The sequence below is a fragment of the Paenibacillus sp. J22R232 genome (assembly GCF_056269165.1).
On the sequence record NZ_JBWDNK010000002.1, the window covers coordinates 980417 to 1095759 of the forward strand.

At 43.6% G+C, this 115343-nt stretch carries 67 protein-coding genes, 10 pseudogenes and 1 riboswitch (2 of these 78 running past the window's edge); of the genes and pseudogenes, 65 read left to right on the forward strand and 12 right to left on the reverse strand.

What is annotated here, in order from left to right; all coding sequences use genetic code 11:
• The 4 genes from AC0YN3_RS10590 to AC0YN3_RS10605 all read left to right on the forward strand — a co-directional run.
• Positions 1-1206, forward strand: partial view of a DUF5696 domain-containing protein gene (locus AC0YN3_RS10590; RefSeq protein ID WP_475775020.1) — the 3' portion only. The gene continues 1374 nt to the left of window position 1, outside the view; 1206 of the gene's 2580 nt are visible here — the last part of the coding sequence; its start codon lies beyond the left edge, outside the window; it ends in the stop codon at positions 1204-1206.
• Positions 1203-2102 carry a carbohydrate ABC transporter permease gene (locus AC0YN3_RS10595; protein ID WP_475775021.1) on the forward strand — a complete coding sequence of 300 codons (900 nt, stop codon included), beginning with the start codon at positions 1203-1205 and terminating at the stop codon, positions 2100-2102. Before AC0YN3_RS10590 ends, AC0YN3_RS10595 begins: the two co-directional genes overlap by 4 nt.
• A gap of 26 nt (positions 2103-2128) precedes the next feature.
• Positions 2129-3130 carry a carbohydrate ABC transporter permease gene (locus AC0YN3_RS10600; protein WP_475775022.1) on the forward strand — a complete coding sequence of 334 codons (1002 nt, stop codon included), beginning with the start codon at positions 2129-2131 and terminating at the stop codon, positions 3128-3130.
• Positions 3131-3198: 68 nt separating this feature from the next.
• Positions 3199-4233 (forward strand): glycosyl hydrolase, encoded by a 1035-nt coding sequence (locus AC0YN3_RS10605; protein ID WP_475775023.1) that lies wholly within the window; start codon positions 3199-3201, stop codon positions 4231-4233.
• 128 nt (positions 4234-4361) lie between these two features.
• Here the strand turns inward: AC0YN3_RS10605 and AC0YN3_RS10610 are convergent, their stop codons facing one another.
• Entirely contained in the window at positions 4362-5180 is an 819-nt protein-coding gene (locus tag AC0YN3_RS10610) for an AraC family transcriptional regulator (protein ID WP_475775024.1), read from the reverse strand.
• Between the two features lie 204 nt (positions 5181-5384).
• Here AC0YN3_RS10610 and AC0YN3_RS10615 point away from each other — a divergent pair, with 204 nt between their 5' ends.
• Positions 5385-7562 (forward strand): alpha-galactosidase, encoded by a 2178-nt coding sequence (locus AC0YN3_RS10615; protein ID WP_475775025.1) that lies wholly within the window; start codon positions 5385-5387, stop codon positions 7560-7562.
• 282 nt (positions 7563-7844) lie between these two features.
• On the opposite strand, the gene AC0YN3_RS10620 is transcribed toward AC0YN3_RS10615, so the two are convergent.
• Positions 7845-9830 carry a beta-galactosidase gene (locus tag AC0YN3_RS10620; protein ID WP_475775026.1) on the reverse strand — a complete coding sequence of 662 codons (1986 nt, stop codon included), beginning with the start codon at positions 9828-9830 and terminating at the stop codon, positions 7845-7847.
• Between the two features lie 116 nt (positions 9831-9946).
• On the opposite strand from AC0YN3_RS10620, the gene AC0YN3_RS10625 reads away from it, so the two are divergent.
• The 21 genes and pseudogenes from AC0YN3_RS10625 to AC0YN3_RS10725 all read left to right on the forward strand — a co-directional run bounded on the left by AC0YN3_RS10625 (position 9947) and on the right by AC0YN3_RS10725 (position 49857).
• Positions 9947-10789, forward strand: a complete 843-nt coding sequence (locus AC0YN3_RS10625) for an AraC family transcriptional regulator (protein WP_475775027.1) — start codon at positions 9947-9949, stop codon at positions 10787-10789.
• Between the two features lie 321 nt (positions 10790-11110).
• Positions 11111-12004, forward strand: coding sequence for an ABC transporter permease (locus AC0YN3_RS10630; RefSeq protein ID WP_475775028.1), 894 nt, complete (start codon positions 11111-11113; stop codon positions 12002-12004).
• A 3-nt stretch (positions 12005-12007) separates the two neighbouring features.
• A complete protein-coding gene (locus tag AC0YN3_RS10635; protein ID WP_475775029.1) occupies positions 12008-12904 on the forward strand; it encodes a carbohydrate ABC transporter permease in 897 nt (298 codons plus the stop codon).
• A 76-nt stretch (positions 12905-12980) separates the two neighbouring features.
• On the forward strand, positions 12981-14681 hold the full coding sequence (locus AC0YN3_RS10640) for a type 2 periplasmic-binding domain-containing protein (protein ID WP_475775030.1): 1701 nt from the start codon (positions 12981-12983) through the stop codon (positions 14679-14681).
• 588 nt (positions 14682-15269) lie between these two features.
• Positions 15270-17051 (forward strand): sensor histidine kinase, encoded by a 1782-nt coding sequence (locus tag AC0YN3_RS10645; RefSeq protein ID WP_183570789.1) that lies wholly within the window; start codon positions 15270-15272, stop codon positions 17049-17051.
• Entirely contained in the window at positions 17035-18657 is a 1623-nt protein-coding gene (locus AC0YN3_RS10650) for a response regulator (RefSeq protein ID WP_475775031.1), read from the forward strand. The genes AC0YN3_RS10645 and AC0YN3_RS10650 overlap by 17 nt, the downstream gene beginning before the upstream one ends.
• Positions 18658-18801: 144 nt before the next feature.
• On the forward strand, positions 18802-20487 hold the full coding sequence (locus AC0YN3_RS10655) for a type 2 periplasmic-binding domain-containing protein (RefSeq protein ID WP_475775032.1): 1686 nt from the start codon (positions 18802-18804) through the stop codon (positions 20485-20487).
• Between the two features lie 83 nt (positions 20488-20570).
• Entirely contained in the window at positions 20571-21488 is a 918-nt protein-coding gene (locus AC0YN3_RS10660; RefSeq protein ID WP_475775033.1) for an ABC transporter permease, read from the forward strand.
• A gap of 27 nt (positions 21489-21515) precedes the next feature.
• A complete protein-coding gene (locus AC0YN3_RS10665; RefSeq protein ID WP_183570795.1) occupies positions 21516-22400 on the forward strand; it encodes a carbohydrate ABC transporter permease in 885 nt (294 codons plus the stop codon).
• A gap of 8 nt (positions 22401-22408) precedes the next feature.
• The gene (locus AC0YN3_RS10670; RefSeq protein ID WP_475775034.1) at positions 22409-25531 is read left to right on the forward strand and encodes a glycosyl hydrolase; all 3123 of its coding nucleotides are present in this window, start codon (positions 22409-22411) and stop codon (positions 25529-25531) included.
• 5 nt (positions 25532-25536) lie between these two features.
• The gene (locus AC0YN3_RS10675) at positions 25537-28176 is read left to right on the forward strand and encodes a family 78 glycoside hydrolase catalytic domain (RefSeq protein ID WP_475775125.1); all 2640 of its coding nucleotides are present in this window, start codon (positions 25537-25539) and stop codon (positions 28174-28176) included.
• A gap of 412 nt (positions 28177-28588) precedes the next feature.
• Positions 28589-30184 (forward strand): response regulator, encoded by a 1596-nt coding sequence (locus AC0YN3_RS10680; RefSeq protein ID WP_475775035.1) that lies wholly within the window; start codon positions 28589-28591, stop codon positions 30182-30184.
• 143 nt (positions 30185-30327) lie between these two features.
• The gene (locus AC0YN3_RS10685; RefSeq protein WP_475775036.1) at positions 30328-32826 is read left to right on the forward strand and encodes a discoidin domain-containing protein; all 2499 of its coding nucleotides are present in this window, start codon (positions 30328-30330) and stop codon (positions 32824-32826) included.
• A 469-nt stretch (positions 32827-33295) separates the two neighbouring features.
• Positions 33296-42175 carry an Ig-like domain-containing protein gene (locus AC0YN3_RS10690; protein WP_475775037.1) on the forward strand — a complete coding sequence of 2960 codons (8880 nt, stop codon included), beginning with the start codon at positions 33296-33298 and terminating at the stop codon, positions 42173-42175.
• Between the two features lie 51 nt (positions 42176-42226).
• A riboswitch (cyclic di-GMP riboswitch) is annotated at positions 42227-42313 on the forward strand.
• A gap of 679 nt (positions 42314-42992) precedes the next feature.
• Positions 42993-45050: a glycosyl hydrolase 115 family protein gene (locus AC0YN3_RS10695; protein ID WP_475775038.1), complete on the forward strand. Its 2058-nt coding sequence runs from the start codon at positions 42993-42995 to the stop codon at positions 45048-45050.
• A gap of 118 nt (positions 45051-45168) precedes the next feature.
• Positions 45169-45342: pseudogene (locus tag AC0YN3_RS10700) on the forward strand (RNA polymerase subunit sigma-70); the annotation flags it as partial.
• 195 nt (positions 45343-45537) lie between these two features.
• The gene (locus AC0YN3_RS10705) at positions 45538-45717 is read left to right on the forward strand and encodes a hypothetical protein (protein ID WP_475775039.1); all 180 of its coding nucleotides are present in this window, start codon (positions 45538-45540) and stop codon (positions 45715-45717) included.
• A complete protein-coding gene (locus AC0YN3_RS10710; protein WP_475775040.1) occupies positions 45666-46040 on the forward strand; it encodes a beta-galactosidase in 375 nt (124 codons plus the stop codon). The genes AC0YN3_RS10705 and AC0YN3_RS10710 overlap by 52 nt, the downstream gene beginning before the upstream one ends.
• A 3-nt stretch (positions 46041-46043) precedes the next feature.
• Positions 46044-46379, forward strand: a complete 336-nt coding sequence (locus AC0YN3_RS10715; RefSeq protein WP_475775041.1) for a glycosyl hydrolase — start codon at positions 46044-46046, stop codon at positions 46377-46379.
• 246 nt (positions 46380-46625) lie between these two features.
• Positions 46626-49022, forward strand: coding sequence for a glycosyl hydrolase (locus AC0YN3_RS10720; protein WP_475775042.1), 2397 nt, complete (start codon positions 46626-46628; stop codon positions 49020-49022).
• A gap of 73 nt (positions 49023-49095) precedes the next feature.
• On the forward strand, positions 49096-49857 hold the full coding sequence (locus AC0YN3_RS10725; protein ID WP_475775043.1) for a hydroxypyruvate isomerase family protein: 762 nt from the start codon (positions 49096-49098) through the stop codon (positions 49855-49857).
• 231 nt (positions 49858-50088) lie between these two features.
• Here AC0YN3_RS10725 and AC0YN3_RS10730 read toward each other — a convergent pair.
• A pseudogene (locus tag AC0YN3_RS10730) lies at positions 50089-50290 on the reverse strand (IS3 family transposase); the annotation flags it as partial.
• Between the two features lie 206 nt (positions 50291-50496).
• Between AC0YN3_RS10730 and AC0YN3_RS10735 the strand changes: the two are divergent.
• A pseudogene (locus tag AC0YN3_RS10735) lies at positions 50497-50640 on the forward strand (IS3 family transposase); the annotation flags it as partial.
• Positions 50641-51158: 518 nt separating this feature from the next.
• On the forward strand, positions 51159-51869 hold the full coding sequence (locus tag AC0YN3_RS10740) for a GDSL-type esterase/lipase family protein (protein ID WP_475775126.1): 711 nt from the start codon (positions 51159-51161) through the stop codon (positions 51867-51869).
• A gap of 81 nt (positions 51870-51950) precedes the next feature.
• Here the strand turns inward: AC0YN3_RS10740 and AC0YN3_RS10745 are convergent, their stop codons facing one another.
• A complete protein-coding gene (locus AC0YN3_RS10745) occupies positions 51951-55160 on the reverse strand; it encodes a carbohydrate-binding protein (protein ID WP_475775044.1) in 3210 nt (1069 codons plus the stop codon).
• A 443-nt stretch (positions 55161-55603) separates the two neighbouring features.
• On the opposite strand from AC0YN3_RS10745, the gene AC0YN3_RS10750 reads away from it, so the two are divergent.
• The 10 genes from AC0YN3_RS10750 (at position 55604) to AC0YN3_RS10795 (ending at position 67916) form a co-directional block, all read left to right on the forward strand.
• Positions 55604-57694, forward strand: a complete 2091-nt coding sequence (locus AC0YN3_RS10750) for a helix-turn-helix domain-containing protein (protein ID WP_475775045.1) — start codon at positions 55604-55606, stop codon at positions 57692-57694.
• Between the two features lie 129 nt (positions 57695-57823).
• Positions 57824-58747 carry an ABC transporter permease gene (locus tag AC0YN3_RS10755; protein ID WP_475775046.1) on the forward strand — a complete coding sequence of 308 codons (924 nt, stop codon included), beginning with the start codon at positions 57824-57826 and terminating at the stop codon, positions 58745-58747.
• 12 nt (positions 58748-58759) lie between these two features.
• Positions 58760-59629 carry a carbohydrate ABC transporter permease gene (locus AC0YN3_RS10760; protein WP_475775047.1) on the forward strand — a complete coding sequence of 290 codons (870 nt, stop codon included), beginning with the start codon at positions 58760-58762 and terminating at the stop codon, positions 59627-59629.
• A 164-nt stretch (positions 59630-59793) separates the two neighbouring features.
• The gene (locus AC0YN3_RS10765; protein WP_475775048.1) at positions 59794-61374 is read left to right on the forward strand and encodes a type 2 periplasmic-binding domain-containing protein; all 1581 of its coding nucleotides are present in this window, start codon (positions 59794-59796) and stop codon (positions 61372-61374) included.
• A gap of 75 nt (positions 61375-61449) precedes the next feature.
• Entirely contained in the window at positions 61450-63390 is a 1941-nt protein-coding gene (locus tag AC0YN3_RS10770; RefSeq protein ID WP_475775049.1) for a DUF8034 domain-containing protein, read from the forward strand.
• On the forward strand, positions 63381-64115 hold the full coding sequence (locus tag AC0YN3_RS10775; protein ID WP_475775050.1) for a creatininase family protein: 735 nt from the start codon (positions 63381-63383) through the stop codon (positions 64113-64115). The genes AC0YN3_RS10770 and AC0YN3_RS10775 overlap by 10 nt, the downstream gene beginning before the upstream one ends.
• The gene (locus AC0YN3_RS10780; RefSeq protein ID WP_475775051.1) at positions 64112-65059 is read left to right on the forward strand and encodes an aldo/keto reductase; all 948 of its coding nucleotides are present in this window, start codon (positions 64112-64114) and stop codon (positions 65057-65059) included. Before AC0YN3_RS10775 ends, AC0YN3_RS10780 begins: the two co-directional genes overlap by 4 nt.
• Before the next feature lie 23 nt (positions 65060-65082).
• Entirely contained in the window at positions 65083-66063 is a 981-nt protein-coding gene (locus AC0YN3_RS10785; protein ID WP_475775052.1) for a Gfo/Idh/MocA family protein, read from the forward strand.
• A 105-nt stretch (positions 66064-66168) separates the two neighbouring features.
• Complete coding sequence (locus AC0YN3_RS10790; protein ID WP_475775053.1) at positions 66169-66957, forward strand: SDR family NAD(P)-dependent oxidoreductase; 789 nt, start codon at positions 66169-66171, stop codon at positions 66955-66957.
• Positions 66958-66995: 38 nt separating this feature from the next.
• The gene (locus AC0YN3_RS10795; protein WP_475775054.1) at positions 66996-67916 is read left to right on the forward strand and encodes a fumarylacetoacetate hydrolase family protein; all 921 of its coding nucleotides are present in this window, start codon (positions 66996-66998) and stop codon (positions 67914-67916) included.
• Between the two features lie 282 nt (positions 67917-68198).
• Here the strand turns inward: AC0YN3_RS10795 and AC0YN3_RS10800 are convergent, their stop codons facing one another.
• Positions 68199-68438, reverse strand: coding sequence for a DnaA N-terminal domain-containing protein (locus tag AC0YN3_RS10800; RefSeq protein ID WP_475775127.1), 240 nt, complete (start codon positions 68436-68438; stop codon positions 68199-68201).
• Between the two features lie 719 nt (positions 68439-69157).
• Between AC0YN3_RS10800 and AC0YN3_RS10805 the strand changes: the two are divergent.
• Both AC0YN3_RS10805 and AC0YN3_RS10810 read left to right on the forward strand, forming a co-directional pair.
• Positions 69158-70443: pseudogene (locus AC0YN3_RS10805) on the forward strand (IS110 family RNA-guided transposase).
• A gap of 479 nt (positions 70444-70922) precedes the next feature.
• Positions 70923-71357 carry a class I SAM-dependent methyltransferase gene (locus AC0YN3_RS10810; RefSeq protein WP_475775055.1) on the forward strand — a complete coding sequence of 145 codons (435 nt, stop codon included), beginning with the start codon at positions 70923-70925 and terminating at the stop codon, positions 71355-71357.
• A 533-nt stretch (positions 71358-71890) separates the two neighbouring features.
• On the opposite strand, the pseudogene AC0YN3_RS10815 reads toward AC0YN3_RS10810, so the two are convergent.
• Together AC0YN3_RS10815 and AC0YN3_RS10820 are read right to left on the reverse strand one after the other, a co-directional pair.
• Positions 71891-72911 (reverse strand): annotated as a pseudogene (locus tag AC0YN3_RS10815) (IS110 family transposase).
• A 334-nt stretch (positions 72912-73245) separates the two neighbouring features.
• Positions 73246-74538: pseudogene (locus tag AC0YN3_RS10820) on the reverse strand (SpoVR family protein); the annotation flags it as partial.
• A gap of 396 nt (positions 74539-74934) precedes the next feature.
• Here AC0YN3_RS10820 and AC0YN3_RS10825 point away from each other — a divergent pair.
• From AC0YN3_RS10825 to AC0YN3_RS10880, 12 genes and pseudogenes are all read left to right on the forward strand, one after another.
• Positions 74935-75072: pseudogene (locus AC0YN3_RS10825) on the forward strand (hypothetical protein); the annotation flags it as partial.
• 329 nt (positions 75073-75401) lie between these two features.
• The gene (locus AC0YN3_RS10830) at positions 75402-76058 is read left to right on the forward strand and encodes a glycerol-3-phosphate acyltransferase (protein WP_475775056.1); all 657 of its coding nucleotides are present in this window, start codon (positions 75402-75404) and stop codon (positions 76056-76058) included.
• 302 nt (positions 76059-76360) lie between these two features.
• On the forward strand, positions 76361-78055 hold the full coding sequence (locus AC0YN3_RS10835; RefSeq protein WP_475775057.1) for a methyl-accepting chemotaxis protein: 1695 nt from the start codon (positions 76361-76363) through the stop codon (positions 78053-78055).
• Between the two features lie 117 nt (positions 78056-78172).
• A complete protein-coding gene (locus AC0YN3_RS10840; RefSeq protein ID WP_475775058.1) occupies positions 78173-78757 on the forward strand; it encodes a TetR/AcrR family transcriptional regulator in 585 nt (194 codons plus the stop codon).
• A gap of 223 nt (positions 78758-78980) precedes the next feature.
• Entirely contained in the window at positions 78981-79181 is a 201-nt protein-coding gene (locus AC0YN3_RS10845; protein ID WP_475775059.1) for a hypothetical protein, read from the forward strand.
• Positions 79182-79324: 143 nt separating this feature from the next.
• Entirely contained in the window at positions 79325-80356 is a 1032-nt protein-coding gene (locus tag AC0YN3_RS10850; RefSeq protein WP_475775060.1) for an aldo/keto reductase, read from the forward strand.
• A gap of 393 nt (positions 80357-80749) precedes the next feature.
• Positions 80750-81682 carry an ABC transporter permease gene (locus AC0YN3_RS10855; RefSeq protein ID WP_475775061.1) on the forward strand — a complete coding sequence of 311 codons (933 nt, stop codon included), beginning with the start codon at positions 80750-80752 and terminating at the stop codon, positions 81680-81682.
• Between the two features lie 10 nt (positions 81683-81692).
• Positions 81693-82586 (forward strand): carbohydrate ABC transporter permease, encoded by an 894-nt coding sequence (locus tag AC0YN3_RS10860; protein WP_475775062.1) that lies wholly within the window; start codon positions 81693-81695, stop codon positions 82584-82586.
• A gap of 96 nt (positions 82587-82682) precedes the next feature.
• Positions 82683-84248, forward strand: a complete 1566-nt coding sequence (locus AC0YN3_RS10865) for an extracellular solute-binding protein (RefSeq protein ID WP_475775063.1) — start codon at positions 82683-82685, stop codon at positions 84246-84248.
• 125 nt (positions 84249-84373) lie between these two features.
• The gene (locus AC0YN3_RS10870) at positions 84374-86146 is read left to right on the forward strand and encodes a sensor histidine kinase (protein ID WP_475775064.1); all 1773 of its coding nucleotides are present in this window, start codon (positions 84374-84376) and stop codon (positions 86144-86146) included.
• Positions 86139-87725 (forward strand): response regulator transcription factor, encoded by a 1587-nt coding sequence (locus AC0YN3_RS10875; protein ID WP_475775065.1) that lies wholly within the window; start codon positions 86139-86141, stop codon positions 87723-87725. Before AC0YN3_RS10870 ends, AC0YN3_RS10875 begins: the two co-directional genes overlap by 8 nt.
• 2 nt (positions 87726-87727) lie before the next feature.
• The gene (locus AC0YN3_RS10880) at positions 87728-89461 is read left to right on the forward strand and encodes a CocE/NonD family hydrolase (RefSeq protein ID WP_475775066.1); all 1734 of its coding nucleotides are present in this window, start codon (positions 87728-87730) and stop codon (positions 89459-89461) included.
• A gap of 249 nt (positions 89462-89710) precedes the next feature.
• Here the strand turns inward: AC0YN3_RS10880 and AC0YN3_RS10885 are convergent, their stop codons facing one another.
• The gene (locus tag AC0YN3_RS10885; RefSeq protein ID WP_475775067.1) at positions 89711-90823 is read right to left on the reverse strand and encodes an NADH:flavin oxidoreductase; all 1113 of its coding nucleotides are present in this window, start codon (positions 90821-90823) and stop codon (positions 89711-89713) included.
• Between the two features lie 250 nt (positions 90824-91073).
• Here AC0YN3_RS10885 and AC0YN3_RS10890 point away from each other — a divergent pair, with 250 nt between their 5' ends.
• The 10 genes from AC0YN3_RS10890 (at position 91074) to AC0YN3_RS10935 (ending at position 109587) form a co-directional block, all read left to right on the forward strand.
• The gene (locus tag AC0YN3_RS10890) at positions 91074-91688 is read left to right on the forward strand and encodes a TetR/AcrR family transcriptional regulator (RefSeq protein WP_475775068.1); all 615 of its coding nucleotides are present in this window, start codon (positions 91074-91076) and stop codon (positions 91686-91688) included.
• Positions 91689-92025: 337 nt separating this feature from the next.
• A complete protein-coding gene (locus AC0YN3_RS10895; RefSeq protein WP_475775069.1) occupies positions 92026-93222 on the forward strand; it encodes an oxalate decarboxylase family bicupin in 1197 nt (398 codons plus the stop codon).
• Between the two features lie 356 nt (positions 93223-93578).
• A complete protein-coding gene (locus AC0YN3_RS10900; RefSeq protein ID WP_475775070.1) occupies positions 93579-94730 on the forward strand; it encodes an alpha/beta fold hydrolase in 1152 nt (383 codons plus the stop codon).
• A gap of 289 nt (positions 94731-95019) precedes the next feature.
• Positions 95020-96324, forward strand: a complete 1305-nt coding sequence (locus AC0YN3_RS10905; RefSeq protein ID WP_475775071.1) for a spore germination protein — start codon at positions 95020-95022, stop codon at positions 96322-96324.
• Positions 96317-97408, forward strand: a complete 1092-nt coding sequence (locus tag AC0YN3_RS10910; RefSeq protein WP_475775072.1) for a GerAB/ArcD/ProY family transporter — start codon at positions 96317-96319, stop codon at positions 97406-97408. Before AC0YN3_RS10905 ends, AC0YN3_RS10910 begins: the two co-directional genes overlap by 8 nt.
• Positions 97380-98453, forward strand: coding sequence for a Ger(x)C family spore germination protein (locus AC0YN3_RS10915; RefSeq protein WP_475775073.1), 1074 nt, complete (start codon positions 97380-97382; stop codon positions 98451-98453). Before AC0YN3_RS10910 ends, AC0YN3_RS10915 begins: the two co-directional genes overlap by 29 nt.
• 634 nt (positions 98454-99087) lie before the next feature.
• Positions 99088-103458 (forward strand): helix-turn-helix transcriptional regulator, encoded by a 4371-nt coding sequence (locus AC0YN3_RS10920; RefSeq protein ID WP_475775074.1) that lies wholly within the window; start codon positions 99088-99090, stop codon positions 103456-103458.
• 184 nt (positions 103459-103642) lie between these two features.
• Positions 103643-107038 carry an S-layer homology domain-containing protein gene (locus AC0YN3_RS10925; protein ID WP_475775075.1) on the forward strand — a complete coding sequence of 1132 codons (3396 nt, stop codon included), beginning with the start codon at positions 103643-103645 and terminating at the stop codon, positions 107036-107038.
• 409 nt (positions 107039-107447) lie between these two features.
• Entirely contained in the window at positions 107448-107882 is a 435-nt protein-coding gene (locus tag AC0YN3_RS10930; RefSeq protein ID WP_475775076.1) for a DUF4372 domain-containing protein, read from the forward strand.
• A gap of 1171 nt (positions 107883-109053) precedes the next feature.
• A complete protein-coding gene (locus AC0YN3_RS10935) occupies positions 109054-109587 on the forward strand; it encodes a DUF302 domain-containing protein (protein WP_475775077.1) in 534 nt (177 codons plus the stop codon).
• A 986-nt stretch (positions 109588-110573) separates the two neighbouring features.
• On the opposite strand, the gene AC0YN3_RS10940 is transcribed toward AC0YN3_RS10935, so the two are convergent.
• Complete coding sequence (locus tag AC0YN3_RS10940; RefSeq protein WP_475775078.1) at positions 110574-110897, reverse strand: transposase; 324 nt, start codon at positions 110895-110897, stop codon at positions 110574-110576.
• 169 nt (positions 110898-111066) lie between these two features.
• On the opposite strand from AC0YN3_RS10940, the pseudogene AC0YN3_RS10945 reads away from it, so the two are divergent.
• Positions 111067-111706 (forward strand): annotated as a pseudogene (locus AC0YN3_RS10945) (IS30 family transposase).
• A 297-nt stretch (positions 111707-112003) separates the two neighbouring features.
• Positions 112004-112132, forward strand: a pseudogene (locus AC0YN3_RS10950) (orotate phosphoribosyltransferase); the annotation flags it as partial.
• Between the two features lie 199 nt (positions 112133-112331).
• Here AC0YN3_RS10950 and AC0YN3_RS10955 read toward each other — a convergent pair.
• Positions 112332-113783, reverse strand: coding sequence for a SpoVR family protein (locus tag AC0YN3_RS10955; RefSeq protein ID WP_475775079.1), 1452 nt, complete (start codon positions 113781-113783; stop codon positions 112332-112334).
• Between the two features lie 38 nt (positions 113784-113821).
• Positions 113822-113998 (reverse strand): annotated as a pseudogene (locus AC0YN3_RS10960) (SpoVR family protein); the annotation flags it as partial.
• Positions 113999-114221: 223 nt separating this feature from the next.
• On the opposite strand from AC0YN3_RS10960, the gene AC0YN3_RS10965 reads away from it, so the two are divergent.
• Positions 114222-114956, forward strand: coding sequence for a YceI family protein (locus AC0YN3_RS10965; RefSeq protein WP_475775080.1), 735 nt, complete (start codon positions 114222-114224; stop codon positions 114954-114956).
• 63 nt (positions 114957-115019) lie between these two features.
• Here AC0YN3_RS10965 and AC0YN3_RS10970 read toward each other — a convergent pair whose 3' ends face one another.
• A protein-coding gene (locus AC0YN3_RS10970; protein ID WP_475775081.1) for a sensor domain-containing diguanylate cyclase crosses the window boundary here: on the reverse strand, positions 115020-115343 show its 3' portion. It continues 585 nt past the right edge of the window; the window shows 324 of its 909 coding nt (coding positions 586-909); its start codon lies beyond the right edge, outside the window; it ends in the stop codon at positions 115020-115022.

The window sequence follows — 115343 nt, forward strand, 5'->3', positions numbered from 1 at the left end:
GTTGAAGAGGAGAAGCTCCAGCCAATAAAGGAAGATCAAAAAATTCCTTTTTATCTGGATATTCTCGGAGCCGTCGACAAAAGAAAGTCGTTTCTTGGCGTTCCTTACAGTTCCGTCATTTCGATGACCTCCTTTGAGCAAGCCTCGCAAATGGCTGAGCAATTGAAAGCTGACGGAATCGATCGGCTGATGATGCGGTATACAGGCTGGTTCGGCAACGGCGTCAATCATCAAACGCCTGTTAAGCTGAACGTAGACCGCGAGCTTGGGAGCAAATCGGATTTCATTGATTTATCGAAGCAGCTGGATCAGTCAGGCGGGATGTTGTTCCCGGATGTCGCTTTCCAACAAATTTATCATGATGACGGCGGGTTTGCGCCTTCCTCCGATGCTTCAAGATTCGTTACGCGCGAAGAAGCGGAGCTATATCCATTCAATAGGGCGCTGAGCCGAATGGACATGATGCTGGGCTCTTACTATTTGTTATCGCCGGCAAAGCTTCCTTATTACGTAAATACTTTTATGAATAAGTATGAATCGTTTGGCATGCAAGGATTAGCGCTTCGCGACCTTGGCAGCTTGCTAAGCTCTGATTATCGCTCAAGCAGAGTGATTCAACGCGAAACGGCCAAAAAAATCGTGGAGGAACAGCTTGGAAACATCGAAGAGCGTGTTGATCAGGTGATGCTTTCCGGAGGTAATGCTTATGCTTGGCCATTTGCAGATCATTTGATTCATGTGCCGACGGGATCGAGCGGGTTCGTCATAACGGATGAGGAAGTTCCTTTTTACCAAATGGTCATTCACGGTTATTTGGACTATTCCGGAGCTGCGGTTAATCTGGATGACGAACAGGATTTGCAGCGTCAGCTGCTGCGGTCTATAGAGCTTGGCTCGGCACCGCATTTTGCATGGAGTTATGAATCGTCTTCGAAATTGAAATTCACTCATTTTGATAGGATGTTCTCTACCTATTACAAAGATTGGTACGAGCAAGCGGTGTCGATGTACAAGGAAGTGAATGACGTCCTCTCCGGAGTAGAAGCCGTACAAATGGTAAACCATATTCGCCATCAAGAAGGCGTGGTTGAGGTGCAATACAGCAATGGGCAATCGATTATCATTAATTACACCGACAAAAAAGCCATCGTTAATGGCAATACGGTCGAAGCTCAAAACTATTGGGTAGGGAGTGAACGTTCATGAACGGATATAAGCTAGCTTTACGGCATAAGCGCTCACTTCTAGGTTTGGCATTTATATTCCCATGGTTGCTTGGGTTCGTATTCATGTTCGCGACGCCGCTGTTCCAATCCATCCGATTTAGCTTCAGCAAATTAACGGTAAATCCAAGCGGGTTTATGCTGGAGCCGGTTGGGTGGGCCAACTTTAAAGAAGCCTTGTTCGTGGATGCTACCTTTAATCGGATATTGACGCAATCGGTTTCGGAAATGGTGCTAAACGTGCCGATGATTTTATTTTTCAGCCTTTTCTCAGCTACGCTTCTAAATCAGAAGTTCCGGGGCAGAGTACTCGCGCGAGCCATATTTTTTCTGCCGGTGATACTCGCTTCCAATGCGATATCGGCAGCCGAGACGGCGGGATTAATCAATTTGGTAGGCGATTCAACCGTCGTCAATGAAATGGGCGAGACCTCTTCTACGTACAATATCATGTCCATGGTCATGATCCTTAGCGATATCGGGCTGCCGCTTTCTTTCGTTGATTATATTGTTCAAGCCATTACAAGAATATATGACATTATTACGAGCTCGGGCGTTCAAATTCTTATTTTCCTAGCTGCTCTGCAATCTGTTCCAGGAGCGATGTATGAGGTTGCCAAGATGGAAGGGGCAACGGCATACGAATCGTTTTGGAAAATTACATTCCCGTTAGTTAGTCCGCTAATCCTGACGAATGTCATCTATACGATTATTGATTCATTTACGGGCAGCGCAGTGACCGATATGATTTTCTCCACAGCGTTCACGACGCAAAATTTCGGGCTCAGTGCTGCAATGTCTTGGATATATACGATAATCATAAGCGTCATTTTGGTCATAATCGGCGTGCTGCTATCGAGAAGAGTACATTACAATTGAGTTAAAAGCAAAGGAGGAAGCTGCATATGGAGGCATCACAAGCTGTTCGCACCGAGGACAATAAATATCGGCTGCTGAAAATAAAAAATAAGACGATCGATACCTTATACGCCATTTTTCGATATGCGCTTGTTATTGGTATATCGTTCATCATTATTTACCCACTGCTCATGAAGTTTTCTGTAGCTTTCAAAGACAAAATCGATATTTACAACCCAACGATTTACATGGTACCCGTCAACTTTACACTCGACAACATGAAGATGGCCATGGAAATTCTGAACTACTTTCCGCTTCTCGGGAATACTTTGGTATTCGTCATCGTAACCACACTACTAACCACCGCTTCCTGCGCATTGGCAGGGTACGGCTTCGCCCGTTTCTCCTTCCCGGGCAGCAACTTATTGTTTGCTTTGGTCATCCTGACGATTCTTGTTCCGACAAGCACGCTGATGGTACCGATGTATCTTCATTTTAGAAGCTTTGACATTCTTGGCGTGCTTCATTTATTTACTGGCAAGCAAGGCGTTAATTTGCTGAATACATATTGGCCTTCGATCATTACTTCGGCGACTGCGATCGGACTGAAAGCTGGATTGTTCATTTATATTTTCCGCCAGTTTTTTAAAGGGATGCCAAAGGAAATCGAGGAAGCCGCATTGATCGACGGTGCCGGCGGCGTGAAAACATTTATAAAAATCATGCTGCCAAACGCAGTGCCGCCGATAATTACGGTCGTATTGTTTTGCTTCGTTTGGCAATATAACGATACCTTTTTCACTTCCTTATTTATGAGTGAATCTGCTCTTATGCCGATTAAAATATCGACATTATCCGCCCAAGCAAATGCATTGATTCCAGGATTGATGGGTGTCATAGGCGGCGCCAACGTTAAGGCCGATCCTAACCATGTGGCGATGATTATTGACACGGGTATTTTGCTCGCCATTATTCCGCTCATCATCCTGTATTTGGTCGTTCAGCGTTATTTTGTTGAGAGTGTCGAGCGCAGCGGCATCATCGGTTAGCGCATCACTTGCTGTGCATAAAATGATAAACATAAACAGAAGACAACGAGAAAGGTGAGAAACCAGAAATGTTGAATGCAGAAAAAAAACCTCGTTTTAATGTACAGCCTAACCTTGTAAATCCGAATGCTGATGAAAATACCAAAAGGCTGATGTCGTATTTATGCGACATTTATGGAACCCGCATACTGACCGGCCAGCAAATTGGGGTAGTGTCCACACCGGAGCTTGAAATCCTGCATGAAGTGACTGGTAAATATCCAGCCGTATACGGTTTTGATTTCATGAATTATTCACCCTCGCGCACAGAGCGCGGGGCAGAATGCTCCGATACAGATATCGCCATTGATTGGTGGCAAAGCGGAGGCATCGTCACCTTTTGCTGGCATTGGAATGCGCCGAAGAATTTAATTGATTTGCCGCCGGACAGAACATGGGGAAGCGGCTTTTATACGAAAGCAACGACGTTTGACATTCAGAAGGCGATGGCTGATGAAGATTCTGAGGATTATATGCTGCTTATTAGAGATATTGATGCCATTTCCATCCAGCTGCAAAGGCTCCAGGATGCAGGGGTGCCGGTACTGTGGAGACCGCTGCATGAGGCATCGGGAGGCTGGTTTTGGTGGGGGGCGAAAGGGGCTGACCCATGCGTGCGGCTGTGGAAGCTAATGTATGAGCGAATGACGAATATGCATAAGCTGAACCATTTAATTTGGGTGTGGAACGGCCAGCATGCGGATTGGTATCCGGGGGATGACTACGTCGACATTATTGGTGAAGATATATATCCACCTGATCGAAATTACGAGTCGCAGCTCGACCGTTTTCAAACGGCTCTCTCTTATACGGCGATGAACAAAATAATTGCTTTATCCGAAAACGGGTCCATTCCAGACCCTGATCTCATGCTACGGGATCAAGCCCTTTGGGGATGGAATTGCACGTGGTACGGCACTTTTGTCTACGATACGGTGGATGGCCGCAGAGTATATGCAGAGAAGTATACGGAGCTCGACCAGCTCAATAAATTTTACCATCACCCCTTCTCCGTAACGAAGGACGAGCTGCCGGATCTTCAAAACTATCCGCTGCGGGATTAACGTATGGCGGTAGGGCTCGGTAAGGCCCTGCCGGGTTCGAATTTCGATTTTGGTTGGTAGAGGAAAAAAATGATTTTATAATGATCTGGACACTTTTAGAATCTTAGTAAAGGCATACGGATGGATGATCAATGGGTTTCTGCACGATAATGTTTAGGGGAAGCTCCTTTAATCTTTTTAAACATTTTGGAGAAGAGCAAAGGGTCATTGTAGCCGACGGAGCGGGAGATATCACCTATCGTCAGCTCAACGTTCCCCATCATTTCACATGCTTTTTGGACCCTAATACGAATTAAGTATTCTTGGATACTAGCATTCATTTGTTGTTTGAATAACGAACAAAGATAGCTTCGATTGAGTCCGATTATGCGGGCAATGTCCTCAATGGTAATTTTCTGAGCAAAGGTAGTTTCGACGATTTCCTTCACCTTTTCTACGTAAATTTCCGCGCGACTTTCCTGTTGCTCAATTGCCGTTACCGGTCCATATTCTGCAAGTAGGGACAATAATAAGTAAAGCAAACCGGTCAGTCTGGTTTCTCTCGTTTTATGATTTCCATTGGACTCGGCCATTAACTTCAAATATTTATAAATCATATCGTCTTTACCACAGTTGAGTATTGGGCATCCCCTCGTTAATCCTGCTTGCTTGAGGAGCAATTCTGCCAGTGTTCCGTCAAAACCAAACCAGCAATATGACCAAGGGCTTTTGGAATCGGCTTGATAATAAGTAATGGCAGCTGGGCATATAAGAAACCCCTGACCCTTCTGAAGCCGGTATTTGTTTCCGTCGACTTCAAAGATTCCTTCTCCGTCCAAAATATAATGAAGAAGAAAATGACTTCTTATGGCTGGCCCAAAAAAATGACTCGGAATACATTCTTCAATGCCAAATTGTGTTAAATACAATTCAGTGTGCTGTTTGCTTCGTGACAAATACTCAATCATGGTATATCCCCTTCATATTAAATTCCAAGCATTATAACATAATTAGTGAGCATCAAGCTATGTACGCAATATTAAGTATTGATATATTATTCCTGTATAGTTGACAAAGCATCTGTTAATTAGTGACAAGCTTAAAACCATATTTTATTTTGAGAACACATTAAACATTTGCTCTAAGAGGGTAGTGTTGAGAGGAGAAGTTTTATGGGCATCATTGTTCAAGAGAATACAGGGCTTTTTCACCTGCAGTCGGTCGGCATGAGTTATCTTATTCAAATTAAGGATGGATATCCTATCCATGTATATTGGGGGGGCAACCTGAAGCATCGGGAACCCATGGCGGATTTATTGATCCACACTCCCGAGAAGGCTGGATTGGATCGCTTATTCCAAGAATACCCTCAATACGGGAGCGGGGATTTTCGTAACCCGGCTTACCAAGTAGAGCTTGAGGATGGAACGCGAATTACGGAATTAAAGTACGAAGGATATAGGCTCATGAAGGGGAAGCCTTCATTAGCTGGACTTCCAGCCGTTTATGTAGAAAATGAAGCCGAAGCAGAGACTTTGGAGCTGGAGTTGAAGGATCCCTATTCGGGTCTAAAAGTTGTCCTTATCTATACTGTTTTTGTTGATCGGAATGTCATTATCCGTTCTGCGCGGTTCAGTAATGAAGGGGAAAAGAAGCTTCGACTTCTCCGTGCTTTAAGTGCAAGTGTAGACTTCCCGGATAAAGAGGACTTAGAAATCATCTATCTCACCGGAGCCTGGGCTCGAGAAGGTAATATAACCCGTAGAGCGTTACATCAAGGTGAAACTCGAATCGATAGCAAGAGAGGCATGAGCAGCCATCAATTAAACCCCTTTTACGCGTTGGTCACTCCGGAAACAACAGAAAACCATGGTGAGGCTTACGGCTTCAGCTTAGTATACAGCGGTGGATTTGAAGCGGTAGCTGAAGTGGATTCATTCGGCTCTACGCGAATTAGCATGGGAGTGAATTCCTTTGATTTCACATGGCTATTGAATCCAAGTGATAGTTTTCAAACACCGGAAGTCGTCATGGCTTACTCTAAGCAAGGGTTGGGCGAGATGTCGCGTACTTATCATCGCTTGTACCGGACAAGGTTATGCAGAGGGGAATTTCGGGATAAAGAGCGGCCGATTCTAGTCAATAACTGGGAGGCTACTTATTTTAATTTTAATGCTGAAAAGTTGTTAGCAATAGCTGAAGAGGGGGAGAAGCTAGGAATAGAGCTGTTCGTCTTGGATGACGGTTGGTTCGGCAAGAGGGATTCGGATAATTCATCTCTTGGTGATTGGTACGAGGATCGCCGAAAACTGCCAGACGGACTTGCGGATGTGGCAGAACGCATTAATCGGCTTGGGCTTAAATTCGGACTTTGGTTTGAACCCGAGATGATATCGCCGGACAGCGATCTTTACCGGGAGCATCCGGACTGGTGTCTTCATGTTCCTGGACGCAGGCGCAGCGAAGCAAGGTGGCAGCTCGTGCTGGATTATACTCGAAAGGAAGTTCGAGATTACATTTACGACTCCCTCTCAGCAATCTTCTCCAGCGTGCCTGTCTCTTATGTGAAATGGGACATGAACCGCGCTCTAACTGAAATGGGTTCCGCTTCACTGCCCTCTGAACGTCAATCGGAGACTTCCCATCGCTATGTTCTAGGATTGTACGAGCTGTTGGAACGCATCACCACGGCATATCCGAATATTCTGTTTGAGAGTTGCTCAAGTGGAGGAGGCCGCTTCGACCCTGGAATGCTCTACTACATGCCTCAAACATGGACAAGTGATAATACGGATGCTGTAGAAAGGTTAAAGATACAATACGGTACCAGCCTTGTTTACCCTGTAAGCGCAATTGGAGCTCATGTATCAGCCGTTCCTAACCACCAAGTTGGACGGATTACGCCACTTGATTTTCGAGGGAACGTCGCCATGTCTGGAAACTTTGGATATGAGCTTGATCTAACCAAATTCAGCGATGAAGAAAAAGAGATCGTCAAAAATCAAGTCATCACTTACAAGCAAATTCGTGGTTTAGTTCAAAAAGGCGATATGTATCGATTGAAGAGTCCTTTTGAAGGTAACGAATCGGCTTGGATGTTTGTATCCGAAGACAAAGAGGAAGCCGTTGTGTACTATTTCCAAGTGATGGCCGTGCCGAATGCAAGGCGAAGAACCTTGCGGCTTGATGGGCTTAACCCGGAACTTGAATACGAAGTTTGGTCAAGTGACGATGGTGAAAAGTCAAGCTATGGGGGAGACAGGCTCATGCAATTAGGACTAAACCTTGCTTATCATCAGCAAGACTATGAAAGTGGATCGTTCAGACTTAAAGCAATTAAGCTAGGGTAAGACTCTATTAAATGTTCTAGAGAACTTGCAATTGACTGATGCCCCATTTTATGAAAAGGGGCATTTTGCATGTAACGGCCGAAATGGTCTGGGAGTCAGATATTTTCTTGTTGCAGAATCTCCTTGGATGAGAGAAATATTGTACCTAGAATATACAAGAATGAAATGCTTGCATTTTTATCACGCGACCATCGACACTCCTGTTGAACATCGATAAAGGGCTGTCCCTCAAAGTATTCAGCTTTGTGAGACAGCCCTTAGCAAGATGCAAGCTACTTGATTTTATAAAGTTAGAATATCTACTCCCAGAGCGGGCAGTGTGATTTTCTGCTCTGATCTCTCGCTCGTCAACAAGCTGCGATAGGGAACGTCAAGCGTCACCTCACGTTGCTCATTCGTCAAATTGATTAGGAACAGGAAGCTTTCCTCACCCTTCGTTCGAATTGAGAGCTCGACACCTTCCGGCAGCTGGAGCTTAGGAGCCAAGCCTTTTTCCTTCAATATCCCATCGAACAGCTGATAGAAATACGATGGCTCCGGCCAAGTGCCGACATAATACACTTCACCTTCACCAAGCTTATTGACAGTGACCGCCGGCACACCTTCGTAAAAGTCGTTGTCATACCAGGCAATCGGTTCTGCTCCTCGCAGTTCCAGCAAATCACACCATTGCTTCGCAGCGAATGTCTGTCCCGCGGCGTTCCGTATTCGATGTTCGCTGTTGCCGATTGCATCATATTCACTCACGACAACACCCGCCGCTTCTGCAAGCAGCCCTGGCAGAGGCAGCATCTCACATACATTTCTCATGTTCTTCACGCCTGTCCGATTGGTGAGGACGACCGTGCCACCCCCCGCTGCGAATCGCTCCAGCCGCAGCGCTACTTCTTCACTTAACAGAAAGAGGGATGGGACAATGACCAACTTGTAGCCATCGAGCTCCTCGGTCCAGTTGATAACGTCCGTACCGACGCCCATTTTCAGAAATGCATTGTGCATAGAGGACAAGTTGTCTATATAATGCATTCCTCCTTCCGCTTGCGCCTGAAGGGAAAGCGCCGTGTGTTGATCATGCGAATGCAGAATAGCAACCTGGGTAACGATCGTCGAGTCTGCAAGCAGTTCTCCCAGCTGGTTCACCTCGCGAGTAAGCTCCGCGAACTCCCTGAACCTGCGTCCAGGAACATTGCTATGGTCGATAAGCCCATGCCAGAACTGTTCGGCTCCAACGGCAGCACTCCGCCAGCGGAAATGGACGACCATATCGGCGCCGCGGGCGATTGTCTGCCAGGAACGAGCTCGGATCAGTCCGGGATAAGGGCTGCGCTGAATTGGCATCCAGGCGCCTTGCGCTCCACTCAGCTGCTCCATTACCCAGAAATTGCGGCGCTTGATGCCGCGAACCAAGTCCAGCGTCAGCGCTCCGTTCCTCGGAAACCGATCGCCATGATCGCGATACAACTCATTCGGATAATAATCGACAGAGGCGAAGTCCAGCTCTTTGTAAAGATCATAATAGTCCAAGCTATTCGGGAATTGCCACATGTTATGCGTGACGAATTGGCCTGGACAGTTGCTGCGTATAATTTCAAGCTGCCATCCGAGCAAATAGCCTACGCTGTCCGAGCAAAACCGCTTGTACTCCAGAAGGTAAGAAGGATTCATCGGCTTACTCGTACCGAGCGGCGTCGTTACCTCGGCCCAGCTGCTGTACTCTCCGCTCCAGACGACCATGCCCCACTCCCGGTTTATTTCTTCCAGACTGGAATAACGCTTCTGCAGCCAAGCGACAAATGCACGATTGCACGTGTCGCAATGGCATTCTTGATAGTGCATCTCGTTATCGATTTGCCAGCCAATGACGGCGGGATGCTTCGCATAGCGCTGTGACATCACTTCCACAAATTTGGAGCCCAGCATTCTCAAGGAATAGCTGTTGTTGCAGCGATGTCCACGCACACCCGGCCGGATGATTTGACGTTGCTCATCCCTTGGCAGCACATCGGGATAACGAGTTGTCATCCAGTTCGGTGGCGTATTGGTAGGTGTGCATAATACGATCTCCATGCCGCGTGCGGCGAACACTTCTATAGCTGCATCTAACCATTCAAACCGATAATCACCCTCGGTAGGCTCCATTCGGCTCCAGGCGAATTCCGCGAATCGTACAACTGCAACACCCGTCTCTTGCATAAGCGCAGCATCCTTCTCCCAAAGCTCGGGAGTCCATTGCTCTGGATAATAATCAATTCCGATCTTAATCGCCATTCTATAATCTCCTTTGTCCATCAATATATTGCGATTATATGATATATTAACTGGAGTGAAAATCTTAAATAATTAATACGATATAACAATATTAAGATAACAGGAGAGTTGGTTGCATGCCTAATCCCAATCGCGCTTTTCCGGTACTTTCCGCCCGAGACAAGCTGCTCCCTTTTTATTTGCTTGGCATTGGCCTGCATCATGAACAGGAGCATATACGCCGAGACAGAGGTATTCTCGATTATCAGTGGATTCAATGCCGCAGTGGCGAGGGCAAGCTCAAGTTAAGCGAAACGGAGTATATCGTCAAGCAAGGCATGGGTATGCTGCTGTTCCCCGGCCAGAAGCACGAATACTATGCTTTGTCGGGGAACTGGGAAGTCGACTGGATTATTTTCGATGGCAGCGGGTCAGCGAGCTTGCTTGAAACAGTCGGCATTGTAGAAACAAGCGTATTTGCGCTTGCCTCGCCCGAATACCTTTTAATCCGCATGCGGGAGCTGCTGCAGGCTGCCCTTACGCCACAAGAGCAAACGTTAAGCAATTACGCCTGCTCCGCCATCCTCTATACCTTATTGACGGAAATTATTCAGCGCGTCTCTGTCGAGGGCAGCGATACCGTCGGGCAGCAGTATGAGCGGTTAAAACCAGTACTAGACTATATTGACCAGCATTATGCCGAAGAGATTGCTTTGCATACGCTCGCCGGACTGATGTGCGTCACACCGGAATACTTCTGCCATTTGTTCAAGAAGACGACAGGCATTCGCCCTATTAGTTATGTCAATCAGGTAAGGATCAACAAGAGCAAGGAACTGCTGCTCGACAATGTGCAGCACGGGATGCAGGATATTGCTCATCAAGTCGGCTTCGAATCTGCCAGCTATTATGGAGCTATCTTTAAGAAGCTGGAACGGCTGACACCTGGTGCCTTCCGCCGTAGCTATCAGAAGTCGTAACATATGTGCTGTCTAAGTGCGTACGGAGAGTAAATGTGTACTTAGTCAACTTGGAAGTAAATTCATTGGACATAAAAACGCGTTATCCATATGGGATAACGCGTTTTTATTAGGCTATCGGATGAGGCGTTCAAAGATTTTAATCACTATTAGCCAATCCACTAGTTGAAAAAACGAAGATATTAACAGGTGCCTCATGGCTGCCTGTTTTTTTGTTCTCGCACAAAGAACCAATCATTACGATGGAAATCCAATCATCGTTATATGGTTTAACTGATTGTAACCCCTTACAATTTGTAACAGAAGGAGGGATGCGACATCATGTTAGCACAATTATACAAATATCGTTGGCAGTATGTCATGATTTTACCGGCGGTTTTGCTTTTATTTCTATTTAACTATGTTCCGATGGCGGGCATTCAAATCGCATTCCGCGATTTTCAGATCGGGTCCTCGATATGGGACAGCGCGTGGGTTGGGTTCCAAAACTTCACGTTTCTGCAAGAGCCTCAGTTTTGGATCGTCGTAAAAAATACGTTGTTCATTTCGGTATTGAAATTCGTATTCGGATTTCCGGCTCCAATCGTATTGGCCATTATGATTAATGAATTGGTGAGCGCAGGCTTCAAAAGATTTGTTCAATCGGTCAGCTACTTGCCTCATTTCTTCTCATGGATCGTCGTCGCGTATATTCTACAATCCTTTCTTACGCTAGACGGCGGTTTGGCGAACGATTTGATTACGAAAATGGGCGGAGAGCCTATCTTTTTCCTAGGCTCGGAGAGCTGGTTCCGGCCAATGATCGTCTCCAGCGGTTTATGGAAAGAAGTGGGCTGGAATACGATTCTATATCTCGCGGCCATTACGGCGATCGATCCCCAGCAATATGAAGCGGCCAAGGTGGAAGGCGCGGGCAAATGGGCACAGATTCGGCATGTCACGCTGCCAGGCATGATCCCAACGGTCTCGATCGTGCTTATCCTTAGCATTCCAAGCCTGATCACCGTAGGCATGGATCAGATTTATCCGCTCTTGAATCCGGCAAACATGCAGGTGGCGGACGTTCTTGATACGTATGTTCTTCGAACCGGCCTGCAGCAGGGGTACTTCGGTATGGCTACCGCAATCGGTCTGCTGTCATCCGTAATAAGCCTTATTCTAGTCGTGTTCACGAATCAGGTATCAAGAAAATTGAACGGCGAGGGGTTGTGGTAACCGATGAAACGTACAACGGGAGAAATCGTCTCGCAAAGCATCCTTGTCGTTCTCATGATTCTGCTATGTGTGTCCGTGCTGTATCCGTTCGCCTACATGCTGGCGATCTCGCTGAATGAGGGAACCGACGCAGCGAAGGGCGGCGTATACTTGCTGCCAAGGGCATTCACGCTGATCAACTATGAAATCGTACTCGGCAACGAAGTGATTCAGCACGCTTATCTCATTACGATATTGCGTACGATTGCAGGTACAATAGCTGGCCTTATGGTTACGCTGATGGTGGCATTCGGCTTATCGTATACGAAGGTTCCATTCCGCAAATCGATTCTAAGCTATATTTTGCTGACGATGCTATTCAGCGGAGGACTTGTGCCTCTCTATATTCAGCTTTATAATTTGGGGCTCATTAACAACTTCTTGGTTTATATCATACCCGGCATGTTCTCGGCTTGGAATATGTTTGTCATGCTGAAGTTCATTCAAGGCATTCCGGAGGCGCTTGTCGAATCGGCGGAGCTGGACGGTGCAGGACCGTTCCGCGTACTGCTCCAAATTATCGTACCGCTGTCGAAGCCGATGCTTGCTGCAATCGGATTGTTCACCGCAGTCGGCCATTGGAATGATTGGTTCGCCGGAGCTTTCTACGTCACCAAGCAGGATCTCATTCCGGTACAAACGTTTCTGCAGCAGTTATTGTCGGCGCAGGATATGTCAGCCATCCTGGGCTCGAACTCGAATCAGGAAGCACTAGCCAGAGGGTCGCAAATGCAGAACGTGACACTCATGTCAGTCAAAATGGCAACCGTCATGGTGAGCGCGATTCCTATTCTATGTGTGTATCCGTTCCTTCAGAAGTATTTCGTGAAGGGCGTATTGATCGGCTCCGTCAAAGGTTAAGAGCCGCTGTTACTTGAGGGTATTGGGCTTCATCACATACCATTATTTAGTCAAGCGAAAAGGGGAGAAAAGAAGCATGCAGAGCAAATGGGTAAAGAAGACCGGTTTAATGGCTATGTCGGCGGTCGTATTGCTTTCTGTGGTCGCAGGATGTTCAGGTTCGAACGCATCCAAAAATGATCCGAAAAGCACGAATGCGGCACAAGGCGGTACGGAAACGACAAAAGGTTCACAGAAATTCAATCTATGGCTGGGCTGGTCGGCAACGGTTAATAATGATAGTCTCGTCCAAAAAAATTGGAAGGAATCGGAGCCAGGCATTGAAGTTGTGCTTGAAGCTACGCAAGGTGACGCCGTTACGGCGCTTAACTTGAAGCTGAATACGGGCGGCTTCGAAGATGCAGCGGTGTTCAACCGCAGTGAAATCGTGAAAGCAGCGATGATTCGCTCCAATAAAATTATGTCAGTCGAGCAATATTTCGATATGCCTGATCAATATCCCAACCTTGCAGCGATTCCTAAGCCATATTTGGATCAAATGAAGGATGCGGACGGGCATATTTGGTCCATTCCAACCTGGTTCGACCAAAACCCTGAGAATCCATGGCCGGGCTGGGCATCGCAAACATGGCTTGTCCGTACGGACGTGCTTGAGAAAGCGGGAATGACCACGGCGGATTTGGCTACGATTGAAGGCGTTGAAGCGTACTTGAAAAAAGCCGCTGAGCAAAAAGACGCGTCAGGCAAGCCGCTAATTCCGCTTAGCTTCTTAATGGATCCTAACGATACGGCAGGCTGGAACGATGAAAATACGGTTTTGAGCACGTTTGGCGTAACGACGGGAGGCGGTATTATCCCGGTAGAGAAGAAGGGTGACGACCTTGTCCTCTTGTATGACGACCCACAGTATAAAGTGGCTTACCAATGGATGAATAAAATGTATCGTTCCAATCTGGTGGACCCAGAGGTCGTAACCGATAAAAAGGAACGCTACAAAGAGAAAAACAAAGCAGGACGCGTAGCCATGAACGTAGGCTCCTTCTTTAACGTAGATAATTCGATCTGGGAGACGCTGGACGGCCCGACTGAGCCAGGCTGGTTCTATCAAGTCGTTCCATTCCCTAAGGTAGAGGGCGTCGAGAAGCTTGGCGCGAACACAGTCATCAATCCGTATCCAGGATATGACGTCTACATTAGCAAAGATTCCAAAAATCTAGAGGCGGTTTTGAAGTTTCTTGATTACTCGCTTAAGCCTGGAGCGGAACAGCAGCAAGTCATTAACGAAGGACCGGAAGGAAAGTACTGGGGCTGGATCGATCAGCCGCTAGGTCGATGGAGTTATATTGATGCAGAATATGATAAAGCGCGTAATTCTGGCGAGCCTGCGCAAAAAGCGAAAGTAACGCCAGAGCTTTACATGATTTCTTCCTACAATAACGACTGGTATCCGTGGTGGAATTACGGCACAGGCGATAAAGTCGGAAACGAGAAAACGTCGGAATTCACGGCAGCGGTAGGACAGATGGGCGCTGTGCGCAGCACGCAAACCTATGACTTGGTTAAAGCGAAGGCCGGCGGTCTGCTGGAGAAATATTTGCCTGAGCTCGAAAATATTCGCAAAGAGTATAGAGCGAAATTCATCATGTCCAAAAGCGACGAGCAGTTCGAAGCAACCTGGATGGCTTTCCGCGATGCCCTGGAGAAACGTGGGCACTGGACTGAAGTGAAGCAAGAATGGCAGGAGCAATATGAAGTATTGTTGAAAGAGCAAGGATAGCTATAAACGATGAGGAGGCAACCCTTGTAGTGAGCTGCATATCGTCAAGCAGACAAAGCAATAAATAAAAATCAATTAAGCGGTCTTAGTTCTGTATTCAATCGGACTGAGGCCGTTTAGTTTCGTTTGTAACGGTTCGTTAATGTGAAAGTGGATTAGTCTGCGGGGTATCTTGCGCTTGAAAGCTACAGGGACAAATTTCTGCTTTGTTCCATTTTTTTGATTATGACGGTGCTGAAAAATGTCGTGTGGTGCATTCATTCTGGGAACGCGTATGTACGATGTCAATCAAGACTAATTCCATGTCAGCATCCGCAACACGGCTAATGATGAGCTTGGCGATCTGGAGATTTTGTTTAATTCGATGCCCAGCCGTGTAGGTATGCTTGCGGAAGACATAAAAATGCGGGATTTCCAACAGCCTGACTACTGAGTTTTCTCAGTAGTTTTTTTGCGTGAATCTTTAATAGTAAGGGGGTTAGACGGATATCGGAAATGTGAAAGTGAAGTCGGAATTGTCTCATTGTTACACATATTAAGTGATGGGTATAATGAAATATTACATTGTAAGTTGGAAAGGAGACTGAGATGAAGCTTTCACGAAAAGTTTGGCAATCTTCGGTTTACAAGCGGCTAATCATTGCTTTTATTATTGCAACGATACCCATATATATCCTTGCCGGCATCTTATACAGCTGGGCATCTAATCTACTTCGCCAGGATATTATGGACTCAGCTGAAACTCAGTCCGAGAATTATTTAAGGGAGCTAAATGATACGATTAGCCGTTTTAACTCGCTTCAGTACGATATGCTCAATGATAACTATCTGAATAAGTTAGTAAATACATACGACATTCTTGAGCCATATCGTCGAATAGAACTGATTCACTTCTTGCGGTCCAAGCTTGTCTCCATGCGTAATAGCAGCGAATTAATCGTTGACACTCGTCTGTACCTTCCTGGAATTAAAGTGGAAATTTCGGCGGTCGATGGGTATGGGTATTTGAAAGATGAGGACGTACCTGTTGCGAAGCTTCATGATCCTTATAATGTTATCAGTTATAATAATAAACTGCTCATCGTGGCCTATCCATTGGAAAGCGAGTTTGACACCATCCCAAACATAATAATTGAAATGGAATTGCGTCCGAGCGAGATTCAGCGTGGTTTTCAAGCGGCGTTAAAAAAGGACTATTCAGGAGCACTGATTTTGGGATTGGGTACGAATGCTGAAAATATGTACATAATCAATGATGAGAAGTTGGAAGAGCCGATTAGGAAACATTACGGACGATCGTTGCCATCTAAACAAGCGACGGTTAGACAGCCTCCCGCCAAACTTGATCAAACCTATATTTTCACACATTCGAGTCTTATGGATAGCAGCTTATACGTAGACCATTACTTATATAAACCAACTATGTTTAAAACGATTTCGGAGTATTACAAATGGTTCTGGTTGTTTTTCTGCATGACCATCCTGATGGTCGCCTTATATCTGTATTATATCAACAAAATTATTAATAAACCTATGGTCAAGCTTGTAAGAGCATTTAAACGAATCGAGGAAGGCAATTTAGAGCTGAATATCCGACATGATAAAGAAGACGAATTCGGCTATATATATGAACGTTTCAATGAGATGCTGATTAATTTGAAAATCTCGATAGATGAAGTTTACAACCAGCGAATTCATTTGCAGAATGCAGAGCTGAAACAATTACAGTCGCAGATCAATCCACATTTTCTTTATAATTGCCTATTCAGCATCATTCGTCTCATTAAGATGGAAAAAGATGATGAAGCTGTGAACTTTACCAATCAGTTGGCTAAATATTTTCAGTTCATTACTCGTAATTCGAGAGATACGGTACCGCTCGAAAATGAAGTCGCTCATGCACGTAACTACGTCATGCTTCAGTTAGCAAGATTCTCAGACCGTGTTTCCGTTGAATTTGAAGAATTACCGGCAAGTCTTAAGCCATATTCAGTGCCCCGACTAATTATTCAGCCATTAGTGGAGAATGCATTTGTTCATGGATTAGAGAATGTTCTGGAAGGCGGCATTCTCAGAGTGACGTTTGTGGATGTACCGGAACATGAAAGGTTAGTAATTGTCGTCGAAGATAACGGGGAGAATAGCGAAGAAGGATTAGAAAGGCTTTCTGCTCTCGTAATGGACGAGCAGAATAAACAGATTACGCAAGAAATTACAGGTATTCTGAATGTCCACAAAAGGCTCCGTTACAAATATGGCCCAGAGAGTGGGATAAAGGTTGGCAGAAGCGCACTAGGCGGCGTCAAAATAGAGTTAATCATTAATCCGAAAGCGGTGACTGCGGATGTATCGAATGCTAATCGTGGATGATGAGAAGTTGATTCTGGACGGCTTGTATGAATTATTCTTGGAGATGGAAGGACACAGACTTGAGCTATATAAGGCTTCGACTGCATTGGAAGCCTTAAAAACCATGTCCGAAAAACGATTCGACATCCTGTTGACTGATATTAAAATGCCTAAGATGTCAGGGTTAGAACTCGGTGATCGGGTTAAGCAAAGTTGGCCGGAGTGCAAATTAATATTTTTAACCGGCTTTGATGAATTTAATTACATCCACCATGCAATTAAGCAAGGTGCGGAAAACTATGTCTTGAAATCCGAAGGTGACGAGGCGATCCTTGAGGTCGTTCGCAAATCGATAGCCGTGCTTGACGAACAACAGAAGATGGGAATGCTAATTAAGCAAGCACGCGAAATTCAAAGGGAACAAGTCGCACACCATCGAGCCATTTATCTATCTGACTTGTTGGATGGCATGTTGTCGCAGTCAGAGTGTAATCAGCTAACGCTGGAAGGGCTAGGTATTAGACTTTCTATGGATAGCCCAATTGCTATGGCAATAGCCAGAGTGGATTTGGCCAGCTCGAAGATGCGTCTTCCAGAAAAGGATCTCCTATTCACGGCACTGCATTCCGTCAACGTTCGTTTATTATCGCCCTATCTAAAGTTTACGGATGTTAGCTACAGTCGGGAGTATTACGTTATATTCATTCAAGATCGCGATAACTCTTTTCAGACACTAGAGGGGCTAATGACTTTCTTGCACGGCTCACTAGAAACGATTCAACAGACAGTGGAAAAATCCACTGGCTACACGTTTTCGTTCGCTCTTACCGAAAGAGCAATCGAATGGAATGATGTGGCCAAACAGTTTATCGTGCTTAAGGCCTTTTTGTCACGCTATTTTGATGCCAAACAAATTATTGTAACGGATAAGAATGTGCAGTCGAAAGTGAAGCAATACGAAGACGATGTGCGTGGCTTCATAGAAGTCTTCCATAAACGTGCGAATGCGCTAGATACATATATTGAATCAGGACGCAAGGATGAGGTTCAGGTGATTCTCACTGAACTTGCCTCATTTACAGAATGGGAAGCCATAGATGAGATGAGGTACCTGGAGTTGTATTACGCGGTAGCGCTTCGGATTTTATCATCAGCAAACAAAATAGGTTTAGACCGTGATTCTACGGCTGCTCCGCATCTTATCAAGCTTTTACAGCCTTCTTCATTTCATTCTCGCAAGGAAGGGCTTGATTTGCTTCAGCATATCGTTAATTTATTTCATCATTATCACGCAGAACAGTCCTCGAGGATGCGGGTGGATGTATTAGGTACAATCATTCAATATATCGTTGACCATTTAGATGGGGACCTTTCGGTAACAAAACTTGCTGAACAAGTTTACTTGAATCCCGATTATCTATCAAGAATGTTCAAACAATCGAAAGGCCTAACAATAACCGAATACATCGCGGCGTTGAAGGTTCAAAAAGCTAAGGAAATGCTTTCCGATCCGCGTATGCTAGTTCAAGACATTGCTAAGACGCTAGGATTTACATCGGCGGGTTATTTTAGCCGTTTTTTTAAGAAGGAAACGGGACAAACCCCACAGGAGTTCCGAACAACCTAAACTCGAGTTGGAATTGCATATTCAAGACAACCATTTATGGAAGTCGGAATAATACAAGGATAATCGGAAATTTGAAATCGTTTTCTATTGCGCAGAAAAGTATGATTATCTTGTAAGCAATCAGGACTGAATGGGGGAGCAAGCATGAACTACAGAAAACAGAAAGTGTTTACAATGGTATCCGCAGTTACGCTGAGTATTGCTCTACTGGCGGGATGCAGCTCGAACAATGCAAACCAGACAACAAAAAATGGGGGCAATAATAGCGTCAGTACGGAGACGAATACTCCTATTGATCCTATGGCTAAGTTTGATCCGCCCATTGAATTAACCGTTGGGGTGGCGATCGGAGATCCAATGGCTGACGATTTTACAGAAGAAAAATGGGAAAATAGCGTATGGATTAAAGCCTATCGGGATGAACTGGGTATTATAATCAAGCCTCTTTGGTACACGAAGGGTACTGACGCAAGTAAACAAAAAATGAGCGTTGCCATTGCGTCTGGTGATATTCCTGATCTTATCGGCGTTAGCACGGAACAACTCGCTACATTGTCCAGAACGAAACTGTATACCGATTTATCAGAAGTGTATGAAAACTACGCGACATCATTAACGAAGGGAATCATTACGGAGGAAGGTAATTCGGCTCTGGAGTCCGCTACCTTTGGAGGAAAGCTCATTGCGATTCCGGGAACGAATTCGGCAATCGACGGCGCCTCGTTCCTGTGGGCTAGGCAAGACTGGCTGGATAAGCTTGGACTTCCAGCGCCAAAAACGACAGATGAACTTTATACAGCTATCAAAGCAGTTGTAGAACAGGATCCTGACGGCAATGGTAAAGACGATACCGTTGGTCTGATGATGAACAAAGATTTTCTATCGCCGGGCTTGGCGGAAGCAATTGGTTTATTTAATGCATTTGATGCATATCCGAAAACTTGGGTCCGCGGAGAAGATGGCAAGCTTGTTTACGGCAGTGCATTACCCGAGGTGAAAGACGCTCTAACCTATCTAAATAAACTTTATACAGAAGGATTAATCGAGAAAGATTTTGCGGCTAAGGATTCAAACAAAGCAGCCGAATTGGCTGCTGCAGGACGAGTTGGTTTCAATATCGGCGCAATGTGGAACGGGATGTTTCCACTTCAGCAAACAAAGGATAACTTCCCGGATTCCAATTGGCTGGCAAATCCGATTGTTTCCAAAGACGATCAGCCAGCCAATCCTCAAATCAAGCTGAATGTGGAGAACTACTATGTGATGCGCAGCGGTTACGAGCACCCAGAAGCCATTATGAAACTGATTAATTTCTGGACAGAGCTGAATTACGGGGATACTTCTCAAGAGGAGTATGACAAATATCTAGGTCCTGCTCCGGCTCCAGGTCATCACTGGACGGTGGCGAAAGCATGGAAAGCGCAAAAAAATCTCCAAGCGCATCTAAAGCTTAAAGAAGCGTTCAAAACAGGAGATACTTCCAAGCTTAATGCAGAGGAAAAGGGATATTATGACAATATCCAAAAATATAAAGCCGGAGACAACGCCAATGCCCAATTCGAGAAGGTATTCGGCGAAACCGGTTCTTTCAAATCCATGAATGAGTATGTAACCAACAATTTATTCAAAATGGATGAGTTCTATGGGGCTTCGACTGACGTCATGAAAAATCGTCTCAAAACGATTGAACAAGCGGTTATAGAGTATTACACAAAAGTGATTATGGGATCGGATTCGGTTAATAACTTTGAGAAATTCGTTAGCCAATTGAACCAGTTGGGTCTCGAAGAGGTAACGAAAGAAGTTAATGATTGGGATGCAGCGAAGTAATTGAAGTATCAATAAGTAACAGTGGAGGAGGAGGACCTCGGTCATTCCTCCTTCTTCTATATAAACATAGGGATGGAGTGTGCATGTCGATGGAGTTGAAAGGAACCCGCAAACGTCGGTTGTCTACAGGCGCTTATCATTTGATGCTGCTGCCGGCGGTCATCTTGGTTCTCATATATAGCTACGGTCCGATCGTTGGCATCGTAATCTCTTTTCAGGATTTTATCCCATCTAATGGCTGGTTTGGGTCGGAGTGGATTGGCCTTGATAATTTCAAGTATGTATTTGGTATGCCCAATACGATGCAGGTTATTGGGAACACTTTATTAATCTCTTTTTTGAAAATGATAGTGGGTATCGTATTTCCGCTTGGCTTAGCGATTTTGCTTAATGAAGTCAAAAATGTGCTATTCAAGCGTACCGTTCAAACCGTCGTTTATATGCCTTACTTTCTTTCATGGATTATCCTATCCGGTATTCTGATTGATATTTTGTCACCATCGGGAGGCATTGTAAACAATTTTCTTGCGTTTCTGGGATTTGAACCGATTTATTTTCTTGGCGAGGGCCCATGGTTTCGTTTTATATTAGTGGCTTCACACATTTGGAAAGAACTTGGCTTTGATACGATCGTGTATTTGGCCGCCATTCTAAGCATCGATAAATCATTGTACGAAGCGGCCTCATTAGACGGTGCGGGACATATGAAACAAATGTGGCATATTACGTTGCCCGGCATGAGACCGATTATCGTGTTGCTGAGCGTGTTGAGTCTTGGAAATATTTTGAATGCGGGATTTGATCAGGTATTCAATTTATATAGTCCTCAAGTCTATTCTAGTGCTGATATTCTGGACACTTACGTTTACCGGATTGGAATGGAACAGATGCAGTATGGCGTAGCAACGGCTGTTGGACTTTTCAAGTCGTTTGTTTCTTTTGTCTTTATCTGCACCTCTTACCTGCTAGCCTACAGGCTCGCGAATTATCGGATTTTTTAATCATTGTCACATAAGGAGGTATTCAGAATGATTGAAAGACGTACGTTTTCTCGTAAATTGTTTATATACGCCAACTATATTTTCCTTGCCCTATTTTCATTAACCTGTTTGTTTCCCATTGCTCATATGGCCGCGATGTCGCTCAGCAGCAATGCCGCCGTAACCGCTGGTTGGGTTACGGTGTGGCCGATCGGATTTAACCTGGATTCTTACAAGTACATTTTCAGCAACAATGTATTCATGAACACGGTAGGCGTATCGTTTCAAAGGCTTTTTCTCGGCGTTTCAATAAGCTTGACACTTACGGTTCTAGCTGCTTACCCGCTTTCCAAATCCCAATTGAAGTTCAGATCAAGAACGGCATACTCGTGGTTTTTTGTTGTGACGATGATCTTTAACGGCGGCTTAATACCGACCTTTATGGTGGTCAAAGAAACGGGGCTTATGGACTCCATTTGGGCGCTTGTCCTACCCTCGGCGGTTAATGTATTCAATGTTGTACTGATGCTGAATTTCTTCCGTACGCAGCCGCATGAGCTTGATGAATCGGCGCAGATGGACGGAGCCGGAGCTTGGAGAACGTTATGGAGTATTTATTTACCAATCTCTATGCCGTCATTGGCGACTATAGCTTTGTTTACAATCATCTTTCATTGGAATTCTTGGTTTGACGGCATGATATATATGAACTCGCCTAGCAATTATCCTCTACAAACCTATTTGCGAACCGTTATTGTTTCTAGAGATTTAACGAATATGAACGCAAACGATTTATCGCTTATCGCCAATATTTCGAATCGAACCGTCATGGCTGCTCAGCTGTTTGTCTCCATGCTGCCGGTATTGTGTATCTATCCATTTCTGCAAAAGTATTTTGTTAAAGGAATCGTACTAGGAAGCGTAAAAGGGTGAGGTGTGTAATGAATCGAGAGAAATTAAAGCAATCATTTGAGCAACCTGAAAATCAATATAGAGGAGTTCCTTTCTGGGCTTGGAATGATGAGTTAAAACAAGAGGAATTGAATCGTCAGATTGATGGTTTCAAAGAACAAGGCATGGGCGGATTTATGATGCATGTGCGTGAAGGTTTAGAGACCCCTTATATGAGCGAACTATTTATGGACCGAATCAAGGATAGTGTCGCCAAAGCAAAGGAGTCGGAAATGACAGCCTGGTTATATGATGAGGACCGATATTCCTCCGGCATGGCCGGAGGAATGGTTGCGAAATTAGGCGGGGATGCGGTTCGCGCAAAGGCGCTGACTCTGACGATAAGCCGAAGTTTCGACCCTGATGATCTATCGATCCTAGTTGCTTACCGTGCCAACATCAATGGAGATGATCTCACTCATTTTAATCGAGTAACCGTTAAACAAGCCAGGGAAGAACTTATGCAAAGCGATGAAGTGTATCTCTTATTCCGAGTAAGGATTGCTAAAAAAAATGATTGGTCTCATGGTGATACTTATACGGATCTAATGAATCCAGAAACGGTTAGATTATTTATCGAAGCGAATTACGAACCATATAGAAAAGCAGTTGGAGAAGAATTTGGAAAAACAATTCCAGGGATATTTACGGATGAACCTACGGTTAAAGGTTTTTCCGAGCGTTTGGAAGAACCCGATCTAACTTGGATTGCATGGAGCGAGGTATTAGCCGAGGAGTTCGAAAGGAGAAGGGGTTATTCGATATGGGAGCTCCTCCCGTTCCTATTTTTCCGTGGAGAGGGTTCTTCGCAGATTCGTTACGATTACTGGTTAACCGTTACGGAAACATTTAGCGAGTCGTTTACTAAACAAATTGGAGATTGGTGCAGGGAGCACGGTCTTCAATTTACCGGACATTTTCATTCCGAAGGGAGTATCGTTGGTCAGGCTTTGCACAGCGGATCGGTTATGTCCCATTATCGGTATCTAGATATACCCGGGATCGATACTTTATGCGAAAAAACGGACGAGCATCTGACTCTGAAGCAAGTATCTAGCGTTGCGAACCAGCTGGGCAAGAAGCAGGTCATTACCGAAACCTATGGCGTAACCGGCTGGGACTTAACTTTCGAGAACCGCAGGTGGATAGGAGATTGGCAATTTGCCTTAGGTGTTAATTTGTTGACGCACCATTTATCTTGGTACTCGCTCAGAGGCTGTCGTAAACGCGATTATCCCCCTTCTTTTAACTATCACACGAATTGGTGGAATCATAATAAAAGCATGGAAGATTATTACGCTAGACTTAGCGCCGTACTTAGTCAAGGGAAGCTAACTCGAAACGTACTTGTTATTCATCCAGCTACATCTGTATGGTCAAAGTTAGGGCAAAGCGTGAATGCGGCATCGTGGAAAAATAGTGCTGGAAATGAATCTATACTTGCCGAATATGATCGTTCGTTTAATGCATTCGTAAACCGATTGGTCGAATTGCACATTGATTTCGATTTAGGCGATGAGCTAATCATGAAGGACTTCGCCGCGGCTGTGGGAGGAGCTATGCATGTCGGTGAGGCGCAATATCATTTAGTTGTGTTGCCGTCTCTTCACAATCTCATGTCTTCCACACTTGAATTGCTGCTTGCCTATATGAGCAGTGGAGGGAAGGTTGTTTCGTTCGGGGAAATCCCTTATTTACTAGATGGAACAACATTCAATTGTCATCGGCTGGACGCGTTTTTGAATCATAAAAATCTTATTCGTTTACAGAACGCAGGTGAACTTGAGTCGTATGTGATGAAAACGGTGTCCCGAGGAGTTGCCATTACGGATATGTCGGGCAACGAATCCGAACACTTCCTGCACATGCATCGGCAAGTCAATGACGGATCGGTCGTTTTCATTGTGAATAATGACCGACATCATACTCATCAAGTAAATATTAAAATCTCGGGCGGACAACGCTTGGAAGAATGGGATGCTTGGACGGGAAAGGTTACTAGACGGTTCACTGATTCAGCAGGCGATTCGGTCATATTCCGCGAGACATTTGGCCCTGCCCAGTCCAGGTTATATGTCTTGGGGAGCGACTCCGTCGTTCAGACCAATAATGAAACAGATGCGGTCGATGGTCTTGTTGAGAAATCAACCACGGGTGAACAATTTACTGCAGAGCTCGCACCTGTCGGATTCCAACGAACCGCACCTAACGCCTTTATTCTGGATCAATGCCAATTCCGTGTGGACGACGGAGAGTGGTCGGAGGCGATGGAGGTATGGAGAGCTCAGCGCATCATCCGTGAACGCCTCGGCATGCGTCAAGTCTTCCATAATGGCAATCTGCAAAGGTATATGTGGATTCATGAGGAGCACCCTTGCGATCAATCAGCGGTTGAACTCCGATTTACTTTCGTGGTAACGGACGTCCCTGCGACAGATACCTTCTTGGTTTTCGAAGATGCAGATCGTTTCGTGTTCGAACTAAACGGCAGGCGCATACAAGCATCGCCAGAAGGCTACTACATGGATATTTGCATGAAAAAGATTAAATTATTGGATTTGCGAGAAGGCATTAATACCCTTGATGTTCATATTGCTTATTGCCATGATATGGAGCTCGAAAATGGTTATATCATCGGCGATTTCGCGGTGGATCACAATCGTAGAATCACTCGCGAGCCTAGCATGCTGTCGTACGGCGACTGGCGCGAGCAAGGATATCCTTATTATTGCGGCAGTATGAACTATTGTTTTGAAATCGATAACGATGCTGTAATTGAAAATGGATACAAGCTAGAACTCGGAAAGTATGAAGCTGTTCTGCTCGACGTCAAGGTGAACGGAGAAGCGTGTAAGACGATTCCTTGGAGATGCGAATCATCGGTGGATTTGGAACCTTTCTTGATGGATGGGAAGCTGAGTCAAGTCATTATTGAAGTTATTGGAAGTCCTCGGAATTTGTTTGGTCCGCTTCACGAATCGGATGACGCGCCAAATTGGATGGATTGGTGGTCCTTCCATCCCAACGAAGAAGGGTATACGCCCGAATACAAGGGAGTTCCCTACGGACTAATTGAACCGATAAAGCTTATTAAAAAGGTGGAGAAGCGTTGAAACCGGTGCGATTAAGGATCAATAATTATTACTCCCCCTTTGGTATAGATACAGGTGTTCCTTTATTCGGATGGCAACTGGATAGCGAGGAGCGGGATCAATGCCAATCCCATTACCGAATCATCTTCGCTGAACGGGAAGTATCTCTCGAACGTTGCGAAGGTTTACTTTGGGACAGCGGGAAAGTGTATTCTTCCGAGCAATTCGGCATCGGCTACCAAGGGCAGCCTTTGAAAAGTGTAACGACTTATTACTGGAGGGTCGCCGTCTGGAATCAGCACGGAGAGATGAGCTGGAGCGATCCGAAGTCCTTGTTTACAGGGTATTTATATGAAGATGCTTGGAAGGCAAAATGGATTGGAGATGGAGGGACCAAGCCCTTCTATGCCCGCATGAGATTCGCGGCCGAAGGAAAGGTTAAGCGTGCTTATGCGCTTGTGTCTGGCCTTGGTCATTTTAAACTCTATATGAACGGCGAGAAAGTCGGACCGGGTGAAATGGATCCGGGCTGGACGAACTACAATAAATCCGTACAATACGTATGTTTTGATGTAACGAAACAGATGCGTGATGGCAACAATGTAATCGGTTTATCGGTTGGCAACGGCTTTTATTTGGGGGATGCCGGAGACCGGCATTTCTATACCCTCGATAAAGGTTATGAGTCTTTTGGCTCCGAGTTGCTTACAATAGGCGAATGGCATATCGAATATGAGGACGGTTCCATGCAACATGTACGAACGGAATGCGAGAATTGGAGAGTTAGAGAAAGTGCGACTACACTCGCTAATGTTTATGGTTCCGAGAACTTCGACGCAAGGCTTTATCCAGCAGGATGGTACGATCTTTCCTATGATGATTCATCGTGGGAAATTCCCAAGATACTCGCGCCACCGAAAGGAAAGCTAGTAAGTCAAAACCAGCCTCCGATTACAGTGAAGACCACCTACGATACGATCAAGATTGAGGAGCCAAAGGATCAAGTTTATGTTTTTGATCTAGGTCAAAATATGTCAGGCATGTTCGAGATTTATGTCAGCGGTCCTGCGGGGAGCAAGGTCACAATCAAGCCTGGCGAGCTTCGGAATGAAGACGCTACAGTAGCTACACCGTGGGATATTGTCACATATTCGGAATATACTCTTGCCGGAAGCGGAGAAGTGGAAGTATGGAAACCCGACTTCTCCTGTTATGGCGCGAGATGGGTGCAAATCGAGGGCTGTACGCGTGACGAGTCGGATACATCGAAACCATTCATTCATGATGTGAAAGGGCATTTTGTGACGTCGGTTTCAATGGATGCGGGACATTTCGAAACCGATGATCCTCGTATTAACAAGCTGGCTCAAATTATTATTAAGGCGATCGAGAGCAATCTGCAAAGCGTGCATTCGGATTGTCCTACTATCGAGAAACTGGGCTGGATTGAAACGGCGAGTCTAATGGGACCTTCCATTATGTTTGTCAAAGATGTTGAAGCCCTGTGGCTAAAAATAACACGAGACATGATCGAAGCTCAGACGGAAGAGGGCTTAATTCCCGATATTGCACCGGAATACTCCAAATTCAGTGAAGGATTTCGTGATTCTATCGCATGGGGCAGCGCTATTATTCTAGTACCCGAATTATTGTTGAAATGGTATGGCAATCGAACGGCAATGGTAGAAGCGTATCCTGCCATGAAGGCATACATGCGATATCTGAAGAGCAAAGAAGTAGAAGGCGGACTCATTAACCACGGGCTTGGCGATTGGGGAATCGTACCTCAAAGCGGCGGGGATTATATCGAAAATGTCGAAACGGCGTTTTATTATGAGTGTTACAAACGATTGTCGCAGTTTGCGTCTATGATCGGTCTGGATCACGATGCCGCGCATTATGCGTCAGAAGCGGAACGGGTAAAAGTGGTGTATAACGCCAAGCTATTGCGCTGGATACCGGATGAAGAGCGTTATTCTTACTGCAGACGGAATGGAGAGTTTGATCCGCTCAACCAAGTGATTCAGGCAATCCCATTAGCTTTTGAACTGGTGAATGAAAACTATCGTTCCGATGTAGAAGCGTCGCTGCTTAATGCTACAGCAGGGAGGCAATTTAAATCGGGAGAGATCGGACTTCGCTATTTATTCAATGCTCTTGCAGGTATGAAGCGCAATGATATCATCTTCGATATGATGATGCAGCCTGAGCACCCAAGTTATATCCGCTTCGTGGAGAAAGGCGAAACGGCCCTGCCGGAGTTTTGGACGGACAATGCAAGATCCCGTAATCATGATATGATGGGTCATATTTTGGAATGGTTATACAGAGAGCTTCTAGGCATCTCTTCTATTAGAGATGCTTACAAAGAAATAAACATTTCTCCTCTGTATCTGGAATCCGTCCGGGATATCAAAGGCAGTTATCAATCAGCAAGAGGGCTGATTGACGTTCATTTCTCTTACGACGAAGCTGGATCCAGACTCAGCGTAAGCATCCCTCCAAATACAACGGCACTAGTCAAGATTCCGCTCCTCTCATTCGGTAATGATCTATATGAGAACGGACAGAAAGTCGATTACAAGCCGGTAAGCGAACAAGGAAAGCATTATGCCGTAACGTCTATCCATTCGGGGGCGTATAGGTTCCGTACAGGGGATCTGTAAGGCTGAATTTACTCATACAAACGTATGAAAAGGCTTCAAGAACATTGCTAAAGGATCGTCCTTAGGGATGGTCCTTTTTCCGGATCATGGGCAGAAACAGGGATAGTCGGAATTGTATAAGAGCTATCGGAATTTTGCAATAGTTAATATGGAAGCGCTTTCTATATATCCGTTGCGTATACTAGCGATGTTTCAATCGACCTTGGACGGGTATTGCCACGTGAAGTAAGTATCAAGAAATTAAATTGTTGGGAATTCGTCTGTTGGAATATATAGACCGCATGCTTTGTTCCCGTGGCTACTGTAAAGTAATTCGCGAACTTGTCTGGGATGTTCGTTATTTATGTCAGCGGACAAGTGGGAGCAAGGTGATCAGTTCATTCCTATTTAGTTGTTCCGGAGGGGAACGGTCATGTTAAAAGTACTGATCGTAGAAGACGAGATAATCGCAAGGAGCAATATAAAGCTGATTATGAATTGGGAGCATAACGGCTATCGTATTTGTGGAGAAGCGAAAGATGGAATTGAAGCGCTGGATCTCATTAGATTAAACCTTCCGGATATTGTATTTACAGCTGTCCAAATGCCCCGTATGGGTGGGGTTGAATTGACAAGTGCGCTTTCGAGTCAATTTCCGAGTATTCAGGTCATTGTATTAAGTCATTATGACGATTATCAATACGTTTGTAACGCTTTAAAAAACGGGGCGATTGACTTTATACTCAAACAAAATCTCAGCGAGTCGACAATCCTAGAAACCTTAGATAGAGCTAGGGAGTTTGCCATAAAGAGAAGCACATCTTGGATGCTTGATCAAAATAGTCTTCTCGTTTTGCGCAACAAATTTATGATTGATTTGCTTTCCGGACTGTACAGAGAGGAAGAGTTCGAGAAACGAATTACGTTGCTCGATATTCAACTCGATCTAAATAACATTAGAACGATTATGATGATGATTGACGAATATAAGAATACGGTGGAAACTCGAAGCTTCAAAGAAATATCAATGCTTCATTTTTCTGTCCTTAATATTGTTGAAGAAATATTAAAGAACAAGGAAAACGGAGCCGTTTGCCATGTTACCGCCGATCAGTTCGTCATTTTTTTTTCCTATCCATCGGTAAGAAGTTCATTGGTTATTGAGCAGAGTACTTATCAAGTACTCGACGAAGTAAAAAGTTCATTGAAAAAGTACCTAAACTTATCGGTCAGCTTTAGTATTGGTCCAATAAGACGCGGAATCGAAGGGCTGAAATTCAGTTATGTTATTGCACGTAAACTTCTCAGTCAAAAGTTTTACCATGGAAAAAGCTTAATCATCACGCAGAGTGTATCACATTTTGACACTAAAACTTCTGAGGGCATTAGCCTCCTGGAGGAGAAAAGCCTGTTAAAGGTAATTAGATTAAAGGACAAGCAAAGCGCCTTCTTTACACTGGATCAGATTTTCGAGTCGATTTTGAAAGAAAAATTGGATTTTCAAAGTTTACATTTGTTGTTTAATGATCTCATCAGTATCGTAAATAGGGCTTGTAAAGAAACGCGGCTGGAACTTACGAGAGTATATGGAGAGCAACCGCCATCCGAGGCGATCCGTAACTTTGATACCCTTGACGACGCCAAACGGTGGTTCCATCAAGTATTCGTTAAGTTATTCGAAGTGCAGTCGGAAGCGGACCTCGTATACGCATCCGTTCATGTAAACAGAGCAATAGCTTATATACAGAACAACTATGCGCAAGAGATATCTCTGGTTACCATAGCGCAAGAGATTCGTATTAGCAGCGTGCATTTGAGCAAAGTATTCAAAGAAAAGGTCGGAATAGGGGTTAATGAGTATTTGAGCGAATACAGAATGAAGAGAGCAGCTATCTTGCTTGAAGAAGGGAAAATGGATCTCAGGAAAATCGCAGAAAACTGCGGGTTTCGGAACTATCCTTATTTCTTTAAAGTTTTTAAAAGACGATACAACTTAACCCCAAAGCAATATATGAATAGCGGAGATTGAAGAGTAGAGTCCCCCTAAAATCTTTGTATCTGTATAATGGAAGCTGAAAAAGTGAAATGACAAGCGCTTCGTGGATGATTAAGATAAACATCAGAAGCGCTTCTTTAATTGTAGAATAATAATTTTTGGAAAGAGGGTTAATTATGCTTAGTAGGATAATGAAAAGAAATGGGATCGTTTTATTGGCGTTGATAATCGCATTGTTGGGCTTCAATGTTGACTTATCCGAGGTAAAAGCGGCTAATTCCTCGGTATCCTTGACTTCAAATTATGTAACGAATGCTGGTAATTACGATAAAACAAAAATATTAAATGTGGCACGCGGAGGACATCTAATCAATAAAAATCTGCATTGGCTGCCTTCCTATTATGATTACATGGCAGCCGATGGGATTGATATGATGAGAATCGATTGGGTACTATCCGATCAGTTCTACCATGTAGTATCGCGTAATGGATCAGGACAGCTGGTGTACGATTTTACGAAGTTGGATGCGGTCGTATTGCCACTTGTTCAAAAGGGAATCAAACCTCTAATGGTCATGTGTTACCTTCCAAGCGTAATTGGAGGGACTGGAGTTGCGGGTCTAGGCTATCCTACGAATTTGAATGAGTATCGGTCCATTGTTCAAGCAGTCGTTCAGCATTACGTCAATCTTGGATATACAGGGTGGTACTGGGAATCTCACAATGAACCAGATAACAGCGTTGGTGGACCGCTATCGGCCAGCCAGATTAATACGATGTATCAATATTTTGCAAATGGCGTTCGCGCGATTGATCCGGCTGCAAAAATTGGAGGAGCAGGATTTGCGAATAATGTGAGCTCAAATTCCCGAATCAATGCATTTTTAGATTTTCTTGATGCTAATCCTACAATCCCGTTTGATTATCTTTCCGTCCATGAATACGGTGCAGCGAATTTTAATGATTCATTGAACGCCTTATTCACTAGCCGTGGGATGCCTCAGAAGGATATCATCTATTCCGAATGGAATTATGATTGGACCTCCGGTTCTCCAGGTACTCAAAAGGATACGAATGTTAACGCTGCCTATTTGGCAAAGAGAATGTACAGTGCACTTTTACGACCTGAACTTAAGAAAGTCTTGTATTTTACGCCGGCGGATGCACTTTCTGCAACCAGTTTATATTATGGCGATTCTGGTGTTTATACCATCGACGGACATCGGAAAGCGGGGGCAAATACATTTAACATGTATAGTAAATTGTTACCTACTATACTAACCAGTACTTTATCGGGTACTGGTACAAGCACGAACGACACTTACGGAATCGTGACTAAAGATCCGGTTACCAAAAAAGTTTCCATGCTCTTGTGGAACTATACCGCAACTCCAGCAGACATGACAATTAATCTGTCTAATTTACCTTACTTAACTGATAATACCAATGTTAAAGTGAACAAGACTTTGATAGATAGCACAAATGGGAATTATTACTATAATTACGCCTCGGGTTATAGAGGGACACAAGTCGGACCCAATGAATTGCCGGGACTCAAGGAAAGTTCGATTATAGAGAAGACCACAACGTTTTCCAGAGTTGAAACTTTGCCTGCTTATAGCGTTATGCAAATCATTTTAACGCCAACGACAAGCTCTCCAACAGCAGGCCCGGTAGATACTATCCAAGCATTGCCTGCATGCAATTTCGCAGCCGGTCAGCCTGTGACAACGAGTTCTTCACTCGAGTCGCCTACAGTCGGGTGGAGAAAAGCAAGTTTAACGGACGGGATCAATTATTCGTTCGAAATGGCCGATATCGGCAATCCCAATATGGGCTGGACTAGTAATCCGGGCTATGCGGATGCAAACCATACGGAATGGGCTTACGTCGATCTGGGAGCTTCCAAGACCATAAATAATGTCATGCTGTACGCAAGAAACGATTCATCTAACGACGGCAAAGGATTTCCCGTTGATTTTAAGATACAAGGATCCGCTGACGCAGTTGCATGGACGGATTTGGTAACACAAACGAATTATAATTCCGGCCAAGCGGTGAATTGGAAGCAGTTGTTCTCATTTGCAAGCGGGAACTATCGTTTTGTACGGGTGTATGCAACGAAACTCGGCAACGCAGCCGGAGACTATAGAATGCAATTGGCGGAATTCCAAGTATTCAACACGAGCAGCAGCTCCTGCTCGTCTACTGCTCCTGTTAACTTAGCGTTAAACAAAACCGTTACTTCAACAAGCAGTGTAGAGAATTATGGATGGTTCAGAACAAAAATTAATGATGGAGTACGCGGCAGTTCATCCAGTACCGCACGCGGTTGGTCCAGTAGTCTAGGCGTAACGACGAATCATACGGAATCCGTCACGATCGATTTGGGGTCAGCCAATATTATTAGTAAAGTCGATCTGTATCCTCGAAACGATAGCGGTCAATTGGGGAGCTTTTTCCCAATAAACTTTACAATCCAAGTATCGACGAACGGCACAACCTGGTCAACGGTTGCAACCCAGACCAATTACCCAAAACCAACTTCTGGTGGAGTTCAAAGCTTTAATATATCCCCGGTAAACGCGCGTTATGTAAAAGTAGAGGGGACAAATCTTAGACCCGAAACCGGAACGGAATATATGATGCAGGTTGCCGAATTGGAAATCTACTAATAACAAAGGCGATTATTCCTTCGGGGATAATCGCTTTTGTTCGAATTGAAGACTAAAGCGACAAGCCTTGGAGAAAAAGCCGTCGTTTATGTTGGTGAAGTCAATGGGTAGCAACTCTCTTTGAAACGAAGCTTCCGCCTGGTTTTCCGTTTGTATTACTGACATTGCTTATGGTCAGTTTTCATCGGAAAAGAACAGACGGCACGAATCGTAATAACAGAACGGAAAAGTGAAAGAAATGTCGACATTTTGAAATGGTAAGCGCATTCTTGAAAGCGTTATCCTTAATGAGTACAAACAACAAACTTAGAGGGGGAGTGATAGTTTTTGAGTAAAGAGATTAGACGGTTGGGAACAGGGAATCACTGCAAATACAATCGAAAACGAATCAACTCGCACGAAATATTCCGCAAAGAAGTTACATTCAGAATTGAGTTAATTTTAATTAGATGATAGGAGGAGGGAAAAAGTGAATTCTAAAAGATTATCAAAAAAACTAGTCTTGCGTTTTCTCGCATTTGTCCTGGCATTGTTGAGTATCTTTTATCAAATGCCATTGATCCCCGCGCAGGCGGCATCACAATCCGGATCTCCGATGGAAATGAATAGCGGTACAAACCTTGATTTCTCCAGTCTTGCCGGATGGACCACAACCGGTAATGTGACTCATTTGGCCAGTGGTGGTCAAGGAGGAAGCGGGGCCGCTTCCTTAGCCGCGGATTCATCCATTTCGCAAACTATCACAGGCATACCTCAAGGCTCGTATACCGTTTCTATATGGGCCAAAGGCACGGGGAGTACCAACGGCAACACCGCTACAAGGATGGTAGTCAGCAATACCGGCGGACCTGAAACCGTATCGAAGATATCAAGTTATACAAACAGCAACACATTTACTGATGTAGGACTCAGGACTGTACTCGTTTATAATGGCCAAATGACCATAACGGTTTCCACCCCGTCAGGCCATACTCTAGTTGTGGATAAAATTGAAATTACCCTTGATTCAAATGATGAGAATACGATTCAAAACTGGGATTTTGAGAGTAGCTTATCGGACTGGACTACAAGCGGTGATGTGTCAGTATCCAATGATGCGGACGCAGGAGCAGGTGCTGTAAAGCTCGGTACAGGAGCTGAAATCAGCCAGACAGTCGAAGTACAACCCAACAGCAGTTACATATTAACCATGAGAGCAAAGGTCGATGTGGCCGACGCATTCAGGCAGGATATGGTTAAAGTTCATTTGGGTGAAGGTCTTAATGTAGTGAGACTTGCCACAGGAAATCGCGTTAATCTGGGTGTGAAAAATGGCGTCACGGTTCTTAGACAAGCCCCTTCCTCAACAGAAGGCTATTCACTGATTTCCGTTTCTTTCAAAACAGGTCCGAGCGATACCCGTGTGACGATTTACGCTAACACGATATACGATCAGGCGTATAAAGATTCCGTCACGCTGTATACAACCGACACGCATGAATCTGGTGGTTTTTTAGCTGACGATTGGACCAGCAACGGGACGAACAATTCGCACGTGGACAACTTTAACCTTTTCCGTGTCAACAGCCATTATATCAGGGGCGCAGAAGCATCGTTTTTGCCTTTAATTGAGGATAATAATGGAAAATACTTCGCTAACGGTGTTCAGCAGGATATGCTCCGCATTATGTCGAATCACGGGGTAAACTCTATTGCCAATATGGTATTTGTAGAAGCCGGAGCTCTCGTGTATGAGGAATCGGGCGGCAAATATGTGCAGAGATGGGTTGGCTCGAATGACGAAGAGGGCAATCCGTATCCGTTAAAAATGGTACCCGGTGCCTTTGACAAGATAAGAACGGCTAACATTGGCGAGCGCGCCACGGCATTGGGTATGAGTTTTATGCCCGGCCTCCATTACAACGATACCTGGATGTCCCAGGCGCAGGCGAATACCCCTGTTTCATGGATTGAAACCAGCTATGATGGCGTCATGACGACGGCACCTCTTGAATTGCTGAAATCGGCAGTTTACAATTACGTCTACGACTTCATGAAGGAATTAAAGGACAGGAATGTCGATGTGATCGGCGTCAAACACGGAAACGAGCAGAACAGCGGCATACTCCGGCCTATAGGCAGTGGCGCCAGTTCCAATGGACATGTACAACTTGTAAACGCCTCCATTGAAGCGGCGCAGGCGGCATACCCAGGCTTGCCGGCATCTGTCCACTCAAACAATGGATATGGTGTAAGCAACTACACTTCTTGGTTCACAAGTATAATTAACAATGGTGTGAATGTAACAGCGCAAGCGGGTACTTCATATGGCGGTCACCCCACAAGTGACACGATGTCGATCAACCGAGCGATGAACGGCAACAACATTTTACGATACAATGACCAAATCGTCGCCGAGACCGCTCACGCATTTACAAGCTATGCGCTTAACGGCAGCGCTTCCACTATGGGGATTACCAATCATTACGACAGAAACTCCCCGAACGGTCATAACGGACAATACAACTGGCTTTTAGATTTTATACAGAGCGCATCGGATGTTCCTAATCCCTATGGGCAGATGCGTGGGTTCTATTGCTGGCCGGCAGAGTGGATTCCCACTGTAGGCGCGAACTGGTTCGAATACGGTCCGCCAGCCGAAACAGCCCGTACCCTTTTCAACAACGGCGACACGAGCATCCGGGAAATGGGAAGCGTCAAACCAGGTAAAGCGGGCGACATGATGGACAGCATGTACGCGTTCATGGCGCGCGGATGGCCCAAAGATAAGGCGGATACGATGCAGACTCCTTTGCAGGGATATGGTACGTATACCGTAGCACAAACGGATCCGACCGGAATTACTCTGACAAAGAGCAGCACGACGATAAGGGTCGGTCAGTCTGAGAAACTGCTCCCGACGATTACGCCTATGAATGAGGTTCTAACGGATAGTGAGATTCTCTGGACTTCTAGTGCCTCAGGCGTTGCCACAGTGAACAGCAAAGGTTTCGTTACGGGTGTATCGCCTGGAAGCGCCACTATCACGGCAAAAGTAGGGAACGTTTCTACTACCATCAGCGTCACAGTCAATTCCAACACGTTGGCGGACACGAATGTAGAAGGTGATTTGACACTCAATTATTCAATTAATAGCGGTTCTGCTTCTGCGATAGCAGACGGCATGACTATAAACGTCAATGTATTTGATAAAATTAGACTTACTCCATCGCTGGCGGCATCCGTAACCGATAAGGTCGTCTGGTATAAATCCAGCGATCCTGAAGTAGCTTCGTTCTTCGGTGAGACATGGCAGACTCCTCCAGGGGAGATGTTCCATCTGACCTCAGCGACTGGCACCAACAACGGAGGCACTCCATTTGTGCAGCTGAATGCCAAAAAGGGCGGTACGACGACGATTACGGCGCGCAACTCCGCAGGTGAAGAGCTGCTTAGCTTTGAGGTAGTATCCAAACATATTGCTGTTACAAAGGTAAACGTAAGCCCCAAGGATAATGAACTAGGTATCGGACGGACGGTGCAGCTGTCGGCAGCCATTGAACCTGCGAACGCCTCGTTATATAAGATCCATTGGAGTTCCTCTGACGAAGCGGTAGCGACCGTAAGCGACAAAGGCGTTGTAAAAGGCGTGGGACTAGGGTCAGCTATCATTCGAGCGACATCTGATGACATCGGAACTGATTTGTATGATGAGAGCATAGTCGAAGTTGTACCCCAAAAGGTTGAGTATATAGATCTCGACAAGACAACAATGACTATGCAGATAAACTCCAGCAGGACCTTGAATACAATCATTCAGCCTGTTAACGCTTACAATAAATCAGTGAAATGGGTATCAGACAATACTGCTGTAGCAACGGTGGACGAAAATACAGGATTGGTGTCAGCTCTAGGGTTAGGAACGGCCAATATTACGGCAACGACCCAAGACGGCAGCGAGCTTACCGCTTCATCTCTCGTTAAGGTCCAAGCGCATGCTATACCCCTCACGGGTATAGGCGTTGGGGAGGAGCTCAGAAGCGGGTACTACTTCAAATCAAACTATTTCTCAACATATTCTGATAGCAGCTATAATCCCAAGGTGGATGAAAATAAACCCACATATCTTTTGAGGGTGACCTCTGCACCTGATGATGCCACCAATACCGACGTAATATGGACATCAAGCAATCCGGGTGTTGTCTCAGTGGCTTTGGATGGTATGATCACAGCGCATAAGCCTGGCTTCGCAATGATAACCGCGACCTCAGTGGAAGGCGGCCACACCGTCAACGTGCCGATATACGTGCCGACGATCAGTGAGAATTTCAATAATAGAGCCGTTGATAACACATGGGGAGATAATGGACCGGCCATTACAAATGCAAGTAGTGTTATAACCGGCGCTACCGGGGCTATGGGTGGATCAGTAAAAGAAAGTGTATCAAACACCGATGACCATTATTTGAGCTACTCTGTAAATGCCGGCGGCGACAGAGGTTCGTTAAAGACATTTTCTCCCGCTGTCAAAAATGACAAGGTTGTAGTTGATTTTGATTTCAATGCAGCTAATCCTACAGGTAGTACAAACGGAGCGTATTTTGCGCTTCTGGACAACAATAAAAATATTTTATTCGGCATGGAAGCAAGGAACGGGGTGCTTAATTACAGTGCGGGTGGAAAACCATTACGGTATAATGGGCTGACTACCTCTTCAGACCCCTTAACTCTCGCCAATGCCAAACCTGTCGGAACTAATTTCAATTCATTCAATGTTTGGAATAATCTTCATATCGAACTGAACATGAAGACGAATACAGTTGACTTTACCATTACAAGAAAAGATGATCCGTCGATCACGACGTCCCATACTGGGATATCATTAGGAACTGATCATACCGGCATGCTTAACAATCTACTACTTTACGCAACTCGCAGTAGTGGCAACGTAGTTTGGAATGCGTCGATCGATAACTTTAACGTATATGCGGCGGCGCCAGTGCCCGATCAGGTGCTTTTGAATACTAAAACGGTAAATCTTGTGCCTATCGAGGGTACAATATCCTCTGAATACCAGCTTGAGGCGAGTGTCGCACCAGCCGAAGTCAGCCAAGGTATCACATGGAGTTCAAGTAACCCAAGTCTAGTAACTGTGACGGACGGACTTGTTAAACCGACAAACATGGTAGACACCGTAGGCAATATTGTGTCTGGTGAAGCTGTCATATCGGCAAGGTCAACGGAAGACTCGACCATTTTCGCTACCGCTACAGTCAACATAGTCAATCCCACAGATATATCCTATGAATGGTTTAAGTTAACGGACACTCAGGGTAAACCTTACGAAGACGGTACTTTTGACGTGGAAACCGGAAACGAATTATTATTAACGCCAAGAGTTGGTGTCGCTGGTACCGACAGGCCGATAGCCTCGGCAAACTGGACGACCTCGACTCCTGATTTAGTCAGCATAACACCCGAGTCGAACGGGGGAGCCAATATCCGCTTCCTAGAGATGGGTGAAGCCAAGATTAGAGTAACGGCTAATTTCTATTATGAGACGGATCAGGTGTTTGATGTAACATTCAATATCACTGGCTCCAAACTACTCGACACCTCCGCGCTCATAACCGCTATACAAAATGCGGAGGCGGCCAAAACATATGAGGATAAGTATTATAAGCAGAACACCCTATTGGCGTACAAGACTACGGTGGAACAAGCCCAGGAACATTTAGTCGAGGCAATAACCGAAGAATGGGATTATCTATACCAAAACATCATTGACATGGATGTACAGAAATTAAACGCAGCAGTTAATGCTCTGCAGTTGCTTGATGTCATTGAAGTTGAAGCGATCAAGATTAACTCCATTGTCCTTCCGTTTGCTGTTGGGATGACTAGAAACGCCAGCGCGGTCGTAACACCCGCATTTGCTACTAACGACAGGGTGGTCTGGTCGTCCGGAAACGAAACCGTTGCTACGGTTGATGAGTACACCGGTGTAATTAAAGCCGTAGGACCAGGCTCAGCAACGATCTATGCCAAAGATATTAAGGGAATGATTACCGACAACATAACCGTTACTGTGAATGCTCTCAATAATGGAGATATTTCCTCTTACTTTGATTCTTATGCAGGAAGCGTATCGGCTGGTGGGACTCATGGTGTTAATACACCTAATCACCCGTTGCTTAACGCAAGGAATGGAACAACTAATCTAGTTTGGACAACAGGCAATAGCAACGAGTCATGGTGGATGGTGGATCTTGGTGCGGAAGCTATTATCGAGCAGATCGATATAGCCTTCTGGGGGCAGCCGAGCCGATTCGTCCTACAGGTAGCGTCAGATAGCTCAGGTCCATGGACTACTTTACATGACACCCTAGGTGAATTAGCAGCAGATGGAGGTCCAACAAATCCGGCGTCATATACCGCGCCTGCCAATACGAAAGGGCAGTATATAAGGGTAAACAACTTAAAGGCAACTGGATCTCAATGGACCGCAATGACCTATTTCAGAGCTATTGGAACTTTTGAGATTGAGGGAACGGGCGAAACGATAGATAGGTCGGCACTTGCTGCTTTAATTAATGAAGCTTCGGATCTGAGACAACATGACTATACCACGGCTACGTGGCAGACCATGCAGTCTGCGCTGGAAAATGCAAAAACAGTATTGACAAACGCGGAAGCTACACAAACCGAAATTAACGACGCCGTCACTGTGTTAGAAAACGCAATTGATGCTTTGACTGTCAGTATTTTCAATACCGTAACTGTAAATGGCGGCTCCGGTGACGGCAGCTATGAGGCAGGTGTTACCGTGACTATCGCAGCGGATGCCCCCCCTCAAGGCAATCAGTTTAAGGAATGGACGGTAGAAGGTGGTGGCGTTATCTTGGCGGATGCGCAGGCTGCAAGCACCACATTCACCATGCCAGAAAACGCCGTGGAAGTAACAGCGTCGTATGAGGACGCACCAGTAGTCCCTACGATCACAACACTCTATCTAATCGGCGGCACGGTTGGTACGGACTACAGTCAGACACTTGCGGCAACCGGCAATACGCCGATTACATGGAGCATTGACAACGGCAACCTGCCGGACGGACTAAGCTTGTCGGGCAACACGATTTCCGGCACGCCGACAGCGCTTGGAACCTTCAACTTCACCATGAAGGCGACAAACACAGCGGGCAACGTTACTCAGGCATTAAGCATTGTCATTAGCTCTACAGCAACTCTAGAGAGCGCGACCATCGGCCCTGTAACGAGAGTCTTTGATCTGGATAATCCAACTGATATCGTTACGTCGATTACCTGGAATGATGCAACTACTGTAACCGGGGTAGTCAATGGTACAGATGATCTGGAATCGCCTAATGACTTTACCTTAGTCGGAAATATACTGACTATTACAGAAGATTTTTTATCAGGATTGAATCTGTCAGACGGTGATGCCATGGTGCTTAGCATCTCCTTCGATGTAGGAAATGCAACACTAACGATTGAAGCAGAACAAAGCCCCATTCCTGGAACGGATGCTTCCTTAAGTGATCTGACGGTGGGCGGTATTGCCGTGAGCGATTTTATCAAAGGTACTTACATCTATAGCGTGGAACTGCCTTATGGTACCCAGAGCGGTAGCCAACCAGCTATAGTCGCCGCCATAGCTTCCGATTCAAAAGCTGCCGTCAGCATTACGCAAGCCGCGACACTACCCGGTAGCGCCATTGTGGGGGTAACAGCCGAGGATGGTACGACGAAGCAAACCTATATTATTAACTTTACGCTGGGAGCAGCGCCGAACACAGCACCGATCCGCAAGGGTGAGGTACCGGCTGCAGCGACGGCAAGCGTGACGGTGAATAATACCTACACCATTAATCTGGCAGCAATATTTGAAGATGCAAACGCAGATACATTGACCTACAAGGTATCGGTGAACGGAGCCGCAGACATAGGAGCCAGTGCGAATTACTCCTATACCCCGACCTCCACAGGAACGACTGCGCTGGTATTCAAGGCCAATGACGGCAAGGTAGATTCCATCGACACTTATACAATGACGCTGACAGCAAACGCAGCCTCAAATGGCGGAGGCGGAGGTACACCAATTACTCCACCAAGCACTCCGCCTGTAGGAGGAACAACGAAAACAGAAATAACGATTACAGGAAATACGGCCACTGTCACAACAACCGTTACAGTTACCGTTGACGACAGCGATAAAGCAACCGCAGCCGTTACACAGGAACAGATAAGCTATGCCATCAGTCAGGCATTGGCAGAAGTCGAAAAACATGAAAACATTACAGCGATAGCTATAGAAATCAAGGTAGACGCCAAGGCGGATGCCACAACCGTAGAATTCATCATACCGAAAAGTGCTATGGAGGTTGCTGCAGACGGTAAAACGGATTCTCTTAAAGTAACTACTCCTTTTGCCCATATCTACTTTGACGCAGATGCCCTCTCCTCCATATACAGTGAAGCGGCGGAAGACATAAAGATAACAGCATCAAAGGTAGAAGTCTCCACTCTTTCAGCCGAAGCACAACAGGCTGTGGGAGAGCGCCCGGTGTTCTATTTCAGCGTCACTAGCGGAGATAAGACAATCTCTCAATTTGGAGGCAGAGTATCCGTTGCAGTACCTTATACGCCTAAAGACGACGAGCATACAAATTCAATCGTTATCTACTACATCAACGCAGAAGGGAAATTAGAAATTGTAAACAATAGCATTTATGATCCAGAAACCGGCACGATAAGCTTCATAACAAACCACTTCTCACTCTATGCAATAGGTTACAACAAAGTGGACTTCAATGATGTAGCGGCAAACGCGTGGTACAGCCAAGCAGTAGGCTTTATCGCAGCGAGAGGCATCACCGAGGGGACGGGAGGCGGAAATTACAGCCCTGATGCCAAGCTGACCCGCGTAGAATTCCTTGTGATGATGATGAGAGCGTACGGCATCGCTCCTGATGTAAACAGGGCAGATAACTTTGCGGACGCAGGCAACACCTGGTACACAGGATACTTGTCAGCAGCCAAGGAGTTGGGCATATCTGACGGCGTGGGCAATAACATGTTCGCACCGGGTAAGGAAATTACCCGTCAGGAAATGTTTACCTTGCTCTACAATGCGCTGAAGCTCATGGGGAGTCTACCCGAGGGAAACTCTGGCAAAACCTTATCCGATTTCGTCGATGCAGGTGATATCGCCGAATCCTGGGCAAAGGACGCAATGACGCTGCTGGTTGAAACAGGAACCATCAGTGGCAGTGGCGGTAGGCTGTCACCGACAAGCACCAGTACCAGGGCGGAGATGGCGCAGGTCATTTATAACCTGCTGTCAAAGTAACCTGGTGGAATATAAGCGATAAAGTACCATAGTAGTGACATCAACAGTTTAATAACCAAAAGGTAACCTGCTTAAAAGCAGGTGCGCAAAGCTATAAGGTCTAAGATGCTTTAGAACGAAGATAGTCTGGCTTGCGAAACACACGAAAGCCTGCCCTTTTTCAAGAAGGGCAGGCTTTTGTGTGCTTGGCAGTACAACGACAAACCACATTTACTCGTCGAACGTATGTTACGACTTTTGATAGCTGCGGCGGAAGGCGCCGGGTGTAAGCTGTTCCATCTTTTTGAAGATTGCTCCATAATTCAACGGTAGAGCGTGTTCTCATGCAGCCCCATTTCGAATCCGCATGCACGGTTTGATAGGAGTCTGAGGGAATAATCCCACTTCTTGACCTACTACTAATTATTTAGACTATAGGTATTTGAAGGATGTCGGAAATATGAAAGTAAAGTAGGAGTTGTCTCATTGTTACTCTACTGATGTGATGCTTATGATGTAAGTGAGTACATGCAGGTTGAACGATTGGGTTTAAAACTGCCAGTTAACCTTGAAATCAATGAAGTTATCAGGCTCTTGAGAAAGTCATATTTATCCGAGCATTTAGTCAATCGGTAGATAAAGCTGTCTCTCAGATCGTTTCTAATCAACTTTTTCATTCCGAGATGAGAATAATAGCATAAAAAATGGTCTGTTAAAAATCAATGAGACGATCTCAATAGCCTGACTTTTGCATTTATTGCTCAGTAAACCGGAAAATCGTTGAGATCTAGATGCAGTGTTGCATCTATTAGGTACATGAAAGGGGAATTCGATAACAATGATCATTGATCGACACACGACTTATCGCTTGCCTAAGAAGTTAACCTCTCCAGTACGCCATGCTTGGGAAATGGTGGGAAGGGATCTTAAATATGTGTTTGGAGAGGTGCCAAAGCTTCAAGTGGACGAAGACGCTCCAGTTGAAGTGGAAGTCCGTTATGCTCTTTTGGAGGATCTATGCCCCGAGCATCCAGAGGCATTTTCTTTTCAGTTTATCGCAGCAGATGGGGTCATGACACTCCACATTATGGCCCACGATGACCTCGGGCTAGTATTTGGTTTGTTAGAATATAGTCGCAGATATCTGGGAGTGGATCCGTTCTGGTTCTGGATGGATAAATACCCGGTGCGCCGGGGCGAAATACACCTTTCCGAAGAGAATTACGATTCTCCAGAGTCGTTTGTTCGTTTCCGAGGATGGTTCGTCAACGATGAAGTGTGCTTGATTGGATGGAAGGAGGAGTATCCCCCAGCCAAAGAAGTATGGTATCCCGTCTTCGAAGCCTTACTGCGGTGCGGCGGCAATATGTTGATCCCCGGTACCGATCTGCCTAAACATGGCATTCATGCTGATCTTGCGTCAGAGATGGGGTTATGGGTAACGCACCATCATGCAGAGCCGCTTGGCGCTGAGATGTTCCTGCGTGCATATCCCGGCAAGAAGGCTAGCTATCAAGATAATCCGGAGCTGTTCGAAGCTTTATGGGAGGAAGCAATTGAAACACAGAAGGACCGGAAGATTGTTTGGGTTCTTTCCTTCCGAGGGCAAGGAGACCAGCCTTTTTGGATACAAGACCCTTCATTCGATACACCAGCGAAGCGCGGAGAGATGATCAGCAGAGTCGTCCTTAGGCAGTATGACATGGTTAAGCAGAAGGTTGAAGAACCGTATTGCTGTGTAGCTTTATACGGCGAGATTGCAGAATTATACAAGGCAGGTCATATCGATATCCCTGAAGATATTATGCGAATATGGGCCGATAATGGGTACGGTAAGATGGTTTCCCGTCGTCATAACAACCATAATCTGAGAGTTCCTTCGCTCCCTTCGAAAGAAGACGGAGGGAAGCACGGTGTTTACTATCATGTAACGTTCCACGATCTTCAGGCATCAAATCATTTGACCCTTTTCCCCTCTCCAGCTTCCTTTATCCAGCAGGAACTGGAGGATGCTTTCCATTCGGGAGCATTCTCATACCTGCTGGTGAACAGCGGAAATATTAGACCGCATGTATATACCTTGGACTTTATCCGCGAGCTGTGGAGCAATGGTCATGCGGATTCAAAGGAGCACCTCCTTCAATTTGTATACCGTATGTACTCCGCTTGCGAAGACGAGATTGCCGCGTTACATCTTGATTACGCTGAGCAGACCATTTCGTACGGCCCAAATGAAGATGATCGTGCGGGTGAGGAGTTCTATCATCATCCGGCCCGAGAGATCGTCGGTCATTGGCTTCAAGGGAGAGGCGGACAGCCGTTGCAGGGGCTGAACTGGGCAACGGGGGCGGTCGGTTTTGCGGAGCAGGTTGATTGGTTTAGCCGCAAATGCGTGGACGCGGTACCTAGCTGGGAGTTACTCAAAAAGCGCATCGACAAGCTTATAACGAAGCTTCCGAACGAGGAGCAGCAAAGAATGAATGATCATCTGCTGCTACACGTCAAGCTGCATCTATCCGGCTGCGAGGGTTTTGCAGCTTTAGGTGATTCTTATAAAGCTTACATGAATAAGGAGTTTCCCGCTGCATTCGTACATGCATCGCGGGCAATGCGGTGCTATCAACAGGGATTAGAAGCTATGCAAGAAGCTGAACACGGACATTGGCACAATTTCTACCGAGCGGACTGGCTCACGAATATACAGAGCACCGTGAACAATATGGATACTTTAAGAAGATGGCTGCGTGTCCACGGAGACAGTCCCGATTTCTTTGCCTGGTATAAAAATTATCTCATGCCGGAAACGGAGAAATATATTTATTTAGAAAATACGCATCGCAATCCCTTGTCAGACGACGAGTTGGCTCGAAGATTGCAGGAGAAGTTTGAACTGTGAGGTAGAGGAATATATGTCGTACTTGACAAAGGAGCGATAGGAATGAGTATGCAAGCTCTGCGAGAACGAGGTCTCACGAATAAGATATACGGAATAGGTATCTACAGGATCATGATGCGAGAAATCTAAGATCTATAAAAACTTGGATATACTCGATGACCGCGAGAAGGAAGTCGTGATCGGCCGATTTGGGCTGGAGCATAGCGGGGATCTCGCGGAGTTATGTGTCGCGAATGGAGAAGCGGCTTTGATGAAGCTATATCATGAGTTTTATAAGGTGAAGCGGCAGTAAAGTGAGTAGTTCTCAACTAAAGAAGTGGCAATCTCAAGTTCGATCCACTTTACCGGGAAAGCGCGATTGGCATGAGGATGCGACCAACTCTCCTGTTAACTTAATATTATTATATCGGATTAATTATTTAAGATATTCACTCCAGTTAATATAGCATATAATCGCAATATATTGGTGAATATAGGAGATCACAGGATGGCGATTAAGATCGGAATTGATTACTATCCAGAGCAATGGACTCCCGAGCTTTGGGAGAAGGATGCTGCGCTTATGCAAGAGACGGTGTTGCTGTTGTACGAATGGCGGAGTTTGCCTGGAGCCGAATGGAACCGACCGAGGGGGATTATCGGTTTGAATGGTTGGATGCGGCTATAGAAGTATTCGACGCGCGCGGCATGCAGATCGTGTTATGCATACCTACCAATAACCCGCCGAACTGGATGACAACCCGTTATCCCGATGTGCTGCCAATGTATGAGCAACGTCGAATCATCCGGCCGGTTGTGCGTGGACACCGCTGCAACAACAGCTATTCCTTGAGATTGCTGGGCTCCAAATTTGTGGAAGCGGTGTCACAGCGCAATGTGAAGCATCCCGGCGTCATTGGCTGGCAAATCGATAACGAGACGCACTACCAGAATGCCATTGCGATACGTGCAATCGTGCGTTTGTCGCTTGGCTGCAGAAGCGTGGACTAACTTATGTTCAATCGAATGACGAACGTTCAAGGTTTACACAACCTGATTTGGGTATGGAATGGGCAACATAGGGATTGGTATCCTGGCGATGCTTATGTTGATATCATCGGAGAGGATATTTATTCTCCAGAGCGGAACTACAGCTCCCATCAGGAACGATTCGAGCAAGCGCTCTATTATTCGAAGAAGAATAAAATCATTGCTATAACGGAGAATGCGCCTTTGCCTGATCCTGAGCAACTCATAGCTGATAAGGCGCTATGGGCATGGAACTGCACTTGGTATGGAGGATTCGTTCATAAACAGGATGAAGTGGGCAACAACGTGCTATCCGAGTGATATACAGAACGCACGATGTTTCGCAAGCTCTATGATCCCCCCGTCACCGTCACGCGTGACGAACTTCCGATTTGGGAGCTTTATCCGTTGCTGAGAGGGGGTGGTATGGCAGAGAAATGGTTTCAGGCAAATAATACAGAGAAGATTGCTGTTTTATCTAATTGTTTTAGAGAGACACTTACTGTTTTTGGCTTTTAAGCTTACTCATTCGATCTTAAAACTAATATGCAAGGGAGGAAATTTATTTTGAAAAATAAATCACGTCTCAAACGATTAAGATTCAGCTTAATCCATTTATTGTCTCTTTGCTTGTTAATTTCTTTTGTCATACCAGTTTGCGCTGCTAATAATCAGGTTGCCAATACTCAGGTTTCTGTAGTAGGGAACAAAGTCGAGGCTGAGGATGGCGTAATGACAGGCACGGTATCTATTGACAATACAACCAGCGGTTACTCTGGTAGAGGATATGCCTTTTTTAAGGGAGAGGGAGATTTAACGCTAACTTATCAAGCTCCCAATGCAGGACTGTATGAAATCACTATTGGCTACATCTCTCCGTTTGGAAGTAAGAAAACAGAATTAATTGTGAATGGCCAAGGTACAGGCGAAATCTCCTTGGAGGAATCGGCTGACTTTCATGAGCTATCAGCAGGCAAAGTACTTCTGCAAGCCGGGGAAAATACGTTTAAGTTCAACTTGGGTTGGGGTTGGTACAATATCGACTATCTTTTGGTAACACCTATTGGAGGATCTGAGAAGATCGAAGCAGAGGATGGTACCAAGACCGGCACGGTTTCTGTTGAAAATACGATCAGCGATTACTCGGGTACAGGATATGCCTCTTTTAAGGGAGAGGGAGATTTAATGCTTACCTATCACGCTCCTAATGAAGGACTGTTTGAAATCATTGTCGGCTACAACTCACCGTTTGGAGATAAGAAAACAGAATTGATTGTGAATGGCCAAGGCACGGGTGAAATATCTTTAGCGCAATCGACAGGTTTTCAAGAAGTATCAGCAGGAAAAGTACAGTTACAATCCGGTGATAACACAGTAAAATTCAACTTGGGCTGGGGTTGGTACAATATTGACTATATTATCGTAACTTCTGCTGAAGTAGGCGGGTCTCATCAAGTTGAGAAAATTCTTTCTAATCCGAACGCTACACCAGAAACACAGGCATTGATGAACTACTTGGTGGACACGTATGGCAACGGAATTATCTCTGGTCAGCAGGAAAGACATGATGCGGATTGGATTTATGAACAGACAGGAAAGTACCCAGCACTTCTTGGCTTAGATATGATGGATTATTCACCTAGCCGTGTGGAACATGGGACGTCCTCCCAATCGATTGAACAGGCGCTCGATTGGGGTCAACAAGGTGGGATTGTTCAAATTCATTGGCATTGGAACGCACCAAAGAATCTTCTTGACGTACCGGGGAATGAATGGTGGAGCGGATTCTATACGAGAGCGACAACTTTTGACGTTGCTTACGCACTTGCCCATCCTGATTCGGAGGACTACCAGTTGCTTCTTAGAGACATTGATGTAATCTCCAATCAATTAAAGCGGTTGCAGGATGAACATATTCCTGTAATTTGGAGACCATTGCATGAGGCTGAAGGCGGGTGGTTTTGGTGGGGGGCAAAAGGTCCTGAGGCATACAAGGAGTTATACCGCCTCATGTATGATCGCATGAAAAATGTACACGGGCTGAATAACTTAATCTGGGTATTTAACTCGGAAAGTGAAGAATGGTATCCTGGCGACGACGTCGTTGATATCGTTACTACAGACTATTATGCTCCTAATGGTGATTACAACCCACTTGTCAACAAATACGATCAACTTGTCTCGCTGGTGAACGGTACTAAGTTGGTTGCTCTAGCAGAGAATGGACCTATTCCTGATCCTGATCTTTTACCACTCCTTGGTGCGGACTGGCTGTACTTCATGACTTGGACAGGAAACTCGATCCGTGATGGATTGCAGAATGATCCTCAGCATTTACAAAAGGTCTATCATAGTGATTATGTCATTACAAGGGATGAACTTCCCACTGATTTGTATTTATATGGGCTGGCACCTGTTGCAGAAGTGAGCTACAGTAAAACCGGTTTAACAAATCAAGATGTGGTGGCAACCATCACAACGAATAAGCAGGTCACTATAACGAATAATGATGGCAAGAGCAGTTATACCTTTGCCAACAATGGAAGTTTTACCTTTGAGTTTGTTGATCAAAAAGGGCTCCAAGGGACCGCAGTGGCTACCGTTAATAATATTGACAAAATGCCCCCTACCCTAAAGGTTTTTTCGGATAAGCCAAAACTTACAAAAAACAATCATAAACTCGAAGAGGTTACTTTCTCTTGGGAAGCAGAAGACAGCGACTCTAGCATTGCAAGTGTGAAGCTAGTATCAGTTACGAGCAACGAGCAGGATAATGGCTCTGGAGACGGTAATACGACAGGAGATATCCAAGGCGCTGAGATTGGGACAAGTGATAACAAAATTCTCTTGCGCGCCGAAAGATCGGGTAATGGCTCAGGTAGGGTATACACCGTTACCTATGAAGCCGTTGATCATGCGGGTAACAAAACCCAGGCTTCGGCTACTGTTTCTGTACCGCTTTGAGAGATAAGTTTAATGCACCATATTAATTGAAGTAGTACAGGATACAGGGAGCGTAATAACGAAAGGGGAACTTATGAAATTTTCAGTTTGCATCGATTCCGTATTTAGGAATATGAATTTGTCAGAGGCATTGTCACATGTAAAATTATCAGGGTTTGATGCATTCGAATTTTGGAATTGGAGACATAAAGACATAAACCTGATGTCAAGCGAAATGAAACGACTTGAGCTTTCGCTCTCGACGTTTTGTACAGATGGTGGCAATCTAGTAGATCAAGAGTATCATAAGGAATACTTGCAAGGCCTCAAGGAAGCGATAATTGTTGCTAAAAGACTTGGTTGCGGGACGCTGATAACACAAACTGGAAATGAATTAAGTGGTATCTCGCGTGAGCGCCAAATTGAAAATGTTTTGACAGGGTTACGGCTGGCGGCTCCAATTGCGGAAGAGGCTGGAGTTACACTCCTTCTGGAACCTCTCAACACGGCAGTTGATCATCCCGGGTATCTCTTAACGCGCTCGAGCGAGGCATTTGAGCTTATCGAACAGGTTGGAAGTAATTATGTGAAAGTATTATTTGATATCTACCATCAACAGATCTCTGAAGGTAATCTAATTAGCTCAATGCTGAGTAATCTTCAAAGCATTGGTCATTTACATGCTGCAGGTTGTCCAGGGCGCAATGAATTACAATTTGGCGAAATCCATTATGCCAACGTCATTCAAGCATTGCGCAACGCGGGGTATTCAAACTATTTTGGTCTGGAGTTTATGCCGTCTTCTGAACCTGCCTTAGGATTGGATTACGTTAGGAATTTGATGGATGAGTCCTAAAAAATAGCTTCAGAAATAGTGGCCGTGGCGCTCTGTGAGCTGCCCGGCCATGTTTTGTTTGATGAATGTGGACGACAGTCATATTTAAACCATATATCGAGGTCTGTGAAAATGGACTTTATATGTCATGAATGATTTAAGAGGAAGGAGATGTTCGTTTTTTACATGCCAGTGTCCGTCCTTTTAATGAGAGCGCATTGGCAAAGAGCAGCAGATAGGTTGCCGTATGGAATTGACGTAGCCACTAAGTTCCAGCGCCAATTGTTCAGAATTCTCAAAATAAACGTGATTGTTTTAAAGATTTTAACATGGCTTCTGCTACCGCATTGTAATACGGGCAGCCTTTTTTGTTTAGGGATCCTTTGATGCTGAAGTCTGCCAACGCCTCAGAAATAAGTTTGTTATCGAACTCCTTGCCTATGTCCATGTGGAATAATTGGATGATACCCAAATGCACAGAGATACTCGCCCTTGTCTGTTTTGCTCATTCTACTCGCCCTCAATTCATCTGTCCAACTTACTGTAGTCGATCCAATACCAACGTCTCCTGGAAAAACATGATTTCACATGCAGCATGAGACGCAAAGGTAATTGCTACGATAACGCCTAACGCCCCCAAGGAATACTTTTGGGGGGAAGCTTAAAATGGAATGGCTTAATGATCATAAATTTAAGACTAGAGCAGAAGCTAAAAAGGCAGTATTCGAGTATATTGAGCTGTTTTACAACCGACGGAGAACGCATCCCTCCAACGGTTATATCCCTCCATTACAGTGTTTTTAGGCGGTTAAAATCTAGACTAAAAGTTATAATGAGGTTTTGTTACTGTCTACATAATTAAGACTAAGGTCAAAAGTCGTTATACGGTGTGTCAAAAGTATATTATAATTATTGCTAAAACGGATGTTTGTAGTGCCAACATGAATTATAACTCGCATTTTGGAATCTAGATCATTACTGCCTACATGATATCGATTAGGAAATATAAGATCGGGTACCTAGCCACCGACAATCAAATGTCTCCTTCGCACTCATTCAGTATATTTACAATCTCTAAAAAATTAAATGAGCTGTGTTTACTCAGGTTTCTCGCCGAGTAGAAAACCTAGTGCTTTTTAACTCGTGTTCTGTTAACCTATTGGCAAGAAGGTTAGGCGTTTTCTCAAGATCGGTTTTAGGATGAATGCGAAAGAGCGTCTTTTCGTCGTCCTGGCTAAACTCGGAATAAATAGTGTTCATCAAAGCTATTTCTCGCAAAGGAATAACTGCAATTCGTGATGTGATAAATGACTAAAGGGGCAATGAAAGTGGAGAAGGAACGTGTAGCACTCATTAGACCAGGTCTGTTCGGCGAAGGTGCCGCCGCGGACAGCCGCAGGAATGAATTTGATATTGGAAATGAAATCTTGATTCACAATGGCATCATTACAGATTTCGTGTTTATTGGTGATTCGATTACGCATATGTGGGATTTAAATGCTTACTTCGGCAAAGACGGCCGTGTAATCGTAAATCGAGGAATAGGTGGAGATATTTCGAGTAATGTTTTGCGCAGATTCGATGCTGATGTCATACAATTGAAACCGAAATATGTTGTAATCAAGATCGGTGTTAACAACTTCTGGGCGTTAGACGACGAGTCGGATGAGCATAGAAGAACGACCGATCAGATTGTGCCCGGCTTGCTTAACGATATGAATCGTATGTTTGAGAAATGTGCTGCCAGCGGTATCATACCTATTGTTTGCTCCATTTTGCCGACTAATCTCCCTGAACTTGAGCATAACCATATACGGAACGAGGCTATCGTCTATGTTAATCAGCAATTGCAGCAATTAACAGAGAGACTCGGTATGATCTATATCGATTATCATTCATATTTGACACTAGAGAACAGCAATCAATTACGTGAGGAGCTTGCGGATGATGGTCTTCATCCGCATGTGCTAGGATATAATATAATGGCGTCACAACTAAGAGAGTCGCTCGAACAACATGGAGTGACAATATAAGTATTCGATAAAATATCAAACAAAAGAGACTCTGCAGGTTTATCACCTGGCAGAGTCTCTTTCCTGTCTGCTATAAAGTTATCACTGGAATTCGAACCAATCGAAATTCCCATTCCCTGCTCCTGAACCAGACGGGAAAACAATGTAGATATCATGAATGCCGCTTGCGTTGCTCAATGCCGTGCTGTCCGTCGACATGACTGACCAGCCGCCCGTATCGGACGTGGTTAGCGTACCGATCAGCGTGCCGGTCGTACTGTCCAATCGAATTTGAACGGAGCCTGATCCACCGGCATCTCTACCATAATGTGCAAGAAAAGTAGAATAACCGGCAGATAGATCAACGTCATTATAACGGATCCAATCCCCTTCATCTGTACTGCCAATTACAGTGGATTGAATATTAATTCCGCTCATATCATCGTATTGCTCAGCTTCAAGGTGAATGAGATCAGGAGTAACATAGTCCATGTTCACTCTGATTCGATCCAAATCGGGCACATAAGATGCTGCATTTGACAGCAGGATCGTATTGTTTCCCTCTTGCAGACTTACGCTTAATTGCAATGTGCCGAGTACATTAAAGCCACCTGTAGCCGGAAAACTTACGACTGAAGCAGTATTGCCGTTGACACTCATATCAGCGGTTCTTGCATCCGAGCTCAAGTAGTCAACATCAATGGTATATATGCCGGCTTGAGCCGCATAGATGTCGTTTATTTGCAGGGTTCCATTGTTATTACCGATATACCCAACCTTATATGCGCCGGAGCATACGGAGCATGCGCTGGCAACAGCGGTTCCTGTGAATGTGTTTCCAGTTGCCTCTGCTTCGTAAGATTGGAAGGAGGGAGTGGGGCCACCTTCAATAACATTTCCTGACCCATTGTCCAAGATATCAAGAGTCGATATATTGTCGAAGGTAGAATTCGCAATATAGGCGCTGGAAACGCTCGGAGATATTCCAAAGCCGTACTTACTATTCTTTACGGTGTTTCCTTGCCATAAGGAAGCCAACACCGATGCGCCGTGTGTGATCGCATCTTTGACGTTATTCATGATGAAGCCAGCTGCATAACGCGAGTCTTGATCGTAGCCATTCTCTGTTCCCAGACGGTCGATAACATTATCCTTATAGTTAGACCCGTACACGCTTGCAGCAAATGGCGAGCTTCCGGTTGCAATGGTATCCTCAGCGCGATCTCCTATAAAGCTGTTTTGATAACGGTATGATTTACCGCTAATCTGATTTCTTCTCACATCAGCGAAGAAGCTCGGCATTAGTTGTCCATAATAAGAGACCGTATTCTGATAAATGCCATAGACACTAATTCCTTGTGTATTGGTAGCTGTGTTGTCAGCAATCTTCATGTCATAGGTATTGAAATATAATTGAACGGCTGGACCATCATTATCTGTCAATGTATTATTCTCGACTGTCCCTGTCTGCAGTCTGGACAAAGAGTATTTGCTTGTGCTGTCCGGCACGATATCCCATGCATAATCCAAGGAGACAAGAAGCTGCTTGACAGGACTTCCACCCAAATCGGTTATCGACGCAACATTCCGCATTTGGCCCATACCTTTGCCGTCTAGGATGAGCATCTGCCACTCATTATTGGCTAAGTCACCGGTTCCAGAGAAGCTTTGATTGTAATCATCAGAAACGGTAGCAGAATAAGAATTTGCAGAGATAACATCACCGCCAGTTAAATAGCCCGGAACATCGAATGAGAATGATTCACCATCATTTCCTGTATGGTTATTAATGTTCTGAATAGTGTTGTTTGCAAGATATTGATGGGTGACATTGTAACCCACGGCTGTACTTGTGAATTTTCCTGATAATGAGTCTGTAATGCCAGGAGTAACGTGACCGGTTAATGTATTGCCAATGAACAGATTGTTCTCAGAGCTAAAGGAGACATTTCCCTGCGCATAATCAATGACATTATTGCGCATGGTTCCACCCTTTCTTATATAATTAGAGAACAACGGATGATTAAGGCTTAACTGATTGTCAGCAATGAGGACAGGCCCTGCCGCGAATACATAAATACCTTTCCAGCTGTTGCTGTTATACGGAACGTCTACGACATTGTTATAGAGAAACAGCTTTTCGGAATTCAAGTCTGACATGAGAGGCGGCCAATTATGTGTCGTATCCGTTGGTGAATAGTCGCCTCCTAAATTGATTAATCGGAAATTTAGGGACGTGCTTAAGTCTGACCGCACCGTAATTTTTATATTGGCAATTCCTTGATAACCGTCTCCGGCTGAAGTTCCCATACCTTGTATGGCCACATATTCAGTGGATGAGGATGAAGCGCTGTTAAATTTCAGAATAGTGTTTGTATTGCTCTGACCTTGAAGTATAACGCCCTTTTTCAATTGAATCTTGAGGAAGGGATAGGTTCCGTTTGGAAAGTAGACGACGCCTCCCCCTGCTGCAGTCGCTGCATCGACAGCACTCTGAATTGCTGTAGTGTCATCTGTTGTACCATTACCCATCGCGCCGTAGTTGGTAACATTATAAATCGTGCTCCAATTGAAATCTTTCGCCCAGGAAACGCCAAGTGCTAATGCAGTTGCATCCGTTGGTGCAGAAATAACGGGCAAGACGGTGTCAACCGTATTAGAAGCTAATCTAACCCACTGATCACCAAGCCCAGCGGAATTCGTATTCACTTCGATATAATAGTTGCCTAGAGTAAGCGTAGAAGGGATGGAGAACGAGACTGCATATGGCGTAGTATCAGAAGGTGAGACAACCGTGGGGCTTCCGCTGCCGGTAGGAACTAACCGTATGTACGTATTACGACTGCCGCCATATTCAGAAGCATCCAAATTCACCCCCATTAACTTTAGATCCATTCCGGGATAAGCTGCAGTGTCGGAAAGCCATTGCGGGTCTGCTTTATTGAGGAACAAGGTCGATCCCCATGTTGATCCATTATCATTCGAAATACCGAAGGAATATACGCCTGCTGGCAAATCAGATGGAACGGTAAACCTCCCGTATCGTCCCTTACTGTCTGTTTGTACCGGAGAGACGATTCGATTGTTCGCTTCAATCAGCTTGCCTCTGACAGTACCTGTCAACTCATCGCCGTAAACGGAGAATACCTCACCGGGCTTTACCGCATCGGAGATTTTGAAGATAATCGGAGGATCAGCGGCAAATACAGTGGGGGCAGAAGGAATATAGAGCATAAGCGTAAGAAGGAGCATAGAAAGGACGAGCATTGCAGAGCGATGAACCGAGCTTGCTTTCAACATGTTCAACATCATAAACCACCTCGTTTATTAGAATGATAAAATCGTTTCAATCGAACAATGTCGATTTCTCTGTATTCTATATTGTAAAGCGCTTTCAAGATAGCGACAAATGGGTTAGATTGGTGTTTAAACAGGTGGAATTGATCAAATTACTTGAATTGCGCACACATTTGATGGAACAAACACTGTCTTCTTAAGTTGTGATGTTATAAAGTTATGCAAGCTCTCATTAAATTCCTTGGAGGTACATTAGAATGAAACAAACTAATCGTTGGCAGCAGCATGGATACTTGAAGTTACTCACCTTATTGCTGGCGATTGCCGTTATTCCTGTTCTGATTCTAAGCTTCCTGTCCTATCAGGTATCAATTAATAATGCCAAGCATCAAGCACAGAATTATAGCAAGCAGCTGCTTAGCCAAACCTTGCAAACGCAGGATGTCATATTCGAACAAATGCAAGCATTCATCTACGAAATATTATTGAACTATTCCCACTACCGAGACATTATTAGAGAAGCCCCACATACCTCTGAGGTGCTCGAGCTTTATGATTCCTTGCAGGGGAAGAAGGTTGCCAATGAGAATTGGATCAAAAACTTCTACTTGGTAGACCTTACTTCTAAAAAACTATATTCCTCCGATAGCGGTTCAATCTATTCCTTTGATGAGTTTACAGACCCTAACCTGCTCCAAATATTCAACGAGAACGGCACTCCCATCACAACGAATCAATTCTTCAGACGTACGAGCAGCAGCGGTCAAGATAACCTGTCTTATGTGGTCCGGTATCCAGCGACTCATGGACTGCCAGGCTACATCGTCATCGATATCGACTTAAATAAAATTAATTTTACCGAAGATAGCTCTGGAGGTGGGAGTGATTTATTTGGTTATTTGTTTGTGACCAATCGGGCCGGAGATATGCTGACTAGCGAGCATTTGGATATATTCCAGATCATAGAAGAGGGTAATAAGGGCAATGGTTATTTGGACATTAACGCAAAGTCTAGGCTATCGGGATTAGAATACCATTACGTTATTTCGATTAAATTAATTAAGAAGAATAATCAAATCTTGCTCTGGAGCGTTCTTATCCTATGCCTAGTTTTCTGTCTTTTCGGGGGAATTGCCGCACTGTTCGGATCAAAAAATATCTATACACCGATGGGCAATTTATTGCGATATATCAAGGAATTAGTTGGAGAATCCTCTATTCATACAGATCGCCAACTCAATGATTATAATTATTTGGAGCAAATATTCACCAAGCTAAGTGGAGAGAACAAGGAGTTTATGACGGCTATCCGTAATCATCAGACTTTGTTTAAGCAAAAGCAACTTTCCCTCCTCATTATGGGTAATGCCTCTAGCTATGAAGCGTTAGAGGTACCTGAGAATGTGAAAATAAAGCTGCCTCATCCTCACTATGCTGTCTTATCTTTGGAGTTGGAAGATGTAAGCGATTTTAAGACAAAGTATACGATAGTTGAACAAGAATTAATGTTATACGCGGTAGAGAATATTGTAGAAGAGATATTCGGAGAGCTGGGTTATGTAGCAGCAAGCCACTTTGAGCCTTATCGCATTGTAGCTTTGCTAAATATGAAAGATTTGACAATATATGAAGCTGAGTCTGTCGGCATCAAGAGAATCGAGGAGCTGAGTAAGCTTGCCCAGAACCAACTTGCCAAGTTTTTAAACCTATCTGTCAGCATAGGTATTAGTGAGATAGCGGAAAATAGTCCTATGATCAAGAGTGCCTACCAGCAAGCACTGCTGGCGAATTCCTATAAGGTCTATTTCGGCAAGGAGAGCATTGTCTCCTATCATAGCGTAGCGAATAAGGACGATAGAAATCTCTTCGATGCCAATATGATGCAATGGACGGAACTCAAGGAGCAATTAAAAATTTATCTCCGCATGAACGAATGGGATAAGAACGAAGAATTTATTGCTTATATTATTAATCAAGTTTCCTATGTAGGCATCACACAAGCAGAGTTGCATTTCGTATTTCTTCAATATATAACCTGTCTAACGGATGCTTCGAATGAGTTTTTTGTTCCTTTGTCCGACATTTTTGGCAATAACCTTCGGTTTGATCAATCGGTCGGCCAGATTACAACTATTGAGGAATTGCAGGATGAGATGCTTCGTCTTGCAAAAGCTTTGTTCGAAAAATTAACTAACAAAAAAAGCTATCTACATCAAGAGCTTATTAATAAGATACTAGTGCATATTGAGGAGAATATCGATAAAGATATCACTTTAGAGGCTCTTGCTGAGAAGGTGTACATGCACCCTACTCACTTAAGTAAAATTTGCAAAACGATAACGGGCTTCAGCCTTGGAGAACAGATTGTTCGAGTCAAGGTTCAACGAGCTAAGGAGTTACTCGTAGAATCCAATATTAGCATCAATGAAATTTCTTTGCGGGTAGGCTACACCAATCCCCGTGCATTCTACCGATTGTTCAAAGACCATACCGGATTAACTCCTGGGGAATACAGGAAGAAAGAAGCATTCCATCGCATTGACCAGTAACAAAGCCATCTCATGCAAATACGACTCTAAATGAGCTTTAAGATGAGAATAAGTCACTATTTCGCCTCCACATTCCATGCTACGCTTAGGCAAATTCCGGAACATGAAAATAGGAAAGAGGAGAAGCGAATGGATCAGACAGGAATTCTAAAGTCATTGAAAGCGGTCGTAAAGCATTGGCAGCTAACCATTATGTTATTGCCCGTGCTGTCTACCTATCTTATCTTTAATTATTTTCCATTAAGCTGGTTAGTTATTGCTTTTAAGGACTACAATATCGGCAAAGGAATATGGGACAGCCCGTGGGTCGGCTTGGACAACTTCCGAATGATCTTTACCTATCCGGATCTAACACGATTAATTCGGAATACCGTTGTCCTTAGCTTGCTTAATCTGGTGTTCGTATTCCCAATGGCAATTATTTTTGCCTTGCTCTTGAATGAGTTTAAACATTCTTTCTTGAAAAAATTCGTACAGACGATTACTTATCTTCCCTATTTTCTTCCATGGACGGTAATGGCGGGTTTTATTCTCATGATGTTTTCCATCGATGGTCTAATTAATAATGTGGTAACAGCTCTAGGTTACCCTACTCAGAACTTCCTTACAGACAATACGAAGTTTATAGAGCTTCTGATAGGATCTAACATTTGGAAAAACATGGGCTGGAGTTCGATTGTATATATTGCAGCAATTGCGGGAGTAAATCCATCCTTGTATGAAGCCGCCATTATGGATGGAGCAACGCGGTTTCAGCGTGTAAAGTCGATTACGATTCCAAGTATTATGCCGATCATTGGTATTACATTCATCCTGCAAGTCGGTGGATTGATGTCAGCGAATTTGGATCAAATATATAATCTGTACAATCCTCAAGTATACAAAGTGGCCGATGTTATTGACACGTATGTACTCCGTATGGGCGTAACGCAAATGCAATACAGTATTACAACTGCCATGGGACTGTTCAAAGGTATTGTTGGTCTTATCTTGTTATTGGTTTCTAATTATATCGTGCGAAGAACGAGTGACTCGCAGAATTCATTATGGTAGGGGGATAAAGCTATGAATGTCAAGAAATTAAGTGCGTTTGATTTTTTCAATTACACTATTATGCTCTTACTCTGTGTGACCATGATCTATCCGTTCCTCCATATTGTTTCATTGTCACTAAGTGATCCGGTCGCTGCAGGACGCGGGGGCTTCATGTTCTATCCTAGAGGCTTTCAATTCGATGCTTACAAAGGATTGGTGCACGACCTTCTCTTCTGGAGGAGCTACAAAAATATTGTTATCGTTACTGCAGTCGGTGTGGTTGGCGGATTGATCTTAATAGCAATGGCTTCATATGTGCTCACTGTAACCTATTATCCATTCCGTAAGACCATTACGATGATGATCACGCTAACGATGTTTTTCCAGGCGGGGATTATACCGAGTTACTTACTTTATAAGGATTTGAATCTTATGAATACCTGGATGCCACTATGGATTCCAGGGGTAACCTCAGCATTCTATATCATTATTCTAATCTCATTCTTTAAGCAGATTCCATCGGAAATTAAGGAAGCGGCTGTGATTGACGGAGCCAGCGACCTAACCGTATTCTTCCGAATTCTAATGCCGTTATCTAAGCCTGTACTAGCAACCATTGGTCTGTTTCTTGCCGTATCGCATTGGAATGATTGGTATAGCCCTTATATCTATATTAACGATTCTAATCTTAACACACTTCCAGCTGTGCTCAGACAATACATTGTACGCTTAGATATGCAATCCTTCTCTAGTATTGTGAAGGGAACTAATGATGACATTATGCCTGAGCAATTGAGAGCAACCGTGATTCTGGTCTCTATCCTGCCCACCTTGGTCATCTACCCTTTCGTGCAGAGATACTTCGTCAAAGGAGTAACACTTGGTTCCTTGAAAGGTTAAAAACAATACTGCTCATTTGTCTTCATTAGTGCTCAGAGCCATCCAAATCTGGTCGAACTTCTGAATCAGCATAAATCCGATGATTAATCACTATCGGAATCGCTTTCAAGTTGGTAAGTTGAAGTCGTCAGGAACATCTGAACATTCATAGGGGGTCACACGAAATGAAAAGCAATTCATTATTCGTTCGTAAGTTGGTTATGGTGTGTCTAATCGCAATTTGTACGACAGTCTTTGCGGGTTGTTCACAAGGCAATAATTCAAATGCAGGTAGTTCAAATGCAAGTACACCTTCAGCAAGCACAGCCGATGAGAAAGTATACGAAATTACATGGCATGGATCCTTTCAATTAGATACGGCATCCGACAGCTATGTACAGCAAGAACTTGAGAAGAAGTTTAATGTTAAGATCAAAATCGTGAATGCGAACATGGATAAGCTGAAGCTAATGGCAGCTTCGAACGATTTGCCTGATGTTATGAGATTAGCTGATCCTTCAGATGTAAGCAGCTTTGCTAATACCGGTTCTACACTAGAGCTCTCACAGGAGTTATTAATTGAACAAGCACCTCATGTAGTTAAGTCTATTAATGATACTGCTCCTACATTATGGGGATTAACGAATTATGAAGGCAAAAATTATGGCATTCCGCAATACATTACAATCGTGCCTTGGGATACTGCAATGGCTTGGCGTCAAGATGTTCTGGATGCAGCAGGTATCACAAACACACCGAAGACGATTGCAGAATATGATGTCGCTTTCAAAACGATTGAAGAGAACAAGAAGGATATCATTGCTAAGACAAATCCTAAATTAAAAAATCTGTACATGTTCTCATCAGCAGATATTCAAGCTCCATTCCTTCAATTCACTTGGTTATTTGGTGCTTTTGGATCAATGCCTGGATCTTGGCAATTGGATTCAACAGGGAATGTCGTTCGCGGAGAGACGCTGCCTGGAACGAAAGATGCTCTTGCTAAATTAGCCGAGTGGTACAAAGCCGGCTATATCGACCCTGCATTTGTAACAGACAAAGGCCAGCAAGCGGATGCGAAGTACAAAACAGGAAGCATTGTTCTCAAAGACAAAGGTTTTAGCGAAATCGCTGCTTCAACGCCTGATGACTTGCAGAAAGCATTTCCTAATGTGTCTTATGCAAATACGGCTGCTCCTACAGGACCTAATGGTGATTCAGGTGTATGGTCATGGGGAAAACGCCAAAACTTTGTAGCGTTATCTTCTACTTTAAAGGATGAACCGGAGAAAGTTAATAAAATTCTGCAAATTCTTGATGCAATCTCTTCTGATGAACAGTTATACAAGCTGACTCAGTGGGGAGAAGAAGGCAAATCCTATGAAATGAATAATGGTATTCCAACCATGATGGCGCCATATGATAAAGATTCCTCTACAGAGAGCATGGCATTAGGCGCACGAGGCATATTTGGCCCATTCGGATCTCCTGATGTGGTTAATAAATTTTTGAATCCAACCTTAGTGAAAGAATGGTCGGACAAATATGCAGGCAAGCCTGATGTTACCTTTGCCCTAGCCTTGCCATCAACAGGAACAATCGAGCAGAGATTAGTTGATAAATGGAATGAGACCCTTATTAAAATTGTTATCGGTGACTCCCCTCTCTCTGCTTATGATGACTATCTGACATGGATTGACGCTAACGGAGGTAAAGAACTAACAGAAGAAGCTAATGAATTATATACCAATCAGTTAAAAAAATAATGACTGCTTAGAGGAAACTAGATGTCCATCTGGCTTCCTCCTTTTTTTACTTTGAATTAAAAAGGAGAATTTAATATGCAACGTATTCTTGCAGATCTGCCATTCGAGAGCCCTCCGACATGGGCCATTATGCAGCGGGAGCTGTTTCGCGTTATGAATGAAGCGATAGACCCCTTACTAGAACGTTATATCCGCCCCAATGGCGAATTATTATGGCCGGTCAATGATGAATATCTGGGCGTAGATGCTCTTGATGATGCCTATGAGAGTTTCTACAATTGGCCGCTATTCTACCTTTTAGGTGGTCATGATCGTTTCCTATCGCTCTCAATAAAACAATTTGAAGCCATCACAAAGCAATTCACTCGCTATCCAACGGGGCATGGCCATCAGATGATCGTGAACGAGTATGAGCAAGGGTATGATTGGTTCCATCAGAGCGAAGGTTACCTTTTCTTCTACTTGCTATGTATGGCAGACCCAACTCGTCCTCTGAACGTTGAGCGTGCACGCAGATTCGCTGGCTTCTACATGAATGAAGATCCGGCAGTGGATAATTATGATCCTGAACATAATATAATTAAATGTGCATTCAACGGAAGTATGGGACCGGCGTATCGCAATTTCTCGGGGTATCCATTCCTGCCATGGTCATTCGAAGATTGGAAGGTTCATTATAATCTTCCGTTCAGCGATATTGCAGGTATTGAAAAAGCAATTGATGTGAAGGATCCTGAGAAAGCACAGCTCATGGGGGAAGCGATGGTTAGCCGAATGTCACAGGGCGATGTTCCTTCTAACTTGGCTTCCACCTCACTAATGACCAATGCCTATCTACTCACTGGCGATGATCGATATCGGAAGTGGGTAGATCATTATGTGACTGGATGGGAAAAACGCACCATTCAGAATGACGGAATCATTCCGGATAATGTCGGCTTGAGCAATAAAATTGGAGAATCGATGAACGGCAAGTGGTACGGAGGATATTATGGCTGGACATGGCCGCATGGCTGGGAATCGATAGGTGACTCAGTTGCTGTTGCGGCTCAGAATCGCACATTGCTGGAAGGTGATACTGCTCATTTGGATTTCATCCGTTCTCAACTTGATGGATTGGCTGAGAAAGGTATTATTGTGGACAATGTGCTGTATCTTCCTAACAAATACGGTGACTCTGGGGCTGTATATAACCATGAGGCGAATGGGAAACTTCGGGATGAATTCGGCCATGTCTTATCGAAGGATGGCTGGTTTGAATTTGCGAGGGAGCACGCTAAGCATCCTGCATTAATATGGGCCATTTCCTTGGAAGAGAAGGATCGTGAGCGATTAATTCGAACTCGGAACCCGGAGACAAATGATTGGAAGCAAGTGCTCCATCACCAGAACTTGAAAGATCAAGGAGGACATGAATCCGCCTGGACGTCATATATCAGCGGAGAATACCCAGAATATCCTGAGCATATTCTTACTTACAATTTGAAGCAAGTGTATGAACGAATTCAATTCGTACGTGAGGATAAGCAAGACCCGTCAACTTATAGCGATGCCTATCTTCAACGAAGAAATCCGCTTTCCGTTGAAGGTTTAATTCAATTAACGATGGGTGGCACTATGCCCGTATATAACGGAGGGTTGCCTTTCGTTCAGGTTCGCTATTATGACGAAGAGCATAAGCGTCCGGGATTGCCCTCTGATGTTGGAGCTTTGGTTACATCGATTACTCTTGAGGATATTAGTCTAGAGTTAGTTAATCTTCATGCAACGCAAAGCAGGTCACTGGCTGTACAGGCTGGGGGATTCGGTGAACACCGCTTCGATCAAGCAACATTCGGAACGAAGCATTCACCCGAGCCAGGATCAAATACTCTTGCTATTAATGATCGTTTCTTGCAAATTACGATTGAACCGGGTTGTTGTATTCAATTGACATTGAAAATCGATCGTTACGTGAACAAGCCATCCTATACAGCATGGCAAGAACGAATAAAGGAACAGCCGCCATGTATTTAACGAGAATGCGGTCTGAACAAGTCGTCGAAGCCATCAGACAAGAGCTTCCTCTAGTGATGGGCGCTGGTGTAATTGAATATCACGGTCCACATTTGCCCATAGGAACGGATATGATGATAGCGGAACATATAGCCCAATCGATTGAACAGAGATGCTCTTGCGTACTCGCACCAACTCTTCCGTATGGACCGACCCTTTCCTGGGCTGGAGCTGCAAGTGAGGGGGAGATGGATTTCGATCCAGAACCGTTCTATGTGTATGTAAAGGAAATGCTGAAACGATTTATGCTAATGGGCTTTAAGCGAGTTTATATCATTCAGCATCATCAGGGTAATGAAGGCTTGCAATCCCTCTGTTTGCGTCGGGCAGCGCAAGAACTCATTCGGGAACAAACAAGCAGTTGGGGAGAAGGCTGGGGCAGGCTGCGTGCCGAACAGCTACCTAATCCAACGATATTCGAATCCGTAACAGTCGCTGGAATCGATGCTTACTTGTATGAGAGCAAGGATGATGAACGTATGCCGATCGGACATGCTGGTAAAGGAGAAACACAGCTTATCCAGCATATCGATCCTGAAACGGTATGCATAGACAATCTAGTGGGTAAAGAGCTTCCAGAGTGGCTGCTCGATGCAGGAAAAGCAAGTACGAATGAAGGAAAGCTATGGCTCGAACGTTGTATCGACAGCTGGGTCCAACGTATTACAGCAGGAGGTATATCATGATTCTTCCGGAAAAAATCTCGAAGTTTGATATCATGGCTTATTTGCCTAAGAAGGCTGAGACGACTATTCCTTATGGAATAGGCTGTGCTTGGTTAGGTCGAGGAGGAAATGATCGGGCAACAAGAGAGTCAGAAGTGAAGACGTTACTCCACAGCTATGCAACAGGTTTCCGCTATTTTGATACGTCTGCTGCCTATGGGGAGAGTGAGCTTGTTGTTGGTGAATTTATTGATAGGATTAAACGAGATTCGATCTTTCTTGCTTCGAAAACCTACGTCAATCAAGCTACTTCTCCTACAGTTGCTGCCTTAGAGGCTCGTTCGAATCTCTATCACAGCTTGGAGAGACTAAATACATATTACTTGGATTTGTATCAGCTCCATGATGTAGGGAGTGATCACATGTCTGCCATTTTATCTCCGAATGGCGTAGTAGCCATGCTGCAAGAAGAGAAGAAAAAAGGTAGAATTCGAAAGATCGGAGTCGCTACAAGAGATCTTGAGGTACTAGCCTGGGCAGCTCAATCAGGAGAATTTGATAGCATTCTTACCTATTCGGATTATACGCCAATAGATCGACAAGCCTCAGATGCGATTCGGCTAGCCCATACATGTGGCATGGGTGTTATTAATGCTAGTCCGCTATTATTTGGTCTGTTAACTGGAGGAGATCCGAGTAAAGTTGCTGTTCCGGTATCAGACCCCTTTCGGAGGAGACGACAGCAATTGGCTATAGAGCTATATGCGCTCTGTCAACAATATAATATTTCCTTGCTTGCTGTAGCCTTGCAGTTCCCAACGAGTTTAAATGCTATTTCCATCACGTTAACGGGCCCTTCAACCATCGAGGAAATCAATACTACTTGGGAAGCCCTTCATACAGACATTCCTGAGCAGGTATGGGAAGCTATTGAGGCATGGTATCGTAGGGGAAACGAAGAGTAATTAGCGAACTCAGGAGGATGAAGATGAACATACTCGTTATCGGCCTGGAATCATTGCATAGCTGGAGTTCCATATCGTATCTCAATATCGTAGGGATCGTTGATTTATACGAACAGAGAGAGAAGCTTGCGTCAGTTGATGCTTATTGGCTTGAGCAGTATCCTCTCTATGCGGACGTCGAGACGGCAATTGCCGAGGCTTCACCGGATATTGCAGCAATTGTTGTCCCTGGTAATCAGAAGAATACCCTTGCTGCTGAACGTATTGTATTGGAGAGAGGCATCGACTTGATCGCGCATAAATTGCGATTGAATTCGCTCAAAGATGTAGAAGAACTTTCCCTGCTTGCGAGGAATAGCACAGCAACCTTCTATATTGGCGAGTTCTACCGTCACTTGCCTAGTATTCGAACGATTAAGAAACTATTGACTGACAATGAGATCGGGGAAGTCGAATATATTGTATGGAATTGTGTTTTGCCAATGGATGCAATCGAGCATCTATCGTGGATGGATGCTTATGCCCACGGTTCGTTAGAGGATTTGGCCTATCACCATTTTAGTGTGCTTCATCATTTATTGGGTTTTCATTCTACAATCTTGCATGCACAATCCTATAAACCTTCATGGACAGAGGTAAATTCGCAATCGATTGCTTCTGTGCAAGCAATGACACAAGAAGGCTATAGATTGCACTATTTGAATACCTGGGGATCAAGGGCGGAAGCAACAGACTTCCTTGGCGATATTCGATTAGAGGGAACACAAGGAACAATTGAACTGAAATTAGGAGCAGTTACGCTTACTAAGCATAGAGGAACAGCTCAGAATTGGCCATTACTTGAAGCCGAATATGATAGTTTCTGGGGCATCTATGATCATATTCATGATGTTGCTATGCAACGCCCAACAGCTTACACAGGGTTGCCTTACACTTTCGAACAATTTGAGCCTATACTTAGGGCCATATATGAAGCGGTCAATAAGGCTGAACTTAATAACTAACCATATTGTATTTTTCTCATTAGCGAGCACCGGCGACACAATACCAAGTCGCACAACAAACGCAAAGAGACAAGATTTATTACATTAAAAATGAAGGTGATAAGCATGAGCGGTACAGGAGAACGATTGGTCAACAAGATAGCCTTAATTACCGGAGCAGGCTCCGGGATTGGCAAATGCTCGGCGTTGGCCTTCGCTCTGCAAGGTGCGAAGGTCATTGTGAATGATTTGGATGCAAGTAAGGGCAGCCAAGCCGTTGAGGAAATCCGTGGGGCTGGCGGCACCGCCTCGTTCATTCATGCCGATGTGACCGATCCGGAATCAGTTCAATCAATGGTTGAAAAAGCGCTTGAGGGGCATGGCCGAATTGACGTGCTTTTCAATAACGCAGGCATCAGCGGCGTAGGTGCCTTGCATGAGGTGGAGCCCGATGTCTGGGACCACGTCATGAAGGTGAACATTAGAGGCGTATATTTACCTAGCAAATATGTGCTGCCATCCATGATTGAGCGCAAGTCGGGCGTTATTATAAATATGTCATCCTGCGTGGCCGAGATTGGGCTGGCGAAGCGCGCATCCTATGCGGCGACGAAGGGGGCGGTGCTGGCGCTGACGAAATCGATGCAGGTCGATTATGCGCCTTTCGGAATCCGTGTAAATGCGCTGCTTCCGGGTACAATTCTGACGCCTTTTGTAGAGAATTATTTGAAACAATCGTATGACAATCCAGATGCTGCCGTCGAATTGATCAAGAAGCGCCAATTGAGCGGTGAGCTTGGCCGACCACAGGATGTGGCGCAGGCAGCATTGTTTCTGGCATCGGAAGAATCGAGATTTATGATGGGTTCTCCGCTTTATGTCGATGGAGGTGTCGTCTTCGGAAAGAACGCTTAATAACAAAAATCAGAAGCATACAAAGGAGAGAGCGGAACATGAAGCTGTTATCTTTTATTGAGAACCAGACATACAAGCTTGGTGTATATATCGGAGAGGGAGAGGGTGTTCTCGATATTAAGGCTGCCGTGACGGACACAATAACGGGGGTCGGACAGGTGGAAGGCGTGCCCGTCACTGTGCAAGCGGTAATTGAGGGCGGCACTGCCGCATTGGATAAGTTGCATGTATTTGTCGAAGCTGTACTAGCGGCTGACGGCCGCAATGCTTATATTCGTTTAGAATCGGATTTGACGCTAGGACCATGCGTGACGCATCCGAACAAAATTATCTGTGTCGGCCTCAATTACCGCAAGCATGCGGAGGAGACTAACGCCGGGTTGCCCGTCTACCCGATCCTATTCAATAAGTTTAACAATACGCTAGCTGGCCACGGCGAGAATATCCCGCTGCCGAAGGTTTCGAAAGAGGTCGATTACGAGGCGGAGCTGGTTATTGTGATTGGCAAGCAGGCGAAGTATATCGCGAAGGAGAATGCATTGTCGCATGTGCTCGGCTATTGCAATGTTAACGATCTATCGGCACGGGATCTGCAACTGCGTACCCCGCAATGGCTAACAGGCAAGTCCTGTGATAAATTCTCACCGCTCGGTCCCTATCTGGTGACAGCGGATGAGGTCGGCGACCCAAACCGATTGAGCATCAAGTGCTTCGTCAACGGGGAGGTTCGCCAAGCTTCCAACACCTCTGACATGATCTTCAGCTGTGAGGAACTCGTCAGTTACATTTCGCAGTATATGACACTTGTGCCTGGAGATATCATTCTAACGGGCACGCCGGAAGGGGTCGTACTCGGCAAGCCGGCGGAAGAACGTGTGTATCTTAAGCCGGGTGACGAAGTAACCATTGAGATCGAGAAGTTGGGGTCAATTACCAATACGATGGTATCCGAGGAATAACAGATTGGCAATAACGAGGAGCGTAAATCGTCCGACTATTGCATCGAAGGATGAATGTATAGAATTTTTCTTTGAGAAATACGCGCACATACAAATTATTCCACCTAAGATCCGGGTGATACTTAGCTGTTCGCTGCAGCAGTGACACCAGCCGACCTGTAAAGATGCTGTTGGCATGCGAGTCAAATACTTTGTTTTCTCCATACAACTGTAAAAAAAAGGACTCTCGAATGTATTAACTGTTTCGAGGGTCCTTTTGACGTCAATTAGTGCTTTCGATTCTTATCCCGGTGAAATTAGTATCAACTGTACGAAGAGCATCAGTAATAAGACTAAAGTATCTAGTTCAAGCCATTCCTTAACGTGTTTATGTGGTGAATAAATTGTATAATGACCATCCCTTTTTATAGCAAAGATACCTTTAAACCAGGTATCGAATGAAGACTTTGAGATTTTTGCTTCGATTTCCTCTATAAATGCTGACCAGAGATGTTTGTCCTCATCTGTGGCATCCTGCCGTATAAGCTGCTTTTTGCGGACAGCTGTGTAGCATCCGGTACGGTATCATCTGGATTTATTCCAAGCAACCATTTTAATCTAGATTTACTGGAAAAATCAAAATCAGTGATTAGAGAGATTCGTTGATGCGATCCAGAAGCATAAAGAAATAATAGATCGGGGTTTCGTTACGGACAATTGGAGCAATATGAAGCATGAGCAGTCGAAGGATTTGCTCGGTAAAGGCCGAGCGGCAATGAGAGTGACAGGAACATAGGATATTCCGATTATCATGAAACGCAATTCGAGTATCGATTTCATGATGGTTCCGGGCGGGGGAAAACGGTTCCAAATATTAATTTCGGCACATACCATGTCATGAATATACAATTACAGTCACAGACAATACGGGGAAACTATTTTACTAGTAGCAGTAGATCATATTATTCCTTAAGAGTAAAATCTACAGTTTCAGGACAGGACTCTCCACTCCTATCTATACTTTTGCACTCTGATTGAGTGCAAGCCACCTTTCCAGATAGCTTTTTTTTATTGCTCTTGAATGGTCCTGTCTGTTGAAAGCTATGGTATAAGATTTAGTTGAACTTTAATACGAAAGGGCAGCATTCCTATAATGAAGAAATGCGAGGTTTGAGAAACAAAAAGACTCCTTGGTATGATGTATATGGGTCCCAGATGCTGGCCAGCGACCGGATCCAAATACAAACCAAGGAGACTACAAAATGAATTCTACTCAAAATGAACGCATTAATCAAATTACTTCTTTTACACTAATTGTCGGTTTAGACATCGCTAAATTCAAACATGTTGCTCGAGCACAAGACTACCGCGGAGTCGAGTTCGGGAAATCAATTGCGTTTGAGAACGACCGTGAAGGCTACGAAATGTTCGTTAGCTGGTTCAGAAAGCTTGCGAGGGAGCAAGGGTTCCAGGACGTCATCGTGGGCATGGAACCGACTGGTCACTACTGGCTGAACCTGGCCCATTTTTTAAGAGAACAGCATGTTACGTTCGCTGTGGTTAATCCACTCCACGTGAAGAAAAGCAAAGAATTGGATGACAATTCACCAACCAAGAACGACATGAAAGATGCTAAAGTCATCGCACAGCTTGTCAAAGACGGAAGATATGCTGTACCCAACCTTCCCCAGGGCATCTATGCCGAACGAAGGGAAGCAATGAAAATACGCGATCATCTATCAACTGACCTGAGCGTGGTGCAAGGCCGCGTCCATAACTGGTTGGATCGGTACTTTCCAGAGTTTCTCACGGTATTTAAGGACTGGGAATGCAAGTCAGCACGCCAAATGCTTAGTCTTTGTTTGTTGCCGCATGAGCTGGTTTCTAAGTCTGAGGAAGCCCTGTTGAGTCACTCAGAAAGGTTGCCAAGCGAGGTCTCGGCATCGAGCGTATGAGAAGTCTGAAAGCAGCGGCAAGCCGTTCTGTTGGTATACGAGAAGGAACCGTACTAGCAAAACTAGAGCTTCAACTGTTGTTAACGCAGTACGAGTTGCTTGAGAGTAAGTTTGAAGAGCTTGAGGCAAGGCTGGATGAGCTCTTGGAGCAAATCCCCCATGTGAAGCAATTACTGGACATAAAAGGCATTGGCCGGGACAGTATAGCCGGTTTCCTCGCTGAAGTTGGTGACATTACGTATTACCGGCATCCGAAACAAATTAGTAAGCTCGCCGGCTTGAACCTAAAAGAAAACACGTCCGGTAAACACAAGGGACAAACGAAGATCACGAAGCGAGGTCGTAAGCGACTACGAGCGTTGCTATTTCGCGTCATGATGCCACTGGTGGCTAAGAACCGAGCGTTTAAGGCATTGCATCAGTATTACACGAAACGGCCAAATAATCCTTTGAAAAAGATGCAGTCGCTCATTGCGTTATGCAACAAGCTAATTCGAGTTCTCTTTGGTGTCCTGAAAAAGGGGCATTGGTTTAGTGAAGAAACGATGTTACAGGATATCCCCCAGTTTACAGAATTGCCGTTAGCAGCTTAGATTCAATGCTTTTTTAGTAGAACATTAATACGGAATACAGACAATTGAAGCACGGATGAGTCGGAACAGAACTATCATACGGACGAAGATCCTGTCGGGCAGCATATCCGACCTCCACCTCATGGACAGGTTGAATGAAGGAATGTGGGAGCGAAGACTCTGTGAGACATGGGAGGGTTGACCGCCATGAGCCTAAGTGGAGATCCAAAGGTGCGACCATATATATCCAGAATGTCCACTTTTTAAAACGAGTGGTTTGGGTGGATATATTTTTGCGCTTTCCCTGCCCCATATTTTACATCTTCTACAAGCTTGTTCCATTGAATGATTGTCTGGTATGAAAGAAAAACGTTCAAAATCTAAGGAAACATGAGTATTTAAGAGAAAAGCAATTCTCCATAGAGGCAGGATAGTTCTGACATTTCGACGAAATATTTGACTAAGATTACGAAAAAAAATTACTATAAGGAGACTTAATTTTGAACAATCCGTGGCAAGAAATTAATTTGGATATATATGAAAACCATATGAAGTCTGAATCTGTATTTCAATTACAAACTTTAAATCAAATAACTAAAGAGCAATGTGAAAGTTATGAGCATGAAATTATAGGTATCCTTGGAGTTGCCGGAGGAAATGGACTAGATGGGATTGATTTGCATACTACAAAAAAAATATATGGTTTTGATATAAACAAAGATTATTTAGATGTATGTCAAACCAGATACTCTTATATGGGTGGTACTCTTGAGCTCGTACAATGTGATGTAAGTGATAGTTCTTTTACATTACCAAAAACAAATTTACTAATTGCAAATTTAATTATTGAGTATGTTGGAGAAGCGTCATTTGTTTCCTTTATTACTCAGAACAAAAATCATGTGGGAGTTGTCTCCTGCACTTATTCAGAATAATCAAGCCGACGGTTTTGTAAGTCAATCAGATTATATATCAGCCTTTGATCCATTGCGTTCTATTTCACATAATATAGATGCAAATAAAATAATCGAACTATTTTCTAATGAAAAATTTAGTTGTCTAAAAACCAAAGAGTATACTCTTCCTAATGGCAAAAAGTTTATTAGACTAGATTTCAAACAAACATAAAAAGGCTTACGCTTTATAATTACGCATTGAACTCCCTCGGTTCAATGCAGTTTTCTCACGAATACTCGCTTATTCGCAGGATTTCACCAGAAGATAAATCGTAAGCCGGATAGAATGGGGCTAGAGCCTTCTAAATGGGCATCCGGCGAGCATACGGGAACAGAAGGGGCGAGTTTTCGCTCCTTTTTTATTGATCTGCTGCACGCTGCTCCACGCACCTCCGGAGGCTTTCACTCCCATATCTCGACGGGTCTATGCCCTTTTGTTTCATGCAATCCGGTACTCCGTGCAATCTTGAAATCCTGCGAATAAGCCAATTTTTGTGCGGAGCGTGAAGCGATTAAGCAAACTGTTTCATAGGCAGAACTCGATTCGGTTCGTAAGCTTCACCGCTGCGAGCTATGCCAACCAGAATGCGAGCCAGCTTGCCGCAAAGCTTCATCACTGAGCGCATGGGCTTCATGCTTTTCGTCTTTACATTCACTTCGTGCTGTCGTTTAAACGTTTCATCGTTCATAATGAGGGCCATGGTTGCCATGAACAGGGCATGTCGAAGTCGTGGTCGGCCACGCTTACTGATGGACATTTGGCCCTTCCACTTACCTGAACTTGCTTCAGCTAGGTTGAGACGGAGCGAGCTGCCAGCGCCAGTAGCTCACCAGCTCTTCGTTCACCGCTATGCCGTTTCATGTCTGTTTTCCAGCCATCGATTACCTGGCGAATGGTTAACTTTCGAAGAAGATCAGCAGGCGTTGGAAAGAGACGCATTGTGGCGAGCGATTCGGAGCCAATGAGGTGCTTATATACCAACCGCAGATCGGGGAACACAATGTCGACCCAACGGTGGATCTGGTTCTTGACACTGACGAGACGATGGTCTCTCGATTCGCCATGAGCACTCGCAGTTCGATGAACACTTCACTGGTATCTTTAATAACCGAGTAGTGGCCGTTTTTCACCATGTCGGCGATAACCAAGGCATCCTTGATGTCGCTTTTGGAGGGAGTATGATCTCGGTTTTCCTTGTTCTTTTTGACGAGATGAGGGTTTACCAACACGATTTCGAGGCTTCGGTCTTTGAGCCAAACGGCGAGGCTGAGCCAGTAGTGGCCGGTTGGTTCCATACCGATGATGGCATCGTTTAGTCTGTGCGTTTCCTGCAAATCTTTCATCTACTGCAGCAGCTGGTTAAAGCCTATATCGTTGTTCGAGAAATGAAGCGGAGTGCCGAGCGAGATTCCACGGAAGTTGACAGCGCGAGCAACATGGGACTGCTGGGCGATGTCGATGCCGACGACAAGGTGCTGTGTTAAAATGTGTTCGAGCAGTTGATTTTGTTTGGTTTGAGCTTTAAAATTCAAGATAGAGCGATCTCCTTAAGATGGATAAAGGGCTATGACCCGTGATTAACCCATCGTACCGGAGTCGCTCGTTTTAATGCAAAGCGCAAAATTAACGCTCTACAGGAATCCTAACGGGAAACGTTAGTTCAGAGAACTATTAGCACTTCTATGTTTCCAGCAGAAGAAGCTTTTTTATACTGAGAAAATAGTCTGTATATAAAGGGGGTCAAATCCCCTCGCCTCTCTGGCAAATTGATTGTGCGGAAAGTTATTTTATTATTACGCTCATGCTAAAACGCAAATCAAAAACAGGATCCTAGGATCCTGTTTTTGATTTGCGAAAATATGAATTTTAAACAAACTTCCGGCTCGTCTTCTTCCCATCGCAGCTAAACACGATCTTTTTATCCTCGACGAACGTTTCAAGATGCACGTTTTTCCCCCAAAGCTGAACGACATGAGGTAGAGTACGCTCTACGTATTTCAAATCAAGCTCCATACCTTCATATTCATGTATGAGATACAGTTCGCCCACACGGTTAAAGTCGCCGTCTTTAACCATTAGACTAGGAAAACCTCCGTTGACCTTGGAGTAGACGAGTTGATCACGAATATTTTCCCACGACTTATCGGTTATTTTCCACTCCGGTCCTTTTTTCTCAAAAATATAAAGATCCAAATCGTTAACCAAATCCTTAGTCAGATAGTTACGAAGGAAGGAGATATCAGAGTCGAGTTCGCGAACCTCGAACATCTTTTCTCTGCCCTTGCCTGGAACGCGGCCGAAGCGGCGCTGCTCCTCCGCAGTCGGGTTGTCGAAGCGTCGCTCGATATCCTCGAATATTTTGAGCCCCAAGTAATACGGATTCAATGAGTGCCGTGACGGCTGGACGACGGAGGAGTTCAGCTTGGCGAATTCGATCGTTTCGTCGCTTGTCAAATCCAGCTCGCGGATAATGCGTTGATGCCAGTAAGAAGCCCAGCCCTCATTCATGATTTTCGTCTCGATCTGCGGCCAGAAGTAGAGCATCTCATCGCGCAGCATGGACAGGATATCGCGCTGCCAGTCCTGCAAAGTGGGGGAATATTCCTCAATAAACCAGACGACATCCTTCTCCGGGCGCGGGGGGAAACGTTTGGCATCGGCGGCTTGCGATTGTGCTGCGGAGGCAGCTGCGGCCGTCCGGTCCGGATCAAGGTTCCACAAGTCATCATAGGAGGAGGCCGGAATATTCCACTCGGAGCGCTCGCTGTCCTTTTGCACCATTTCGATATACCGTTTCTTGTCCAATTGGTAAGGCTTAATGAGTGTCGGGTCGACATGCTCTTGTATGGCAAGGATCGCGTCAATGAATTTCTCAACGGCCTCCGTGCCGTGATCCATTTCATATTGATGAATCCGGTCGGCGGTTGCGGACATGCTCTCGACCATGTTGCGGTTCGTTACGCCGAAGCGGGCATTGTTTTTGAAAAAATCGCAGTGGGCGAGCACGTGAGCGACGATGAGCTTATTCTGGATCAAGGAATTGCCATCGAGCAGGAAGGCATAGCAGGGGTTGGAGTTGATAACGAGCTCATAAATTTTGCTTAATCCAAAATCGTATTGCATCTTCATTTTATTGAACGTTTTGAGGAATTGCCAATGGAATAAATGAAGGACGATCAATCCTCAAGAACATTGGATTATTATTGAAAGTCGGAACATGACTAACTATTAGAAATATAATTTCTTTAAATGTATCAATATGAAGTAGTACAAAAATGTAAAAATAATATGTATAATTCTATTATATTTGTAGAACTAATAACTTATTAATTTTTTAGGAGGACTGACGTATTAAAAGACTAGCTTGGGTTTTTCTGGTACTTATGTAAACATGATGTCTATTTTTCAAAACCATCGAGGGGGAAAGGAGTTAGATAATAAGCTAATTTCTGAGTCGCTGAAAGTCTTCAGCATATAACGATCCCAAAGCAAAAAAAGCTGCCCGTACGACAATGCGGTCTCAGTAGCGATGTTTAAAATGTTAAAACGGAGTTTGCCTACCACGTTTATTTTAAGAAATCTGAACAATTGAATTTGGAAATTAGAGTCTACGTCAATTGTTATAGCTACTATTATATTCACGTTATGCTGAGGATTCTTTCACCTGCAGAAACTAGACGATTAACCTCATAAATGTTGTTCAGTTTTCAGTAAACTATCCGACTTGTTAATTACTCTATTTTAACTAAAATTATTAATTCCAAGGATATAAATCATTTGTTTGATCTCTTTTGAAAGAAATACCAAAAGCATGGAATAGATCATTTATATTGGATTAAGAAATAAGAACACACAAGTTGTAATTTAGCGAATGTGAGATGATTAACCAAGTAACTTCATAAACAACAAAGTTTGATTTCGACGGTACTGCGTTCCTAGCTGGAAAGAGATAGTCGCTGTAGCAAATCATATGCTTATGAAAACTCACAAGAATATTATCGAGAAATAAGGGAGTAAAGCGAATGATCTTGAGTTATTGGTGGCAGTTATTATTATTAATATTGATTGGTTACGGGATAGGCAATTTTTGCGCAGCCTTCGTCTTGTCCAAGAAGTTATTTCGTAAAGATATACGAGACTTAGGAAGTAAAAACCCTGGGACGACCAATATGTCACGCGTTTATGGACTTAAATATGGTATTGCTACGTTCCTTATTGACTGTTTAAAAGCGGTGGTCTGTGTTGTAACTGCAAAAATTATGTTTACAGCAATCGGTGGTGATGTCGTCGGTATTCTTTCATGCTATTTGGCGGGCCTCGCTGTAATATTGGGGCATAATTATCCTGCTGTTCTTGGATTTAAGGGCGGAAAGGGATTCGCATCCGCCATTGGTGTGTTTCTCGTTGTCAACCCGCTTTTTACGGTAATTGTACTAGTCGTCGGCATCATTTTTCTATTAATAGTCGATCGTATGTCAGTCTTTGCTTTAACATTTTTCGCTGTTCAGACGATCTTCTATATTAATACTGCAACCGAACAATATTGGTGGGTCCCTATATTTGTGGTTAGCTATTTTCTACTAGCTATTATCGCGCATCGGCCTAACATAGTTCGATTATTTCATGGAGAAGAGAAGCCTCTTGGACTTATGAATAAGTTTAGAAGTAGAAGGGGATAATGACCTCATAAACTAGCAACTCATTATATGTTTTCATATATTAGCTAAACTCCATGGCTTGTTCAGTATGGGGTATTCTCATGTGCATATAAAAGGTTTAATGAGTCATTTGTAGGGGATTTTATTTCATATAAATAATATTAAATCGACACTATTAATTATGTTGAATCCAACCGATAATTATATATCATATGTTCAGGAGGGCGATATTGATGAAATTGAGTGCTTAAGACGAGGCCAATTATAAAATTGTTATTGGTACATTGAAAAATTCAAATCACCCACAAGAAGGAAGGCTAAAAATGATTAGGACTTCAATTCGTGTAAAGCTATTGTGTAGTTTTTTAGTAGTTGCCGTAATTCTAGGTGTCGCTAGCGTTTTCTCTTTATTTTTCATTAATGATATTGATAAATCGTTTCGTGACACGGTCAATAGACGGCAGGTTATTTTGACCCAAGCAAAGGATATTCAAGTAAATGCTTATGCTCAAATGAACAGTTTATACAACTACTATTCTACATCGAACGCTGAGGAAGTGTCTGAGTATAATAATTTGCATCACAAGTTAGAAGAATTAATTCAAGCTATACAACAAATGGCTAAGATACAAGCCAATCAAATTCTAGTCAATGATATCGCTGATTTAAATCAAGCATTTAAAAAGAAAAGCGATGAAGCAATCTCTTATTATGAAAGTGATAAAGAAAAAGCAACGGAAGTCTTAAATTCAGAAGTCATTCAGATAGGAAAAAAAATTGTAGAGAAATCAGGAGAACTCATAAGAAATCAAAATCAAGTACAGAGTGTGGAATTAGCGGATTTTGCGTCCTTGGTGAAATTCACTCGAAATCTCATTACAACTTTAACTATTTCAGCATTCATCATTGCCATTTTGATTGCATTTGTAATTTCAAAACGAATCTCCAAGGGAATTGCGCTTGTAGCAAATGCTGCAAATCAAATTGCACAAGGAAATTTATCTTTTAAGAAGTTGAATGTAAAATCTAGAGATGAAATTGGAGATATGGGTCACTCATTTAATGAAATGGTAAACAATCTTCGGCATTTGATTACTTTAGCAGGACGAAATGCTGAACTTGTTGCAGTATCTTCGGAAGATTTAACAGCTAATGTTAAACATACCAATTCAGCAACAGAACAAATTTCTGCGGCAATTGAAGAATTGGCGGCTGGAGCGGATCAACAAGTCTCAAATGTAATGGATGGTTCTCAAATTGCAGGTGAAGTTTCTTATAGTGCACGACAAATTGCAACAAAGTCACAACTTGTATCCGATCTAGTGCTCGATGCAGCTGAGCGTTCTGTAGAAGGCAATGACACGGTTAAACTAGCCATTGAACAAATGTCATCTGTGCGGCAAACGATGAATCACTTATCTGAAAAGATAGATGAATTTGGAGTTAATTTTCAAAGGGTAGGCAAAGTTGTTGAATTCATTTCAGAAATGTCTTCACAAACACAACTATTGGCTCTAAACGCGTCAATAGAAGCAGCAAGGGCAGGAGAGCATGGAGGAGGTTTCTCCGTTGTAGCCGTACAAATTAAAAAGTTGGCTGATCAATCTGCTAATTCATCCAAGGAAATTACGAATTATGTGATGTCCATGCAAAATGAAGTAAAATATGCCATTCAATCTACTCATCACGGAGTTGGAGAAGCATTACTTGGGATTCAAATTGTTAATTCAGTTGGAGATATATTTGAGAGAATACAGGACGCAATCCAAAATGCTGCGTTTCAAGTCGAAGAAGTAGCGGCGGATTCAAATGAAATTACCATACTTACAGAACGAGTAGTTGAGCTAATGAACCAAGTTTCAAGTATTGCTCATGAAGCGGCCATAGGAGCGCAAGGGGTCAACTCTGCTACTCAAGAACAATTAGCTTCGATTGAAGAGATTTATGCATCAGCAGGATCTTTATCACAAATTGCTCAAGAACTTCGAATTGCCATTGATAAATTCAAAATTGTTTAAAATAATCAAATGCCAGAAAAATAGCGTTTAACTAATCATATTAGGTCTACGTAATAATCGTGACTTATTTTCATCTGAATTATTGACTGTATGTTCAATAATTTGTATGATACATTCATGAGTAGACCAAGAGAGTTTGATTATGATCAGGTGATACACACTGCTATTGACGTGTTTAGAGAGTATGGTTATAACGCTACTTCTTACGAAATATTAACAAAAAGGACGAATTTAAAAAAGCAAAGCCTTTACGGAGCATTCGGAGATAAAAAATCCTTATTTGAGAAATCATTATCTGTATTTTGCGCCGAATTTATTTCTAGGTTTCAAACGTTGCTGTCCCAAGGCTCTACGGCTGAAGAGAAGTTGCGTTTTTTTCAACAAAATTTACTTGTATCGAAAGGAGATAAAAAGAGTCTAGGTTGCCTAGTAGTTAACTCTGCTTTGGAACTGACTGACCCAGGTTTTGAACATGTAAGAATGGAATTCGATAAAATGTTTAATAACATGCGGGATTGTCTACACCAAGTCATGTTACAAGGACAAGAAGAGGGTTCTGTCGTCCGGAAAATATCGAGTGAACTTCTAGCCCATAATATGGCCAATTCAATTATCGGTATTAGAGTAATGCTGCGTGCTGGAATGCCGAGAGATCAAATTAAAGCAACATTAGATACTGCGATTGAAAGCATTTTTGTCTAGTGGTGGAGTGCACTTTTTGCTTTCTTCATTTTTGACCAAGAGGTCAAAAACTATTTAACAGGGCATTGCATCTTTTTAAAGCCTTATTTGCTAAATACAGGAGCAGTATGTTGTGGTCTCATTCTGCAGTTCTCTGCGCTAACTATTGCTTTCTGGAATAGTTTACTTCTATTGGTTAGAATCATTAAAACTGCATCGTAGAATATTAACAGGGGTGTGCACCATGGGAGATGCAGAAGGAATTGATGTAATAAATGATATTATCATGAGTGCACGGACAGCTAGAGACGCAGCCATTGTAGGTAAAAGAGAGGATATCCTAATTATGCTTAGTTTTACGTTAGCAGCTACTCTTCGTGCCATTCAGGTATACGAGCCTTTATCTTCTTTTTTGGATGTTGAGGAGCTTAAGGAGTTTGAATAGATTTATTTTGTTTACGTAGCGTTTTTTTGAACTTTGGATTTTTCCATAGGTGGCAAAGAACCTGTCAAGACCACTAAAGTTTATAAAGTTGGCTTAAAGGATACATGGTAGAGCTAAAAATAAAAACAAAGGAATGATAGAAGATGGAGTACCGCGTGTTAGGTCGTACTGGTCTAAAAGTAAGCAGCTATGTACTAGGTACAGGAACATTTGGAGCTTGGGGAAAAAATACCATATCTGATTGTAAACCGATTTTGGATGAAGCCTTGAATGCTGGAATCAATCTTATTGATGCTGCTGATGCCTATTCAAATGGCCAAGCAGAAGAATTCTTAGGAGAATTACTGAAAGAACGAAGGAGTGATGTTCTTTTAGCAACAAAAGGTGGCCTTCCTATGGGAAGTGGACCAAATCAGTCTGGTAGTTCGAAATATTGGATCAAACGAGCTGTTGAGGATAGTCTGAGAAGACTTCAAACCGATTATATCGATTTGTATCAACTCCATCGTCCAGATGTTAATACCGATATTGAAGAGACTCTCGATGCGCTTACGGATCTCATTAGAGAAGGGAAAATTCGATACATTGGAACATCGAACTTTCAAGCCTGGCAAGTAGCAGATGCCCAATGGACTAGCAATTTGAAAAATTCAGCTCGATTTGTCTCGGAACAATCCCCTTTTTCCATGCTAAACCGAGGGATTGAAATGGATTTGCTTGCTGCTACTGCCAAATACGGAGTCGGTGTTTTGGTTTGGAGTCCGTTATCTGGTGGATTATTAACAAATAAATATCGATTTGGGGATTCGTATCCTACGGATTCAAGAGCAGCTACCTTAACAGGAAAATTGAAAGCAGTTGTTGATCCAAAGCGTGAAGAAAACAGGCTTAAGTTTGATGCTATAGCGAAATTTCAGGAACTTGCAGATGAAGCCGGGTTATCTTTACCGCACATGGCAATGGCATTTACACAATCTCATTCATCCGTTACTGCTGCCATCATTGGAGCTCGAACTATCGAGCAATTTAGGGATACTTTAAAGGGTATTGACATTCGACTCAGCGATGATTTACTGAATGCCATAGATAAGATTGTTCCACCTGGCGTAACGCTGGATACCATGGAAAGAGGATGGATACCTGACTGGTTGCAGGCAGATAAACGGAGAATATAAGGTCAAGATTGTCTGAATGAGTTAAAGAAGCTGTTCATTGGTTAAAGATTTTTTTCGGTAATAACATTTCTATAAAGACTGATTAAGGGTCTTCCTTCTAAGGGTTTTTAAAGGAAGGTCAATAAGATAAAGCAGCTAGTGCTAATTGTTAAATGACACATGCAAGAAGCCTGCCGGCATAAAGTTGGCAGGCTTCTTCCGTAAATGCTCGAAGAAAATATGTCGGTGGACACCTTTTTCTTTGGGTTTTTCAGTTCAATTGAGCGTTCTTGAGAAAACATTGAAGTTCAATGTGCGACATTTTTGAAATGATCAGTCCGTTTTAAGAAATGATCAGTATTTATCCCCTTAACGTTTGAGCTAGGATTATCTCAAGGGGGTGAAAAATTTAATATGACATTTGTAAAGCGCTTTCGTAGGCAACTGTGGTTCCAATTGTTCGTAATCTTAGGATTAGTTTTTCTAGCCGTTTTTTCTTATCTTCCAATGCTTGGTATTCTTATGGCATTCAAGAAATATGACATCACGATGGGGATCGGCGGAATCTTCACTAGTCCTTGGAATGGCTTGGGGTATTTCAAAGAATTTGTTGGTGATTATCGATTCGGCGATTTGGTGCGAAATACGCTCGCGATTAGTCTTCTGAAGCTAGTCTTTACGTTTCCGCTCCCGATTCTTTTGGCCATTATGTTAAATGAAGTCCGAAGCCGTTTGTTCAAACGATTCGTTCAAACAGCCAGCTATTTCCCTCACTTTATCTCATGGATTATTGTTTCGGGTATGGCACTTACGTTTTTGTCGGCCAACGGTGGACTAGTGAACAAACTACTTATCATGCTTCATGTGATAGACGAACCGCTACAGTTCATGGTCGACCCTGACTATTTTTGGGGCCTAACTGTAATCACTGCGGTATGGAAAGATACGGGATGGTGGACGATTATTTTCCTAGCGGCCATTGCTGGAATTGATCATTCTTTGTATGAATCTGCACAGATTGACGGGGCGAGTCGTTTACAGCGTATATGGCATATTTCGCTGCCAGGTATGCAAGGTACAATTGTTGTTGTACTCATCCTCGCACTTGGTAATTTATTGGGAGGGGGACTATCGGGGTCGAGCTTTGAGCAGTCGTTTCTACTAGGCAATCCGGCGAACAGTGACAAATCTGAAATCATTCAGACCTATGCGTTCAAGATGGGATTAGTTAATGCTCGATACGCCTATGCGGCTGCAATCGACCTCGTGCAGAGTGTAATTTCAGTTGTGCTCGTCTTTGGCAGTAACTTCGTAGCAAAACGCTTTTCTAATAATAGTTTGTTTTGATGACAAGGAGGTGAGTGCGTTGTTAAAAAGAAGAACCGCTGAGGATATCATTCTTGACACGATAAACTATATCGGACTCGGGATTGTTTGTTTACTGACGTTGTACCCATTCTATTATGTCATGATTCTCTCCTTTAACAACGGGTTGGATGCTATGCGTGGCGGCATATTTCTTTGGCCTCGTGAGTTCACGTTAGACAACTTCTTCTACTTCTTATCTGAACCCCGTTGGCTAAACGGTTTTGGGATCAGCATTGCCCGAACGATCATCGGAACGTTGCTATCCGTTCTGTTCACCTGTCTTGTTGCTTACGGGCTCGCATATCGAAAGTTGTTGTTGAAACCGTTTTACTATGGCGTATTAATTGTCAGTATGTATTTTTCTGGTGGGATCATTCCATATTACGTGGTGTTAAAGCAACTAGGACTTCTTAACACATTCGGTGTCTATATCATTCCAAGTGCATTAAACGTATTCTTCGTCCTAGTGGCGGTTTCCTTTTTTCGTGAACTACCTGTTGAAATTGAGGAAGCGGCGCATTTGGATGGATCGAACGAAATTCAGACGTTTTATCGCATTATCCTGCCTTTATCCAAACCGATTTTGGCGACAATGGCATTATTCATGGGTGTTGGACATTGGAATTCATGGTTGGACTCGGCGTATTTTATTCAGGATGATCGACTTCGGACGATGTCTTATCTCATGATGGAGATTATTAATAAAAGTATTATGAACGCCAACTCAAGTTCATCTGCGTATGCATCGACAGCTTCGACGGTAACAGGGCCTTCCCTACAGATGACTGCGATGACGATTGCCGTACTGCCAATTATGTTGGTTTATCCCTTTCTTCAAAAATATTTTGTCAAAGGTATTATGCTTGGCGCGGTCAAAGGATAATTGGAACATTCGATAGATGACTTACCGTAGTAGGTAGTTATCAATGTGTACTTCTAACTTGACATATATGTTTATCACAAATGGGAGGTCTGAAGAATGAAATTGAAAAGCAATCGCAGATGGCGTTTGGTAGCCATCGTAATTACGCTCACTCTTGCTCTAACAGCATGCACGGGCTCAAATGGCAACGGAAATGGAATTGTAAGCCCAACGGGAGGAAACCAGTCGGAGTCAGGAAGCGAACCAGAGGAGTTTACCTTATTTGTTAACGAAAGTTGGATCCAAGTTGATAAGTGGGAAGGTTCTGCTCCTGAAGAAATTACGACCAAAACCGGTGTGAAATTTAAAATTACGAAAGCGACTGATGCCAACCAGTTAGCTGTATTACTCGCCTCAGGTAATCTCCCTGATTTTATCTACAGCGGGAGCATGCATGATAGACTGGCTGACCCTAAAGTGTCATTGCCGATCGATGAATTAATTAAAGAGTATTCTCCAGATTTCAAGTTCGATTCAATGCGTACATTGCTTAATACACAAGATGATGGTCACATTTACGCTGTCAAAAATGCATTTGCCACTTCAGAGGAATATGCAAGCGATCCGAACTCCCTGCTAAGTCCAGGATCTCCAGGACTAGCTTTACGAAAAGACATCTTGGAAGAAATGGGAAGTCCATCTATAGGAACCATACCAGAGTTACTTGATGTTTTACGGAGAGTGAAGCAAGAATATCCAGACCTAGTGCCGATGGTCGCCAGCCCCTATTGGACGACACAATACTTCCGAACGCAAATGGGGGTTGAAGTCGGCGGTACAGAAGTTTATGAAGACAATGGTCAAATCAAATACGGGTTGACACACCCACAACAACTCCCTTTCTACAAATTAATGAACCAATTGTTTCGAGAAGGTCTAATGTCACCCGAAGTGCTTGCTTATAAAAATCTCGAAGACGTTGAGATGGCAGTCTCCGGTAAAGCTTTTGCACATATGGCACTTGCACGTGTCTCAGATAGTGATAACGCAGCCATCAAGCAAGCAGGCCAAGACTATAGCTTTACACAATTGATAGAACCACTCTCTGACAATGCAGTCAACGTAGTAGATAACAACGGCTGGGCGGGACTTTATATTACAAAAAGTAACAAAGATCCAGAGAAAGCGATTAAGTTCTTAGAGTTCATGTTCAGTGAGGAAGGTCGACGAATTCCTAGCTGGGGGGTAGAAGGACCAGATTGGACGATGCATCCCGATGGTTATCCAGAGTTCTTGTACGACAGGTTGGATCAGAATAGTATTAACGAACGTGGATTAAATGCATGGATTTTCGGAACGGATAACGTGACAGATGGTTTGACAGGTTTCATCAAAGGGTCACAGACAACGGATGCGTTGCTGGCGCTTAAGAAAGTGACAAAATTTCAGCCAGAACTTAGCTTAGTTGTTCCGAAAGGCGAATCCGAGGAAAAGCTTATCTACGATAAATTGGCAGAGATGGTCAAAACGGAACAACCGAAAATTTTCCTTGCAGCTACAGAGGAAGAGGCTGTAAAAGCATATGAAGAAATCGTCCAAAAAGCAGAGAAAATCGGTATGCTTAAGCTGGAAGAAGCAATGACCACCAAATATGCGGAAGTGTTAACTAAGCTTAAGCCATAATAGATACGATGGGGAGGCGAGATATTTCGTCTCCTTAATATGCTAGGTGCCGTACAAGAGATCGAATTAACTGTCACACGATTACTGCAATGGAACCAAGTAAAATGTGAAAGAAGGTAATACCAGTGAGAGCGTGGAGCACCATAGGTATCATTCAAAAAATCGCACTCGGTTATGTGTTAATTATATTGATACCTTCCATTTCAATCGGAGTGTTGTTTTACAACCAGACGATGGCGCATTTACTTGGTTCCTATGGCGGTAATAAGCAGCAAAATATCGAGCAATTACATGCCAGTATCCAGGTACGCCTAAAGCAGCTCGAATCGGTATACAATCTCGTGCAATACGATTCGAACATCGTAGAACTATTAAATGATTCTTTGGTGACTACCTCAGAAAAATATTATTCATTTCTTCGCTATGTCAGGCCACTGTTAGCCAATGTTAAAGTTAATAACCCTGATATATCGGATATCACCCTTTATTATATGGACGAAAATTCAAGGGGACTTGCACCAGAATTTTCCGCCATTGCTAAACTAGGTGATCGTTTGGAGCAAATTAGACCACTTCGTCAGTTTCAAGGAATTTGGCTCACTAATGAAGCCTCCAGTCTTGGAGCAGCCCCAACCGTTACGTATTACCAAAAAATTTATAGTAATTATGCCCGTGAAATCGGGGTTATGGAAGTACATGCATCACCAACGATGGTGGCACAGTTTATGCAATTGATGAGAACGTCAACTAAGGAAGTCATTTATTTATTGGACAATTCTTCAGGAGAGATTGCTTATCAAAGCGGGCCTAGTACGTTTTCACCAGTCACAGTGGAAATGCTGTTTAGCAAACACGGTGACGGCTACGGATTTATAAAATCAGATGGAGATCGTTTGCTTTTAAACGCCAAGCAAGTAGGTCAACTGAACTTTAGTTTTTACAACGTCGAACGTACGTCGGATGTTCTTGCTGATGCAGGACCAAATTGGCTAGTGCCAGGAACCATCTTCATATCGCTTTTGTTGTTGCTCAGCGTCGTTTATTATGTCATCGCCGTATCCATTTCGCAACGAATTTTGAAGCTTGCGCGTCATATGCGAAAGGACGGACAGTATCTACGCGAATATCCAGAAGACAACGGACGAGATGAAGTTGGACTGCTTACCTTGTCCTATAACAGTATGGTTCGGCGTGTTGATGAGTTGATTCGTACGGTTCACCGCTCTGAGCTAAGCCGAAAAGAATTAGCCTATTCCGTTTTGCAGGCGCAGATCAAACCACATTTTTTGTATAACACACTAGAATCAATTCGTATGCTCGCGCAGATGAATGAGACGGATAAAGTTGTCGAGATGACCTACTCACTTGGACAATTGCTTCGTTATAGTTTGTCGAAGAACCAATCGGAGGCGCTACTCTCTGAAGAACTAGAAGATGTGAAGCATTATATGGTGATTCAAAGTATTCGGTTGGAAGACCGTTTGAACTATGAGTTGGTCGTTAGAGTAAACCCTTTGTTGTTCGTAAGTCCTCGATTTATTCTTCAACCACTTCTGGAAAACAGTATCAAGCACGGGATATCGCAACATCTCGGAGGTGGTACGATTAAACTGGAAGTTTGGGAAGACGAATGTTATCTGTATCTTGAAGTAAGTGACGACGGACCAGGCATGACAGCAGACCGACTCACGACCGTACAAGGTGTACTCAATAAAACACTCGTTTATGACAACCTACGGACAGAAACAAGTGGCGTAGGTTTGTACAACGTGCACGAGCGAATTATGACCTACTATGGACAAGATGCGCGAATGACCATAATAAACGGCGATCCGGAAGGTCTTCATATCATTCTGGCACTTCCGAAGAATAGACAAGGGGGAGAGGCATATGCTTAACGTTCTGGTCGTTGATGATGAAACGATTATTTTGCGTGGCTTGCTCGACCTAATTGGAAAGGAGAGCCGATTGATCACTCAACTTCGTGGCGCTTCCAATGCTTATGAAGCACTAGAACAAGCGGCACAAAGCCATCCTGATTTGGTTATAACTGATATTAACATGCCGGTTTTAAACGGACTAGAGATGATTAAGCGCATGCGTGATAAGAAACTCTGTAGTAAATTTGTGGTGTTGACTGGTTACGATGAATTTGAATATGTCCGAACTGCACTTCGCCAAGGTGTTATTGATTACGTATCCAAACCTGTTAATCTGACGTACTTCCATGAACTACTTCAGCGTATATCAAATGAGGTGTTAGAGGAACGTTTGCAATCGAGCCAGGCCAATCGTATGAAATTATGGGAGTTAATGCTGAACCCGATGTCTTTAGATGAGGTTCAGGTTCCTCTGATTGAGCTGCTGCCTTATTCGCATATTTCCGTAGTGTTGTTTCAATTTAGGGTTGATAAAAAATCTACAAGTTCAGGTGTTGTGGAAGATATGCTGGCTGCAATGCCTTATAATGGCGTGCTAGAAGCTGTACAAGCTGTTTTTGGTGATCGCGCTCGTTACATGTATCTTTTTTCAGCGTATAGGAAAGGACAATTTGCATTACTTGGCAGCACGGAGGAGCCGATTTCCGAGGAAGAACTCGCAATTCTATATGAACGTTGTGCACTGATTCCAAGTAGGGAGTTGTTCCGACTACGCCTTGGTGTAAGTCGGACCATGACTACCAATCATTCTGAACTTTCATTACATCGATTGTACGTCGAAGCGCTCAAATCGTTATTTTTGAATGTGTTGTTTCTTAAGATTGATTTTGTCTTCTTCCAAAGTCGTGATCAAAATCTGGATGAATCGTATTATCGAAAGTTGGAGTTCTATTTAGAGACGTTAGGTGAAGAGGACTCGTTAGCCGCGATTGAAGAAGATATCATTTCAATTATTGGTGAGCGTACAGATGACTCTCCTTACTTGCGTAAGATATATACCTACTTTGCTTTGTATTTGAACGTCTACTTAGAGAAAAATGGTCTCATGTTCGACGAGGTTATGGAGCCGTCATCGGTATTAATCGAAGAATTCTCTGATGTAAACAGCGTTCACAAGCTACTAGAGAACGTGAATAAGATGATTTCAGCTCATTACCGATACTTTCGCTCGTTACAAACAGGGGGGCCATATACGAAATCAGTCTCTGCGATAATCGCTTTTGTAGAGGATCGATATCGCTCGGTTACCTTGAGTGAACTGGCTGATCATGTTCGGCTTCATCCCAGTTACGTAAGCACGCTACTAAAAAAAGAAACGGGTTTAACGTTCCTGCAATACGTGCATCAAGTTCGCATTTCAAAAGCGAAGGAATTATTGCTGTCGAATCCACTAATGCCTGTTCAGAGGATCGCGTTAACCGTCGGTTTCGAAAACGAAAATCACTTTTTTAAAACATTTAAAAAATTGTTAGGCATTACTCCAGGCCAGTTGCGACGTGACCTTATCAATGAAAATAGAGAAAACAAGGAGAAATAGTTATGGATTTGAACGTACCGTATGCCGAATTACCCTTCACGCATGAGATTGGAGAACTGCGTGAAGAGTTTGTCACCATGAGCGATGGTATCCGTCTAATGACGCATGTGTGGCTACCCCGTGGCGAAGGAAAATGGCCTGTAATCATTCAGCGTAACCCATATGTTGATAGCGGGGATGTAAGAGATCCGGGACTTATGGTTTTCGTACGTTATGGATTTGCAGTCGTTCACCAAGAATGCCGGGGTCGCGGCTCATCGGAAGGAAACTGGGTTCCTTTTATCCACGAACGGCAAGACGGCCTCGATACTTTAGATTGGATAACCAATCAAACTTGGCAGGACGGAAATATAGGTTTGTACGGTCCTTCTTACATGAGCTTTGCTCAGTGGGTGATAGCAGATGCATTGCCGCCTGAGGTCAAGACGATGTACATTTCAGTCATTGGAACCAACCAGCAACGAACGATGTATATGAACGGTATGTTTCGTCCAGATATTTTCACTGGCTGGGCGATCTCAAACTCGGGTAAGGACTGGAGTAATCAAGATTTGAATGAAATCAATGATAATGCCTTCCGGTTTCGTCCTCAGTCGGAAATGGACAAGGCATACTTGGATAAGGAGTTGAATTGGTATCGGAAATTCCTTGCAAATCCAGGCTCGAGTGATCCGTTATGGATGGAAGAACCTTGGAGACGAATGGCAACGATACCGCAAAAGATTAACGTCCCCGTATGTTTGACAGGCGGTTGGTACGATATCGCTATCGACGCGATGTTTGAGTCATACTCGCACATGCGTACTGAAATTCGCAAGGAAAGTCGATTTGTCGTCGGACCATGGACACATGCAATGGAACCTTACGGTGATTTGGATTATCCAGATGGTTGGGTTGATGGACCAAATGGGGGATTGAAGGCGGCTTTACAATGGTTTAATCATATGCTGAAAGGTGAGGCGTATCCGGATTCAAAAGGCGTGGTTCGAGCATATGTAATTGGAGAGAATCGCTGGCGGGAATGGAACGTTTGGCCACCTCAAGGAGAAAAGATTTGTTTCCACCTAACAGGTAAAGCTGTGGATGGAGTAGATTTTTATAGTGGAGAACTTTCCAAAGAACCTACAAAGGAAGCGTCAGAAACCTTTTATCTTTATGATCCCACGAATCCAGTTGAAACAGAAGGTGGAAGTGGACTACTTTCAGTATGGGGTAACTCACCCTATTTGCCGAAGGCAGCAAGCGTCAAACAGTCAGCGCCCGGATACCGGGAAGATGTGCTTACATTTCTCTCTGCACCGCTGGAGCAGGATCTTCCGATTGCAGGGATGATACGCGTGATGCTCGCAGTCGCATCCACAGCAGAAGATACAGCGTTTACGGTGAAAATCAGTGAGATGTTTGCTTCTGGAGAAGCTTTCAATATTGCCGACGGAATTACGAGCTTAGCCTATCGTAACAGCATACCCAATGCCGGTTTCTATAAACCAGGAGACACGGTACAAGCAGAAGTAACACTCTGGCCGATAGCGTGGCGGCTTCAAAAAGGATCAAGATTACGTCTGGACGTCTCTTCATCTAACTTTCCAGCTTATACTATCCACGCGAACATACCTGGCGATTGGGCGCAACATGCTGAAACACAGTTAGCCGTTCAGACTGTTCGCTGGGGTGGACCTTGGCATGCATTCATTGAGTTGCCAATAGAATCATTTTCGGTAAATCGACCACGATAGAAGGGGACGTAGGTTAAAAGAATGGAATGGGGTCCTCAAGACGTTATTCGCTATTGCATCAAGCCAATTAACCGAAATTAATTCATGAACATAAATGATTTAAATAATTTATATCATTAAAAAGGTTTACCAAATATCAAAACCACATTAATAGAAATACATTAATTTTTAATCTTGAACAGTGATGAAAGCACACTTCGATAGCGGCTATTGGCCTGAACTATCGAAGTGTAGTTCATCAGTAACAATTTAAATGAGGGTACCGAGCGCTTTTAGAGTAAATGGTTGCAGCTCATCTATCCGTCCTTCTTGTATTTTCACTGCCCATTCAGGATCTGCAATAAGCGCCCGTCCAACAGCGACCAAATCAAATTCATTATTGTTAAGCCGTTTATGAAGATCATCAATATCTTTCTGACCTGCTCCTTTACCTTCAGTAAAGTCATTATCAAGGCCAACTGATCCTACCGTAATCGTCGTTTTACCTGACAATTTCTTTACCCATCCAGCAAGGTTAAGTTCGGATCCGTCAAACTCAGGTTCCCAGAAGCGGCGCGTGGAGCAATGGAATATATCTACTCCTGCTTCAATCAGCCTACCCAACAATTGGTCAAGTAATTCCGGCGACTCAAACGGCTTTGCATGGTATTGATTCAGTTTCCATTGCGATAATCGGAATGCAATCGGATAATCAGGGCCAACTGCAGCACGGACAGCCTCAATCACATCCATAGCGAATTGTGCGCGTTTGATATTACTACCACCGTAACGATCTGTGCGTTGATTGGTTTTCTCCCACATAAACTGGTCGATTAGATAACCGTGAGCACCATGAATCTCCACTCCATCAAAGCCGATTCGTTTCGCATTGGCGGCTCCATTGGCAAAGGCTTGTATAGCTCTAGCAATTTCATCTTCTGTCATTGGCTCAGTGACTTGATTTCCTTCCAAATCAAGCCCAGACGGGCCAATCGAGGGTACATCTGGATTTGACTGTGATTCCAGTGGTCGTACCATTCCCATATGCATAAGCTGTGAAAATATTTTTCCACCTGCATCATGAACTTGTCTGACCACTTCGGTCCAACCATGTAAAGCATCTTCTCCATAGATGGTAGGCAAATTTGTCTCACTTGTCGCAGCGGGGTGGTCAATCACAGTGCCTTCAGTAATAATGAGACCTACACCATTTTCTGCGCGTTGCCGATAATATCCGGCTACATCTGGGCCTGGTACGCCATTTGGTGAAAAACCGCGAGACATGGGGGCCATGACAATACGACTCTGCAAAGTTAAATGAGGAATAGAATAGGGCTGAAATAAAAGATCTGTAGAATTGACTTCTTGCTTCTGATTATTCATGAATGGAGCCTCCACTGATTTTATTTAAACACACACCCAAGTCTTGAATTACGATAACTCTGCAACTGGGGATGAATGAAATATTAGCAAGGATAGGTCAGTCAATCAACCGACAAAATCTCCATTTTGTTGTTTAAACGAAAAGATTTAAAAAATGTTGGCGAACATAGAGGAACGGTCGTTTGTTGACAAAGAGACAACTGTTATAATGGAGATATAAATAGTTTTTGGTGAAAGGGTGTTTTTGAAGATGACTGGCGTATTTACTCCTAATTTAAACGATCCACGTGTTGTTCGAACACGTCAACTCATATTAGACGCTTTCATTGAGAACTTGAATAAAATGGACTTTAATGCCATTAAAATCAATGATATTACAAAGATGGCGACGATCAATCGAGCTACGTTTTATGCGCACTTTCCAGATAAATATGCACTGCTTGATGCTCTTTTGTCGGGCACTTTTTTAGATTATATACTTAAAAGAGTTGAAGCCGACGCAATATTAACTGAAGAAACCATTGCACAACTCATTATTTCACTATGCGATTACCATGAGACAACTAACCGTTGCATTAAAAAATATGAATCCGTTGCACTATTCAATGAAAAAAACATTAAGCTCCAATTAGAAAAATTTATTCTTGGACTTTTATCGCGAAAATCTGATGAAATCGACCGCAAAACATTAGAACTTACAGCAACCATGCTCAGTTGGTCAATTTATGGAATAACCTTTCAATGGAATATCGAAGGAAGAACAGAATCCCCCACTGACTTGTCACAAAGAATATTACCCATCATTTTCAATGGAGTTGACTGGTTCAATACCATCGAAAAGAATAGTACCTTTGACTTACGTTAATAGGTGCCTGCGTGGTGCTGCGTTGGTTTTTTTGGTAGGCACTGAGAAAGCTAGGTTATTAATAACGTTACTCTCTCCTCATCCGACATCGTATGAGGAGCTTGGAAATGAACTGCAAGATAATTATTAATAAAACCTCTTTTTAAAATTCCTCTTGTCTCCAGTACGCGTACCTCTTCTTTCATTATGACATGTGAACGTTTTAGGATGTTGCATGTCCATACCACTCATAGCCCGAACAGCGACGGTCTATAGCATATTTCATTAATGTCGAACATAGGTTGTAAAAGTCAATTAAGAAAAATTGGTCTTATTTAAAGGGTGAAGGAGGACATAAATGGAAGAAGATGAGCGAGATCAGGTTGTGCTCGGGCAGATCCCACAGCCGATCAGACGGAGTGATGGGGCAGGGAACGTTGACCTAGGTCCGCGTGACATTATGCGCGATATTGAAAATCCAAACATGTTCGTTCCGCCTGTTACCGATTCGGGGCTTTTACCTAACCTGAGGTTTTCATTCTCAGATACGCATATGCAGCTTAACAATGGAGGATGGTCACGAGAAGTTACCGTCCGCGATTTCCCCATTTCGACGACGATCGCGGGAGTTAATATGAGTCTGACTCCTGGCGGTGTGAGAGAATTACATTGGCATCAACAGGCTGAATGGGCTTACATGCTTGTTGGCAGCGCTAGAATTACGTCTGTCGACCAATTAGGCCGGAACTTCATTGCGGATATTGAAGAAGGGGATTTATGGTATTTCCCTCCAGGCATCCCTCATTCTATTCAAGGCTTGGAGAAGGGTTGCGAGTTTTTACTCGTATTTGATGACGGGAACTTCTCTGACCTGAATACCCTGTCCATTTCGGATTGGTTTGCTCATACGCCAAAGGATGTGCTTTCAGCAAATTTTGGCGTACCGGAGAAGGCTTTTTCGCAAATTCCTCCTGATCAGGTGTACATATACCAGGATCAAATTCCAGGATCGCTTGAGAGTCAGCAGGTGCCTTCTCCATATGGCACCATTCCGCTTAGCTTCAAGCATAGTCTGCTTGCGCAGACGCCTCTTCGTACATCTGGCGGGAACGTAAGGATCGTAGATTCAACGAACTTTCCAATATCGAAGACAATTGCAGCAGCCTTGGTGGAGGTTGAACCTGGCGGGATGAGGGAATTACATTGGCATCCGAACAATGATGAGTGGCAGTACTACTTGTCCGGCCAAGGACGAATGACGGTCTTTGCAGGGAACGGAATTGCCCGGACCTTTGATTATCGAGCGGGAGATGTGGGCTATGTCCCATTTGCCTACGGTCACTACATTCAGAACACCGGCGATCAATCGTTATGGTTTTTTGAAATGTTCAAAAGTGATCGTTTCGTTGATATATCGTTAAACCAATGGATGGCGTTGTCGCCACGCGAGCTCGTACAAAGCAATTTGGATGTCGGTGATCAGCTGCTAGACGCATTGCGAAAAGAAAAGTGGCCGGTCGTTAAATACCCGGGGTACGGCTACCCTGCTAAATAAAGCATTGCTAAAACCATTCTCAACTGCCTATCGGCTAGTTGAAAATGGTTTTATTTTTTAGCATTTCCGCTTTTCATTCTTTTACTTTTACATTCGTCGTTGCAATCGATATAGCCTCTTTGATTCGGACAGAGGAATTTCTGCACTAGGACTAGGATGGATATATTAACCTAAAACAATTCAGTTTGTTCATTCGTCACTCCATTAAATTATTATCGAGTCGAATTTTCAAACCTAAGAGACGTAATCCTGATATTTCGGATATAACTTCTACTATTGGGTAATATAGAGGAATCGACAGCCACTGCGAATTATAGTGTACTAAAATACTCAGTTGTAACTTGGAGGTTAGCGTTATGTCTTATCTGCGCTCGAGAAATATCTTGGGCATACTTTGTTGCACATTATTATTCTCCATCGTACCTTTGAAGGTAAATGGTGCACCATTGCCAATCACGTCGATGGATAAACAAGCTGGAACTGCCGTTGTACAGCATGATGCATGGTTTGAAAATTACAAATTTCGAAATGGTGAGATTCTTGAACGTCTACGCATTCATTATGCGACTTTGGGAACACCGCAATACAATGCCAAGGGCGAAATTGATAATGCAATTCTCGTACTTCATTGGACAGGCGCCGACAGCCGAGCTCTGCTTACTCCGGAATTTATGAAGGCGTTGTACGATCCTGGAAGGCCACTCGATGCCCAACGTTACTATTTAATATTCGTTGACAATGTCGGACATGGACAATCGAGCAAGCCTAGTGACGGTCTTAAAGCAAGTTTTCCGAAATACAGTTACGGTGATATTGTTGACTTGCAACACAAGATAGTCGTAGAAACCCTTGGAATTAAACGTCTCCATGCCATCTTAGGCATGTCAATGGGGGGAATGAATGCTTGGCAGTGGGCAGAAGCCTATCCTGACGCTATGGATGGGGTAATGCCGGTAGTATCGTTTCCAATCAAAGTTTCGGGTCGTAATCTCTTATGGCGGAAAATTGTGACTGATGCTATTCGCTCTGATCCGGAATGGGCAGGTGGAAATTATAAGAAACCGCCGCGCGGTTGGTTGCAGAGCTATGCCGTGTTGCGGATGATGATAGACAGTGTCTTGCATCTTCAAGAGAAATTGCCTGACGGTGCAGCTACTGATGAATTTCTGGAAGAAACACGCAAACAAGCTGCGCAGATCGATGCCAACGATATATTGTACTCCCTAGAATCTTCAGCCGACTACAATCCCGAAACGGATCTTCATTTAATTAAAACGAAATTGTTTGCGCTCAATTTCTCTGATGACGAGTTCAACCCAGAAGAACTTCACGTTCTTGAACGTCTCGTTCCTAAGGTAAAGAATGGCCGGTATGTCGTCCAGCCAGGAACCTCGATATCACGAGGGCACTTGACGATGTCGCAACCGGAGCTCTGGGCGCAGCATGTCGCTGATTTCATGCGTTGGCTTGACGATAAGCCGAAAAGTGATTCGACTGTTTTAGAGTAAGCCTGGGAGCGAAAATCTAGGCATGCATTTGACAGAAATCAAGAAGCGAGATCTTATATGAATGGCATTTTCATTCATTTATGATCTCGCTTTTCTAATTCCATGACCACTTGCAGGAAACAAGGGAATGAACCTTGATACATCATACCTTTTTGAACAAACAGGGGTTAAACTTTTTTATCATCAACTTCGTAGTTGATTTTCCACTGTATGAAATTTTAACCAAAGGGAAAATATAAACCTGAAGGAATAACAGAGAAAAGGTAGGAAAGGAAAGTGAAAAGCTTACGTGTATGATTTTATAAGAAAGAAACTAGGTGAGAGTGATGATTTCTTTCAGCAGAATGATTTCCTTTTAGGCACTCCTCTTGTTGTATTTGGGTTAAGTACAGTCATTGATGTTCCTCGGACGCTAGCCGCTTTATCAACTGAAACGAAGACAGATCAAGATGGAATGATTGGAATAAATGGAGACTGGGAAGATAACCCTGAGGCTGTAGTTGCTTCCATTCTTTTAGGTAAAATTGCGTTATATGATGCCAAAATATCAAAGTGCTTACTCATTGAACCAGTAACGAAGCAATTAAATCGTTCCATTCAGACACCAAACAATGAAAGTGTCATTCAAGGAGCGATGTCATCTTTTATTGAAGATCTGGGTTCCAACTTAGGCATCATGCGTCAACAATTCAATTCCAGTCAATTAAGGGTTAAATTCCGTGAAGTTGGGACAACAAAAACAACTCATTTAGCAATGCTTTACCTGGAAGAGTGTTCTGATCGCAAACTAGTTCAGAAAATAGAAGAACAGATAAGCTCAAATCGTTCAATTAATATCCAATCGCTGCAAGAAGTATCCCGAATTTTAGGATTCCCAAAATGGTCTATCGTCGCTAAATTTAAAACAACAGAGTTGCCTGATGAAGTGGCAATTGCACTGGAACAAGGAAAGGTTGTTTTGTTCATTGATCGAATGCCAATAGCATTAATATTGCCATGCTACCTTTGGGATGCATTCATTTTGGGCAGCGACCGTCAATTCCCTCGACCTATCATGGTTTCCATTCGACTAATTCGTATCTTTGGTGCATTTGCGACCATAGTATTACCCGCACTCTATGTTGCATTGGTTGCCGTCAATCCAGAAGTACTACGGATTCAATTGGCGCTATCGGTTGCTTTAAGCCGCGAAGGTGTTCCGTATCCTGCAGTGCTCGAAACATTTATTATGCTATTTTTACTTGAGTTAATTCTTGAAGCCACAATAAGACTTCCTCGAAGTGTCGGTCCAACCATAACAATGGTCGGCGGTATAATCCTCGGTCAAGCCGTTGTGTCAGCAAAGTTGGTTAGTAACTTACTTATAATTATTATTGCTGCGACGACTATCGCGAATTTTACTGTTGTCGGTATCCAAAATGGATATTTACTACGATCCCTAAAGTACATAACCTTAGTTATGGCTGCAATTTTCGGTGTTATGGGTATTTTCACAGGAATGGTTATCATATTTAGCGCTTTAGCCAGTCAGTATACGTATGGCATTTCCTACGTTCGACTACCATTTGCAAAGGATGAGGTTGGACATGACTAGAGGACTGCATGTCATATTGATGTACATCCTGATTCAGCTAGCTCTTATTTTCTTCCTGTACCCAGGAGATATCATTGAGAGCACATCTAGTGGCTATTTGTCACCTATACTAATGGGGTTTGGTGTTTACTTTTTTTTTCTATGGCTATTTATGAAAGGAATGAGTTACAGCCAGCGAGAGGATATGGTGGGTTTATACATGAGAATGGGGAAGATTGCGGCTGCCATCTTTCTTATTCCGGTCTTTTATTACCTTATTATTCAAACATCAGTTGCCATCCGGGCGTATGCAGAGATTCTGACCATTGTCTTTCTCTCTAATACACCAATGTGGGCAATTATATTGATCCTACTTGTAGTGCCTGCTTTTTTAGCAGCAAGCGGATTGAGGACCATATTTGGAACGAGTGTTCTTGTTGCTTGTATCGGTTTACCCTTGGTGCTATTTATATGTATTTCCTCGTTTCAAAGTGTTGATTGGGATTATTTATTTCCTCTAATAGATGGTCGGTTATCTTTTTTAATGAATGATTCTTATTATCGGAGTTTTTTTGTTTATACGGGAAGTTTTCTGTTTCTCGGATTTGTGCAGCCTTATTATAGATACAGTATTCGTAGCGTATTAATAACCGCTTTATGTATGGTGCCATTTCTTCTAAGTTCCGTCTATGTACCTATCCTTACATTTGGAGAAGATACAGCAAGGATGTTGTTTTTCCCATTTGTTGTGACTATGGATATAATTCATATAAATTGGCTTATGTTTGAAAGGGTTGCGGTGTTTTTTCTGCTTAGTCTTATTTCAATGAATATGATGTTTATTGCAATACTGATTTGGCAAACTGTACGTATTGCAAGCCAGTTCATCCCAAAGTTACCTAGAGTTTACTTAGTAATTGTGGTTTCTTGTATCCTATTTTCCATCTGCCAGTCCATAGCGAGCTGGGAGGACATTCAACATATCTTTGCTTGGAACACTTGGTCCCGCTTTTATATATTGATTGTAGTGTCTGTCACGGTTTATATACTTGGACGTTACACTTCGGGAGATGTACATGTTGAAAAAAATAATTCTGATCATTAAAGTGACGGTTTTGGCATGTACGACGGTTACTTTAACTGGCTGCTGGGATAGTAAAGATATAAACCATCGTTCGCTACCGGTAGTTATGGGGGTTGCAAAAAGGGGGGATAACTATAATGTGTATTTACAAATTCCAGACCCAGTTGAAAATCGAATAGAAGTAAAGATTATAAAGGAGTCGGGAAAGACGATTACACAAGCTGTTGATCAGATGAGCGAGAACATGGATAGTCAGATTGATTTACTGCATTTGAAAGTTGTACTGATTGATAAAAAAATGGCTACTCAAGGGATGGAAGATATTTTTGCGTATTTTATGAAGGTAAGGGACATCTCACCAAAAACTTTGGTTGTACTGAGTGATATTCAACTTGAAGAGTACTTCAAACAAATTAAAAATAAAATTAAACCCGGAGGAAGTGATTTCACTGATTTCTTTGAAAAAGACGCCGGTTGGAACGCACAAATCGCTCTATCGAGGATCTGGGAAGTATTTCGTAGCGTACATTCATACACTCATGATGTGGTCCTGCCCATTGTCAAACCAGGTAAGACAACAACTATTGATCATGTCGGTTCAGCCATCATAAAGAAGGGCAGGATGGTTGGTCAGATCAGTTCTGATGAGACGCTATTGTTTAACATGTTCAAAGGAGAAAGCGGACAAGGCAAAATTGAAGTGATGGAACATGCAAGTGTTTTAATTAATAAAACCTCACTTCGACAACATAGTCAAATTGTTAATGGAAAACCAAAAATAACTGCTCAAATGACGTTGAAAGTTAGTGTTCTTGAAGAAAAAGGTGATGTACCTGTAGAAGTAATAAAAAAAGAATTAAAGACACTGATTGTTCAACGATTTGTTCGACTCCTTGCTCAAGCACAAAGGGAAGATGCTGATATTCTTTCTTTTGGTCAGCGGTTTAGAAAAATTATTCCAAGATCAGAGTTGATTGACTGGCGAGAGAGGTTTTATCCTAATTTAAAGGTTGACTTTAATGTTCACGTCATCATTCAGAATGAAGGCTTTTTGAAGAGTGAATAATTTAACATGTAAAACTTAGTCACTTGTGTTGCATAAACCTTCCAAGCTTGTTTAGTTAGTATATTTAGATATCAATTAAATCCAAAAGTTCAAACACCACGTAAAGGGAAAACCTTTCTAGCCAATCGCTCGAAATTACACTGAAGTAGATTGGGATCGACTTGGTTATATGTGCAACAAAATTAAGCTACGGAGCACGACCAAAATCCAAGTTCTCGTTGGAATCCATGGTTACTGTTAATAAGAGCCAACCTCACGTAGACTTTCACGGTTTTAATGCTGAGCTTGTAGGAAAAGCTTGCAGAAGCGATTGTCATAAGCTTTTTGAAATACTTGTCTCGACCACTTTCGGCATGGAATTTTTGATCGATTTCGTAATAATGGGCAAAACCCATATGCCAAATGAAGAAAATAGGTATCCTTACCGATACGATTGGTCCTTTTTAGTGGATGATGGACAGGAACTATCTGCCAATCCATTGTAAAGGTTTTTTTCTATGCCTAGACACAGTAATAACAAAAAAACATTGAAAATTCCAAGATCATTTATGCAACACTAGTGTGTTAAAATAAAATGAACGATAGATTTATACATTTTATAGTAGTTTGAAAGTTCAATGGAGGATTGGGAAAGTTGCCGCATACAGAGGGGATTAAGCTAAAAGAATGGCTAAAAGGGACTCCGTTAGAAATTCTCACCTTTTTACATATTGCTATATCGATTACGGAACAGGCTCATTCGGCACATAAGCGCGGGACTGTCCTAGGCAAATTAAATCCAGATCATATTGTGATTGATTCGGAAACCTATCTGGCCGTAATTGAAGAAAAGCATGAAACGGATTACATCTATATCTCACCGGAGCAAACGGGAAGGCTTAACCGTTCACCTGACGAACGCAGCGATTTATATGTGCTGGGCATGATCTATTATGAATTGCTTGCAGGGAGAGTACCGTTTCAAGCTGAGGGTACGGAGGAGTGGATACACGCTCATCTAGCCATTGTGCCACCCCCGCTAAAAGAGCTGCGTCCGGAGCTTCCTGAATCGCTTGGGTCTATCATTATGAAGCTACTGTCGAAGTCGCCAGAGGAGCGTTATCAAAGTGCTTATGGGGTGCTAATGGATTTGAAAAGATGTATTTCTTCATTAATAAACGAAGGTTGTATCGTATCATTTGACATTGCCCAGGCAGATGAGGCAAGCCGGTTTCGGCTACCTCGTACACTCTTTGGTCGTGAGGAGGAAGAAGAGCAGCTTCGTAAAGCTTACGAAAAGGTTCGTTCCGGCGAATCTGCGTTCGTGATCGTTAGCGGCCAGGCGGGAAGCGGTAAAACGGCACTCATCCGGCAATTTCAAGTGCCCGTTACAAGCGAAGGCGGTCAGTTTGTTGCCGGAAAATGTGAACTGATGAATCGCGACATCCCGTTTTCGCCAATTCTTCAGGTACTTCGAAGGTTAATTAAGCAAACACTGGGCGAATCACCAAAAAGATTGGATATGGTGAAGACTAGATTATCGAATAAATTAGGACAGGGAGCGGGCGTAATTGCGGCATTCCTGCCGGAGGCAAAAGCGCTATTTGGCGAAATTCCTTTCGTAGAAGTACTTCCGCCTGCTGAAGCATCGATTCGATTCCGCCGCCTACTTCCTATTTTCATAAAAGCATTTGTAGACAAGGCACATCCGCTTGTTCTATTTCTAGATGATCTCCAATGGGCGGACTCAGCTACTTTGGAAGTGCTTCGTACCGTTGTACAAGATAAACTGCTGCATGGTTTATACCTGATAGGTTCTTTCCGAGAGGAAACAGTGGCAGAAAAGAGTGGCAGTGGAGAGCTTCATCATGATGCAGCAGTTTGGTTGGAACATTCCCTTTTTTTGAAAGTAAACGAAACTCCGATGTTGTTCCAGCATATCGCGTTATCCCCGCTGTCCTATATTGATGTTAGACTGTTTGTAACGCAAATCCTGAATGAAAACACGTCTAGGGTTCGCTTGCTTGCGGAGTCGCTTTACCATCGGACGGGCGGTAATCCCATGTATTTACACCATCTTTTAGATAGCTATTACAGGGAGCGAAAGCTCTATTTCGATGAGGAAGCCTCGATGTGGGCTTGGGAAGCAGCCATAGTAACGCAGATGCCTGAAGATACCGGCATACTTCATTTAATCGATGATCGTATACGGAAGCTGCCGGCAGAAACGACTGAGCTGCTTACTATTGCAGCGGCTATCGGTCATCGTTTTCTCCCTACCATGATTGCGCTTGTAAGCGGCCTCGACGTGTTCCATACAAGAATGTTACTACAATCCGTCGAAGCAGAAGGTTTATTGTATCAAGAGTATGACGCTAATGGAACGGATAACGGTTATTATACTTTTTTACACGACAGGGTACAGCAGGCAGCTTATCAGTTAATTCCTGTATCGGCTAAAGCGGGCCTGCATCTGAAGATCGGACGAGTGCTGCGTGCCATTTCACCAAGCGAGAAGGATGAAATGATTTTCGATATGGTTTATCATCTGAATTTGGGAATCGACGAAATGACGGATGAAGCGGAGAGAACCGAACTGGCAGAATACAATCTTCAGGCAGGCCTGAAGTCGAAAGCTGCGACCGCGTTTACGGCTGCTCTGCACTATCTAAATAGTGGCATGCGCCTTGTTCAGGATGACGGTAAAGGTACGCAATCCATTGCCTATCGCTTGATGTTGGAGATGCCTGAATGTGAATATATGTGCGGCCGTACGGATGCTGCGGAAGCACTGCTCAACCGGTTAATGCTGCGAACGACGGACGTGATCGAACGCTCTCGTATTCACATGATACGGATTGGCATGAATAGTTATTTAAAAAGAGATGATATAGCCGTAAATATCGGTCGGCAGGCGCTTGAGGAATTCGGCTGGAGACTGCCGCTGAAGCCTTCTAAAGTAGAGATAGCCAAGGAAGTAATGCTGGCGCAAGTCGCCTTGCACAGTAAGCGTAAAGAGCTTGCTCACTTGCCTATAAATCGTGATCCTCATTATAAAGCGTTGTCTGATCTCGTTATGGCGATATCGACGTCAGTATTTACAATGAGCTTAGAATTGGCTGCCGTATTATTTTCAAGATTCATTCGCTTTGGCCTGAAGCACGGGAATAACGAAGCTTTTACTTATTTGCTCGCTGGACATGGCTTGGTTATTCTTAGAAATAAAATATCTCTGTTCCATACGGGGCTTTATTATATTGATACGGCTATTCTTCTTTCTGCTTCATTTGAAAGCAATGACTTGCAATGCCGACTGAACTACATTAGGGGACTTGCTAGGCTTCAACAGAATCCGGAAGAAGGCGTTCGGCATTTTGAGAAAGCGATACGCTATGGGATGGAATCTGCCAATTTGACTTATGTGAGCATTGCTATGCTAACAAGTACGACTACGCATACTGGTGATTTACATGCGTTGTCTGTTCGTATTTCAGATTTCGAAAGAATCTCACAGATGCTTGTAGATGAAGTGACGCACAATATATTTCGGATCGCAAGATGGTATGTGGCGAGACTGCAAGACGAGTCCGGGGAAATCGCTGAAATTGATTTGCCATTACAAAACATGAGCTCAGAGGGGACACTGAATCACGAGGTCTATTACATGTGTACTTGCCAAATCGAAATCGCTTATTTGGAAAACAGGTATCGTGACGCGCTTGACTGGGTAGAGAAAGGCCGTTTCAACACGTTTAGGCAGACAAGGATGCAAGTTCGCAAGCAGCATATTTATCACGCGTTAACGCTTGCGGCCATGTTTGGAGATTCGCTGCAAGAGGAACGTGAAGATATTCGTCGAGCGCTTAGCAAACAAGTGGATGCGATGAAGAAATGGACCGGTTATTTCGGACAGAGGTCTTCGGCTTATCTACTCGTCAGAGCTGAGTTTATGCGAATAGATGGAAATCTAGCAGCTGCGACAAAAGGATATGAGGCTGCAATTCATACTGCGCGGCTGGAGAATCATTCGTTAATGGAGGCTGTCGCGTTAGAGCGGGCCTCGATTTGTTTTAAAGAAACTGGCAGTACGATCGGAGCGGATACGCTCATGGCGGATGCCTGCGCTGCCTTTTTAAAGTGGGGGGCTGTTGCCAAGGTCAGGAAACTGAGGGAGACATACCCTGAGCTTCGATCAGCATCCCTTGTATCGCAAGAAGCATACAGGACGATTGTGGAAGAAGTGGAATCGATGGAAACGAAGCGCGAAATGATGCCCGTAATCACGGACGAGAGGACGCTCTTACAGCAAGTTTCCGGATGGTCTAGCAAGGATGTCAGCCAAATGTTATTAAATCGTTTTCTTGAAACGGTGCTAAGGTATTCTGGCGCAGAAAAAGGATATGTACTGAACAGCGATAAAGAGAACTTTTCTATTACGGATCAGTTAGGTGAAGGGAGAGCTTCAGTAGACACAATGGTCTATGCAGAATCTATTGCTCGGTATGTGATTAAAACGGGCGAATCGGTTGTGCTTGCAGATGCTTCGCTCAGCTCTTTTGCAGCAGATCCTTATATTCGTCGATTCGAGACGATATCTGTTTTATGTATGCCCATTCTTGTTCCAGGTAAACCGTTGCAATCCCTCCTTTATCTAGAAAACAATCTCATCGCCGGAGTGTTTACCAAGGATGTACGGGATTTGCTGGATCTGATGATCACTCGGATGTTATATTTAAAATCGTTAGAGGAATCCAAGGTGCAGGTAAGTGCAGCAAGTGATGTAGAGCTTCAACTTGCAGTTATTTCGACCGAGGATCAATTACAGCTGCCTGAGCATTTGACGAAACGTGAAACAGAGATCCTGTACGCGCTGATCGATGGATTGTCCAATAAGGAGATCGCCCATCGCTTTGGCTTAACAGAAGGAACGGTTAAAAGTTATTTTTTTCGTATATACGGGAAATTAGGAGTGAAGCGTCGTGCTCAAGCGATTGCGCGAGCAAGAGAACTTCTACTAGTAGATTAAACATATGGAATGAATAGACTCAAAAGCCAGTAATCGACGTTGAAAGGGGCGCGAATACTGGCTTTTTCGACATTATTTGCACAATGCTAACTTTAGTGAGTATACCTTTTTAGACTTCACGGCTATGATTAAGTCTTTGAGCAGTGACAATATCTAAATCATGAAGCGGGAGTGAACGAATGCTATGTTACAGAGATCACTAACAGGTAGGAAAAGTAGAAAAACTAGCTTAATTGGAATGCTGTGTTTCGTAATCATTATTTCATTATTTGGACCAATGACGAATCCTTCGCAAGTGTTTGCGGCGTCAGATTTCAGTGGAGGAAGCGGAGTGATAGGCGATCCTTACATTATTACAACACCTGATCAGTTAAATAGAATTCGTAATTATACTGGTAGCCATTTCAAGCTTGGAGGGAATATTGACTTAACGGAATATCTCTCTCAAGCGGGTGCTGGGTATAATGATGGGCAATTTTGGACTCCTATTTCTTCATTTAGCGGCACACTCGATGGTGATGGTTATGTGGTTAAGGGATTGAAAATAAATAGGAATATGAACTTTCTCGGTTTCATTGGAGAACAAGTATCAGGCTCTATTATTAAAAATATTGGTTTCGAAAATGTGGATGTAGTGAATAGTAGTATGTATTTTACGGGTGCTATAGCTGGTGGTCAAAGGTCTTCTTCAACGATATCCAACAGCTACGTGACGGGCAAGGTTAAAGGAACAATTTATACGGGAGGTATGGTTGGCTACCAAGATGTAGCAGAGATCATAAACAGCTACTCTACAGCTGATGTTACCTCGACTAATAATAGTAATGTTGGTGGTTTAGTAGGGCTTACTTATAAAAGTTCTATTACAAATAATTATGCTGCAGGAGCAGTTATAGGCAGCTATCCCCGCGGTGGGCTGGTAGGTGGCATTTATTCTGGTGAGAATGCTACTATATTCGTTGATAACTACTATGATCAAGAAGTTTCTAATGATTCAGATCATTCAGGAAAAGGAATACCGAAGTCGACTGCTGATATGAAAACACAATCCACATTCTCGACTTGGGATTTCGACAGTGAGTGGTTCATTAAAGATGGCCATTATCCTGAGCTGCAAGTTTTCTTAGCAGAAACGCCTACGGCGGATATTGAAGGTGGGTCTGTTGCATGGCAAACTGAGGTAGAGCTTAGCAGCGGAACAACAGGCGCAGCTATCTATTATACGACGAACGGCGATGAGCCGACGTTGAATAATACACTATACAATTCACCAATCGTAGTGACGGATGATATGACCCTAAAAGCCATTGCGGTTAAGGGAACGGTATACAACGAAGCAATGGTTGAAAGCTACACGGTTACAGGAAGACCAGCAGCGCCAACAACAGGCAGTTTAGTGCCTGGAACCAATGTGGATACCACCCATTTAAATGGTGTTACGGATGCCATGGAGTACAAAGTAAATAACAGCAGTTACGTAGCAGTTGCAACGGGTGCTGCTTCTGTAGACAACATTAGCGTACAAGTGGGAGATACGATCTCCGTCCGTACAGCAGCAGGATCTGGTTATCCAGCAACAGATGCGCAAATATTAACGGTTGCTCTAGCGGACATTCATCCCAAAAGCACTGTGTCATCGTTAACTTCAACGATTGGAGCAGTAAGCACAGGTGGAACTGCAAATGAAGCGATCAAGGACATTCCGTATGGAACGACGTTAGCTGCGTTTAAGGATGCCATTACACCGGCAGCGGATGCGACATTCGAAGTCTATGAGGCGAACGGAATAAGTGAGGCGATCTCATTAGCAACGGGTAACAAGGTGATTGTTACAGCGCAAGATCCGTCAAGTAAGACTACGTACACCGTAACGGTGCAAGAAGGCCCTCCAACAGCGTATTTGTCACCAGGAACAAACGCTGATTCCACAAGTTTGAATGGTGTAACGGATGTAATGGAGTACAAAGTAAATAACGGAAATTACGTTGCCATTGCAGCGGGTGCTACTGTAGTAGATAACATTAATGTACAAGATGAAGATACAATCACTGTCCGTACAGCAGCTACATTGAACAATATGGCATCTGTTGAACAAGTATTAACGGTTGGTTTAGAGGACATCAAGCCAAAAAGCACAGAGTCAACGTTAACCTCGACGATTGGCACAGTAAGCACAGACGGAGCGGCGAATGAAACGATAACGAGCATTCCTTACGGAACGGCGTTAGTTGAGTTTAAAGCAGCAATCACACCAGCAGCTCATGCCACATTTGAAGTTTATGAGGCAAATGGAATAGACCAAGCGACTACATTAGCGACAGGCAACAAGGTCATAGTTACAGCGCAAGATGGAGCTACGAAGACCACATACACCGTAACGGTGCAAGAAGGTCCTCCAGCGGGATACTTGCTACCAGGAACAAGCTTTGATACAACGCTTTTGAACGGTGTCTCGGATGCTATGGAGTACAACGTAAATAACGGGAGTTACGTAGCCATTGCAATAGGTACCACTTCGGTGGATAACATTAGTGTAGAAGCAGGAGATACGATTTCCGTCCGTACAGCAGCTACATTAGCTAATGTGGCATCTGCTGTACAAGTATTAACGGTTGATTTGACAGACATTCATCTAAAAAGCACAAGATCAACATTAACCTCGTCCATTGGAACAGTAAGCACTGGCGGAGCGGCGAATGAAACGATAACGAACATTCCTTTCGGAACAACGTTAGCTGCATTTAAAGCAGCGATTACCCCAGCAGCCGATGCGACATTTGAAGTCTTTGAGGCGAATGGAATAGACCTAGCGACTACATTATCGACAGGCAACAAGGTCATTGTTACAGCGCAGGATGAAACAACAAAGACCAGTTATACCGTAACAGTGGAATCAGCACCGGTAGTATCAACACCGACACCAATAGGACCAACTATACCGACAGTGCCTACACCAACACCGACGCCTGTTGTAAACAAGCCCGTTTACAATGACAAAGTAGATAAAGCGGCAATAGCTGAAATTAAGCTAAAGGCTGAATCAGCAAGCGCAACAACCTTTACGGATGTGAAAATAACATCTTGGAGTTATGCGGACATTGACTTCGCCGCGCGAGCTGGAATCGTAAAGGGCTATGCAGACGGTACATTCAGAGGTGAGGGAAAAGTAACCCGTGGGGAATTTGCTAAAATGCTCGTTAATGCACTTGGACTCACAGCTACGGGAACTCAAGTTGTTACAGATGCTACTGGCCACTTTGCTGAAAACGCCATTAGAGCCCTTTTAGAGAAAGGAATCATGACAGGATATGCAGATGGAAGTTTCGAGCCCAACCGTGAAATTACACGGGCTGAAATCGCAGCACTATTGGCCAGAGTACTTGATTTAGCCCTGTTAAATACAAACACTAAATTTGAAGATATCAATGGCAGCTGGGCAAAAGCTCAAATTAACGCTTTAGGCAATGCCGGAATTATTAATGGCAAGACGGAGCATGAATTTATTCCTAATGCTAATGCATCTAGAGAAGAATCGGTTGTTTTAATCGTTCGACTTCTCAAGCAGGTACCAACGGAATAAACAGTAAATTAGCATCATATTCGTATGTTCCAGAAGCCAAAAAAAGAACGCAGCCCTATAACGAGCGGCGTTCTTTTTTTGGCTATGTACTCGTACATGTAGTTGTTAGCGTCTAATAGCTCTCCTCTCGTCGTCAAGAAGAGAGCTGTGTAAAAATCACGATTGTCACAACCGTATGTGAAATCCACGGGCGAAGCCTAGTTCATTCAAGTATAGAACGTGCTTATCGGAAAGACAGACTCTTAATTACAATATAAATGAATAAAATATAATTTCTCACAAGTGGTGCGTAAATGTTATCGGAATTTTCAATGTTTTCTGTTATTACTTTGCTAAGGCATAAAAAAAGAGTCTTTACAATGGAATGGCAGGTAGTTCCTGTCCACATCCACTAAAAAGGACCAAATACATGGATAAGGATATCCTATTTTCTTCATTTGGCAAATGGGTTTCGCCCATTATTACAAAATCGTTCAAAAATTTCAACTCCGAAAGCGATCAAGATAAGTCGGTCAAAATGCTGACGACAATCGTTTACTGCAAGCTTTTCCTACATGCTCAGTTGCAAATACGTGAAAGTCCACGTGACATTGCTGATGATGTCAGTAACCATGAATTCCAAAATGAAATTGGATTTTCGTCAGTATCCACAGCCCAACTTTGTCGCAAACATAACCACGTCGATCCCGATCTACTTCAATGTATTTTTGAGCGATTGACTGGAAATATTTGTAGCACAGCACTTCCTAAACGGACTGTGTTGAAAGTGATCGACTTTGACCGTTTCGATGTGTCTACAACAATTCAGGTGGGCAACCTTCCGAAAGACCAAAGCCGGCATTAAGCATCATTTGCAACTGGCTTTTGTAGATGCAGACCACGTTGTACCCGAGCGAGCGACGATTACGGAAGCCAAGAAAATTGACTGTAAACAGATGTATTCGATCATTCATAAGGAAGTTACGACCTACGTCTTTGATCACGTATATGTGGTCTATGGCGCTTTTGACTCCTTCTCTGAGCGTAGCATTTACTTCTCGTCACTCGTCTGAAGAACAACGCGGTTATTGAACTGCTGGAGTGCTTTGAAATCCCTTCAGGCAGCAAGGTAACCATAGACGAGAAGGTACGCATCGGATCTACTCAAAAGCGGACCAAACATGCGATTCGCATGTTCGGAACCGCAAATTCCGAAGGAAACCTGCTTATTCTCGTGATGAATTGTTCTGATCCGGCGTGTGACGAAATTTCGGATAGGTATCGTAGTCGCTGGGCGATTCAGACGTTTTTCAAATGGATGAAACAGCATCTGTGACTCAAACGCTTCTATTGAACAAGTGAATAAGCCGTTCGTAACCAAGTGTAGATCGCACTCATTGCTTTTTGTTTGCTTGTGCTCACGAAGCATGAAGCCTAAGTCACACATTCGCTGTTGCAACTAAGTCGCTGGTCAAAGCACTGTTGTGGAAACCATATAGGCAATGGCTGAGGTGCATGAAACGACCACCCAGCAGGAAATCAGCCGGAAGAAGACGTAAGGATTCCTCGTAAAAACGAAAGCGAAGAGTAGTCGAACGATATTTATTAACATTCATAAATTATCAATGGGACAGAACTACCTTTACGTGGTGTTCGAACTTTTGGATTTTAAACAGAGAAATTGGTATCTGAATATTCTAATTAAATATGTTAGTAGGTTTATGCGACACTGGTGAAAATTAGCAATACATATAGGTTGAAAATACATACGATGTCAGCAACATTTGCTGTAAAGGCCAATTTTACGAGCTAAACATATTAACAATGTTTTATTCATATAAATTACTCAACGATTAAATAAAGAAAAAACGACGATAAATAGAAAAGTTTTATTCTATTGCGCAAAGTAATATTCCCCTTAGCCAAGTACATATCTATCATGGAAAATTTCTTTGCTATGAATGATGGATTTGTATTGCTTCAAGCACTTAGAAAATAAGAAGAGAAATGACTTAACAGAGGAGGGGTTTGTTACAATGGGAACAGGCACTTTTTTTTCTAATCAGACGATATCCTTGCTAACAACTATCCGCGAAGATATACCTATGGGGTTGAGATATGAGGAGCTCGTAGATGCGTTCGAACGAGAAATGGGTCGTTGGGATATGGACGCAGAAACTGCTCTTATAGAAGAACAAGCTTCTTGGGAAAAAGTACAGCAAGTATTTAAACAAATGGCCGGCCCACACGGGCTAATGATTTTCACCAAAATTGACCAAGGTCGATTAGTTTCGCTACATGAGGGTATTAAAAAATGTGTTTTATACCTTGTCGGTAATGGCGTCATCGCTGAACCGATTCTCACAATTGATATAAGAGCCAGTTTATTTGTACCGTTTCGGGTGAGTATCTATGATAACGGTGATCCAAATGGAGCTATTTTAAGCTACGAAAGACCATCGTCTTTTTTAGCTACATTAAACCAGCCGGCATTATACTGGTACGGTTCTTTGCTAGACCATCGAATGAGATGTGTCTTGCATTGTATTAATAGGTGCAGCAAGAATTAAACACAATAAACTGCAAAATGGTTCGTTCTTAAAAAAATAATCTGCTAATGAAACCATTTTATTCATCAAAATATTTAATGAGGCGGTTTTTATGAATTAATACTTACCGCTACTTGCTTTTACTTATTCGAGCAGGCAAGGAAACGTTTTTCAGTGATTTTACAAAGGTAGGAATAATGGAACGCATTGGCATACAGAGCCTGTATGTCTATTTTGCGTTCCTTTTTCGTTTCCCAAACAAGGAGGAGACTAAAACTGGTGTTCTGTGAGCCACCACTGGAACATGATGTGGCACTTGCAGAATCAACATGTTTTCATTTTTTGAAGATTAACATGAGGGGAACAGCTACGTTTTGTGCTGTTCCTTTTCTCTATATTTTGTCTTCTAAGTAAAGTTACAAACGGAAGTCCAGAATCTATATAAAGCTCGTATACGCAATATTTAGTTTGATATATACTCATTTCAGGAAGCTCATCTTTGGAAGGAAAAGAGGAGGTAGAGTTTTAGTTTTGTAGGCGCTTGTGGGATGGGCGATCTGAACGTAAGTCATCAAGTGTTCACATGAATGCTTTTGATCAGCGTTGCCGAGCGGTAACGGTTCGGTTTTTCGGCAGCCTATGTGGATGTTTGCTCTTATATTCACGTTGCTTCTGTAGGATACCAGCCTCGCACAAGCGGTAAGACTTATTCTTGTTAAGCATAAGTTTGCGATCAATACGTAGACATCGCGCAAACAATTTGTAACCGTAAACGTGTTCCTCCCCCTCAACGAGCTCTATCAGCCATTTTTTGATCTGTTCATCCGTAATCTTCGTACTTGTTTCTGTCCATGAATAACCTGGCTGAGGACGTCCTTTTCAATTGTCTGCTTCTAGCTCTGCTGAGCATGAGGCACGTTTTTCTCGATCGTAGTAAGAAGACGTGGCTAGACCGACAGCCCTTATAACCTGCGCTGCTGTTTCTCTCCGCTTAATGAACTGGTCGGCTACTTCATACTTTTTGGGTAAGTGGGGATTCTCATTTTTACGAGTTCACGTAAGATTTCATTCTCAAGTTCTTTTTCACGTAAGAGCTTCATTGCCCTTGCGTATTTCTCTTCTATTTCTTGTAGTCGTGTAAGCTCTTGCACATGCTCGTCTGATATCGGTATTTCTTCTCGAGGAATCGTATCTCGGTGCTCCCTTACCCAAACACGAATCGTTTTAGGATGAACATTATACATACGGGCTAACACCCCCACCTTAACACCTGAAAGCACCTCTCTAATTACTCTTAACTGTACTTCTTCACTAACTCTTCTTCCTCCCATAACGCGAGGCTACCGGCATAAATCGGCAACCTCGTTGAGCTATTCTAGCTAATAGTTTGTCTATATGACGGATTGTAATATGAAGTGCGACACCTAGAAAAAAAAGGCCCATGCAGGCTTCGTGTACAATGGAAGTTACCACACAACCATATTTACAGGAGAAACCAACATGAGCTACTCCCATCTTACCATAATTGAACGAGGACAACTAGAAACGCTACATCGATTGGGCTGGTCATGCCGTAAGATAGGGCATGAGTTAGGTCGACATCCTTCTACTATCGCACGAGAAATAGTAGCGGCAGTAAGAAGAATGGGGCTTATACGGCTAGCTCTGCCCAAGAAGCTTCCTATGAGCGAAGATCTTCTAGCGTGCCTATCGGGAAATTTACGAAGGCTCTTGCCGAAGAACTCCAATTGAAGCTGCAGGAGACCCGGTCCCCTGAGCAGATCGCCGAGAAGCGCCGTACCGAAGGGACTTTGGTGTCGTGCTCAGCCAATACCCACGTGGCACCTGTCAAACCGCCACGACTGATCGTGGCAAAGAGTTTGCCTGCTACGCGAGCCTAGAAGCTTTGCACAACGTGAAGGTCTACTTTGCTGATCCCTATTCCTCTTGGCAGAGAGGTTCTAACGAGAACGCTAATGGTCTCCTTTGGGAGTTCTTCCCCAAAGGACATGACTTCGCTTCAGTTACTGATAGCCAACTCGCGGATGCCATTCGTTTGATTAACAACCGCCCCCGTAAATGTCTCGGATGGAAGTCGGCTCACGAAGCCTTCATGGAAGAGGTGTCGCACTTAGCTTGACAATTCGTCTATTACAAAGGAGGATATGCTGAATAAAAATTTTGATGAAGTGTTTACTGATCTGGTCGGTACTTAGTATGCGGCCACATAAAATCCCCTCACGTGTAAGGACCTAAATAGAATGACTAAACGAATTCTAGGCTGTTAGCTATTCAAATAACTGTGAACTATAGCTAAATATTCACAAAGACGAGGCTGCCGGCATAAATCGGAAGCTTCGTTGAGCTAACTGGCAGTTTTGCGTGGTATAGAGGTATGGTAAAATATGCGTATACCCTACTACCAGGAGGAAGTTAAATGGACAAGTCGGCACTAGCTAAAGCAATCTATGAAACCGCACACTTAACAGGTGAGTTCAAACTGCGTTCTGGTCAAGTTTCTAACCAATACTTTGATAAGTATTTGTTTGAATCGAACCCAGCTCTTAAGTAAGAGTCCTTCAGAAGAAGCCTCTTTATACTGAGAATGTACTGAGAAAAAAGTCTGTATATAAAGGGGGGCGAGACCCCTCGTCTCCCTAGCATATTGATTGTGCGGGAAGTTATTTTTAATATTACGCGTATGCTAAAACGCAATCAAAAACCGGATCCTAGAATCCGGTTTTTGATTTGCGAAAATATGAATTTTAAACAAACTTCCGGCTCGTTTTCTTCCCATCGCAGCTAAACACGATCTTTTTATCCTCAACAAACGTCTCCAAATGCACGTTTTTCCCCCAAAGCTGAACGACATGAGGTAGAGTACGCTCAACGTATTTCAGATCAAGCTCCATACCTTCATATTCATGTATGAGATACAATTCACCTACACGGTTAAAGTCGCCGTCTTTCACCATTAGACTAGGAAAACCTCCGTTGACCTTGGAGTAGACGAGTTGATCACGAATATTTTCCCACGACTTATCAGTTATTTTCCACTCCGGTCCTTTTTTCTCAAAAATATAAAGATCCAAATCGTTAACCAAATCCTTAGTCAGATAGTTACGAAGGAAGGAGATATCAGAGTCGAGTTCGCGAACCTCGAACATCTTTTCTCTACCCTTGCCGGGAACACGGCCGAAGCGGCGCTGCTCCTCCGCAGTTGGATTATCGAAGCGGCGCTCGATGTCTTCGAAGATTTTTAATCCTAAATAGTATGGATTCAGGCTATGTCGCGATGGTTGCACAACCGATGAGTTTAGCTTAGCAAATTCAATCGTTTCCTCGCTCGTCAGATCAAGTTCACGTATGATACGTTGGTGCCAGTAGGAAGCCCAGCCTTCGTTCATGATTTTAGTCTCGATTTGTGGCCAGAAGTAAAGCATTTCATCGCGAAGCATAGATAGAATATCACGCTGCCAATCTTGAAGTGTAGGGGAGTATTCCTCAATGAACCAGATTACATCTTTTTCGGGTCTTGGTGGGAAGCGTTTAGCATCTAATGCTTGGGATTGCGCTGCTGATTCAGCAGCAGCTGTCCGATCAGGATCTAGATTCCATAAATCATCATACTGCGAGGCAGGGATGTTCCATTCTGAGCGTTGACTGTCCTTTTGTACCATTTCGATATAGCGTTTCTTATCTAGCTGATAGGGTTTTATAAGTGTTGGATCGACGTGCTCTTGTATAGCCAGTATGGCATCAATAAACTTCTCAACAGCCTCAGTGCCATGATCCATTTCATATTGATGAATACGATCTGCAGTCGCTGACATGCTTTCGACCATATTCCGATTCGTCACCCCAAAACGAGCATTATTCTTGAAAAAATCACAGTGAGCAAGAACGTGAGCAACAATAAGCTTGTTTTGAATTAAAGAGTTACCATCAAGAAGAAAAGCATAACAAGGGTTAGAGTTAATGACGAGTTCATAAATTTTGCTCAACCCGAAATCATACTGTAATTTCATTTTATTAAAGCTTTTTCCAAAACTCCAGTGGCTAAACCTCGTAGGCATGCCATATGCACCGAATGTATAGATTATTTCTGCGGGGCAAATCTCATATCGCATTTGGTAAAAGTCCAACCCAAACCCTTGTGCGATTTCAGTTATTTCATCGATAGCTCGCTCTAGTAAACGGATATCATCCGGACTCATCTGATTACCCCCAAGTTTTCATATTAGTTATGTTTTGTCTTCCCAAAACTCCAATGGCTGAAGCGGGTCGGCATGCCATAAGCACCGAACGTATAAATAATGTCGGCGGGGCAAATTTCGTAGCGCATTTGGTAAAAATCTAATCCAAACCCTTGCGCGATTTCTGTTATTTCATCGATGGATCGCTCTAGCGCGCGAATCTCATCCTGTTTCATCCGTCATCCCTCCGCACTCGAAAATACGATTCATACCATGTGTATGAAGGGATGGCCAAGGTTATGACGCCGATTAGCTTAATTCATAATACGGAAAATATTTTCAGTTTTATTTAAGCTTTGTTTCAGATTGTTCTCAGATTGTTACATTACACTTTGTAGTGTGGTAGAGAAACGGGAGAGGCGACAGACACCTTCCACAACAAAAATAGGAGGGAAAGAGATGAAAAATAAAAAGATAGCCATACTGGCAGCAGCAATCATTATCGTTATTGGCGGTGCTCTCTACTACGTGTATGACGGACTAACCGGGAATCACGTGGAAATTGAAAGCGTGATTGCCGAGGCTCCGGCTACGGATAACAGTGGTACCCTAGAGGGAACGACAGGCAATGCGGTTCAGGAAGAAACGGAAGCGGCAGAATCGTCCGCAGAGGCTGCGGATGTAAACGGAACTTGGGCAATCAATGCCGATTCAAAAGTGTACTTCTCCGTGACAACTTCTCGTGATACTGTCAATTACGAAATCGGTAAAGTGACTGGCTCGTGGCAGTTGAATGCGGCAGATCCGGCACAGACGAGTGCAGTCGGTACGGTTGATGTAACAAGCATGGATTCGGGAAATGCACAGCGGGACAAGCATATATCGGAAGCAGAGTATTTGGATACCTTACAATTTCCGAATGCAGAGTTTAAAGCCATTTCCTTTGAAGGCCTTCCATCGGAATGGAAGTCAGGCGAAGTTTATGATGTGAGCATTAACGGTGAATTAACCGTAAAAGGGATTACGAAGGAGGTTACATTTGCGGGGAAAACTTCATATGATGGAGGCTCGTTGAAGCTCGAAGCCAATACAGTAGTGACGTTCGGTGATTTCGGCATGAAGAACCCGCATACCGTTGTAATGGAAACAGAGAACAATTTGACGATTGAACTAAGGCTGCTCCTCAGCAAATAACCAAATAAAAAAACCTTTGAAGCGATAATGCAGGGCTTACGTGTTCTTAGCCCAGCTGAGCTTTCAAAGGTTTTTTTCATTTTGCTTGATGCCATACATAGCCTGATCGGCATCGCTGATCAGGTTTTTCAGGCTGTTACTAGTGCCATGGGTAGAGCTGATGCCAATGCTGGCGGATATGCGAATCGTATGCCCGTCAATCGTGAAGGGCTCGTTAAAGGAATCTTTGATCTTGCCGGCTACGAAATCAATATCCTGGTTATCAACGAGATGCTGAAAGCAGATAACGAACTCATCTCCGCCGTACCTGACGAGCACATCGGATTTACGGACGTTTTGCTTGAGCCTGGCTGCAATTTGAAGCAGTAGCAGATCTCCGAAGTCATG

Excerpts from the sequence above, each read along its gene's own strand:
- AC0YN3_RS10725 (WP_475775043.1), top strand. The coding sequence starts at position 49,096 with ATGAAATTTTCAGTTTGCATCGATTCCGTATTTAGGAATATGAATTTG.
- AC0YN3_RS10875 (WP_475775065.1), top strand. The coding sequence starts at position 86,139 with ATGCTTAACGTTCTGGTCGTTGATGATGAAACGATTATTTTGCGTGGC.
- AC0YN3_RS10695 (WP_475775038.1), top strand. The coding sequence starts at position 42,993 with ATGATCATTGATCGACACACGACTTATCGCTTGCCTAAGAAGTTAACC.
- AC0YN3_RS10795 (WP_475775054.1), top strand. The coding sequence starts at position 66,996 with ATGAAGCTGTTATCTTTTATTGAGAACCAGACATACAAGCTTGGTGTA.
- AC0YN3_RS10740 (WP_475775126.1), top strand. The coding sequence starts at position 51,159 with ATGAAAGTGGAGAAGGAACGTGTAGCACTCATTAGACCAGGTCTGTTC.
- AC0YN3_RS10900 (WP_475775070.1), top strand. The coding sequence starts at position 93,579 with ATGTCTTATCTGCGCTCGAGAAATATCTTGGGCATACTTTGTTGCACA.
- AC0YN3_RS10780 (WP_475775051.1), top strand. The coding sequence starts at position 64,112 with ATGATTCTTCCGGAAAAAATCTCGAAGTTTGATATCATGGCTTATTTG.
- AC0YN3_RS10680 (WP_475775035.1), top strand. The coding sequence starts at position 28,589 with ATGTTAAAAGTACTGATCGTAGAAGACGAGATAATCGCAAGGAGCAAT.
- AC0YN3_RS10665 (WP_183570795.1), top strand. The coding sequence starts at position 21,516 with ATGATTGAAAGACGTACGTTTTCTCGTAAATTGTTTATATACGCCAAC.
- AC0YN3_RS10715 (WP_475775041.1), top strand. The coding sequence starts at position 46,044 with ATGTTCAATCGAATGACGAACGTTCAAGGTTTACACAACCTGATTTGG.
- AC0YN3_RS10880 (WP_475775066.1), top strand. The coding sequence starts at position 87,728 with ATGGATTTGAACGTACCGTATGCCGAATTACCCTTCACGCATGAGATT.
- AC0YN3_RS10785 (WP_475775052.1), top strand. The coding sequence starts at position 65,083 with ATGAACATACTCGTTATCGGCCTGGAATCATTGCATAGCTGGAGTTCC.
- AC0YN3_RS10670 (WP_475775034.1), top strand. The coding sequence starts at position 22,409 with ATGAATCGAGAGAAATTAAAGCAATCATTTGAGCAACCTGAAAATCAA.
- AC0YN3_RS10890 (WP_475775068.1), top strand. The coding sequence starts at position 91,074 with ATGACTGGCGTATTTACTCCTAATTTAAACGATCCACGTGTTGTTCGA.
- AC0YN3_RS10650 (WP_475775031.1), top strand. The coding sequence starts at position 17,035 with ATGCTAATCGTGGATGATGAGAAGTTGATTCTGGACGGCTTGTATGAA.
- AC0YN3_RS10760 (WP_475775047.1), top strand. The coding sequence starts at position 58,760 with ATGAATGTCAAGAAATTAAGTGCGTTTGATTTTTTCAATTACACTATT.
- AC0YN3_RS10660 (WP_475775033.1), top strand. The coding sequence starts at position 20,571 with ATGTCGATGGAGTTGAAAGGAACCCGCAAACGTCGGTTGTCTACAGGC.
- AC0YN3_RS10895 (WP_475775069.1), top strand. The coding sequence starts at position 92,026 with ATGGAAGAAGATGAGCGAGATCAGGTTGTGCTCGGGCAGATCCCACAG.
- AC0YN3_RS10745 (WP_475775044.1), bottom strand. The coding sequence starts at position 55,160 with ATGATGTTGAACATGTTGAAAGCAAGCTCGGTTCATCGCTCTGCAATG.
- AC0YN3_RS10630 (WP_475775028.1), top strand. The coding sequence starts at position 11,111 with ATGTTAGCACAATTATACAAATATCGTTGGCAGTATGTCATGATTTTA.
- AC0YN3_RS10750 (WP_475775045.1), top strand. The coding sequence starts at position 55,604 with ATGCAAGCATTCATCTACGAAATATTATTGAACTATTCCCACTACCGA.
- AC0YN3_RS10595 (WP_475775021.1), top strand. The coding sequence starts at position 1,203 with ATGAACGGATATAAGCTAGCTTTACGGCATAAGCGCTCACTTCTAGGT.
- AC0YN3_RS10910 (WP_475775072.1), top strand. The coding sequence starts at position 96,317 with ATGACTAGAGGACTGCATGTCATATTGATGTACATCCTGATTCAGCTA.
- AC0YN3_RS10915 (WP_475775073.1), top strand. The coding sequence starts at position 97,380 with ATGTTGAAAAAAATAATTCTGATCATTAAAGTGACGGTTTTGGCATGT.
- AC0YN3_RS10840 (WP_475775058.1), top strand. The coding sequence starts at position 78,173 with ATGAGTAGACCAAGAGAGTTTGATTATGATCAGGTGATACACACTGCT.
- AC0YN3_RS10685 (WP_475775036.1), top strand. The coding sequence starts at position 30,328 with ATGCTTAGTAGGATAATGAAAAGAAATGGGATCGTTTTATTGGCGTTG.
- AC0YN3_RS10620 (WP_475775026.1), bottom strand. The coding sequence starts at position 9,830 with ATGGCGATTAAGATCGGAATTGATTATTATCCAGAGCAATGGACTCCC.
- AC0YN3_RS10855 (WP_475775061.1), top strand. The coding sequence starts at position 80,750 with ATGACATTTGTAAAGCGCTTTCGTAGGCAACTGTGGTTCCAATTGTTC.
- AC0YN3_RS10610 (WP_475775024.1), bottom strand. The coding sequence starts at position 5,180 with ATGATTGAGTATTTGTCACGAAGCAAACAGCACACTGAATTGTATTTA.
- AC0YN3_RS10965 (WP_475775080.1), top strand. The coding sequence starts at position 114,222 with ATGAAAAATAAAAAGATAGCCATACTGGCAGCAGCAATCATTATCGTT.
- AC0YN3_RS10655 (WP_475775032.1), top strand. The coding sequence starts at position 18,802 with ATGAACTACAGAAAACAGAAAGTGTTTACAATGGTATCCGCAGTTACG.
- AC0YN3_RS10710 (WP_475775040.1), top strand. The coding sequence starts at position 45,666 with ATGGAACCGACCGAGGGGGATTATCGGTTTGAATGGTTGGATGCGGCT.
- AC0YN3_RS10775 (WP_475775050.1), top strand. The coding sequence starts at position 63,381 with ATGTATTTAACGAGAATGCGGTCTGAACAAGTCGTCGAAGCCATCAGA.
- AC0YN3_RS10935 (WP_475775077.1), top strand. The coding sequence starts at position 109,054 with ATGGGAACAGGCACTTTTTTTTCTAATCAGACGATATCCTTGCTAACA.
- AC0YN3_RS10850 (WP_475775060.1), top strand. The coding sequence starts at position 79,325 with ATGGAGTACCGCGTGTTAGGTCGTACTGGTCTAAAAGTAAGCAGCTAT.
- AC0YN3_RS10830 (WP_475775056.1), top strand. The coding sequence starts at position 75,402 with ATGATCTTGAGTTATTGGTGGCAGTTATTATTATTAATATTGATTGGT.
- AC0YN3_RS10925 (WP_475775075.1), top strand. The coding sequence starts at position 103,643 with ATGTTACAGAGATCACTAACAGGTAGGAAAAGTAGAAAAACTAGCTTA.
- AC0YN3_RS10755 (WP_475775046.1), top strand. The coding sequence starts at position 57,824 with ATGGATCAGACAGGAATTCTAAAGTCATTGAAAGCGGTCGTAAAGCAT.
- AC0YN3_RS10790 (WP_475775053.1), top strand. The coding sequence starts at position 66,169 with ATGAGCGGTACAGGAGAACGATTGGTCAACAAGATAGCCTTAATTACC.
- AC0YN3_RS10835 (WP_475775057.1), top strand. The coding sequence starts at position 76,361 with ATGATTAGGACTTCAATTCGTGTAAAGCTATTGTGTAGTTTTTTAGTA.
- AC0YN3_RS10635 (WP_475775029.1), top strand. The coding sequence starts at position 12,008 with ATGAAACGTACAACGGGAGAAATCGTCTCGCAAAGCATCCTTGTCGTT.
- AC0YN3_RS10705 (WP_475775039.1), top strand. The coding sequence starts at position 45,538 with ATGGCGATTAAGATCGGAATTGATTACTATCCAGAGCAATGGACTCCC.
- AC0YN3_RS10605 (WP_475775023.1), top strand. The coding sequence starts at position 3,199 with ATGTTGAATGCAGAAAAAAAACCTCGTTTTAATGTACAGCCTAACCTT.
- AC0YN3_RS10770 (WP_475775049.1), top strand. The coding sequence starts at position 61,450 with ATGCAACGTATTCTTGCAGATCTGCCATTCGAGAGCCCTCCGACATGG.
- AC0YN3_RS10955 (WP_475775079.1), bottom strand. The coding sequence starts at position 113,783 with ATGAGTCCGGATGATATCCGTTTACTAGAGCGAGCTATCGATGAAATA.
- AC0YN3_RS10845 (WP_475775059.1), top strand. The coding sequence starts at position 78,981 with ATGGGAGATGCAGAAGGAATTGATGTAATAAATGATATTATCATGAGT.
- AC0YN3_RS10865 (WP_475775063.1), top strand. The coding sequence starts at position 82,683 with ATGAAATTGAAAAGCAATCGCAGATGGCGTTTGGTAGCCATCGTAATT.
- AC0YN3_RS10930 (WP_475775076.1), top strand. The coding sequence starts at position 107,448 with ATGGATAAGGATATCCTATTTTCTTCATTTGGCAAATGGGTTTCGCCC.
- AC0YN3_RS10625 (WP_475775027.1), top strand. The coding sequence starts at position 9,947 with ATGCCTAATCCCAATCGCGCTTTTCCGGTACTTTCCGCCCGAGACAAG.
- AC0YN3_RS10615 (WP_475775025.1), top strand. The coding sequence starts at position 5,385 with ATGGGCATCATTGTTCAAGAGAATACAGGGCTTTTTCACCTGCAGTCG.
- AC0YN3_RS10640 (WP_475775030.1), top strand. The coding sequence starts at position 12,981 with ATGCAGAGCAAATGGGTAAAGAAGACCGGTTTAATGGCTATGTCGGCG.
- AC0YN3_RS10645 (WP_183570789.1), top strand. The coding sequence starts at position 15,270 with ATGAAGCTTTCACGAAAAGTTTGGCAATCTTCGGTTTACAAGCGGCTA.
- AC0YN3_RS10940 (WP_475775078.1), bottom strand. The coding sequence starts at position 110,897 with ATGGGAGGAAGAAGAGTTAGTGAAGAAGTACAGTTAAGAGTAATTAGA.
- AC0YN3_RS10885 (WP_475775067.1), bottom strand. The coding sequence starts at position 90,823 with ATGAATAATCAGAAGCAAGAAGTCAATTCTACAGATCTTTTATTTCAG.
- AC0YN3_RS10765 (WP_475775048.1), top strand. The coding sequence starts at position 59,794 with ATGAAAAGCAATTCATTATTCGTTCGTAAGTTGGTTATGGTGTGTCTA.
- AC0YN3_RS10600 (WP_475775022.1), top strand. The coding sequence starts at position 2,129 with ATGGAGGCATCACAAGCTGTTCGCACCGAGGACAATAAATATCGGCTG.